The 97690-nt window shown below is 41.8% G+C and carries 97 protein-coding genes, 1 tRNA gene and 2 pseudogenes; 39 read left to right on the top strand and 61 right to left on the bottom strand.

What is annotated here, in order from left to right; genetic code table 11:
* Positions 1–407: 407 nt before the first annotated feature.
* The 9 genes from MUB35_RS05495 to dnaA form a co-directional block, all read right to left on the bottom strand.
* Positions 408–495, bottom strand: a tRNA-Ser gene (locus tag MUB35_RS05495).
* Between the two features lie 85 nt (positions 496–580).
* Entirely contained in the window at positions 581–1297 is a 717-nt protein-coding gene (locus MUB35_RS05490; protein ID WP_033143165.1) for a lysophospholipid acyltransferase family protein, read from the bottom strand.
* Between the two features lie 36 nt (positions 1298–1333).
* Positions 1334–1921 carry an LptM family lipoprotein gene (locus MUB35_RS05485; RefSeq protein ID WP_033143166.1) on the bottom strand — a complete coding sequence of 196 codons (588 nt, stop codon included), beginning with the start codon at positions 1919–1921 and terminating at the stop codon, positions 1334–1336.
* A gap of 1 nt (position 1922) precedes the next feature.
* Positions 1923–4427, bottom strand: a complete 2505-nt coding sequence (gene gyrA / locus MUB35_RS05480; RefSeq protein WP_186971204.1) for a DNA gyrase subunit A — start codon at positions 4425–4427, stop codon at positions 1923–1925.
* An 89-nt stretch (positions 4428–4516) separates the two neighbouring features.
* A complete protein-coding gene (gene gyrB / locus MUB35_RS05475; RefSeq protein ID WP_033143168.1) occupies positions 4517–6445 on the bottom strand; it encodes a DNA topoisomerase (ATP-hydrolyzing) subunit B in 1929 nt (642 codons plus the stop codon).
* A gap of 50 nt (positions 6446–6495) precedes the next feature.
* Positions 6496–7575, bottom strand: coding sequence for a DNA replication/repair protein RecF (recF, locus tag MUB35_RS05470; RefSeq protein ID WP_244805824.1), 1080 nt, complete (start codon positions 7573–7575; stop codon positions 6496–6498).
* A 37-nt stretch (positions 7576–7612) separates the two neighbouring features.
* Entirely contained in the window at positions 7613–7822 is a 210-nt protein-coding gene (locus tag MUB35_RS05465) for an RNA-binding S4 domain-containing protein (RefSeq protein ID WP_033143170.1), read from the bottom strand.
* A 32-nt stretch (positions 7823–7854) separates the two neighbouring features.
* Positions 7855–8967, bottom strand: coding sequence for a DNA polymerase III subunit beta (dnaN, locus tag MUB35_RS05460; RefSeq protein ID WP_033143171.1), 1113 nt, complete (start codon positions 8965–8967; stop codon positions 7855–7857).
* A 286-nt stretch (positions 8968–9253) separates the two neighbouring features.
* On the bottom strand, positions 9254–10609 hold the full coding sequence (gene dnaA, locus MUB35_RS05455; protein ID WP_033143172.1) for a chromosomal replication initiator protein DnaA: 1356 nt from the start codon (positions 10607–10609) through the stop codon (positions 9254–9256).
* A gap of 717 nt (positions 10610–11326) precedes the next feature.
* On the opposite strand from dnaA, the gene rpmH reads away from it, so the two are divergent.
* The 10 genes from rpmH to MUB35_RS05405 all read left to right on the top strand — a co-directional run bounded on the left by rpmH (position 11327) and on the right by MUB35_RS05405 (position 21281).
* Entirely contained in the window at positions 11327–11461 is a 135-nt protein-coding gene (gene rpmH, locus MUB35_RS05450) for a 50S ribosomal protein L34 (RefSeq protein WP_033143174.1), read from the top strand.
* A gap of 51 nt (positions 11462–11512) precedes the next feature.
* Positions 11513–11875 (top strand): ribonuclease P protein component, encoded by a 363-nt coding sequence (gene rnpA, locus MUB35_RS05445; protein WP_033143175.1) that lies wholly within the window; start codon positions 11513–11515, stop codon positions 11873–11875.
* Complete coding sequence (gene yidD, locus MUB35_RS05440; protein WP_081960513.1) at positions 11856–12065, top strand: membrane protein insertion efficiency factor YidD; 210 nt, start codon at positions 11856–11858, stop codon at positions 12063–12065. The genes rnpA and yidD overlap by 20 nt, the downstream gene beginning before the upstream one ends.
* 105 nt (positions 12066–12170) lie before the next feature.
* On the top strand, positions 12171–13442 hold the full coding sequence (locus MUB35_RS05435; protein WP_081960514.1) for a YidC/Oxa1 family membrane protein insertase: 1272 nt from the start codon (positions 12171–12173) through the stop codon (positions 13440–13442).
* An 18-nt stretch (positions 13443–13460) separates the two neighbouring features.
* Positions 13461–14318 (top strand): RNA-binding cell elongation regulator Jag/EloR, encoded by an 858-nt coding sequence (gene jag, locus MUB35_RS05430; RefSeq protein ID WP_033143177.1) that lies wholly within the window; start codon positions 13461–13463, stop codon positions 14316–14318.
* Positions 14319–14465: 147 nt separating this feature from the next.
* Entirely contained in the window at positions 14466–15839 is a 1374-nt protein-coding gene (gene mnmE, locus MUB35_RS05425; protein ID WP_054352641.1) for a tRNA uridine-5-carboxymethylaminomethyl(34) synthesis GTPase MnmE, read from the top strand.
* Positions 15840–15950: 111 nt separating this feature from the next.
* Positions 15951–17855: a tRNA uridine-5-carboxymethylaminomethyl(34) synthesis enzyme MnmG gene (mnmG, locus tag MUB35_RS05420; protein ID WP_148392059.1), complete on the top strand. Its 1905-nt coding sequence runs from the start codon at positions 15951–15953 to the stop codon at positions 17853–17855.
* On the top strand, positions 17852–18601 hold the full coding sequence (rsmG, locus tag MUB35_RS05415; RefSeq protein WP_033143180.1) for a 16S rRNA (guanine(527)-N(7))-methyltransferase RsmG: 750 nt from the start codon (positions 17852–17854) through the stop codon (positions 18599–18601). The genes mnmG and rsmG overlap by 4 nt, the downstream gene beginning before the upstream one ends.
* Before the next feature lie 10 nt (positions 18602–18611).
* The gene (locus MUB35_RS05410; protein WP_186971203.1) at positions 18612–19499 is read left to right on the top strand and encodes an AAA family ATPase; all 888 of its coding nucleotides are present in this window, start codon (positions 18612–18614) and stop codon (positions 19497–19499) included.
* 27 nt (positions 19500–19526) lie between these two features.
* Positions 19527–21281: a cobaltochelatase CobT-related protein gene (locus MUB35_RS05405; RefSeq protein ID WP_186971202.1), complete on the top strand. Its 1755-nt coding sequence runs from the start codon at positions 19527–19529 to the stop codon at positions 21279–21281.
* A 136-nt stretch (positions 21282–21417) separates the two neighbouring features.
* Here MUB35_RS05405 and MUB35_RS05400 read toward each other — a convergent pair whose 3' ends face one another.
* Both MUB35_RS05400 and MUB35_RS05395 read right to left on the bottom strand, forming a co-directional pair.
* Positions 21418–21966 (bottom strand): hypothetical protein, encoded by a 549-nt coding sequence (locus tag MUB35_RS05400; protein WP_227211564.1) that lies wholly within the window; start codon positions 21964–21966, stop codon positions 21418–21420.
* 26 nt (positions 21967–21992) lie between these two features.
* Positions 21993–22349: an MGMT family protein gene (locus MUB35_RS05395; RefSeq protein ID WP_186971200.1), complete on the bottom strand. Its 357-nt coding sequence runs from the start codon at positions 22347–22349 to the stop codon at positions 21993–21995.
* 259 nt (positions 22350–22608) lie between these two features.
* Between MUB35_RS05395 and MUB35_RS05390 the strand changes: the two genes are divergently transcribed.
* From MUB35_RS05390 to MUB35_RS05375, 4 genes are read left to right on the top strand one after another with little or no spacing between them, the layout of a single operon-like run.
* Complete coding sequence (locus MUB35_RS05390; RefSeq protein ID WP_033143184.1) at positions 22609–23571, top strand: ABC transporter ATP-binding protein; 963 nt, start codon at positions 22609–22611, stop codon at positions 23569–23571.
* Complete coding sequence (locus tag MUB35_RS05385; protein WP_033143185.1) at positions 23555–24418, top strand: ABC transporter permease subunit; 864 nt, start codon at positions 23555–23557, stop codon at positions 24416–24418. The genes MUB35_RS05390 and MUB35_RS05385 overlap by 17 nt, the downstream gene beginning before the upstream one ends.
* Positions 24419–24451: 33 nt before the next feature.
* On the top strand, positions 24452–25951 hold the full coding sequence (locus MUB35_RS05380) for a GldG family protein (protein ID WP_227211565.1): 1500 nt from the start codon (positions 24452–24454) through the stop codon (positions 25949–25951).
* Complete coding sequence (locus MUB35_RS05375) at positions 25952–27511, top strand: DUF4340 domain-containing protein (protein ID WP_244805823.1); 1560 nt, start codon at positions 25952–25954, stop codon at positions 27509–27511. It abuts the gene before it with no gap.
* Between the two features lie 114 nt (positions 27512–27625).
* On the opposite strand, the gene MUB35_RS05370 is transcribed toward MUB35_RS05375, so the two are convergent.
* A complete protein-coding gene (locus MUB35_RS05370) occupies positions 27626–28582 on the bottom strand; it encodes an alpha/beta fold hydrolase (RefSeq protein ID WP_054352636.1) in 957 nt (318 codons plus the stop codon).
* Between the two features lie 1035 nt (positions 28583–29617).
* On the opposite strand from MUB35_RS05370, the gene MUB35_RS05365 reads away from it, so the two are divergent.
* The 14 genes from MUB35_RS05365 (at position 29618) to MUB35_RS05300 (ending at position 48667) form a co-directional block, all read left to right on the top strand.
* Positions 29618–30394 carry a ParA family protein gene (locus MUB35_RS05365; protein WP_033143188.1) on the top strand — a complete coding sequence of 259 codons (777 nt, stop codon included), beginning with the start codon at positions 29618–29620 and terminating at the stop codon, positions 30392–30394.
* Positions 30385–31308 carry a ParB/RepB/Spo0J family partition protein gene (locus tag MUB35_RS05360; RefSeq protein ID WP_054352635.1) on the top strand — a complete coding sequence of 308 codons (924 nt, stop codon included), beginning with the start codon at positions 30385–30387 and terminating at the stop codon, positions 31306–31308. Before MUB35_RS05365 ends, MUB35_RS05360 begins: the two co-directional genes overlap by 10 nt.
* A 23-nt stretch (positions 31309–31331) precedes the next feature.
* Positions 31332–31859: a DUF4446 family protein gene (locus MUB35_RS05355; protein ID WP_033143190.1), complete on the top strand. Its 528-nt coding sequence runs from the start codon at positions 31332–31334 to the stop codon at positions 31857–31859.
* Positions 31860–31953: 94 nt separating this feature from the next.
* Positions 31954–33231 (top strand): serine--tRNA ligase, encoded by a 1278-nt coding sequence (serS, locus tag MUB35_RS05350; RefSeq protein ID WP_033143191.1) that lies wholly within the window; start codon positions 31954–31956, stop codon positions 33229–33231.
* 50 nt (positions 33232–33281) lie between these two features.
* The gene (locus MUB35_RS05345; RefSeq protein ID WP_033143192.1) at positions 33282–34157 is read left to right on the top strand and encodes a DUF3881 family protein; all 876 of its coding nucleotides are present in this window, start codon (positions 33282–33284) and stop codon (positions 34155–34157) included.
* A 219-nt stretch (positions 34158–34376) separates the two neighbouring features.
* Positions 34377–39002, top strand: a complete 4626-nt coding sequence (locus tag MUB35_RS05340) for an EAL domain-containing protein (RefSeq protein ID WP_186971198.1) — start codon at positions 34377–34379, stop codon at positions 39000–39002.
* 80 nt (positions 39003–39082) lie between these two features.
* On the top strand, positions 39083–40852 hold the full coding sequence (locus MUB35_RS05335) for a sensor histidine kinase (RefSeq protein ID WP_186971197.1): 1770 nt from the start codon (positions 39083–39085) through the stop codon (positions 40850–40852).
* Positions 40824–41543, top strand: coding sequence for a response regulator transcription factor (locus tag MUB35_RS05330; RefSeq protein WP_186971196.1), 720 nt, complete (start codon positions 40824–40826; stop codon positions 41541–41543). Before MUB35_RS05335 ends, MUB35_RS05330 begins: the two co-directional genes overlap by 29 nt.
* 103 nt (positions 41544–41646) lie before the next feature.
* Entirely contained in the window at positions 41647–42969 is a 1323-nt protein-coding gene (locus MUB35_RS05325) for an ABC transporter substrate-binding protein (RefSeq protein ID WP_054352631.1), read from the top strand.
* Positions 42970–43029: 60 nt separating this feature from the next.
* Positions 43030–43935 carry a carbohydrate ABC transporter permease gene (locus tag MUB35_RS05320; protein ID WP_186971195.1) on the top strand — a complete coding sequence of 302 codons (906 nt, stop codon included), beginning with the start codon at positions 43030–43032 and terminating at the stop codon, positions 43933–43935.
* Positions 43922–44764 (top strand): carbohydrate ABC transporter permease, encoded by an 843-nt coding sequence (locus MUB35_RS05315; RefSeq protein WP_033143197.1) that lies wholly within the window; start codon positions 43922–43924, stop codon positions 44762–44764. Before MUB35_RS05320 ends, MUB35_RS05315 begins: the two co-directional genes overlap by 14 nt.
* Before the next feature lie 4 nt (positions 44765–44768).
* A complete protein-coding gene (locus MUB35_RS05310) occupies positions 44769–45422 on the top strand; it encodes a GDSL-type esterase/lipase family protein (protein ID WP_033143198.1) in 654 nt (217 codons plus the stop codon).
* Positions 45423–45453: 31 nt separating this feature from the next.
* A complete protein-coding gene (locus MUB35_RS05305; protein WP_186971194.1) occupies positions 45454–46740 on the top strand; it encodes an extracellular solute-binding protein in 1287 nt (428 codons plus the stop codon).
* A 478-nt stretch (positions 46741–47218) separates the two neighbouring features.
* Positions 47219–48667 carry a helix-turn-helix domain-containing protein gene (locus tag MUB35_RS05300; protein ID WP_186971193.1) on the top strand — a complete coding sequence of 483 codons (1449 nt, stop codon included), beginning with the start codon at positions 47219–47221 and terminating at the stop codon, positions 48665–48667.
* A 454-nt stretch (positions 48668–49121) separates the two neighbouring features.
* Here the strand turns inward: MUB35_RS05300 and MUB35_RS05295 are convergent, their stop codons facing one another.
* From MUB35_RS05295 to MUB35_RS05225, 15 genes are all read right to left on the bottom strand, one after another.
* A complete protein-coding gene (locus tag MUB35_RS05295; RefSeq protein WP_226977413.1) occupies positions 49122–49337 on the bottom strand; it encodes a hypothetical protein in 216 nt (71 codons plus the stop codon).
* 161 nt (positions 49338–49498) lie between these two features.
* On the bottom strand, positions 49499–50890 hold the full coding sequence (locus tag MUB35_RS05290; protein WP_171027973.1) for a tyrosine-type recombinase/integrase: 1392 nt from the start codon (positions 50888–50890) through the stop codon (positions 49499–49501).
* A 1-nt stretch (position 50891) separates the two neighbouring features.
* A complete protein-coding gene (locus tag MUB35_RS05285) occupies positions 50892–51881 on the bottom strand; it encodes a helix-turn-helix domain-containing protein (protein ID WP_044954635.1) in 990 nt (329 codons plus the stop codon).
* A gap of 120 nt (positions 51882–52001) precedes the next feature.
* The gene (locus tag MUB35_RS05280; protein ID WP_003864535.1) at positions 52002–52178 is read right to left on the bottom strand and encodes a helix-turn-helix domain-containing protein; all 177 of its coding nucleotides are present in this window, start codon (positions 52176–52178) and stop codon (positions 52002–52004) included.
* 278 nt (positions 52179–52456) lie between these two features.
* Positions 52457–53077 (bottom strand): NUDIX hydrolase N-terminal domain-containing protein, encoded by a 621-nt coding sequence (locus MUB35_RS05275; RefSeq protein ID WP_005334860.1) that lies wholly within the window; start codon positions 53075–53077, stop codon positions 52457–52459.
* 242 nt (positions 53078–53319) lie between these two features.
* Positions 53320–54156, bottom strand: coding sequence for a CPBP family intramembrane glutamic endopeptidase (locus MUB35_RS05270; RefSeq protein ID WP_005330836.1), 837 nt, complete (start codon positions 54154–54156; stop codon positions 53320–53322).
* A gap of 44 nt (positions 54157–54200) precedes the next feature.
* Positions 54201–54320, bottom strand: a complete 120-nt coding sequence (locus MUB35_RS05265) for a helix-turn-helix transcriptional regulator (protein WP_082432734.1) — start codon at positions 54318–54320, stop codon at positions 54201–54203.
* A 29-nt stretch (positions 54321–54349) separates the two neighbouring features.
* Positions 54350–55858 (bottom strand): hypothetical protein, encoded by a 1509-nt coding sequence (locus MUB35_RS05260; RefSeq protein WP_173909106.1) that lies wholly within the window; start codon positions 55856–55858, stop codon positions 54350–54352.
* Positions 55859–55986: 128 nt separating this feature from the next.
* Complete coding sequence (locus MUB35_RS05255; RefSeq protein WP_173909108.1) at positions 55987–56160, bottom strand: hypothetical protein; 174 nt, start codon at positions 56158–56160, stop codon at positions 55987–55989.
* A gap of 59 nt (positions 56161–56219) precedes the next feature.
* Positions 56220–56549, bottom strand: coding sequence for a DUF3784 domain-containing protein (locus MUB35_RS05250; RefSeq protein ID WP_330415344.1), 330 nt, complete (start codon positions 56547–56549; stop codon positions 56220–56222).
* A 54-nt stretch (positions 56550–56603) separates the two neighbouring features.
* Positions 56604–56999, bottom strand: a complete 396-nt coding sequence (locus tag MUB35_RS05245) for a DUF6483 family protein (RefSeq protein WP_117570147.1) — start codon at positions 56997–56999, stop codon at positions 56604–56606.
* A gap of 46 nt (positions 57000–57045) precedes the next feature.
* Positions 57046–57234: a hypothetical protein gene (locus tag MUB35_RS05240; RefSeq protein ID WP_005342828.1), complete on the bottom strand. Its 189-nt coding sequence runs from the start codon at positions 57232–57234 to the stop codon at positions 57046–57048.
* Positions 57235–57261: 27 nt separating this feature from the next.
* Complete coding sequence (locus MUB35_RS05235) at positions 57262–57597, bottom strand: DUF3784 domain-containing protein (RefSeq protein WP_023923463.1); 336 nt, start codon at positions 57595–57597, stop codon at positions 57262–57264.
* A 51-nt stretch (positions 57598–57648) separates the two neighbouring features.
* On the bottom strand, positions 57649–57840 hold the full coding sequence (locus tag MUB35_RS05230; protein ID WP_008373533.1) for a DUF6019 family protein: 192 nt from the start codon (positions 57838–57840) through the stop codon (positions 57649–57651).
* 25 nt (positions 57841–57865) lie between these two features.
* A complete protein-coding gene (locus MUB35_RS05225) occupies positions 57866–58291 on the bottom strand; it encodes a GNAT family N-acetyltransferase (RefSeq protein WP_117499790.1) in 426 nt (141 codons plus the stop codon).
* 382 nt (positions 58292–58673) lie between these two features.
* Between MUB35_RS05225 and MUB35_RS05220 the strand changes: the two genes are divergently transcribed.
* Genes MUB35_RS05220 through MUB35_RS05195 form a run of 6 tightly spaced genes read left to right on the top strand, consistent with a single transcriptional unit; the run spans position 58674 to position 62399 of the window.
* Positions 58674–59060, top strand: coding sequence for a plasmid mobilization protein (locus tag MUB35_RS05220; protein ID WP_005334781.1), 387 nt, complete (start codon positions 58674–58676; stop codon positions 59058–59060).
* On the top strand, positions 59038–60591 hold the full coding sequence (locus MUB35_RS05215; protein ID WP_244805822.1) for a relaxase/mobilization nuclease domain-containing protein: 1554 nt from the start codon (positions 59038–59040) through the stop codon (positions 60589–60591). The genes MUB35_RS05220 and MUB35_RS05215 overlap by 23 nt, the downstream gene beginning before the upstream one ends.
* 29 nt (positions 60592–60620) lie before the next feature.
* On the top strand, positions 60621–60947 hold the full coding sequence (locus tag MUB35_RS05210; RefSeq protein ID WP_003864545.1) for a hypothetical protein: 327 nt from the start codon (positions 60621–60623) through the stop codon (positions 60945–60947).
* Positions 60934–61713, top strand: a complete 780-nt coding sequence (locus MUB35_RS05205; RefSeq protein ID WP_173909110.1) for an FAD-dependent thymidylate synthase — start codon at positions 60934–60936, stop codon at positions 61711–61713. The genes MUB35_RS05210 and MUB35_RS05205 overlap by 14 nt, the downstream gene beginning before the upstream one ends.
* On the top strand, positions 61703–62116 hold the full coding sequence (locus MUB35_RS05200; RefSeq protein ID WP_040015613.1) for a dUTP diphosphatase: 414 nt from the start codon (positions 61703–61705) through the stop codon (positions 62114–62116). Before MUB35_RS05205 ends, MUB35_RS05200 begins: the two co-directional genes overlap by 11 nt.
* A 4-nt stretch (positions 62117–62120) precedes the next feature.
* Positions 62121–62399 (top strand): helix-turn-helix domain-containing protein, encoded by a 279-nt coding sequence (locus tag MUB35_RS05195; protein WP_118143298.1) that lies wholly within the window; start codon positions 62121–62123, stop codon positions 62397–62399.
* 77 nt (positions 62400–62476) lie between these two features.
* Here MUB35_RS05195 and MUB35_RS05190 read toward each other — a convergent pair whose 3' ends face one another.
* The 30 genes from MUB35_RS05190 to MUB35_RS05050 form a co-directional block, all read right to left on the bottom strand.
* Positions 62477–62668 (bottom strand): YdbC family protein, encoded by a 192-nt coding sequence (locus tag MUB35_RS05190; RefSeq protein ID WP_055249572.1) that lies wholly within the window; start codon positions 62666–62668, stop codon positions 62477–62479.
* Positions 62669–62746: 78 nt separating this feature from the next.
* Positions 62747–63544 carry a YhfC family intramembrane metalloprotease gene (locus tag MUB35_RS05185; RefSeq protein WP_227159429.1) on the bottom strand — a complete coding sequence of 266 codons (798 nt, stop codon included), beginning with the start codon at positions 63542–63544 and terminating at the stop codon, positions 62747–62749.
* A gap of 19 nt (positions 63545–63563) precedes the next feature.
* Complete coding sequence (locus MUB35_RS05180; RefSeq protein ID WP_008121271.1) at positions 63564–63866, bottom strand: hypothetical protein; 303 nt, start codon at positions 63864–63866, stop codon at positions 63564–63566.
* A gap of 9 nt (positions 63867–63875) precedes the next feature.
* A complete protein-coding gene (locus MUB35_RS05175) occupies positions 63876–64082 on the bottom strand; it encodes a helix-turn-helix transcriptional regulator (protein ID WP_003865061.1) in 207 nt (68 codons plus the stop codon).
* Positions 64079–64408: a DUF6442 family protein gene (locus tag MUB35_RS05170; RefSeq protein WP_244805821.1), complete on the bottom strand. Its 330-nt coding sequence runs from the start codon at positions 64406–64408 to the stop codon at positions 64079–64081. Before MUB35_RS05170 ends, MUB35_RS05175 begins: the two co-directional genes overlap by 4 nt.
* Positions 64409–64621: 213 nt before the next feature.
* The gene (locus MUB35_RS30795; RefSeq protein ID WP_242854876.1) at positions 64622–64699 is read right to left on the bottom strand and encodes a TnpV protein; all 78 of its coding nucleotides are present in this window, start codon (positions 64697–64699) and stop codon (positions 64622–64624) included.
* Between the two features lie 202 nt (positions 64700–64901).
* Complete coding sequence (locus tag MUB35_RS05160; RefSeq protein ID WP_118004269.1) at positions 64902–65192, bottom strand: molecular chaperone; 291 nt, start codon at positions 65190–65192, stop codon at positions 64902–64904.
* 3 nt (positions 65193–65195) lie between these two features.
* Positions 65196–66080, bottom strand: coding sequence for a YodL domain-containing protein (locus MUB35_RS05155; RefSeq protein WP_173909112.1), 885 nt, complete (start codon positions 66078–66080; stop codon positions 65196–65198).
* Positions 66070–66330 (bottom strand): transposon-transfer assisting family protein, encoded by a 261-nt coding sequence (locus MUB35_RS05150; protein WP_005423594.1) that lies wholly within the window; start codon positions 66328–66330, stop codon positions 66070–66072. The genes MUB35_RS05155 and MUB35_RS05150 overlap by 11 nt, the downstream gene beginning before the upstream one ends.
* Entirely contained in the window at positions 66327–68348 is a 2022-nt protein-coding gene (locus MUB35_RS05145; protein WP_244805820.1) for a YodL domain-containing protein, read from the bottom strand. Before MUB35_RS05145 ends, MUB35_RS05150 begins: the two co-directional genes overlap by 4 nt.
* An 82-nt stretch (positions 68349–68430) precedes the next feature.
* Positions 68431–69480, bottom strand: a complete 1050-nt coding sequence (locus tag MUB35_RS05140; RefSeq protein ID WP_244805819.1) for a DUF5688 family protein — start codon at positions 69478–69480, stop codon at positions 68431–68433.
* A gap of 28 nt (positions 69481–69508) precedes the next feature.
* Positions 69509–71620: a DNA topoisomerase 3 gene (locus MUB35_RS05135; RefSeq protein ID WP_029471610.1), complete on the bottom strand. Its 2112-nt coding sequence runs from the start codon at positions 71618–71620 to the stop codon at positions 69509–69511.
* 72 nt (positions 71621–71692) lie between these two features.
* Positions 71693–72427, bottom strand: a complete 735-nt coding sequence (locus tag MUB35_RS05130; RefSeq protein WP_029471609.1) for a CD1107 family mobile element protein — start codon at positions 72425–72427, stop codon at positions 71693–71695.
* The gene (locus MUB35_RS05125; RefSeq protein WP_029471608.1) at positions 72402–72710 is read right to left on the bottom strand and encodes a DUF4315 family protein; all 309 of its coding nucleotides are present in this window, start codon (positions 72708–72710) and stop codon (positions 72402–72404) included. Before MUB35_RS05125 ends, MUB35_RS05130 begins: the two co-directional genes overlap by 26 nt.
* A gap of 26 nt (positions 72711–72736) precedes the next feature.
* Positions 72737–74980: a C40 family peptidase gene (locus tag MUB35_RS05120; protein WP_055055574.1), complete on the bottom strand. Its 2244-nt coding sequence runs from the start codon at positions 74978–74980 to the stop codon at positions 72737–72739.
* 51 nt (positions 74981–75031) lie between these two features.
* Positions 75032–75490, bottom strand: coding sequence for a hypothetical protein (locus MUB35_RS05115; protein WP_029471606.1), 459 nt, complete (start codon positions 75488–75490; stop codon positions 75032–75034).
* Positions 75474–77942, bottom strand: a complete 2469-nt coding sequence (locus MUB35_RS05110) for a VirB4-like conjugal transfer ATPase, CD1110 family (RefSeq protein ID WP_155857375.1) — start codon at positions 77940–77942, stop codon at positions 75474–75476. Before MUB35_RS05110 ends, MUB35_RS05115 begins: the two co-directional genes overlap by 17 nt.
* Positions 77893–78282, bottom strand: coding sequence for a PrgI family protein (locus MUB35_RS05105; protein ID WP_005334813.1), 390 nt, complete (start codon positions 78280–78282; stop codon positions 77893–77895). Before MUB35_RS05105 ends, MUB35_RS05110 begins: the two co-directional genes overlap by 50 nt.
* A 22-nt stretch (positions 78283–78304) precedes the next feature.
* Positions 78305–79177, bottom strand: coding sequence for a VirB6/TrbL-like conjugal transfer protein, CD1112 family (locus MUB35_RS05100; RefSeq protein ID WP_015514791.1), 873 nt, complete (start codon positions 79175–79177; stop codon positions 78305–78307).
* A gap of 19 nt (positions 79178–79196) precedes the next feature.
* The gene (locus MUB35_RS05095; RefSeq protein WP_005334815.1) at positions 79197–79412 is read right to left on the bottom strand and encodes a Maff2 family mobile element protein; all 216 of its coding nucleotides are present in this window, start codon (positions 79410–79412) and stop codon (positions 79197–79199) included.
* Between the two features lie 250 nt (positions 79413–79662).
* Complete coding sequence (locus tag MUB35_RS05090; RefSeq protein WP_040015701.1) at positions 79663–80115, bottom strand: helix-turn-helix transcriptional regulator; 453 nt, start codon at positions 80113–80115, stop codon at positions 79663–79665.
* A gap of 103 nt (positions 80116–80218) precedes the next feature.
* Positions 80219–82033 carry a VirD4-like conjugal transfer protein, CD1115 family gene (locus MUB35_RS05085; RefSeq protein WP_118085141.1) on the bottom strand — a complete coding sequence of 605 codons (1815 nt, stop codon included), beginning with the start codon at positions 82031–82033 and terminating at the stop codon, positions 80219–80221.
* Positions 82030–82593: a PcfB family protein gene (locus MUB35_RS05080; protein ID WP_114100248.1), complete on the bottom strand. Its 564-nt coding sequence runs from the start codon at positions 82591–82593 to the stop codon at positions 82030–82032. The genes MUB35_RS05085 and MUB35_RS05080 overlap by 4 nt, the downstream gene beginning before the upstream one ends.
* On the bottom strand, positions 82594–82872 hold the full coding sequence (locus tag MUB35_RS05075) for a hypothetical protein (protein WP_005423569.1): 279 nt from the start codon (positions 82870–82872) through the stop codon (positions 82594–82596).
* Positions 82862–83005 (bottom strand): hypothetical protein, encoded by a 144-nt coding sequence (locus MUB35_RS05070; protein WP_164492145.1) that lies wholly within the window; start codon positions 83003–83005, stop codon positions 82862–82864. Before MUB35_RS05070 ends, MUB35_RS05075 begins: the two co-directional genes overlap by 11 nt.
* A 68-nt stretch (positions 83006–83073) precedes the next feature.
* Complete coding sequence (locus tag MUB35_RS05065) at positions 83074–88335, bottom strand: SpaA isopeptide-forming pilin-related protein (protein ID WP_244805818.1); 5262 nt, start codon at positions 88333–88335, stop codon at positions 83074–83076.
* Positions 88336–88797: 462 nt separating this feature from the next.
* On the bottom strand, positions 88798–89418 hold the full coding sequence (locus MUB35_RS05060; RefSeq protein ID WP_117528502.1) for a sigma-70 family RNA polymerase sigma factor: 621 nt from the start codon (positions 89416–89418) through the stop codon (positions 88798–88800).
* 174 nt (positions 89419–89592) lie between these two features.
* Positions 89593–89727 carry a hypothetical protein gene (locus MUB35_RS30455; protein ID WP_255785577.1) on the bottom strand — a complete coding sequence of 45 codons (135 nt, stop codon included), beginning with the start codon at positions 89725–89727 and terminating at the stop codon, positions 89593–89595.
* A gap of 812 nt (positions 89728–90539) precedes the next feature.
* The gene (locus MUB35_RS05055) at positions 90540–90893 is read right to left on the bottom strand and encodes a hypothetical protein (RefSeq protein ID WP_003864619.1); all 354 of its coding nucleotides are present in this window, start codon (positions 90891–90893) and stop codon (positions 90540–90542) included.
* Positions 90894–90970: 77 nt separating this feature from the next.
* Positions 90971–92260 carry a Y-family DNA polymerase gene (locus MUB35_RS05050; RefSeq protein WP_330634183.1) on the bottom strand — a complete coding sequence of 430 codons (1290 nt, stop codon included), beginning with the start codon at positions 92258–92260 and terminating at the stop codon, positions 90971–90973.
* Positions 92261–92507: 247 nt separating this feature from the next.
* Between MUB35_RS05050 and MUB35_RS05045 the strand changes: the two genes are divergently transcribed.
* The 3 genes and pseudogenes from MUB35_RS05045 to MUB35_RS05035 all read left to right on the top strand — a co-directional run bounded on the left by MUB35_RS05045 (position 92508) and on the right by MUB35_RS05035 (position 94293).
* The gene (locus MUB35_RS05045; protein WP_005334845.1) at positions 92508–92966 is read left to right on the top strand and encodes a helix-turn-helix domain-containing protein; all 459 of its coding nucleotides are present in this window, start codon (positions 92508–92510) and stop codon (positions 92964–92966) included.
* Between the two features lie 92 nt (positions 92967–93058).
* Entirely contained in the window at positions 93059–93574 is a 516-nt protein-coding gene (locus tag MUB35_RS05040; RefSeq protein ID WP_225876977.1) for an ImmA/IrrE family metallo-endopeptidase, read from the top strand.
* Between the two features lie 65 nt (positions 93575–93639).
* Positions 93640–94293: pseudogene (locus MUB35_RS05035) on the top strand (CpXC domain-containing protein).
* 102 nt (positions 94294–94395) lie between these two features.
* Here the strand turns inward: MUB35_RS05035 and MUB35_RS05030 are convergent.
* On the bottom strand, positions 94396–94605 hold the full coding sequence (locus MUB35_RS05030; protein ID WP_005334849.1) for a DUF6219 family protein: 210 nt from the start codon (positions 94603–94605) through the stop codon (positions 94396–94398).
* Positions 94606–94650: 45 nt separating this feature from the next.
* On the opposite strand from MUB35_RS05030, the gene MUB35_RS30790 reads away from it, so the two are divergent.
* Entirely contained in the window at positions 94651–94944 is a 294-nt protein-coding gene (locus tag MUB35_RS30790; protein ID WP_081019506.1) for a penicillin-binding transpeptidase domain-containing protein, read from the top strand.
* Positions 94941–94997: pseudogene (locus MUB35_RS31005) on the top strand (hypothetical protein); the annotation flags it as partial. The gene MUB35_RS30790 and the pseudogene MUB35_RS31005, both read left to right, overlap by 4 nt.
* 73 nt (positions 94998–95070) lie before the next feature.
* Here MUB35_RS31005 and MUB35_RS05020 read toward each other — a convergent pair.
* Genes MUB35_RS05020 through MUB35_RS05010 form a run of 3 tightly spaced genes read right to left on the bottom strand, consistent with a single transcriptional unit; the run spans position 95071 to position 97675 of the window.
* Positions 95071–95946: an ABC transporter ATP-binding protein gene (locus MUB35_RS05020; RefSeq protein ID WP_005334851.1), complete on the bottom strand. Its 876-nt coding sequence runs from the start codon at positions 95944–95946 to the stop codon at positions 95071–95073.
* Between the two features lie 4 nt (positions 95947–95950).
* The gene (locus MUB35_RS05015; protein ID WP_005334852.1) at positions 95951–96610 is read right to left on the bottom strand and encodes a hypothetical protein; all 660 of its coding nucleotides are present in this window, start codon (positions 96608–96610) and stop codon (positions 95951–95953) included.
* On the bottom strand, positions 96611–97675 hold the full coding sequence (locus MUB35_RS05010) for an ABC transporter permease (protein ID WP_040015615.1): 1065 nt from the start codon (positions 97673–97675) through the stop codon (positions 96611–96613).
* Between the last annotated feature and the right edge of the window lie 15 nt (positions 97676–97690).

Below are 97690 nucleotides of genomic sequence, written 5' to 3'. Positions count from 1 at the left end.
GTTCGTTAGAACCGTTCTTAAAATTGAATGTAAAAGAATTTTCGATTCATGTGTTTCACTGTTCAGTTATCAAGGTTCCTGTCAGTTTTTGACAGCTTTGATATTTTATCATATCGTTTCGAGCTTGTCAAGAACTTTTTTAATTTTTTATAGAAGATTTTTTCTTCTGTCGGATGTTGTCGTTTTTGCGACAGCCATATTAGATTATCACATCTTTTCTGACTTGTCAACAACTTTTTTAACTTTTTTTCATAATATTTGGAAGTTTCATTTCCTTTCTTATGAAAGTCCGTTACCAGTTGTTTCCATATCGCTTTTGCAGCAACTTTGATATCTTATCATATCTTTTGTCGCTTGTCAACAACTTTTTTTCATTTCTTTTTCACTTTAAAAAGTAAAAAAGAAAACGGAGAAGGAGGGATTTGAACCCTCGCACGGCGCAAACCGTCTACACCCTTAGCAGGGGCGCCTCTTCAGCCACTTGAGTACTTCTCCAACGCCTGAATAATTGTTCTTTTATTCAATTGTGCTCATTTACGTGAGCAAAAATTATTATAACCAATGAAATGACATTTGTCAATCACTTTTTCTCATTTTTTTCAATAACTTTTTCAATTCTGCTTTTTACTTCCGCAGCAAGCTCCACGGATTTCATATTTTTGTACTCTTCATAGCAGATCGGCTCCAGAAAATGCACCTGTACTGTCACCTTTTCTATGGATTTCGTATCAAATGGCTTATAGGCGTCAATCAGAGCCACCGGTACAACGGGACACTGTGCCTTCATTGCGCTTTTAAAGCTCCCGCCCTTGAACTCGTGTACATGATTGGGATCCTTTGTCCTGGTGCCTTCCGCAAAGATCAGATAGTTCCTGCCCTCTTTCACCTCTTTTGTCACCTGTATAATAACTTTCATAGCCTGCTTAACATCATCTCTGTCAATGGCATATGCCTTCATACAGGCAAATACCTGCTTTAAGAACGGTATATTCTGAATCTCCTTTTTCATAACAACAGAAAAAGGTCTGGGACATGCTGCCATGATGGAAAGAACATCAAACAGACCCTGATGATTTGGAAAGAACATAAATCCGTTTTTCTCAGGAATATTTTCCTGTCCATGCACATCAATGGTAACTCTTCCGCCCTTAATGGCGCGGCTGTCTATAAAACGCAGTACCTTATAACGTTCTTCTTCTGTATATTTGTCTACATGACTGGCATAGTAGCACAGTTTGAACCACATATAAGGTACCAGAAGGATATTATATGCGACCATCAGCAATATTCTTTTCATAACATGAATTCCTCCGGCATGTTACTGCCTTCCCAATTATTTTGTCATCTCTTTTTTCAGATTTTCCTCAAAGTTGGGATTTTTCCTTACGAATTTCTTATAATCCTTCTCGTAGGTCTTATACTCTTCCGTCTTCATAAACTTTGCAAATTCCTCACTGGAGATCTGACTCATCTCATCTGTGACATCCTTTGCCGGCACTACATGAAACTTTTTGTCTTTCTCCTTCACAAAGTACATGGACATAGAAGGGATTTCCAGAGCTTCTGACTTTTTGTCATCCTTATCCTTTTTCACCAGATTGTAAATAGCATAAACCAGGTCATAACCGTTAAAATTCCCCAGGGATTCACATTTGGTGAAGTCCACCTCTGATGCTCCGTAGGCCTTAAACTGTTTCATATTATATTTTATTTCCTGCGTGATCTCATCCGCGCATTTTTTGTCAGGGTCCAGGCCGAGGCATTTTTTTGCTGCCTCGGTGTCCCCTTTCTGATATGCATTTACAATAGATTTCGTAACGCTTTCCGGTGATTTCGTGCTTACCTTAACGCCGCATCCGCTCAAAGAAAACATAAGCACTATCACCAGAATGCAACATAGAAGCCCTTTTAATCTACGCATTTTACTCTCCTTGGTTCTCTTCTGTCTGGGAATCTGCCTCTGCGGACTCCACGCTTTCACTTTCTTCCTTTTCTCTCACCTTTGCAATGCTGGCAACCGTCACTCCCTCGTTCAGGTCCATAAGCTTCACCCCGGATGTAATTCGTCCCAGAATAGAAATTGTACTGCACTCCAGACGGATCACAATTCCCTCTGTGGTTATCAAAAGAATATCATTTTCCTCATTGACTGCTTTTACTCCGATCACATTACCTGTCTTCTCTGTGATCTTATAGCATTTTACACCTTTTCCGCCTCTGTTCTGGCAGGTAAATTCGCCTACAGAGGTTCTCTTGCCCATACCATGCTCAGAGACGATCAGCAGATAATCCCCCTGACAGTTGAGCTGCATGCCAATGACCTCATCCTCCTCAAGCAGATTGATACCGCGCACACCCATGGATACACGTCCGGTACTTCTTACATCTGTCTCGTGGAAACGGATACACTGGCCGAATTTTGTTATAAGGATAATATCCTTCTTGTTGTCCGTAAATTTTACTTCAATCAGCTCATCGTCCTCGCGGAGGGCAATAGCCGCAAGACCTGTCTTACGCACATTACTGTAATCTTCAATAGGCGTTTTCTTTACAAGGCCGTTTTTCGTTGCCATAAACAGATAATTTCCCTGTTTAAATTCATTGATGGGGATTACCGCTGAAATCTTTTCCTCCGGCTGCAGAGAAAGCAGGTTGATAATGGCAGTACCCCTGGCTGTCCTGCTGGCTTCCGGAATCTCATATGCTTTCATACGGTAAACACGCCCCATGTTGGTAAAGAACATGAGGAAATGGTGGGTAGTGGTCATCAAAAGCTCCTCAATGTAGTCGTCATCAATGGTGCTCATGCCCTTGATTCCCTTACCGCCTCTATTCTGGCTGCGGAAATTATCAACAGTCATTCGCTTGATATATCCTAATTTTGTCATGGCAATAACTGTGTTTTCCTTTGGAATCAGGTCTTCCATGGAAATATCAAATTCATCGTATCCGATCGAGGTCCTTCTGTCATCCCCGTATTTATCAGATATGCCCAGAATCTCCTCACGAATCACACGGAGCAGAAGGTTTCTGTCCGCAAGAATAGCCTTTAACTCCCGGATTTTTTTAACCAGCTCATTATACTCGCCCTGAAGACGGTCTCTTTCCAGACCTGTCAGTGCACGAAGCCTCATGTCTACAATCGCCTGGGCCTGGGCATCTGAGAAGCCGAATGCCTCCATAAGGGAATCCTTTGCCTCCTGTGTGGTCTTCGATGCACGGATGATACGGATAACCTCGTCAATATGTTCCAGGGCTTTTAACAGACCCTCCAAGATATGTGCACGTTCCTGTGCTTTGTTCAGGTCATACTGTGTCCTTCTGGTCACAACCTCTTCCTGGTGGAGCAGATAATGCTTAAGCATTTCCAGAAGGTTCATGACCTTAGGCTCATTGTTCACCAGTGCCAGCATGATAACGCCGAATGTATCCTGAAGCTGTGTGTGCTTGTAAAGCTGGTTCAGGATCACATTGGCATTGGCATCCCTTCTCAGCTCAATACAGATACGCATGCCTTCCCTGTTGGAATGGTCGTTAATGGCCGTAATTCCGTCTATTTTCTTATCCCTTACAAGTTCTGCCATCTTCTCGATCAAACGCGCTTTATTGACCATATAGGGCAGTTCTGTGACAATGATCTGGCTCTTGCCGTTGGGCAGTGTCTCAATATCTGTGATAGCCCGCACTTTGACCTTTCCGCGGCCTGTGCGGTAAGCCTCCTCGATTCCCCTTGTACCCAGGATCATGGCTCCGGTTGGAAAATCAGGCCCTTTTATAATGGACAGGATTTCCTCCAGCTCAGTTTCCCTGTCTTCTTCAATAATATTGTCAATGATTCTTACAACAGCAGAAATAACCTCCCTCAGATTGTGGGGCGGTATATTGGTAGCCATACCAACAGCAATACCTGATGTTCCGTTCACCAGAAGATTGGGGTATCTGGACGGCAGAACCAGGGGCTCTTTCTCTGTCTCGTCAAAGTTCGGAGCAAAATCAACTGTGTTTTTATTGATGTCCGCCAGCATTTCCATGGAAATCTTGCTCAGGCGGGCCTCTGTATACCTCATGGCAGCGGCACCGTCACCATCCACAGAACCAAAGTTTCCGTGGCCGTCTACCAGAGGATATCTGGTGGACCAGTCCTGTGCCATGTTAACCAGTGCCCCGTAAATGGAGCTGTCACCGTGGGGATGGTATTTACCCATAGTATCACCCACGATACGGGCACATTTTCTGTGTGGTTTGTCCGGACCGTTGTTCAATTCTATCATGGAGTACAGAATTCTTCTCTGTACCGGCTTCAGACCGTCCCTTACATCAGGCAGTGCCCTGGATGCAATAACACTCATGGCATACTCAATGTAGGACTCCTCCATCTTTTTCTGTAAGTCCACTTCCTGGACTTTATCAAAAATATTATCTTCCATTTAGCTTCTCCTTAACTCCGCTTCCGTCGTCCGTTCCCTCATTCTGCAGCAAAACAAATCATCGCTGTCTGCCCGGCTGACTCATGGGATCAAATATCGAGATTCTTAACATATTTTGCATTCTCTTCTATGAATTCACGCCTGGGCTCAACTTTGTCTCCCATAAGTGTGGTGAATGTCAGATCTATTTCAGATGACGCCTCATCGTCCATGGTGACTCTTAAAAGAATCCTGCGTTCCGGATCCATGGTGGTCTCCCAGAGCTGTTCTGCGTCCATCTCTCCCAGACCTTTGTAACGCTGGATCCTGTTGTTGCCGTCACGTCCGATCTCATTCAGTATCTCATCCTGTTCCTTCTCGGAATAGGCATAGAAAACTTTTTTATTCTTCTCAATTTTAAACAGCGGCGGTTTTGCCAGGTATACATGTCCCTGTTTTATAAGCTCCGGCATAAAACGGTATAAAAACGTTAAGAGAAGGGTGGCAATATGGGCACCATCCACATCGGCATCGGTCATAATGATGATCTTATTGTAACGAAGCTTACTGATATCAAAATCTTCGTGAATGCCGGTTCCGAAGGCAGTGATCATGGCTTTGATCTCGGCATTCGCGTATATTTTATCAAGTCTTGCCTTCTCCACATTCAGAATTTTACCTCTCAGCGGAAGAATGGCCTGTGTTGCACGGCTTCTGGCAGTCTTGGCGGAACCACCGGCGGAATCTCCCTCTACGATGTATATCTCACATTTGGAAGGATCTTTGTCCATACAGTCAGCCAGTTTGCCCGGAAGGGACATTCCCTCCAGCGCAGACTTTCTCCTTGTCAGTTCTCTGGCTTTTCTGGCAGCATCTCTTGCACGCTGGGAAAGCACGGATTTCTCAATGATCGTCTTTGCAACAGCCGGATTCTGCTCCAGGAAAATTTCAAGCTGGCCGCTCACAACATTGTCCACTGCTCCCCTGGCCTCACTGTTGCCCAGTTTCTGTTTTGTCTGCCCCTCAAACTGCGGGTCCTCTATCTTAACACTGATAATGGCTGTCAGACCTTCACGGATATCCTCTCCTGAAAGATTTGACTCACTCTCTTTTAATATTTTATTCTTTCTTGCATATTCATTAAAAGTCTTGGTGAGGGCATTTCTAAATCCCACAATATGGGTTCCACCCTCAGGCGTTGTGATATTATTTACGAAACCATAAGTATTTTCTGTATAGGAATCGTTGTGCTGCATGGCAACTTCCACCACCACGCCGTCCTTTGTCCCCTCAAAGTAAAGAATATCTTCATAGAGTGCGGAATTACTTCTGTTCAGGTACTGCACGAACTCCTTGATACCGCCCTCATAGTGGAAAATGACTTCCTTTGGTTCCTCATCTCTCTTGTCCACAGCAATGATCTTCAGTCCTTTTGTCAGGAAGGCCATTTCACGGAACCGGTGTTTGAGCGTACTGAAGTCAAACACAGTCTCTTCAAATATTTGGGGGTCAGGAAGGAAGGTCACCATGGTTCCCCTCTTATCCGGATCACAGTCACCGATCACTTTTAATTTATAAATAGTTTTTCCACGCTCATAGCGCTGACGGTATACTTTTCCTTCATGAAAAATGGTGACCTCCAGCCATGTGGAGAGGGCATTCACAACAGATGCGCCAACACCGTGAAGACCGCCGGATACCTTATATCCCCCGCCGCCGAATTTACCGCCGGCATGCAGAATCGTAAAAACAACCTCAACCGCCGGAATGCCGGCTTTGTGGTTAATTCCTACCGGAATACCGCGGCCATTGTCTATAACCGTGATAGAATTATCCTCGTTTATAGATACTTCTATGGTATCGCAATAACCGGCCAGCGCTTCATCTACCGCATTATCTACAATCTCATACACCAGATGGTGCAGACCTCTGGCGGAGGTACTGCCGATATACATACCAGGCCTTTTTCTTACAGCCTCCAGTCCCTCAAGTATCTGAATCTGATCTGCTCCATACTCTGTTTTAATCTCTGTGCTCATGCATTTCCTCCTGTTTACCGGCAATGCTCACCGGTTTTCCACTGGTCGTCTCAGGGGGCAACTGTCCCCTCCACCACTTTAAACAATTTATTGATTTCAAATCTTTTATTGACAAAATCATCCAAACCTGTACAGGTTATCATAGTCTGCACATTCCGGATACTGTCCAGCAGGTAATTCTGCCTGCCTGCATCCAGTTCTGACAGAACATCATCCAGAAGAAGGATCGGAACATCCTTTATCTTCTTCTCCACCAGATAGATCTCTGATAATTTCAGGGATAGGGCGGCTGTGCGCTGCTGTCCCTGTGAACCAAACTTACGGATATCAATGTCATTTATTCTAACACATAAATCATCCCTGTGTGGTCCGGATGAAGTATTTCTGAATTTAAAATCTTTTTCCCGGTTTTTCCCCAGCTGTTCGTAGAACTCATCGCTCTTTACATTCGGCTCATAAACCAGTTCAATCTTTTCTTTTCCGCCTGTTATGCTGCTATGTATCCCTCCGATAATATCGTTTATATCACGGATAAATTCATGACGGCTTTCAATGATGGATCTTCCGTAACGTACCAGCTGTTCATCCCACACATCCAGAGTGGCCGCCAGACCGCTTTGAAATCCAATGTCCTTCAGCAGCTTGTTCCTCTGATTCAGAACATGGTTATAACTGGATAAATCAGATAAATACACCTTATTAAGTTGACATAACTCGGAATCAATAAATCTTCTTCTCTCACCGGGACCGTTCTTGATAATATTCAGATCCTCGGGTGAGAAAAATACAATGTTGACAATTCCGAACAGCTCACTGGCCCTTCGGATGGGAATACCGTCAATGGCTATGCCTTTGGCTTTATTCTTTTTCAGATGCATATCTATTTTATGGGATATGCCGTCCTTGTTCACAAACATTCTGATATGGGATTCATCCTGTTCAAACCGGATTATCTCCCTGTCCTTGCTGCCTCGGTGTGATTTCGTGGTACCGCACAGGTATACAGCTTCCAGAATATTCGTCTTGCCCTGGGCGTTGTCTCCATAGAGAATATTCGTTCCCTTGTCAAACTGCAGGGACAAAAGATTGTAATTCCTGTAATTTTTCAGTTCTATAGACTCAATATACATGTAAACACCTGTTGTTGGGATTATAGGATTAGTAAAATTATTTTACTATCTTGATTTCCTGTCCGTCATAAGTTACCAGATCCCCGTCGTAAAGTTTACGTCCTCTTCTGGTATCGGTCTCACCATTGACTTTTACGAGACCGTCCTGAATGACATATTTGGCTTCAACCCCGTCTTCCACAAGATTTGCGGCTTTCAGGGCCTGGCCTAACTTAATAAATTCATCTTTTAATTTGATTATTTCCATTTTTTCTCTCCTAACGGCTTTCAAACCCGTTTTTATCTGCTGACAGCGTTAAAGTTTACAGGAAGGATCAGATAAATATACTGCTCCTCGTCATCCCTGATAAAGCAGGGTGCCTTCGGATTCATGAGATAAATGCTGACTTCCTCGTCATCAATGACTTTCAGTGCATCTATCAAAAACTTGGGATTGAAACCGATGAGAATATCTTTTCCCTCTTTTTCAATATCAATGTCCTCTTTCATGGAACCGATCTGGGAATCAATGCGCAGCTCCATGGAGCCATCCTCAATGTGGATGATAATTGGTTTTTTATCTCCCTCTTTCACAAGAAGGGTTGCCCTGTCGATACAATCCAGAAATTCTCTTTTATTAATTTTAACTTTTGTCTCATAATCACTGGACAGCATCTGGTCAATCTTAAAGTAATCTCCCTCGATGAGACGGGATACTACCTTGGTATTATCAAATTCGAACAAGATATGGTTCTCTGCGAGATAGATATCCACCATATCTTCCATTTCACCGGATAAAATCTTACTGATCTCATTCAGTGTCTTACCGGGAACCACTACTTTTTTATCTGCGCACTCCTCCTTCAAGGCAATTTTTCTGATGGAGATCCGGTGTCCGTCAAGAGAAACAACTCTCAGCATATTGTTTTCAATCTGGAAAAGTTCACCTGTCATCAGTTTATTGTTCTCGTTGGCTGCAATGGAGAAAATAGTCTGTCTGATAATTTCTTTTAAAGTAAACTGCGAAATCCGTACACAGTCATTTTTTTCAATAAACGGAAGATAAGAAAAATCTTCTCCTGATTTTCCCGGAATATTGAACTTGGCTTTTTCACAGGTAATCAGTGTGTTCAGTTTTTCATCTGTTGTAATGGTAACATTATTATCCGGGAGCTTTCTGACAATCTCGGAAAATATCTTGGCATCCAGTGCGATGATGCCTTTTTCTTCTATAGTACCGTCGACGATTGTTTCGATTCCCAGTTCCATATCATTGGATGTGAATTTTATCTCGTTTGCTGATGCGTCAATGAGAATACATTCCAGAATGGGCATGGTTGTTTTTCCCGGTACGGCTTTCATGGCAATATTTACACTTTTTAATAGTTCTGATTTTGGACAAATTAATTTCATGATGTGTATAACTTCCTTTCTGTGCAAAAGTGGCTTTATCTATAAAATATTTAAAAGAAATCCGCAGTCGTAGCCTTAGGGGATGTGAATTTGTGAATAACCCTCGAAACCCGCATAAACTGCGGCTTTCACCGTATGGATAACTTTGTGGGTTAACGTTGAAGTTCAAGTGAATAAGCTGTTGATAAATGAGGCGCCCAAAACCGGGGTTCACGTTATCAACACTTATCCACATGAAAGTCACTGCTTATTCACCTAAGGTTGTGGATAGTGTATACCTTAAAGATTACTTGGCGGGATTTATCTTTTTCTTCAATATATCTATGATTTCTCTGGTGGCGTCGTTTTCCTCCACTTCCCGCTCTATTTTATTTATGCCGCTCATGATGGTCGTATGGTCACGTCCGCCCAGGCTGTCACCGATGATCTTCAGCGTAGTCTCTGTCATGTGGCGGCACAGGTACATGACAATCTGTCTTGGATATGCTATTTTTGAACTCCTTTTGTTTCCGGTCAGGTCTGAAGGAGTGAGATCAAAGTGTTCTGCTACTATATTAATAATGAGTTCCGGTGTTATAGTTCTCTTCTGGTTTGGGGATATGATATCTTTCAATACTTTTTCTGCCAGAGCCAGATTGATCTCCCGGTTCTCCAGGTTTGCATATGCCATGATCTTGTTCAGAGAACCTTCAAGTTCACGGATATTTGACTTTACATTCTGTGCGATATACTCGATGACCTGGTCGTCAATCTGGTATCCGTCCAGCTCCTCCTTCTTTCGGAGGATAGCCATTCGGGTTTCAAAATCAGGTGAGGAGATATCCACGATCAATCCCCACTCAAACCTGGAACGAAGCCGGTCCTCCAGGATTTCCATATCTTTCGGAGGCTTATCTGAGGAGATGATAATTTGCTTTTTGGCTCCGTGCAGGGCGTTGAAAGTGTGGAAAAATTCTTCCTGGGTGGATTCCTTTCCTATAATAAACTGTATATCATCGATCAGCAGTACATCTATGTTCCGGTATTTTTCCCGAAACTTGGACATAGTTGAATTATTGCCGTTACGGATGGATTCAATCAGTTCATTGGTAAAATATTCACTGGTCACATACAAAACCTTGGACTGTGGTCTCTTCTGCAGCACAAAATGTGCGATGGAGTGCATCAGATGGGTCTTTCCAAGACCAACACCTCCATATATAAAGAGGGGATTATACACTTCTCCCGGGGATTCTGCAACGGCGACGGAAGCTGCGTGTGCCAGTTTGTTATTGCTTCCGACTACAAACGTGTCAAAAGTGTATTTTGGATTTAAGTTGGCTTTTTCAATACTTTCATTTACTGCAGCGGAAGATACGGGGGTATCCGCCGTTTCCGGCGGCACGTCATCCGGTAAGATCAAAGCAATTTCATAGTCTTCTCCCACGGTCTCTGTAATTGCCACTTTTAATGGAAGAAGATATTTGTTGGCAATATAGTTAATACCAATCTGCCCTGTGGGGACAATGATGGTTACGGTGTCCCCCTCCACTTTGTGGACTGTCAGGGATTTCAGCCAGGTATTAAAAGAGACATCAGATAACTGATGCTCCGTTTTTATCATATTTAATATGTCTGTCCATTTTTCCTGTATTAAATGCATTTTGAATTCTCCCGATATGAAATAATTATTTCAATCCACATTTTGAGTTAAAAAGTCAACTCAAAATGAAATCTTCCTCTTTGTACAAGCACACAACAATAGAAAGTACGCGTCTGCGGACTTTCTATTGCAAAAAAACGTATTATTATCTATATATTATAATAAAATAGAATTTTTAGCAATGAAAAAATATTTCTAAACAGAAATCCACAAGGTTATGTTAATAATGTGGATAAAACCGTGTGGAAAATGAGGATTGTAAAGTTAAAAACATTGTGGAAAAAGAGAGATGTGAGAAATGTGTATAACTTTATTTACATCTTCCACATGGCGAAAATATGGATAAATCAAGGCTTTTTTGTCGAAAAGGGCAAAAAAGCGTGGGAAAAACGAAAAAGTTATCCACAAGTTATCCACAATTTGTGGATAACGTTACGTAAACCAGAAATGTGTGAATAACTGTGGGGATAATCATTTCAGGGATATGGTCCAGGGAATACTTTCCACAGGTCAGTATTTTGGAATGTGGAAAACGTGTGAATACACGGATTTCAGCCTATTTTCGTGATAAATATATTTAAATAAAAAAATAAAATATATCTTGACGAATCAGGGGTTTACGAATATAATTGAAATGATGTTTTCTATCATGCATAATCATAGGAATACTATCTGAAACAATAGATAGATATTTGGTTTAAAGGAGGTGCCTGGAATATGAAAATGACATTTCAGCCAAAAAAGAGAAGCAGATCCAAAGTTCATGGATTCAGAGCAAGAATGAGCAGTAAGGCCGGAAGAAAAGTTTTAGCTGCAAGAAGATTAAAAGGAAGAAAAAGATTATCAGCTTAAGACCGCAGATATGTGGTCTTTTCTTCTCTTCTTTTCATTAAAGGATGGTTTATGAAGTATTCGGAATCGTTAAAGAAAAACAGAGATTTTCAACTGGTTTATAAAAAGGGAACATCATTTGCAAATCGTTACTTAGTTATGTATGTGTTAAAAAACCAGTTGGACAGAAACAGAATTGGTATATCCGTAAGTAAAAAGGTAGGCAACAGTGTTGTGAGACATCATTTGACCAGGCTTCTCAGAGAAAGCTACCGATTAAACGAAGAAAAATTCAGGTGCGGATATGATATTGTTGTAGTAGTCAGGGTAAATGGAAAGGATCAGGGATTCCATTCCATGGAGAGTGCGCTTTTGCACTTAGGTAAGTTAACAAAGACCATAAGAAGTGAAGAGAATGAAGACAGTATTGATTAAGATGATTCGGCTTTATCAGAAATATTTATCCCCGTTAAAGAGAACCCGTTGTCCCTATATACCCACGTGTTCTCAGTATGGATTAGAAGCAATTGAGAAGTATGGTGCAGTAAAAGGTAGTTTATTGGCTTGCTGGAGAATATTAAGGTGTAATCCATTTTCAAAAGGCGGATACGATCCGGTACCATAATTGTTGTTTTATCTTGTTAGGAGATAATTATGCACCGCCGTTTTCTTAAAAGGCGGAATGCTTGAGAGATGAAGGTGACAAACCGGCTATAAGGAGGAAAATATTTTGGTTGCGTTGCTAACAAAGAGTACAATGCCGATTGTAAAATGGGTCGCTGAAGTAATGGGCTGGCTGATGAACGGCATTTACAGTATCGGGGTCACAAACCTGGGCCTCTGCATTATTTTATTTACGATTATTATTTATATGTTCATGACGCCTCTGCAGATCAAACAGCAGAAGTTCTCTAAGATGAATGCAGTCATGTCCCCGGAATTACAGAAAATAAACAAGAAATATAAAGGCAAAAAAGACCAGAACTCACAGATGAAGATGCAGGAAGAGACCATGGCCGTATATGAAAAGTACGGTGTATCTCCTACAGGAAGCTGTCTGCAGATGGTTATTCAGATGCCTATCTTCTTCGCTCTGTACCAGGTTATCATCAAGATGCCGGGATACATCGGAGGAATTAAGCACATGTTCGATTCCGCAGTTGTTAAAATCACAAATGTGGACGGATATGTGGGAATCATCACGGAATTTATTAAAGAGCATGGTATCAGAAGTTATAGCTGGCCCACAAATGGCAAGGGTGTAAATGATAACCATGTCATTGACTTTTTATACAGTCTGTCCCCCTCCCAGTGGGCAGATCTTGGCGATGTGGACAAGTTCAGCGGTTTTGCGCAGACCTTGAGTGACACTGCGGGTAAAATCCATCCCATGCAGAATTTCCTGGGACTGAACATAGCGGACACACCGCTTTCCCTGATCAAAACAGGATGGAGTGAGCACACGTATCTTCTGATCGTTGCTGCGATCATGATTCCGCTGTTGTCCTGGCTGACTCAGATGCTGAACTTAAAATTAATGCCCACAGCAGCAACAGACGACACAAACAGCCAGATGAATGCCACAATGAAGGGTATGAACACTTTCATGCCTCTGTTTTCCGCTTTTATCTGTTTCTCATTCCCTGTAGGTATTGGTATCTACTGGATCGCCGGTTCTGTGATCCGCTGTGTACAGCAGCTTGTCATCAACAGACATCTGGACAATATGAATATGGATGATTTCATTAAGAAGAACCAGGAAAAGATGGCTAAGAAGCGTGCAAAAGCAGGACTTCCGCCGCAGAAGATCACGCAGCAGGCTAAGATGAATGTAAGAAACATTGAGGAGCCGAAGAAGACAACCGCTGAGGACAGAAATGCTGCAGTTCAGAAATCTACCGAATATTACAAGAATGTGCAGAATGCAAAACCGGGAAGTTTAGCTTCAAAGGCAAACATGGTTGCTCAATTTGATCAGAAAAACAAATCTAAGAAGAAGTAGGGGTAAGGGGGAAGAAGCATGGAATTCAAAGAATTTTCTGCAAAAACTGTAGACGAAGCGATCACAAAAGCTTGTCTGGATTTTGAGACCTCCAGTGAAAATCTGGAGATTCAGGTTTTATTTGAAGGTAGTTCAGGATTTTTAGGATTCGGAGCCAAACCGGCCAGGATCAATGTTCGCAGAAAAGAAGTATCCTTACCAGAAGAACCAGTAATTGAAGAGGCTGTTCCGGTAAAAGAAGAGAGAAAAGAAGCACCAAAGGAAGAAAGAAAAGAAGCGAAAAAAGAGTTCAAGAGCGAGCCGAGAAGAGAGCCTAAGAGGGAGCCGAAAAAAGATGCCAGAAAGGCAGAGGCTTTCAAAGAGGATGTAAAACCGCAGCATGAAGAGCGGAAGGTCGTTGAGAGAACAGAAGAAGAGATCACAGCTGTCAAAGCAGACGCGGAGAAGTTCTTAAGCGGCGTGTTTAAAGCCATGGAGCTTGAAGTTGAGATCAAGATGGAATATAAGAGCGCGGAAGGCAACCTGGAAATTGAATTTTTGGGTGAGGACATGGGCATTCTTATAGGCAAGAGAGGACAGACTCTGGATTCTCTGCAGTATCTCACAAGCCTTGTTGTCAACAAGGGAAGACAGGGATATATCCGTGTGAAGCTGGATACTGAGGATTACAGAAACAGGAGAAAAGAGACTCTGGAAAATCTGGCAAAGAGCATTGCCTACAAAGTCAGAAAGACCAGAAAACCGGTTTCCCTGGAGCCGATGAATCCCTATGAGAGAAGAATCATCCACTCTGCATTACAGGGCAACCGCTACGTGGAGACTTACAGTGAGGGAAATGAACCTTACCGCCACGTGGTTGTAAAGCTGAAAAAATAATATATATTAAGTATGATTATTCTAGGTGAAAGCGTGAATAATGGAGAATAAATTTCTCTGCGCTTTCGCCTGGAATTTTTTTAATTTTGACTATAAATTTACGTTACCTGTGTTAATGTTGAAATAGAATCAGAGGAGTTGAAGAAAATGGCAGATACCATTGCAGCAATCGCCACAGCTATGACGGCATCGGGAATCGGAATCATCCGTATGAGCGGTCCCGAAAGCCGCGGGATAGTCCGGAAGGTTTACCGTTCCAAAGGCGGCAGAAAGCAGATTGACAATGAACCGTCACACACCATTCACTATGGGTTTATCTATGACGGGGAGGAAGAGATTGATGAGGTGCTGGTCATGCTCATGGACGGCCCCAGAAGCTATACCGGTGAGGATACGGTGGAGATCGACTGCCACGGCGGTGTTCTGGCCATGAAACGGGTGCTGGAGACCGTGATAAAATACGGCGCCCGCCCTGCAGAGCCGGGGGAATTTACAAAAAGGGCGTTCCTAAACGGAAGGATAGACCTGTCCCAGGCTGAAGCAGTGATTGATGTGATCAATGCCAAAAATGAATATGCGCTGAAAAGTTCCCTGAACCAGTTAAAGGGGTCTGTGCAGAAGGTGATCCGGGAAATCAGGGAGAGTATTATCTATCACATTGCCTATATTGAGTCAGCCCTGGATGACCCGGAGTATATCAGTATAGACGGATACGGGGAGACCCTGGAAAGAGAAGTGGCTGAACAGAAATCCAGAATCGAGAGACTGCTGGAAACTGCCGGGGAAGGCAAGATGATGAAGGAGGGTATCAAGACCGTCATTGTGGGCAAACCAAATGCGGGAAAATCTTCACTTATGAATCTTCTTGTGGGAGAGGAGAGAGCCATTGTAACGGATATTGCGGGGACTACCAGGGATATTCTGGAGGAGACCATTGTCCTGCACGGCATCTCCCTCCGTATGATAGATACAGCCGGTATCAGGGATACAGAGGATCGTGTGGAACAGATCGGCGTGGGAAGAGCAAAAGAGTACGCAAAGGACGCGGACCTGATTCTCTACGTGGTGGATTCCTCCATCCCCCTGGATGAGAACGATGAGGAGATCATCTCCATGCTGGAAGATAAGAAGGCAGTCATTCTGCTGAACAAGACGGATCTGGATACAGTGGTCTCAGAGGAAAGCCTGAGGCTGCGGATGAACCATCCGGTGATACCTGTATCCGCCAAGGAGGAGCAGGGAATCGATGTGCTGGAGCAGCAGATCAAGGATATGTTCTTTGAAGGCGAGCTGTCCTTTAATGATGAGGTATATATTACAAATATCCGCCATAAGACGGCTTTGGAGGACGCTGTGAAAAGCCTGGAGCTTGTGGAAAACAGCATTGCCATGCAGATGCCTGAGGATTTCTTCTCCATTGACCTGATGAACGCATACGAGAGTCTGGGAACCATTATCGGGGAGTCCGTGGGGGAAGACCTGGTAAATGAGATATTTGCGAAGTTCTGCACAGGAAAATAAAAATACGGCAGTGTTATCCACAAAAATCATCATATTTTATCGAAAATGTGGATAACAGAGTTCAAATAGAAAAATCATGTGAATAGTTATTTCAGAAAGGAAGCCATTAGAATGAACAATCTGGTTGAGAATTACGATATCGCCATTGTGGGCGCGGGTCATGCCGGCTGTGAGGCTGCGCTTGCCTGTGCACGCCTGGGCCTTGAGACCATCATGTTCACAGTGAGCGTGGACAGTATTGCGCTGATGCCCTGCAATCCCAACATAGGCGGGAGTTCCAAGGGCCATCTGGTGAGAGAGATTGACGCCCTTGGCGGTGAGATGGGAAAAAATATTGACAAGACCTTTATCCAGTCAAAAATGCTCAATGTATCGAAGGGACCTGCCGTCCATTCCCTGCGCGCCCAGGCGGACAAGCAGGAGTATACCAGGAGTATGAGAAGGGTACTGGAGAACACGGAACATCTCACCATCAAACAGGCCGAGGTGACAGAAATCCTGGCGCAGGAGCATAAGGCAGCAGGTGTAAAGACGTATTCAGGAGCCGTGTATCAGACAAAGGCTGTGGTGCTCTGTACCGGAACGTATCTGAAAGCCCGCTGCATCTACGGTGATGTAAGCAGTTATACAGGCCCGAACGGTCTGCAGGCTGCTAATTACCTGACGGAATCCCTGAAGAATCTGGGTGTGGAGATGTACCGGTTTAAGACGGGAACACCTGCCAGGATTGATAAGAGAAGTATTGACTTTTCCAAAATGGAAGAACAGTTCGGGGATGAGAGGGTGGTTCCCTTCTCCTTTTCGACCGATCCGGAAGATGTACAGATTGACCAGGCATCCTGCTGGCTTACTTATACCAATGAAAAGACGCATGAGATCATCAGGAATAACCTGGACCGCTCCCCTCTGTATTCCGGTATGATTGAGGGAACAGGGCCGAGATACTGCCCGTCTATTGAGGATAAAGTGGTAAAATTCGCGGATAAGAACAGACATCAGGTATTCTTGGAGCCGGAAGGGCTGTATACCAATGAAATGTATGTGGGCGGCATGTCCAGCTCCCTGCCGGAGGATGTGCAGCATGAGATGTATCACTCCGTACCCGGACTTGAGAATGCAAAGATTGTAAGGAATGCCTATGCCATAGAATACGACTGTATCAATGCAAGACAGCTTTATCCAACGCTTGAGTTTAAGGAGATAAAAGGGCTTTTCTCAGGCGGACAGTTTAACGGAAGTTCCGGTTATGAGGAGGCAGCAGCCCAGGGGCTTGTGGCAGGGATCAATGCGGCCATGGAGGTGCTGGGACGGGAAATGCTCATACTGGACCGGTCCGAATCCTACATCGGCGTTTTGATCGATGACCTGGTGACGAAGGAAAATCATGAACCTTACAGAATGATGACAAGCCGGGCGGAATACCGCCTGCTCCTCAGACAGGACAACGCGGACCTGCGCCTCAGGGAAAAGGGATATCAGGTGGGTCTGGTGAGTGAGGAGGAGTATCAGTATGTACTCTGGAAGAAGCAGAAGATAGAGGAGGAGGCAGCCCGTGTGGAGAACACCTTTGTAGGTGCTTCAAAGGAAGTGCAGGAACTTCTGGAATCCTACGGAAGTACACTGCTGAAAAACGGCTCCTCTCTGGCAGAACTGATCAGGCGTCCGGAACTTTCTTACAAAATTCTGGCGCCGCTGGATAAAAAAAGGCCGAAACTTCCTGAGGATGTGGCAGAACAGGTAAACATTAACATCAAGTATGACGGTTATATCCGCAGGCAGTTAAAACAGGTGGAACAGTTTAAGAAACTGGAGACAAAACGTCTGCCTGAGGACCTGGATTATGAGGAAATAAGCGGATTGAGGATAGAGGCAAAGCAGAAGTTAAAGGAATACAGGCCGGTATCCATTGGACAGGCGTCCAGGATCGCAGGCGTATCCCCGGCGGATATATCGGTACTGCTTGTATATATGGAATCTTACAGAAGAAACGGAATTCATAAGGAGGCGGATGCATGAGTGAAGTGACAAATCAGGAACAGAAGGCATACTGCCTGGATATACTGGAGAATGGCTGCGGGGAATTGGGGCTGACCTTAACAGAGGAACAGAAGCAGCAGTTTGTGCGCTACTACGAGATGCTGGTGGAATGGAACAAGGTCATGAATCTGACGGGAATTACGGAGTTCGAGGAAGTTTTGACCAAACATTTTGTGGACAGTCTCTCTATTGTAAAAGCCCTGGATATGGAGAATATAAAATCCTGCATTGATGTGGGAACCGGAGCGGGATTCCCGGGGATTCCCCTTAAAATTGTATTTCCCCACCTTCAGGTGACACTTCTGGATTCCCTGAATAAACGTCTTAAATTTTTGGATGCCGTCATAGAAGATCTGGGTCTTGAGGGCATCCACACCGTGCACGGACGTGCGGAGGACGGGGCCAGAAGGCCGGAGCTCAGGGAACAGTATGATCTCAGTGTTACCAGGGCAGTGGCAAGGCTATGTACCATCAGTGAGTATTGCATGCCTTATGTAAAGGAAGGCGGCTTCTTTGTAGCTTATAAGTCAGGCAGAGTGAAAGAGGAACTTATGGAGGGGAAGAAAGCAGTATCCGTACTGGGAGGAAAGCTGGAGAAGACAGAAGAATTTCTCCTTCCGGGAACAGATATGGAGCGTTCCCTTGTAGTGATTCAGAAGGCAAAGCCTACACCGAAGAAATATCCGCGCAAAGCGGGAACTCCGGCGAAGGAGCCTATTTTGTGAGGTGAGCAGAATGGAATTGAAAGAAAGCCTGAAAAAGAGAGTAGAACTGTTTAAGAAAGAAAATCCTGTTGCTGACATGGTAAAGGACAGGATCACTGCACCTTCCATGCCGTTTTTCGGGGAGGAAATTTTAGAGAAAGCAGTGACAGCCATTCTGGAGGGGGAGAATATCCTTCTCTGCGGAGACAAGGCCACGGGAAAGAATGTACTTGCCGAGAATCTGGCATGGATTTTCGGAAGGCCGCTTTACAATGTATCTTTCCATGTGAATACGGACAGCAGCACTTTGATCGGCACAGATACCTTTGTGGGCAATGAGGTAAAGCTTCGGAAAGGACCTATTTACCAGTGCGCCAGATACGGGGGATTTGGAATTTTGGATGAGATCAATATGGCAAAGAATGATGCGGTCTCCGTCCTCCATGCAACGCTTGACTACAGACGGGTGATTGATGTACCGGGATATGACAAGATAGATCTGGACCCGGCTGCCAGGTTTATCGCTACCATGAATTATGGGTATGCGGGGACTAAGGAGTTAAATGAGGCACTGGTCTCCAGGTTCATGGTGATCAATATGCCGTCCATGACGGAAGACAGGCTCATGGGAATCTTAAAGAGCGCGTTTCCTGATGTGAAGGACGGGGCACTTGAACAGTTCTCAGGACTTTTCCTGGATCTGCAGCTCAAGGCAAAAAACGGTGAGATTTCAACCAAAGCGGTGGATATGCGTGGACTGATTGGGGCATTGAAGCTGATAAAAGGCGGTTTAAACCCGGTTGATGCCATTGATATGGGAATCACGGATAAATGTTTCGACGCGTTTGAGAGAGAGCTGATCGCTGATATTGTCATGACCCGGATACCTGAGGAGTGGACCAGCAGCGATGTATTTTAAACAGACGCATATGGGGAGATGTATTGTATGGAAAACGAAGATAGATGGGAAGCAGAGGCAAACCGTCTGGATATCCAGAACAGGATTAGGAATCTCATGTGGACGGTCAGCCAGGATTATGAACTGGACATTGAGGTGGATCCGGAGGCCTGGCAGAAGTCAAAATACATTGCCTTTTATGATGCTGTCCGGCATGGAGGATTTGCCAGGTATTTCAGCGTTGAAGAGTATGAGTCTTACATAACGAAAAAGGTCTATGCCGGCTGGGAACCGTCTGTGCTCCTTGCACTGGGAAGATTGTGTATTGACTGCGCTGTGTATAAAAAGCTGGAAAAGGAGCGGCGCGGCGTGGCGTCCATACGGCGCAGAGCCATGCGGGATACGCTGGAAAAGGACAGCATGAGGCTTACGCATACGGATTGGGGTAATATAGAAGCATGCTATCTGCGGTATATGCTGGATAAAACGGAGGCGGATGAGAGAAACCAGAGACTGATACAGCTTATCTGTACGCTGGAAGACGCAGAGGATACGTCACAGATTGTAAATTGTCTCGGTGCTGTATATGAGGGGGCATATGCCAAGGGATTTACGAAGAAGTTCAAGGGCCTCAGCGAGGAACTCAGGGATTCTGAGGAGAACAGCAAAGAGTATACGGATAAAGAGAATCTGGAGGAGGAATCCGAGGAGAGTGAGGATGAGCATAAGGTAAATCTTTTTACCGATGAACTGATGGAGGAGGAAGAGCTGCTGAACCGGCACAAGGCAAATGTGATCGTGCTGGACGAGGAATCTTCCGCCCGCCTGGATGAGTATGTGGAGCTTAATTATGGAAGGAGCTATCTGTCTGTCCAGGAACAGAAGCATCAGAACAGCCAGGTCTGCAGGGGCAGCCATGAGGGCTGTCGTCTGCATTTTACAGACGGGCTGCTGCACGGGGATCTGGAGGAGAGCGCCAAGGCTGAGTATGTAAAAAAGGTCAGAGATGATAATCTCAGGGTGTTGAATCTGAACCAGATGGTGACCAGACAGAATGTGCAGATGCTGGCAAATACACTGAAGCGGGCACTTCTTACCAGAAATGAGAGGGAAGTGGTGTCCAGTGAGTATGGGAGTATCTGTGCAAGAAAGTTGTGGAATCTGGGGAGGACAGACAACAGAAGGCTGTTTGAGCGCGAAATTATACGGGATAACACGGATTTCGCTGTGGAGATATTGATTGATGCAAGCGGCTCCCAACAGGGCAGACAGGCCCTTGTAGCGCTTCAGGGATATATTATCAGTGAGGCCCTGAGCATTGTGAGAATTCCGCAGAGGGTTATGGGATTCTGTACTTTTGGAGATTTTACTATTATGCAGAGATTCCGGGATTATGAGGATGACAGGGCCGCAAATGAGAGAATCTTTGAGTTCTACGGTTCTGCCAATAACCGTGACGGGCTGGCTGTGAGAGCGGCGGCGGAAAGCCTGGAGAAACGGAAGGAAGAGAATAAGATTCTGATCGTACTCAGCGACGGAAGGCCAAATGATGTGATCGCAGGAAGCCTGAGGGGGAGTAAGAAGGAGGCTTATTGTACGGAATTTGCGGTGAAAGATACGGCTACAGAAGTGCGGAAGCTCAGGAATAAGAGGATTGCAGTGCTTGGAGTGTTTGCCGGGGAGGAGGAGGACCTGCAGGCAGAGAAGAAGATATTCGGGAGAGATTTTGCTTATATCCGGGATATTGGGAATTTTGCTAATGTTGTGGGACGGTATTTGAAGAGACAGCTTCTGGATGTTTAAAAGCGGCTGGCGGGGAATAGGGTTTGTTTCGTGCCCTGTCCTCCTGCCGAGCCTCCTTAAATCCGCTGAGGGGGATGTGGCAGCGGGAGGATAGAGCGCGGAGCGGAATGCGGCAGCAGGAGGCCGGTATTAGTGGTCAGAGAGTTGGTAAGGGGTGTTTTTTCAGGAAAGCCTGGGTGTTGGTAATGCCTTCCGTGAGGACGGACTGGTAGACATCCATGCTGGTGTATTTGTCATAGCGATAGAGACCTTGGGAGAGAAGGTCTTTTTTTATTGTTGTGATGGCTGTTTTCAGGGATGGAGTCTGGCGGCAGAGCATGGTTATGTTGTCGCAGTAAGCTTCGGCTTTGGTAATGGTTTCCCGGTCAAAAAACCAAAGATCAAAGTTCCAGAGTTCATCCATGAATAGGGCGTGAAAGCCGTGGAACCAGACCGTTTTGCCCTCATCGTTGATTTCCTCGCGGGCTTCGTACCAGGTGGGGCGGAAGGTTGTCAGGATATAGAGTGTAAGTGAATGAAGTTTTTCAAGGGTCATGGAATCGTTTTGGATGTCGATGTCCAAATCGTTGTAAACCATCATATCCATACGGTAGCTGCCGATGGGGTGAGGTTCACCGTATTTTTTCAGTTCTTGGCAGAGCCCGGTTTCGTGGAGGAGTTTATCTGCTTTTTCTTTTATTGTCATAATTTTTCCTTTCATTTTTTCAGAATTCAGATGTTGTGGGCGGTGAAGTAGGCACGGAAGCGCACGGCGTCGTCCAGGGTGTGGTGCCAGCCGTATTTTTTCAGATCAATGGTGTGCTCCGGTGTTACGGGGACGCCTTCTTTTTTCAGGAGGGATTCCTGAGTGTGGGGAAATGTAAAGGAGGCGGAACCTGAAAGATATCCTCTGTGGTTTACAACGCGGTGCGCAGGGATTTCTGGGGAATTCAATCTTTTGTTCAGGGCGTAGCCAACCTGGCGGGAATGGGTGGGCATGCCGCATAACAGGGCAATTTGGCCGTAGGTGGCAGCCCTGCCGCAGGGAATCTGCCTGCATACATATTCTACTCTTTTGTAAAAATCCATCTTGGTTCCTCTTCTGCAGTAAGTGTTTGTTTTCTTGAGCATACGATAATTTTTTTGAAAAGTCAATGCAGGCAGATGTGTGACAGATCTGTCGAATGATTGAGAAATTGTGCGAATGTTTGAAATTTAGAGTTCTGGATGAAAAAGGTCTGGTAATATTTCACAGAAAAATCACAGTCTTACCTAATTTTTATCACAATTAAAAAATAAAATTAGAAAGGTCAGATTATGGAAGCACAAGATTAAAGGAGGGAACATTTTGATTGAAGTAAGGAATCTTGTAAAAAAGTACGGAAATCATGTGGCAGTGGACCATCTGAACTTTACTGTGGAAAAAGGTAAAATTTACGGGTTTCTGGGACCAAATGGCGCCGGAAAGTCCACTACTATGAACATGATCACAGGATATATTGCGTCCACAGAGGGAGATATTCTGATTGACGGACATAATATCCTGGAGGAGCCTGAGAAGGCTAAAAAATGTATCGGCTATCTGCCCGAGCTGCCGCCTTTGTATCAGGATATGACAGTGATGGAATATTTGAAATTTGTGGCAGAGCTGAAATCCATTCCAAAGGCAGAAATAGAAAAGAACATATCCGAAGTTATGTCAACTACTAAACTGGAAGAAATGAAATACAGGCTGATCAAAAACCTGTCCAAAGGGTACAAGCAGAGAGTTGGCCTGGCACAGGCACTTTTGGGATATCCCGAAATTATCATTCTGGATGAACCCACAGTGGGGCTTGACCCAAAACAGATCATTGAGATTAGGGATTTGATCAAGAGTTTAGGTGAAAAACATACAGTTATCCTCAGTTCACATATCCTATCAGAGGTTAGTGCTGTATGTGATCATGTGCTCATTATTGATCGTGGCAGACTGGTTGCCAGCGATTCACCTGAAAATCTGAGTAAGGTTATGACAGGTGCAAATTCCCTTGAACTTACAGTAAAAGGACCGGAAGAGGAGATCAGAAAAGCGCTTGATATGGTGGACAATATAGAAGAACTTATCTATCATGAGTCCATGGTAAAAGACGCCTGTGATTTTACGGTCAAGATAGCCGGGGACCAGGACGTAAGGGAGAATATATTCTTTGCCCTGGCGGAAGCGAAATATCCTATCTTAAAGATGCAGTCAACGAATATGACATTAGAAGAAGTGTTCTTAAAGCTGACAGATAGCGGGGAGGAAAAAGAAGATGCTGGCGATATATAAGAAAGAAGTGAAGAGTTACCTTACATCCATGGTAGGTTATGTGTTTATGGCATTTATATTACTAATATTAGGTATTTATTTTACTGCATATAACCTGAACTATGCAACACCGGATTTCGGAGCAACTTTGAGTTCGGTTACATTTATATTTTTGATCATAACACCGGTACTGACAATGAGGATACTGGCAGAGGAGAAGAAAAATAAGACAGACCAGTTACTCTTTACTTCACCGGTGGCAGTTTGGAAAATTGTGCTGGGAAAATATCTGGGGATGGTCACGATCTATGTGATCCCTGTTATCATTGCTGCCTGCTATCCCCTTATTATGGGGAAATACGGTACGGTATCTTATCCTATGGCCTATACGGCTGTGATCGGCTTTTTCTTCCTGGGATGCGCCAACATAGCAGTGGGATTATTTTTATCCTCTGTCACAGAGAGTCAGGTTATTGCAGCTGTCCTTACATTCGGCGTTCTTTTCTGCAGTTATGTGATGAACGGAATTGAGTCCTTCTTCTCCCAGACAGCAGTGAGCTCTATGCTGGCTTTTGTGGTGATTGGGATTATAATTGCGTTCATTGTTTATCAGATGACAAGAGATGCGATCCTTACAGGCGTTGTGGGAGTTATATTGGTGGGAGTTACTGTGGTTCTGTATTTTGTAAAGTCTTCTCTTTTTGAAGGCGCCATACAAAAAGTATTGGATTTACTGGCAATCGCAAATCATTTTGATAACTTTGTTGGCGGTATACTGGATGTGACAGGAATCGTATATATGCTTTCCGTAATATGCATTTTTGTATTTCTGACAATTCAATCCATACAAAAACGGCGTTGGAGCTGATTTTGGAGGTCGAAGAAAGGAGAAAATGCAGACATGAAAGAAATAAAAAGTAATATTAATAAGAAAAAAATTAATATTAAAGATATTATTAGTAATAATAAAGAAAACAGACGAAAAAACAGGAAAAATCTGAAGCATGGAACATATAGTATGGGAGTAGTCGCGGTATTCGTGGCAATTCTGGTAGTAGTAAATCTGCTTATCCAGGAGCTTCCGTCAAAATACAGAGAAATAGACTTAAGTACACAAAAGATGTACAGTATCGGAGATCAGACAAAAAAACTGCTGAAGAATCTGGATAAAGATGTTACCTTATATTTTATAGCACAGAAAGGTTCTGAAAGCAGTGATATAGAAAAACTGCTGGAACGGTATGAGGAAAGCAGTGACCATGTAAAGGTAGAGCAGAAAGATCCTGCTGTTAATCCAAAGTTTACCTCACAGTATACAACAGAAGGAGTAAACAACAATAGTGTTATTGTAGTTTCCGGTGATAAAAGTAAAGTGGTTGATTATAACTCCATGTATGAGACCTCTGTGAATTACCAGACATATGCAAGCGAAGTGACCGGGTTTGACGGAGAGGGACAGCTTACTAGTGCGATCAACTATGTGACATCAGATAATATGCCTGTAATGTATACACTGGAAGGTCACGATGAGTCTTCTATGAGCGATTCACTGAAAGATATGATACAGAAGGCAAATATTGATATCCAATCTCTAAATCTTCTTACAATGGACGCTGTTCCGGAAGATGCGGACTGTTTGTTTATTTTTGCACCATCAAAGGATATTTTGGAGGATGAGGCAAAGAAGATTATTACTTACCTGGAAGACGGAGGAAAAGCACTGATTGTATCCAATTATACAGGGGAAGACATGCCTAATTTTGCCTCTGTTTTGGAAAATTACGGCGTGAAAACCGTTGACGGCATTATTCTTGAGGCAGATACAAACCATTATATTTCTCAGAACCCGTCATACCTGCTTCCTAATATAGAAAGCAATGATATTACCTCAAATCTCTCCTCCCAAAGCCGTTATATCCTTATGCCTTTGGCTCAGGGAATTGAGACAACAGATAATTATAGGGATACTTTGACAATTCAGAATATATTAACCACATCCGACAGTTCTTATTCCAAAGTAAATGTGGAAAATATGCAGACAATGGAGAAAGAAAGTGGAGACATTGACGGTCCATTCCATGTAGGTGTGGCAATCAGTGAAGATCTGGAGGATGATAAACAGACGCAGATCGTATATTATTCATCTGAGACACTGTTTAATGACAATATGAATACAATGGTATCCGGTGCAAACTTTGAATTAATTTCTGCATCTGTCAACTGGATGTGCTCAAATGAAGATGGCAGTACAATATCAATATCCAGTAAAAGTCTGGATACGTCGACCTTGACAATACCAGCAGCAGACGCCAGCTTCTGGAGTATATTTGTTATGGCTGTAGTACCGGCATTTTTAGTGATTTTAGGTGGTGGAATCTGGATGAAGAGGAGAAAACAGTAAATGAAGAAAAAAAATACAGCACTTATTGCGGGCATTATCATATTAGCTTTGCTGCTGGTATTTTATCTTGTTCTTCATAACAGCAGCAAAGAGGATAGTCAGGATACTGAGAAAACATCAGAAACGGCATTCGAGACAACTGTAGAAGATATCAGTGAAGCGGTATTCAAATCAGGCGAAAATGAATATAAATTTACAAAAAGTGATGACATATGGAAATACAACGGAGAAGAAAACTTTCCGCTGGATCAATCAGCATTTGGAGAAATTATCAGTAAATTTGAAAAAATAGCTGCTGACAGAGTGTTAGAAAAACCGGATAATATTTCGGAATATGGTTTGGATAATCCAACTGTTACTGTAAGTTTAAAAGATAAAGATGGAAAGGAACAGACGCTGCAATTTGGAGATACAAATTCAGTTACAAGCAGCAGCTATATGACGCTGAACAAAGATAATGAAAAAGTTTATATGGTTTCCTCCACAATTGTCACTTCGCTGCAGTTTGATATCAATGATCTGGCAGAAAAAGAAACATTTCCAAGTATTACAGACATAACAGGCGTCATAATGGAAAGAAATGGACAGACATTTTCAGTTTTCAAAGACAGCAGTTCCAGTACAGGCTGGACTGTAACGGGATGGGATGGTACAAAGAAAGATGCGGGCAGTTCACAGGTATCTGAATTTACTAACCCCATAACAAGTTTATCCTGGAGCAGTTTTATCAGTCAAAATACAGAAGATTTGAGTCAGTATGGACTTGATAACCCGACAATAATTACGATAAATTATCAGGTTACTGAAACAAAATCTACTGATAAAACGAAAGATGACAGTGCAGATACTGCGGATGGCAGCAATACTACAGACAATAAAAGTAAGGATGCTGAAGCTGAGAGTGATACCACAGAAGATACAGAGGAAAAAGTGACTGTCGATAAACAGGAAGTTTTATTAATAGGTAATAAAACAGAAGATAACAGTTATTATGCTAAGCTTCAGAGTCAGTCAGGGGTTTATACTTTAAGCAGTTCTACTGTTGACAATCTCCTGAATGCAGAAGTAAATCAATTCCTCAGTACTTATGTATCAGATTATATTTTTGCCGATCTGGATAAAGTCACTATTGAAAAAGATGGAAATACCTATGAATTTACTAAGAAAACTGAGGAAAAACAGGTAGAGAGTGACAGTGATAAAGAAAATACAGAGGATACAGATACAGAAGAAGAGGAAACAACAACGGTTACTACCTATTATATGAATGGCAAAGAAATAGAACTGTCTGATTTCTCTGAGTTTTACAGTCTTATAAGCGGTATGGAATGCCAGGAACGGTTAGACACGGTTCCTGATATGGAAAATCCACCTGAAATGACAGTACATTTCTACAAGGAAAATGGTGTGGATGTGACTACTGAGTATTATGCGTATGATTCCAGCTTTTATCTGGTAAAAGACAGCAAAGGAAATGCATCATTCGTAAACAAAATGAAAGTAAAAGAACTGACAGAGGCTTTTAATGCCTTTTTAGAAAAACAGAATAAGGAATCATAAAAACAAAAGTATACTTTACAATTGAGTTTATCACATATGAGTAAATAACCTAAAAAGAGTCCTGCAGCCGGAAATGCTGCAGAACTCTTTTTGTAAATGTTTCACGTGAAACATTTAATCAAGAAATATATTTAACTGTTCCATTAATTTATCGGGTGTCTCCATTTGCGGTAAGTGTTTGGCTCCTTTCAAACTAATTGCCTCAACAGCAGGATTACATTCTGTATACTGAGATATAATATCTTTGCTGTCCCTCTCTGCCTCACCTTCAATAATAAAAATACTCTGATCAATTGCCTTTAAAGCATGATTAATATTATTGTTTGTATACCGTCCTATTATGCTGGAAAGCAGATACCTTGAACTGCTCATCCCCTTATGGGCCGCTTCATAATAAGTATCCAGCCATTCTGCAGTCATATTAAAAGGATTATACAAATACTGCTCCGTAAACAGCAGTTGAATATTACTCTGACATGTAATCATATTATAAACCAAAGTTCCAAAAACAGGTATTTCCAAAAGGAACTTATACAGTTTACTCTTTTTATCAGGTATCTTATTCAAAGCATTAAGCGCTGGCGGATTGATCATGACGATCTTACCAAACAAATCTGTTTCATTATGGCAGGCCATCAAAGCAAAGGAGCCTGAATAACCGCTGGTGATAACATCCGTTCTCTCATGAATCACATTTTTAATAAAATCTGAGATAATCTGCACATATAAGTAGTTTGTATATGTGATTCTCTGCTTATCGGACCGTCCGCACCCCAGCAGATCAATGGTATAAACCGTATGGTTTTCAGCCAGCTTATCCACAATCTTATTCCACTCATAAGCTGAGCTATAAACCGTCAAATCATGCACCAACAAAACCGGCGTCCCAGTCCCAATCTTCTTATAATATATCTTCCCAAATCGCCAATTATAATAATTGTTAGCTGTGGACTTCAACATTTCCTTCAACACAGCAGTCCCAAATATAAGCCGATTAATCACATAAATAATACCCGTTGCAATGGAAAAAAGTATACTTGCCGTAATTATTTTATGCCTGGATTTCTTCATAAAACCGTCCACCTCCTGAAAAAGAATATACTAATATTATAAGACATTAAAGTGAATTATACAAGTTAAAATAATTTACAGTCCATAATCAAATAGATAGTCATACGACATAAAGATATATCTTATATTCACATATAGTGCACGTATTGCAGCATATAATAAACATTGTTATTATTAAAGCATACAAAAGGTATTTTAACTTTATTATCACAATCTGCATGATCTACTTTGCAGCATATTTTCCCCCAATTTGTTTAATACAGCCCACTCCACAAATCTTATCTGACAAAAATCTCCTACAAACCATAGTAGATAACTTATCAAAAGCAATTTTTAAACACAATTTCCTAACACATTCTATTTTATGAACGCGATTATTGCACAGACTGTCATATAGAGACTATGCGACATAAAACCTTGTATATTGTTTTAGATTAATTATTTAAAGTTAAATAATATATCTGATTTTTAAAAGAAACAAAAGCAATAGAAACAATAAATTAATAAATCCATAAAATCAGTTGCTGATTTTATGGATTTAATATAGTACAAAACCTTCATTATACATAGTTTAACAAAGCCACACTAAACAAGCCACAAATGCTTCTATAAATGTTTCACGTGAAACATTACAAGTATAATATCGATACAGAGAAAACCAGGATGGGAAGCAGGGGGAGGGCAGGTGTATGGGGAAAACGATGTCTAGTGGAGCGTTCGGGAGATCCACCTGCCCCAGACACTTAATGAGGAGGCCGTTGCCGACGAATTTAGTGACTGGGAGCAGGTTAGCTTCCGGACAAGCGAAACGCTTCGTTTTCCCCATACACCTGCCCTCCCCCTGCTTCCCATCCGTCCGCCCTCTACTCTATTTCCCCATATACAATATAACCAATAAAATACCAATAAAAAAATGTTTCACGTGAAACATTCTTATGGAAATACTCCACAATTAATGCTATAATAAACACGTATATCATAACCAAAAAACACATCAAAAAACTTTTCCACACAGATGAAAAGAGGAGAGTATAATTGGGAAGAATTATAGCTATAGCAAACCAAAAAGGCGGCGTAGGCAAATCAACCACAGCCATTAATCTTTCCGCCTGCCTGGCAGAAATGAGCCAAAAAGTCCTCATTATAGATATCGACCCCCAGGGAAACACCACAAGCGGCGTAGGCGTAGAAAAAGAAAACTTAGACGCCACACTGTATGAACTGCTTCTCGGAGACTGCGATTTATCTGACTGCCTGATTGAAAACGTATTTGAAAACCTATCCATTATCCCGTCTAACGTCAACCTGGCCGGAGCCGAGATTGAACTGGTAGGAGTAGAAGACAGAGAATTTTTATTAAAGAATCATATTGACACCATAAAAGACAAATATGATTTCATCATTATGGATTGCCCTCCATCACTAAATATTTTGACAATCAATGCAATGACAACAGCAGATTCCGTTCTTGTACCCATTCAATGTGAATACTACGCATTGGAAGGACTGACACAGCTCATTCATACCATAGAATTAGTACAGGAACGTTTAAATCCTTCACTTGTTATTGAAGGTGTAGTGTTTACCATGTATGACGCCAGGACAAACCTTTCTCTGCAGGTTGTAGAGAACGTAAAGAGCAATCTGAATCAATCCATCTACAAAACTATTATACCGAGAAATGTCCGTCTTGCAGAGGCGCCCAGTTATGGTCTGCCCATTACACTATATGATAAAAAATCTGTGGGAGCAGAGAGTTACAAACTTCTGGCAGAGGAAGTATTACATAAGGGGGATGAAGAATGGCAGTAAGAAAAGGTGGACTTGGAAAAGGACTGGATTCCATGATTCCGGATACCAGTGCTAAGGTAAAAAAGAAAATCCCTGGCCCAACACCTGCTGAGAATACAAAAGAAGTTGACATAAAAAATGAAAAATCCGTACAGATGATTAAAATGTCAATGATAGAACCAAACAGGGAACAGCCCAGAAAACAGTTTGGGGAGGATGCACTGCTGGAACTTGCAGAGTCCATTAAACAGTTTGGCATACTGCAGCCGCTTCTGGTTCAGAAAAAGGGTGATTATTACGAAATCATCGCAGGTGAGCGGAGGTGGAGAGCCTCCAAACTGGCAGGTATCAAAGAAATTCCGGTTATCATAAAAGAATTTTCTGATCAGGAAGCAGTAGAGATTTCACTTATTGAGAATATTCAGAGAGAGGATCTGAACCCTATTGAGGAGGCCGTGGCATATAAACGGCTTATGGAAGAATTTCATTTGAAACAGGATGCCATTGCTGAGAGAGTATCTAAAAGTCGTACTGCCGTAACTAATTCCATGCGTCTTTTAAAGCTGGATGACCGTGTACAGCAGATGCTTATTGATGAGATGATCACAACAGGTCATGCCAGGGCACTTCTGGCAATAGAAGACCCTGAAATTCAGGTTATGGCAGCAACAAAGGTATTCGATGAAAAATTAAGTGTAAGGGAAACAGAAAAACTGGTAAAAGAGATCCTGAATCCCGCACCTGAGAAACAGGAAAAGCCGGTGGATGAAGCACAGAATCTGGTCTATCAGCAGTTGGAGGAAAAAATCAAACAGATTATTGGCTCTAAGGTGGCAATACACCGAAAGAACAATGATAAGGGGAAAATAGAAATTGAATATTACTCCAAGGATGAGCTGGAACGTATTATAGAACTACTGGAAACGATTAGATAAAATAAGGGAGTTGTGAACAACAGATGAGTAGTTTATTAGAAAGTCTTCAGTCTCACTCCGGAATATTGATGGTTTTACTGCTGGTCGTAGTGGTCATACTGCTGATCTGCGTATTTAACCTTTCATTGGGACTGAACCGGCTAAACAGGAAGTATACGCTGTTCATGAAGGGGAAAGATGGACAATCTCTTGAACGGCTTTTTAAAAGAAAATTCGATTTGATTGAAAAACTGGTGCGCTCCACAGATGACAATGGAGAAGAAATTGAGAAAATATGGAAAGTCATGGACAAATCCCTGAACAAATACGGTATTGTAAAATATGACGCCTTTGAAGACATGGGAGGAAAACTGAGTTTTGTGCTGGCCATGCTTGACAAAAATAATACCGGCTTTCTGCTCAATGCTATACACAGCAGAGAAAATTGCTTTCTCTATATTAAAGAGATCGTAAATGGGGAATCCTATGTAGTATTGAGTGAAGAAGAAGTGGAAGCTCTGAGACAGGCTGTGAATTTCGGTATTTTACAGGAGACAGAGTTAGATGACTGACCGCGGTCTGATAATTTGGCAGATTGAATTGTTGCCACAAATTATGTAAATAATCTTATGTAAACAAACTTGTGAAAACAAAAGGAGAACAGAGATGTTAGACATTAAATTTTTAAGAGAAAACCCGGAAATTGTAAAGCAGAATATTAAAAATAAATTTCAGGACAGCAAATTGCCGCTTGTAGATGAAGTGATCGAGCTGGACAAGAGAAACCGTGACATCAAGAAGGAAGTTGAGGCATTAAGAGCTGAAAGAAACAAAATCTCCAAGATGATAGGCGGGCTTATGAAGGAAGGCAGGAAAGAGGAGGCAGAGGAGGTAAAGAAAAAAGTTACAGCCAATGCTGAGACGGTAGAACGCCTGTCTGCAGAGGAAAGAGAAGTAGAGGAAAAGATCAGAACGATCATGATGACAATACCAAACATCATTGATCCGTCAGTGCCCATCGGAAAGGACGACACGGAGAATGTAGAGGTCCAGAAGTATGGCGAACCGGTGGTTCCTGAGTTTGAGATTCCCTATCACGCAGAAATTATGGAAAGCTTCAATGGACTTGATCTGGACAGCGCCAGAAAGGTAGCCGGAAACGGATTCTATTATCTTATGGGTGATATTGCAAGACTTCACTCTGCTGTTATTTCCTACGCAAGGGATTTTATGATAAACAGAGGATTTACCTACTGTGTACCTCCTTTCATGATCCGCAGCGATGTGGTGACAGGCGTTATGAGCTTTGCTGAGATGGATGCCATGATGTACAAGATCGAGGGTGAAGACCTGTATCTCATCGGAACCAGCGAGCATTCCATGATCGGTAAATTCATTGACACGATCATCCCCGAGGAGGAGCTGCCCAAGACTCTTACAAGCTATTCCCCGTGCTTCAGGAAAGAAAAGGGAGCACACGGGCTGGAAGAGCGCGGTGTATACCGTATCCATCAGTTTGAGAAGCAGGAAATGATCGTTGTTTGCAAACCGGAGGAAAGTAAAGAGTGGTTTGACAAATTGTGGCAGAACACCGTAGATTTATTCCGCTCCCTGGATATTCCGGTGCGTACACTGGAATGCTGCTCCGGAGACCTGGCGGATTTGAAGGTGAAATCCGTGGATGTGGAAGCGTGGTCACCGAGACAGAAAAAATATTTTGAGGTGGGAAGCTGTTCAAACCTGGGTGATGCACAGGCCAGAAGATTAAAAATCCGTATAAATGGGAAAGATGGCAAGTATCTGGCGCATACCTTGAACAATACAGTTGTTGCCCCGCCGAGAATGCTGATCGCATTTCTGGAAAATAACCTGCAGGCAGATGGCTCTGTAAGGATTCCGGAGGCTTTAAGACCTTATATGGGCGGTATGACAGAAATAAAGTAAACATTATGTAAACAAAGTTATGTAAACCTTAACCAGACGGAGGTACGTATTTGCACAGTTATTTGAAATCCATTGGTTTTTCCGGTATAAACGGAAAAAAAGAGGTGGACCGGATTCTTAAAGATGTAATCTTACATTATGATGAGAAGACAGTGATTGAAGACAGAAAAAATCATATGTTCGCGGAAATCTCTAAAACCTTTGGCTGTGATTTTGGAATAACGGTATGCGGAGAATATGATGAGAATAATGAGTTCCAGATGGAATATTATTTTCCGTATTTCCGCGGTACCGGGATTACTACCCAGGAGGACGTGGTAATCGAAAAGCATGCAGGAAAGGAATCTTACGCAGGCGCCTGTGATGACGTGAGAATTGGAGTGACCATTATATTTTATCTGCAGAATGCAGGAGAATATCTAACAGAGAGAAGCCATGGAAATTATTCCAGAGGCTCCTATGCCATAACCCTTGCGGCCCTGGCTAAGGAGGGAAAGATTCTTCTTCCTGTCACAAAGGATGAGAAACAGGAAAAAGAAGAGAAGGAAAATACCATCAACCGCAACCGTATGATCGCGGCTGCACGTAATGGCGATGAGGATGCCATGGAGAATCTGACCATGGAGGATATTGATATCTATTCCATGATTTCCGGCAGAATACCCAATGAAGATGTGTACTCTATTGTAGATACATATTTTATGCCGTACGGAATGGAATGTGACCTGTATAATGTCATGGGAGAAATACTTGACTGCTCCAGAGTCAGAAATGTCATGACAAACGAGGAAGTCTACGAACTCAGAATCTCATGCAATGACCTGGAAATTGATGTGTGTATCAACACAAATGATCTGATGGGAGAGCCTGAGGTGGGACGGCGCTTTAAAGGCGTTATCTGGCTTCAGGGGAGTATTCACTTCTGATTATATTTTTGCATATGTCGTGTTTTGTTGAGATACAGGGCAGAAAAGGGAATAAAGATTTAAGAAAAAGGTATCGGACGCTGTATTCCGGTATCTTTTTTTGTCTGTTAGATTTATTTTGGTTGAATTGCATAAAGGAGAGGCAAAAACATTGACGTTTATGTGAATTCAGCACTATAATGGATATATTGATGGTATTGTATGTGTGTTGGAGGGGCTATGGAAAAGCTATCGGTTAATAATAAAAGCAAAATATATATTATAGACAGTGATTACAGGATCGTCAGCTGCAATGATGCGCTGAAGGAGACTTTTCCCGAATTGGAGTGCGGGCAGATCTGTTATCAGATTCTGTGTAATGAGGATAAGCCCTGCGGGGAGTGTCCTCTTGCCCGGAAGGACGGGGATAATGCCATTTTCTATAATAAAAAGGTTAAGAAATGGGTGGAGGTTAATTCCGGAGCCATTGACTGGCCCGGCTCCGGTATCTGCAGCATGGTTCTGGCAAAGGAGATACATGAGGGCAATAAAAGCCTGTTCTTTAATCTTACCAACCTCACCGCATATGATGAATTGTACGAGCTGAATATTACACAAAATACATACAAAAAACTGTATCAAATGCAGGAAAAATATCCCCCTGTCCCCTCATCCGGCAGTCTTACACAGATGCTTCAGGATACAGGAGAGCGCCTGATCCATCCGGATGACAGGGAAGAGTATTTCAGGTTCTGGAACCTGGATGATATTCTGACAAGGATGGCAAAGGATACAGCGGAAAATGCCGTGAGAAGCCAGTGCAGAAAAAAGATGCAGAATGGTGATTTCTGCTGGATTCTTCAGCTTGTTGTGCCGCTTAGGCATAGCGGGGACGGAGATCAGATCCTTATGTGCTTTATCCAGGATATCAATACCCAGAAGACAAAGCAGATGAAACAGGAGCACAAAAATCAACTGCAGGACAACGCTTATGACAGTCTGACCGGGCTTTACAGGAAGAATATCTTTTTCTCAAAAGCCGATGAATTTCTGAAGGCAGGCGGGGATCAGAGATACTGTCTGATGGCTGTTGATATAGAACACTTTAAGATTTTCAATGAATGGTATGGACAGGAGGCCGGTGACAGATTTCTTAAAATAGCAGGAGGATTTTTTAAAAGGACCCAGGAAAGCAACAAGGGAATCGCCGGTTATATGGGAGATGATGATTTTGTTATCATACTGCCTGATGACAGGGAAACGATTAAAAGTATACAGGATGAGATCTTGAACTACGTAAAGCAGTACGGAGGAAATGCCGGATTCCTTCCTGTATTCGGTATGTATGAGATAACAGATAAAAGCCTGCCTGTAAGCACCATGTATGACCGGGCATCCATTGCGCTGGCATCCGTAAAGGGAAATTATGCAAAACGTGTTTCCTGGTATGATGCGGCAATGATGCAGAAAATTGAGGAAAACCACTTACTTTTATCAGAAGTGCAGAGAGCGCTGACAAACGGCGAGTTTGTATTTTATGGGCAGCCAAAATGTAATATGATGACAGGGAGGATCATAGGCCTGGAATCACTTGTCAGGTGGATTCATCCCGAGCGGGGTCTGGTTCCCCCGGATGAATTTATTCCGGTGCTGGAGAACAGCGGATTTATCGCAAAACTGGATATGTATGTCTGGGATATGGTATGCAGCAGCGTGAGAGGGTGGCTGGACAGAGGATACCGGGTGGTTCCCATATCTGTCAATGTGTCCAGAGTAGATATTTATACGGTTGATGTGGCGGAGTGTTTCTGCGGGCTGATAAAGAAGTACAGGCTGGACCCATCGCTGATAGAGATAGAGATTACGGAGAGTGCTTACGCGGAAAATTATAATATTATCAGAGCGGCTGTGGAGAACCTGCGGAAGTCAGGGTTTACGGTTCTCATGGATGACTTCGGAAGCGGATACTCCTCCCTCAATATGTTAAAGGATGTCAATGTGGACATTCTTAAAATAGACATGAAGTTCCTGGATATGAATGAGGAGAGCGCAGACAGGGGAATGGGTATACTGGAAGCCATAACGAGTATGGCACGGCTGATGGGAATCCGCGTGATCGCAGAAGGGGTTGAGACAAAGGAACAGGTGGATTTTCTCCTGGATATGGGATGTATCTATGCACAGGGGTATTATTTTTACAAACCAATGCCGGTAGAAGCCTTTGAAAAGCTTCTTGCAGATGAAAACAAAGTGGATTTCAGGGGAATCAAGGCCAGGGAGATTGAGAGGTTCCGTATAAAGGATATGTTCAGAGATAATGTGTTCAGTGAGACCATGATGAACAATATCCTGGGCGGAATAGCATTTTATGATGTTTACCGGAACGATGTAGAGCTTATACGCGTCAATGAACAATATTACAGGATCATGGAGACAGACCCTGTAGAGCTTGAGGAAAATAAAGTAAGGATCATCCAATACGTCTATGAGGATGACAGGCGGGAAATGCTGAGCATTTTCCAGAAAGCTTATGAAAAGTCAATAACAGGAGCGGAAGGCGAAGTCAGACGTCTGAAGGGGAACGGTAAGACAATCTGGATGCATATCCATGTGTTTTTCCTGAAGGAACAGGATGGGCACAGATTTTATTACGGATCTGTCAGTGATGTCACCATGCAGAAGGAGAGGGAGGCCATGCTGGAATCTTCCCAGAGAGCACTTGCCGCTGTTCTCAATGTATCGGAAAACGATGCATCCTTTATGAAGCTGACAGAGGAGAACAGAAAGACAGCCGCCACTATATTTGCCCAGATGTCCCCGGGCGGCATGATCGGGGGATACTGCGAGGAGGGATTTCCTCTTTATTTTGCCAATTATGAGATGATCCGTCTGATGGGATATGAAAGTTATGAGGAACTTAACGCGGCCATTAAAGGACAGGTGATCAATACCATTCATCCGGATGACAGGGAGCGGGTGGGCCATGATATTGGCGCGTATTATCCGGGTGCGGAGTACACTACAACATACCGTATGCCGAAAAAGGATGGTTCCTGGTTCTGGACCCTGGATAAAGGGAAAATAATCAGGGCGGAAGATGGAAGAATGGCTATTGTCAGTGCGTGTACGGATATCTCTGAGACCATGATGGTACAGCAGCAGCTTGCGGAGCGCAACGCCATGCTGCTGAGCCAGAACCAGGAGCTCAAGTTTCTGAATTATGACATGCCCGGCGGATATCACAGATGCGCGGACACACCGGAGTATGATTTCCTCTATATCAGTGACAAATTCCTGGAAATGCTGGGCTATACAAGGGCTGAGATACAGGAGCTGTTTCAGAACAAATTTATGCGGATGGTACATCCGGATGACCGGCGCCTGGCTGAGGAAGGCGCTGAGTTACTGAGGCGTAATACCGTATCACATAATCTGGAATACAGGATCTTGGGAAAGCATGGGTATATATGGGTCATTGACCAGAGTAAATATATGAATTTTCACGGAACGTCATTTTTCCAGGGAGTTGTTGTGGATGTGACGGAGACCATGGAACTGAAAAATAAGATGCGGATGTTCATGGAGAATTTCTCAGATAATGTTGTACTTGTACATTATAAGGATGGGATATTCAGGTATGAGATACTGGGAGACGGACTTTTCCGGGAACTGGGATATACAAAGGAAGAGTATGAAAAACCATGGAAAACAGGACAGGAGCTGCAGTCTGTCAGGAGAGAACTGGAGGATGCCATCAAGTCAGGAAGGAACTACCAGGATACCATTGAGATCAAAATGCCGGATAACCTGAAGATATGGCTCAGTATGGACGGCAGGTTTATCAGCGGGGATGAGGAGGGCAGCGTCTATCTCTGCATTTACAGGGATGTGACCTCCATTAAGAAAAAGGAACATGAGCTGTGGCTGATGAGAAAGGAAATTGAGAGTATCCTCCGTCTGGCGGATATCAACGGATGGGAGTGGGATTTCAGAAGAAATATGCTCACGCTGTCTGATATCCAGCATCTGAAGTCAGGGAAAAAGAAGGATACCTCCCGGCTGATAGGGAATTTTCCGCTTTGTTTTCTGGAAAAAGAACGGATGCCTGAAGCGTACAGGGAATCCTTCATAGACATATTAAAGAAATTATACAAAAATAATTTTGGGGCCGGCGCGGAATGTACATTTCCACTGATAAAAGCAGATGGAAAGGGTGTGTGGATCAAGGCGGCAGGGGAGGCAATCTGTGATAAGAACGGCATTCCCGTAAAAGCAGTGGGATATTATCTGGATGTTACAGAGCAGAAAAACCAGGAACTGCGTCTCACTAAAATTGCTGAGGCGGATGCCCTGACCGGATTGTTTAACCGTCAGACAGCAATACCCCGAATCAAGAGTTATCTGGCGGATATGGAGGGCAGGGAGGAAACCGCTGCGATCATCATGTTTGACCTGGATAACTTTAAACTGGCTAATGACGTATTCGGCCATGCATATGGTGATGAGATGATCTGCAAAAATGCCGGGAAGCTGAAAGGGTTTTTCAGAAGCGATGACATACTCTGCAGAATCGGTGGAGACGAATTTCTTATATTCTGCAAGCGGATCAGGGACGCGGATGTGCACGCGAAGCTTGAAAAAGTGATGGAGAGTATGGTCACTGTCCGCAGTGACGGGGAGCATGAGATCGTCTTCTCCGTATCCGCCGGCTATGTCATGATACCTGAACAGGGCATGGAGTTCGATGTGCTTTACAGAAAGGCTGATGTTGCGCTTTTCAATGCTAAGATGAACGGAAAGGGTTCCTTCAGAAAGTATGAAAGTGATATGAAGGAAATCAGATATGAACTGGCAAGGGATAAGTAGCTTTTGGTGAATGACAGGTATCTTGATGGTACCTGTCATTTTGGGCTGTGAAAGAGAACAGAGGGGATTGGAGGATTTTCATGGGAAGAGAAAAGGGAAAGATCCTTGGAAAGGCGAGGATTTCTGTAAAACTGGCATTTCTGTATATGTCACTGCTTCTGGTATCCTGGAGTATTATTTTATTGATCTTTTATCGGGTCAGTGACAAAAATGCCACAGAGTCAGCACAGGCACTCTCAGCTCAGACGCTGAACACGGTCAGTAAAAATATATCAACGCTGATAGACAATACGGCTTACTATTCCAGGATCATTTTGTCCAGCAGTGATATCACAGAGGCATTGGAGCTGAAGGATGGGAAGATGCAGAAGGAGAGTCTGCATCAGTTTACATCGCTTGTGGATACGGAGACCCATATTAACGGTATTTATATGTGGGATATGGAAAGTCATGGATGCAGTATAGATAAGAATCATGTCAGAACTCTCCGCATGGAAGATATCAGGGAGACGAACTGGTATGAGGAGGTCAGGGAACTGGCAGGTTCTTACTGTTTGAAGCTAAATGCTGACCGTGTTCTGACTCAGAGCAGCGCTGAGACTACGGTATCTCTCATCCGGGTGATCAACAACCCCACGGATTACCATCCTGTTGGAATATTGATGATAAATATGGACCCGAATGCATTTGCAGACAGTTACGGGGGATTGGACAGCAAGAGTATACCGGTAATATATGTTCTGGATGATACAGGTAAGATCGTCACTTCCCAGTCGGATATGTCCCTGCCCAGTGTAAAGGAAGCATTGAAAAGTAAGAAAAACAATGACAGTCTTCTTCTTGCGCAGCAGGATATCGAAGGCAATAACTGGAAGGTACTGGCAGGTGTAAGGATTGAAAACGGATTGAAGCAGTCAGGGATCGGCGGGATCATTTTTGCCATGGCAATGATATTTTTGGCCCTGTTCTGCGGGATCGGATATTTTATCATGAAACGGTATGTGGCTGACCCGCTGGAACAGATGGCAGGTTCCATGAACCGCATGAGCGGAAGAAAGTTTGAGAAGATCAGGATGTGGGGAAACAGGTATAACACATTCGGGGAAATGGAGATTCTGGAGACTACATATAACAAGATGGTGGATGAGATAGATGCCTTGATCGAGAGAGTATATGAAGAGGAAAAGATAAAGAGAAGGGCAGAACTGAACGCGCTGCAGGAACAGATGAAGCCGCATTTTCTATATAATACAATTGACGCGATGGGATATCTTGCACTGAGCGGAAAGAATGAGGAGGTATATGATGCTCTGGAAGCTTTCGGCAGCTATTACAGGATACTGCTGAGCAAGGGAAGGGAAATGATCTCGGTCAGGGAAGAGGCAGAGATGGTGAAGGATTATCTGGAACTGCAGAAATTACGGTATGGTGATTCCCTGCACTATGTTCTCAATGTGGACCCGGAGATACAGGGGACTTTTATCTTAAAAATGGTGCTGCAGCCTCTTGTGGAGAATTCAGTAAATCATGGAATCCGTCCAAAAGAAACACCAGGTGTGGTGTATGTGGAGGGGACAGCGGAGGATGGATATCTGAAGTTCACCATAGAGGACGACGGTGTGGGAATGGATGAGGATAAGATCAAAGAGCTGAACAGAGAGAATATAAGCAGCAATGAGAAGAGTTTCGGGCTTCGGGGAACCATAGAGAGAATGAGAATATTCTATGAGTCAGATATAGATTATACAATTCAGAGCACAAAAGGAAAAGGGACAACTATTGTACTGAGGGTGCCTGTCTGTTATGAAGGAGATGAAGGTCATGATGAAAGTATTGCTTGTGGAGGATGAAGTGGGGACCAGAAACCTTCTCAGAATTATTGTGAACTGGGAAGAGTTTCATATGAAGATCATAGGGGAAGCCCAGAACGGCAGGGAGGCACTGTTCCGTATACAGGAGGAAATACCGGATCTGGTGGTTACGGATATTAAAATGCCCATTATGGACGGCATTTCGCTGGCGGAAGAGATCATGAAGAAATATCCGCAGGTTAAGGTGATCATTGTTACTGCCTATGATGATTTTAAGTACGCGCAGAAAGCACTCCGGGCCGGGGCTGTGGATTTTATCTTAAAGCCCTTAAAGCGGCAGGAGGTAAAGGAAGCCCTTGCAAGAGTGGGCAGGCAGATCGAGACAGTGGAGGAAGGGACAAAGGAGGTTATGGAACAGATAAGGGATTATCTGGAGGAAAATTATGCCCAGAGCAGTCTTTCCCTTTCCACAACGGCTGAGAGATTTTACCTGAACCCCAGTTATTTAAGCCGTACATTCAGAAAGAAGACAGGCATCCCATTCGTGGAATATCTCAATAAAGTGAGGATTGAACACGCATGTGATTATCTGAAATCAGGAAACTGGAAGGTGTATGAGATTGCAGAGAAAGTCGGCATTCCGAATCCTGACTACTTTAGCCGTTGTTTTCGGAAATATATGGGGATGTCGGTTAATGATTATAAAAAAAGTAAAATATGTGCGGAATAGGGTAAAAATACTGGGTTCAGAGTGGCGGGGATTTTTTCTATACTGTAACCATAGCAAGTGGTAAGGCATAAAAAGCTATAGTAAGTATCAGGAGGAAAAGAAAATGAGAAGAAAAATAGCAATGCTTTTATGCGCAAGTATGGCAATCGGCCTGCTGGCAGGCTGCGGCGGCAGTTCAGAAGAGAGTAAGGCCTCAGAGAGTAAAGAGGAAAAAGGTGCGGACACATCGGATAAGGATTCAGGGGAAAAGGTAAAGCTTACATTCTGGAAATCACCGCATTCGGATCGTGAGGATGACATATGGGCCGGTATGATCGAGGATTTCAACAAAGAAAATCCGGATATTGAAGTGGAATTTCTCAATGTTGCATGGGATTCTGTTGTGGAGAAGGAGACAGCAGCTTTCTCAGCAGGCAGCGGTCCGGACATCAGTTTCCAGACAGAGCAGTTCCCGCTGTATGCCAAGAATGGATATCTTCTGTCACTTGATGACTATGCGGACGAGAAAAAGTTATCAGGTTATCCGGAGTCGGCTTTGGAATACTGTTCTCATGACGGGAAACTTATGGGAATACCGTTTGTTGCACTGAATTCGGTTATGTTCTACAACAAGGATATGTTTGAGGAAGCAGGAGTTACAAAGGTGCCGGAAACATGGGAAGAACTGAGAGAAGCAGCGAAAAAGCTTACCCAGGATAAAGATGGTGACGGCGAGACTGACCAATGGGGCATGATGTATGAGATGGATGACTACTGGCAGCCACTGTCCTACATTATCCAGGCCGGAGCTGATATGTGGAATAAAAACCTTACCAATATTGGATTTAATAATGAACAGGGTGTGGAGGGACTGACTTTCTTTGACCAGTTGTATCATGAGGATCAGGTAGTTCTTCCACTGGAAAAATATACGAATAAGGATGAGGAGCGGTCATATTTCTATAACGGACAGGTTGCCATGTTCCCACAGCAGATTCATTATACAAATATTATTAAAGAGGCTTCAGATATTAATCTGGGAGCATTTGCCCTTCCGGCAGGACCGGCCAGTGACGAGGAACATGCCAAATGGAATTTTGCCAACATTGGTATGCTGTCCATCTCCAGCCAGACAAAATATCCCGATGAAGCGTGGAAATTCGTTGAGTATGTCACCAGACCGGAAGTTGAAAAGATATATCTGTCAGAAGTGGGATTTTTCTCCCCGCAGCTGGCTACCAATGACATGATGTATGAGGGAGACGAAATAATGGCTGTTGCCGCGGAAGGAATCAAGAAGCTCCAGGTCAGCCCTGCTTCTGATTACGCCAATGCAATGCTTCAGAATCTGAAGATTATGTATGAAAATGTTGCAAGAGGTGAGAAATCACCGGCGGATTCCATCCAGGCTATGTATGATTCTATGAAAGCAATCAGCGGAGAATAAGTTTTGGGACTGAGGGGGGCTTTTACAGGCCCCTCTGCTGTTTAGGAGAAGAGTGTATTTATGAATAAGAGAAGAATTAAGGAATATGCTGTGTCCTATAGTTTTTTACTGCCATTTGCAGTTTTCTTTATCACATTTACAATTATACCTATAGGATACGTTTTTTATCTCAGCCTGCATGACGGTAACTTTCTGCAGGCACAATTTGACTGGGTGGGACTGAAGAACTTTAAGGATGTGCTGCAGACACCGGATTTCCAAAACGCTTTTAAGAACACGTTCATCTATATGCTGATCGAAGTGCCGGTGAGCCAGTTCCTGGGGATCTTTTTTGCCCTTTTGATCAAGAAAAAAACACGGTTTGGACATGTGTGCGAGGTCATCTATTTTCTTCCCATGCTGATTTCCATGGTTGTGGCCAGTGTTCTGATCTCCTATATTTTATCGAACAACGGACCTTTGAATATGTTATTCCAGGTGCTGGGCATGAAGCCCATAAGCTGGCTGAACGGGAGATTCAGTGCAAAGATGGCAGTTATGATACTGGAACTCTGGAAGGGTGGAACTTTCTTTATCTTTGTGTATATGTCGGCAATGCGTTCCCTTCCCGCAGATTGCCTGGAGTCCTCCAGAATAGACGGGGCTAATGTAGTGCAGGAGACAATCTATGTGGTGCTGCCGCTTATCAGAAATGCGATCATTCTGTGTGTGACCATGAATACGATCTGGCAGTTCCAGATATTTGAATCTGTGTATATGCTCACAAACGGAGGGCCTCTCGGTGCGACACAGACCGTGATATATGAGATTTACCAGTACAGTTTTAAATATTACAGAGTGGGATTCGGGGCAGCAGCTTCACTTGTATTTCTTCTTGTGATCCTGTTGATCTATGGTCTGGAGAATCTGTTATTGAGAGAAAAGGATAAAACCAGAAGAAGGGGGAAAAAGAATGAACAGATATAGGGCAAAGAAAAAAGTTTTTTCCTTTTTGAAGACATTTATGCTGTTTTTACTGGTGGTCATCATTGCATTTCCTTTCTGGCAGCTTATTGTATCCTCCATGCTGGATACCAATGCAATCATCAGTTATCCGCCGAAATTCTGGCCCAGCGGAGGCTCACTGGATAATTATACAGAAGTTTTGAAAATGCAGGGCGGGGCATATCTGCGCTGGATGCTGAACAGTGTATTTGTTGCAGGCAGCAATACGGTGCTGGTGGTACTGGTGGCATCCATGGCAGGATACGCATTTGCAAAAAGAAGGTTTCCCGGTTCCAAGGTACTGTTTAATGTGGTGGTCGCGACGCAGATCATTCCCAGTGTTACCACATTGATTCCTCTTTTTCTGATCGTTTCCAAGCTGGGATGGGTGAATACTTATAAATCTCTGGTATTTCCGGGGGTGGCAAGTGCTTTTGGAGTCTATATGATGACACAGTTTATGAAAGATATACCGGATTCATTGATAGAGGCAGCTAAGATAGATGGGTGCAGCAATTATGGGACATTTTTCAAGATTGTACTGCCTATAACAGTGCCGCAGTTAAGTCTTCTGGCAATCTTTAACTTTACGCAGCAGTGGGGAAGTCTGACATGGCCCCTTATCACTGTAAATGAAACTATGATGAAAACCCTTCCCCTGGGCATTGCGTCCATGAAGGATTTAAATGGTACACTGACAGGAACTATAATGGCAGCATCCATGATAAGTTTTATACCTCTGCTTATTGCATTTATTTTTGCAAGTGATAAATTTATAGAGGGAATGACATTAGGAGCTGTGAAAGGATAAGAAAATGAAACGTATATTGTGTTATGGTGATTCCAATACATGGGGACATAATCCTGAGCCTGACGGGGAAGATTTCAGGTATGGGGATGATGTGAGATGGACCGGGATTCTGCAGAAATGTCTGGAAGGCAGGGCGAAAATAATTGAGGAGGGCCTATGCGGACGTTCCATTATGTTTGATGACCCTACATCACCTGACAGGAATGGCAGAAAGTTTCTGGGCTGCAGCCTGCAGAGCCATCAGCCTTTGGATCTGGTAGTGTTCATGCTGGGGACAAATGATATCCGTCATATATTTACGCCCAGTGTTAAGGAGATAGCAGCAGGTATGGTGAACCTTGTTAAAATGGCCCGAAATCCGGATACATACTGGGTAGGAGAAAGACCGGAGGTCCTGGTGATCGTCCCGGCACCGGTGAGGGATGAGATTGCGTCATCTGATTTTTATGGTATGTACGATGAGGAATCTGTGAGTAAAAGTAAGGCTTTGTATGCCGCTTATGAGGCTGCTTTAAAGGGAATGGAGGGTGTCTGGCTGCTGGATGCCGGGAAGGTTGCGGAGGTTTCCGTGAAGGATTGTATCCATTTGAGCAGAGAAGGACACAGAAATCTGGGAAGAGCTGCGGCAGAGTGCATTGAGGAGATATTAAAAATCTGAGTTTTATGAAGGACAGCATGGGTGATAGCAGATGGAAAAACGGCAGAGAATTATTTTATTGGGGTTTTTATTTCTTTTGGCAGCGATAACATTGCTCTGTTTTCGCGTTCTTCCAAAGTCCGAGGAGAAGAAAAGCGGTGAGGAAGAAGAAAGGATAGATCTGTGTCTGTGGTATCCATGGGAAAATGAGGGGGAGGCATATAAGAAATCCTTTCTGGAAGCTGTGGAGGAATTCAACAAAGCGCATGATACCGTACAGGTATTGGCGGAAGGTACGGAGATGGAGCTTTACAGAGAAAAGCTGCCGTCTGCCATTGCTTCCAATGATACACCGGATATTTACTTCTGTTTTGGAGACAGTTATCTGAAGGGGGCGGTCAGTTCGGGAAAACTGCTGAAGATGAATGAATATTTGTCTGAAGATATTAACAGCAGGATAGACGAGGAAGCGATGGAAGGTATGAATTATGAGGGCGGTATATATGGTCTGGGATTTTCTGAAAGTGTGGCTGTCCTTTTTGTCAACCGGGAGATGTTTGATGCATGCGGACTGCAGATTCCTTCGGATTGGGGCGAACTGGAGGAGGTATGCAGGGAGTTTATTGCCCGGGATATCACGCCTTTTGCCTGTTCGGTAGACACGGATACCGGTTTCAGGCTTTATCTGGAAAGTATATGTGTAAGTGAGGCCGGGAGTGATGTCTGTAAAAGGGTGCTGAGACAGGAAGGGACAAAGGAGGACATTTCCGCTTTCCTGAACGGTGTTGATAAGTTCTGTCTGCTCAGGGATATGGGGGCTTTTGGAAGTCCTTTATTTACAAGGAGCACGCAGGATGTGGAAAATGATTTCTATCTGAGCAGGATTCCCATGTATCTGGCAAAAAGTGATTTCGCCGGAAATGTCATGCAGGAAAACAGTCCACTGCATGGGAAATTATCAGCAGTTCCCTTTCCGGGTGTGTATACCGGCAGAGAGAGCCTTGGGGGAGTCAGTGATGCTTTTGTTGTGAATAAGGCTGCGGAGCATCCCGAGGTGACAGTTTGGGCACTGGAAGAAATACTGGAGAATTTTGCCGTGAAATTGTATGAGAGAGGAGCAGGGATTCCGGTATGGGATACAGGTGATGCATGTAAGCCGGAGGATGATGTCTGCCGGCAGATTGAAAATATGGCCGGATCAGCAGACAAAAGAATGCAGTATTGGGAATTTTATCTGGACAGACGCAGAGCAGAGGTTTTTATGAGAGGTTCAGAGGAGCTGGGCAGCGGAAACATATCCCCGGAACAGTTTGTCAGGGAACTGTGTGAGAAAGAGTGACGGTAATGATTTCATTGATCAGTAAAAAGGAGTGAGTATATGCACCTGCTGTCAAGGTCAGCGGTACGGACGGATGATGCAGGACAGATTTTACTCAGATACTTAGGTTCCTAATGTTTGCCGGGAGGATATTTTAGCTGCAGGAGAAAACAGAAGGCCGGTCGGGCGAGTATAGGACATTTATGCGGGATGTATTTGTTTTTCTTTCCATAAGAAGGTGTGTTTGTTATAATAGGTGTAAAAGCAGTCAACTAATGGTTGAATTTTGTAAAAATCTTAAAAATCAACCTACGGTTGCTTGTAAATGCACTCAAATTCCGGATATGCTGTTAGTATCTTAAAAACACGACGCGCCGTTTTATCAGATAATCTTTGTGTACAGATAACAGGCTGTGCACTGCAGCAGGAATTTACTTATAACTTGTAAACGCTGAACAGGAAAGTTGAATGGGTAAAAAATATGGATGAGAATACAAATATGAAAACAGCAAATATCCGTCTTCCGGAAGCATTTGGAGACAGGATTTCATTTTTAAGAAAACTTAAAGGACTTACACAGGCACAGCTTGCTGAGAAGCTGGGAATCTCCGCTCAGGCAGTAAGTAAATGGGAGAGCGGTCTTTCCTGCCCTGATATTATGATGCTGGTTCCCCTGGCAGATATATTTGGCGTCAGTACGGATATGCTGCTGGGCGGCGGTCAGCTTGCCGGAGGTGAAATGCCTTCGGGAGGGGAGCCAGAGGCAGAAAACTCGTTCCGGGGACAGAGCGCTGAGGAGGAGAAAAAATCTTCCGGTGAGGAACAGAATCAGATTCGACTGGAATGGCAGGCTGAGATGGAGTGGCAGATAGATCAGGCGACAGGTGATACGACGGAAGAGGAAGACGCAGCGCAGGGTCAGAAGAGAGCGGATAGGCAAGTCAGCACAGGAGATGACAGTACAGAGCAGAAACGGATGAGCGTGGAAGAGCAGGTAAATGCAGGTGAGAATGACAAAGAGCGGAGTCAAGTCAAAACGGAAGAACAGGTAAAGACAAAAGAGACTGCCGAAGCGCAGAGCCGGGTTAAGACAGAACATATAAACGAAGAGGGGGCAGGCCAGCCGCAGAGCCGGTCCGGACAGGGGAGTAAGACTGGGGCATCCGGTACGGATGGGTTCGGAACACAGGAGAATGTAAAACCGGAGGCTGACCGGACCCAGGATAGCGGGTCGCAGCAGGATAAGGCTGATAGAAGAAAATGGGAGGAGGACTGGAAGAACGGCACACTGGAAATCAGAAAAGTTTTCCGTGAGAATAATGTGATGATCCATTCTCTGAACATTGATATCGGAATGGCGGACGCTATCATCAAGGAGGGTGATGAGTTTGCCCTCGACCTGTCATGTTATCCAAACGGGGACTGCAGAGAAGAGGTAAGGGATGGAGTCTGGAAGATAAAAGACAGAGGGTATAGGGATCTGTTCCTGCTGAGTAACATTACCAATATTTTCTCGGAGCGGAAAATCATTATCATTATACCTAGAGGATATCATTTTAAAGATGTGAAGATAAAACTGGGTGCAGGAAAACTGGTGGGAAGAGGAATCCTGGCAGATGCCAGTACCCTGGATCTGGGGGCCGGTGAGATTGTGCTGGCAGATTATTACAGCGGTGCTGCCAAGATCAAATGCGGTATGGGTAAAATCATGCTGGAAGGCCAGATGCGGGGCAGATGTAAACTGGACTGCGGCATGGGAGAGATTGCGGCAAGCCTTGTGGCACCTTCGGAATACGGATACAGGGTGAAGGTAGGAATGGGAGATGTCAGAGTGGGTGATAATCAGTTTGGAGGCATGGGCGGTACTTATAAGGTAAATACCGGTGCTGAGAACTTCTTTGATATCAACTGCGGCATGGGAGCAGTAAAAGTTTTATTTGAGGAATGAGGATTGAAAAGGGGCTTGTCTTGAGATATTCAAGATAAGCCCCTTTTGTACGTTCCTGAGGTGATTCGAACACCCGACCTACCGCTTAGGAGAGCTCCAACCTATTGTCACTCTCTGTCAATCTGAGGTAAGGTAAACCCATATGGGACACTATATAAAACTGTTTCCGATTCAATTCGAGTTATTCTGAATACCCCCTCTGTCAAGCTCTGTAAAGCTCTGAAAGTTAGCTGATTGTTTGCTCCAGCTAATAATCGGGGAATGCCTTGATATTACCATCGACATCTGTTATATGACCACCATGCTTCGTACGTTCGATCATGGTAAACAGTATTCAATTAAACTTTCCTATCATAAGTACAAGATATTTTCTTGTCTATAAATAATATAACGCATACGAGACGGTTTGTCCATGCGTTTTTGACTGGCAAATTTATAAGCTGCTTTCATATTTTTAAACACGGACATAACCAGTAGATATACCTTCGATTCGGTTGGATGCTCCCGTACTCTGAATCAATGCAACTTCTAAGAGTGTTTTCAATTCATCTACATTGGCTTCGAGAAATAATTCCTGTTTGCCTTTATGTTCATGGATGCTGCTAACCATCTGAACAATTTCAGGTGTTAACAACTTCGCAGGACTTACAATAAAATCAAAGTCTCTCATAGGAATCTCCTTCATTTCAGATTTATCTCCATCATTCTATCATCAAATGATGGAGATAGAATATCCATATACACAATAAATATCCTCATTTCATCCATATATTATATCGTTTTATGAATCGTTTTTTCACTAAAATTACACTATTTTTTCACTATTTTTCATTACTTCATCGTCTTCGCCAGTGAATTGAGCAATGCCCGCATCTCTGGATTCGCCAATACTTTTGCCAGAAGTTCCGGATCGACTTCATCAGCAACAGTAGTATTATTATTTTCCTGCTGTACATGCATCTGTGGATCCAGATTCTTTTTCTCATAAAATGCTTCTTCAAAAAGCTCTGCATTTTTCCTTCTGTCATCATCCAGAATATGAGAGTACACATCTGTAACCATATTGACCTGAGCATGGCCAGAATCACCCTGTACCGCCTTGATGTCTCCACCATTCAGTTTCAGCTTATAAGTAACACTGCTATGACGAAAACTGTGAAATACAACCGGTGGGAGATTATAGTCCTCGATCAATTTCTTTAAAGGGCCACGGATTGCTCCATCACCAAGAGGAAGACCAAAGGTACTTGCCATAACCAGGTTATAGTCCATATATTCGTCACCCAGGATTTCTTTCATTTCATCCTGCTCAGCTTTCCAGTCTACAAGCATATTAGCAACGCTCTTCGGTAAGAATATCTTACGTACACTACTTTCTGTCTTCGGTGTTTTCAGAATACGGACCGTAGAATTCTTCTTATGATTTGTCGGAAATACCAACAACACATCTTTTCCATCCAATGCATTTAAAGATTCTTTTCTTATACGCTGTGATTCTTTGTTGATGAAGACATATGCACGGTTTTCTTCAATTGCCTCATGAGAAATATCTACACAATCCCAGGTAAGACCAAGCAGCTCACCAAGTCGCAGGGAACATGAGAAAGATAGATTAATTGCGAGCTTTAATCGTTCATCTTCACAGACACTGAGCGCATACATCAATGTATCCGCTGTCCAGATGTCTCTTTTTTGTGATTTATGTTTTGGTACAGTCGCATGGGTGCAAGGATTCTTCTCCATCAACTCCCATTTCACTGCCTGTTCAAAACAGTTTCTAAGCAGCTTATTAATATCCCTGACCGTACTGGAAGATACAAATTCATTTCGACTGGTTTTATTCAATGGATTGATAACTGCACGTCTCTTCAAAAGACTCTGATAATATCTTTCGATGAAACGGGTATTGATCTCTGAGAGTTTCGTATCACCAATGATCGGAAGAATATAGTTATTGATAAGAGAGACATTTCCTTCATATGTAGAAAGCGCCCAGTTTTCTTTGCCATAAAGTGCAACATATTCTGTAATAAGCTCGTCCAGTGTTTTGCATTTACGGACGACAAATGATCCCATCTCTTTTTTATATTCAATTTCTTTTTTTCTTCTCTTTGCTTCGGCTTTCGTTTCATAGGTTTCCCACTTCTGTTTCCTCTCACCTTTTTCATTCGTATAAGAATAGATTACATTAAATTTTCCGTTTCGTTCTCTTATAGATGCCATATTATTGCATACTCCTTTCCAAATCTCTTTGCTCCATCCAGTCCTCAAATTCATCCCGACGGATCCTAACTCGACTGCCAACTTTTATTACTGTGAACTTTCCTTTATCCGCCCACTTGTTGATCATGCTTCTGCTGACCTTTGCCAGATAGGAAGCTTCATCAAAAGTAAGATACTTTATATTTCCATTGCTTCCTCGTATTCCGGTCTGTGATAATTTCTTCCGCCGGAAATTAGCCAGGGCAATATTTTGTTCCTGTGCAAGTTCTTCATAATCATTCGATGGATCCAGCTTATACCGATCCTGACCTTCCAGGAATTTTCGAAAACTCTCTTTTGTGATCCTTTTCTTTTCTGCAATCACAATGAATTCAAAAAAATGACTATACTTTGGATTATCAAGAATTGTATATACTGCGCTTCTGGTTGTTCCAAGCAGCTGTGCCATCTCAGGCATCGTAATTGTTGCATCTTCCAGAAGAGCGTCTTTTTTTCTGTCTTCCTTTGTTCGATACCGGGACTGGCTTTTATACCAGTTCTGAAAAGATTCTTTTGGTATTCGTTTCCAGTAATCGACAATAACAGCTTCCATTTGATTTTTCTTGAGTAAATCATAAACAAGATACTCATCAACACCCAACAGATCCGCAACTTCCTTAACGGAATAGGACCAGGATTTCAATTCTTTCCCTGGTTCTTCTCCGGTAACTTTATGGTATTTAATCTGATTGGCGTACCATTTTTCAAAGCTGGCAATATTGATTCGTATCTTTCCAGCAATCTCTTTAGATTCAAAAACATTTTTATGCACCAGCCAGTATCGATCTGTCTTTTTTAATCCCAGCAGCTTTCCCATTTCCGGCACGGTCATCCAGGTTCTCTTTTGTGTCGGACGCCGTTTGTAAGGACTGTCTTCTGATATCTTTGAAATGATCTCTTCAACATCGTCCATTTCCGGAACTTCTTTTTGTTTCATAATTGCTGTTGCCATTTATTCTTCACTTCCTGTCTTTTTTAGTGTTAGTTTTTTTTCTTATATCATATCTCAAATCCAGATAAAAATTTAGGATGTCGATTGCAGACAAAATCTGCCTGATCAACACCCTGTTTTTTATTGTTCCAAGTTATCGAGCCAGTCATCGAAACTCTTCTTAGAGATGCGATACTTTCCGCCATCCAACTGGATCCACCGGAATTCCTTTTTCTTTAAAAGGTTATAAATAGTAGGTCTGCTGACTCCTAAGATTTCCTGTAACTCTTGAACTGTATAACATCTTTTTTCTGACATTTCTTTATCCTCTTTTCTTTGAAATATGAAAGAAAAATTATCCCTTCATATAACGAAACGCTCAGAGCATGTTTTACAGTGGTCAAAAGCAAATTTTTTTACTTTTTTCTTACGAGTTTTCTTTAATGCAACTCGTAACATTAGATTTTTACATTTTTCATGAAATTAAGTAAAGAAAAAGAGCATATGGAATTGAATCCATACACTCTATGATTACTGGAACTTTATTTCATTTTTAATTCAACAAACTTGAAGTTGTCAGTTTAGAAAACCGGAAGTCAATCAAATAAAGCTTCCCATTTTTCTGATTGCATTGCATTAAAACACATCGCAATTTGTTCTTTATTATTCTTTTCTTCTGCAAGTTCTGGAAGCTCATCAATTCCAAAATAATCAAAACCTGTTGTTTCAATATTCGTTTTAAATTGACCGCCCGTCACTTCACATTGCATAAAAATCTTACATACTTTATACGCATATATTGGAAGATTATGTTTCTCCCTATCTTGAACAGCAATCACACGTTTTACAGTAACATCAAGTCCTGATTCCTCTTTGACCTCCTTTATTGTATTCTCCTCTACGGAAATATCGACATCACACCAACCTCCCGGTAATGACCAAGTACCATTTGCTTCATGAACCAATAATATTTTCCCGTCTTTAAAAATCGCAGCCCTTGTATCTATTTTAGGAGTCTGATATCCTACATCACTGCAAAATAAATTTTGAACTTTTTCTGTAGATATTTCAGTTTTATAGCTTATCATTTCAGCAGAAATTTCTCGGATTCTTTCATATCGTTCTATATCAAATTTGTCCTTTCCATAAAACAAACCACCCTGAGCAATAGCTTGTAATTCTACTGCCCATTTTAGCCATTGTTCGTTTTTATTCATAGATTATCGCTCCTTTAAATTCCGAGTTGTTAAACTCTTTCTAACCTCCATCTTCTTGCCCTTCGGACAAGAAGCATCCCTCGCTCTAAGAGCTCGGTCAATTCCGATTTTAATGTCTCTATTATACCATAATGATACTATTATAAAAAAGGAAAAAGAGCTCCTTCGAGCTCTTTTGATTCAGTTCTGTAAACTGGAATTTGACAAGTACCTTATAGCTTCATATTTTCAAACCTATTATATCAATTTTTTCTTGATTTAATCATAAAAAATGCTATACCAGCAACTATTATGTATCCGAACAATGAAATAACAGATGATTCAATTCCAAATTCTCCACCTGTGATGGCGAAATCTTTTGAATTAAGTACATATGTCATTATAGAATATTTATCCATTTTTTCCCCAATAGCTAATCCTCCACCAATAATCACAACGTTCCAGATAGCATGAACTATTCCACTATTCCAAACTGAACCACTTTCTATTGCAATCATCGAAAACATAACGCCTACCATCGTTCCGGCGATAATTACTAATAAACAACTGCCTATTGAAAAATCCTGTCCAAGAACATGTACAATACCAAATAACATTGATGGAACAATTACAGCCACCTTAATATTCCATCTTTTCTTTAATGCATTAAGTATAACTCCTCTAAACACCATTTCTTCAACAAATCCAGCCGCTATTCCGGTAAATGCAACCCCTGCACTTAAAGTAATGAACATCTGATTTCCATTCATATTTGAGGATACATACTTACCGTTGAATATTAAAAGATAACTTCCTTTTATAACAAACGGTAATAATACAGCTATTAAAATCCATCTTATTTTAATAGCAAATTTAGGCATTCCGAAATCCGAAGTCGGCAATTTAATAATTTTGCTAATAAACATTTTCAGAATAAGATATGTCAATCCAGCATATATTATTCCAGCGATAATATTACAAATGCCCGTTGGAATTTTTATTATAACAAACATACTTGCAATGGATTGTGCAATAATCTGTGTGATTATTAAAATAAATATGGCAACAAATGATGTGCTAATTGCTTTTTTTGTACTCATTTTATTTCTCCTTTATAACTTTCGATTTTTCAATCCGAATAATTTTAGTTTGCCGCTTCCCATTTTGCAATCGCCGAACGGGACACATTCATTTTTTCTGCAAGCATTTCTTGTGTAAACCCATTTGCACTTCGCAGTTGTTTTATTCTTTCTCCCATTGTCATATAATGCACCTACTTCCCCAGAATTTATTTTACCACGTATTCTTCTGTTCATCTGTCACCTGCATCGTATCCGTATTTACCAGATAAAAATCTACCAATTCGGTCTCGTAATTACCGTCTGGATATACTTTTTCTAACACCAGTTCTTCGCAAGAATTACCATCCGCATCCGTCTTCGCCCCGTTGTCATACAGACAATATTTTACATTTACCGTATTACCATCTTTTGTTTCCTGCGTTTCACTGACAACACCATAGATTTCTCCTTTTGCATTCGCAGTGTAACTGAATGCCATATTTTGAAGTGCATTATTCTCCTGAAGATAATTATAGACCGCCAGCATCGCATTCTGAATCGTCAGACCATCATGCTGTCCTTCTGCCTCATAATCTTCTACCACATCTCCGTTCTGAGTATCTTCTGTCACTTGGGAATCCTCTGTATCCGCATCCGATGATTCTTCGTTATCTTCTTCAGCATCCATTATATCTGAAGAATCCGAAGACCACCACAGACCATCCATACTCTGCATAATAAATAGATTATTGGTTCGATATCTCCGCTCGCCGCCATAATCCTCCTGCACGGTTATATACGTATATTTGCTGTCATGACCAGTCACCGTCTCCGCTCCATCCATTCCGAACACTACACTCAGACCACTCATTCCAATAATCAAAAGTGTAAATATCGCAGCAGCTCCAAAAATGATTATTAATGCCACTCTGTTTTTACCAGGCTGTATGGATAATGCCTGGCAATTGTGTCTGTACAAGCTTACGATTCCCCAGATTAAAAGAATCGCCAGACTGATTGTAATAACAGCAATCGATATTTCTGCGAAACGATATCTCACTTCATATCCCATATCACGGTTTATACCATACCACAATCCGTAAAAGAAGGTACTATATGCAAGAATCAAAGTAATGACACTAATCCGTACCGGATGCTCTTTCTTATCCGGCACTACCTTTTTCAGTGCTTCTACCATCTGCACTGTATCTCTCTGCTCTATCCATTCAGCAAGCTCAGCTTCTGGCGGATATACACATTTAGTATCCGGAATCCCTGCATAACGCATCTGGCTCTCTTGAAGCCCTTCTGTATCTCCTGCCACTACTGCTGTAACCACTTTCAGGTAATAATACACCTTCAACTGTGCCGGATTAAATTTATCTATACAAATATCTTCCAGCTCCTGTGTAGCCCGTTCATAATTGTCAAGAAGTATACTCATCCTTGCCATAACCAAAAGCATCTGATTCGCCACAGCAGGGTAACGTTGATATTGTTTCTCATATAAATACTGTGCATACTCATGTCGTTCTTCCGGTGTTAACCGGTAGGACTTCTTTCTACTCTGTGCCAGCATCGCGATTCGCATACCATAAGCCACTTCTAAAATCGCAATCAGCTGGCAGATAAATGCACCAAATCCCCAGATATCTGTTGTACGATCCACATAGGTTACCAACACAATGCCTAGCATTGCCGGAATCACGATCAACCATTTTGCCCAATCTGATTTTCTCACACTAACACCCTCCTGAATAGTTTTTCTGAATATAGTATATTACCGCACACACCAATCAACCATATACGCATTTTCAATTAATATCATACTGATCCGCTTGTCATCCCTCAAAACTTGAAGTTGTATCATCACTTATCTTTTTTTGAAAAAATAAGACTGCCAGATATACCAAAAGATATACCCAGACATATTCCGATTCCAATTCCAGCCATGCTGTTTAATGAGTTTATGAAAACAACGCTCCAAAGTATTGTTGCGATTATTCCGATAGTGACTCCTATAATTATCTTTTTGCTTTTCATAAGCTTTGTCCTTTAACTTCCGATTTTTCGTTCTCAGCGACTTCCCAATAAATGGGAATTTAACGTTCTCTTTTATGCCTATCAATAAGCAACAAAACAAACATAATAAACCATATCCCCCATGCAATCAAACAACCAATTCCTAGATATTGGATATCTATGATTATTCCAATAATAAAAGGAACTGACATAAACATCATTCTTTTTCCATATGCCTTACACATAGCATTCTCATCGTATTTCTTTCGTTCATCCGCTGATTTCATATTATAACCCGACAAGAAATTAGCAGCTTTTCCTTCTGATTTATAAAACCACATTCCAAACAAAAACATAATCACTGCCATCATAAAGTCAAAAACAATATAGATCATATAATCATAGAACATATAATACAATTTCTCCTTTCAGCCAATCACTCTTATCTCTTTGAATTTTCTACATTACTCCTCATCTTTGACCAAACATAGCAAATCAGTATATCCTGACTGCATAAGTAATTGCTTAAAACCAGAAAGCACTTCTTCTTTTGTATAATTGTTATTTTTCAAAAACTCACTATCCTTCTCACTAAGGTATTGGTAGAAAAGAGCTGCTGCCATTACCTCATTTCTGTCTGTATAATCAATGCTATCTAAAAGTATATTCTCTGCTTCGTTAATTTTCCCAGAATCAATCATATCAAGAAAATCTTTCAAATTTTTCCCTGATACTTCATATTTATTTTCTTTTTCAAGTTCAACAGAAACATACTTTTTCCCAAACATTAAAGAAAATAATACTCTTACCATTTCTTTTATCATTCGCATAATATAGTCTTTTTCGTCTGTGAAATACATTTTTCACCTCCATAACTACCGATTTTCCAACAATACAAGCAGGAAATTATTTATCATCTGTATTGTTTTCCTTTTTCTTATGAGTCGAACCCAAGCAAAGAAATGAAGAACCAAGACATAACCATACTATAGCCATAGAACTTTCATTTCCACTCGTAAAGCCAATAGCTGACGCTATGAAAAACAGAACTGATGCAATGTAAAATAAGATTGATTTGTTTATCCCTTTTTTCATAAATAAGCATCTCCTGCAAACAATAATTTATTTTAATAAATATTTTTTAAACGCTTTATGATTATCAAAGTGGACTTCTCTAAAAAACAGAACTAACCAAATAATATAGGTTGGTATAGCCATATATGGGGTTAAAAGGCAGGATAATGTCGCTCCTGCTAACATTATAACAGTCCATATGAAGCACTGATTTCTTATATCACGAGAGATCTGAGCTTTATCATACATTGCTTGTTCTTCTTTAGAAAATGAATTAAATCCTGAAACAAATTTAGTTGCTTTTTCCTTAAAAATCGCAAATAACACACCTATAATTACAAATGGTATAACCAAAATTATACATGACCAAAATCCTATATTCATAATACATACCTCCTCTTAAAATACCAATTTCTCAGTTTCAAAAACTGGAAGTTATTGATCTTCTGAATCCAATCCAAGTTCTTTCAGCTCTTTTTCGTTTTGGATATCTTCAACAGTTTTCTTTCCAGTGATAGCACTGTAGGCTTCTTTGATGCCATTTTTCACTGCCCATTTGATAACGAAATACAGCGCAATCAAAATAACAATTGCGGTTCCTCCACTTATACCTAATTCATTCCACATAATTCAATCCTCCAAATTTCGATTTCTATTTTCGTTTCCATAGCATAGTGTACTCTTTTTCACCAGTAGCTTCATCCAAGCCTTCACATTGAATAATGAACGCTTCTCTTTGGTAAAAAGAAATTGCTCTGGCATTCTTCTGGTATACATTTAATCGTAAGCTAACTTTTTTATCCTTAACATAATCTAATAAAAGCTTACCTATGCCACATGACTGCATTTCATCGGAGACAAAAATACCTTCTATATATTTATCATTTAGTCCTACAAATCCTTGTATCATTTTATCTGCTTCAAACACATAAACTTCGTATTGTGACATCATTTCTTTTACTAATTCATAATTACTTTTCCAGTATTGATTGGAAATAAAATAATGGGCTTTCAGATTTGTCTTTAACCATATGTCAGCAATTCTATCGATATCTCCGTTCAGCAACTTTCTAATCATAACAAATTTTCTCCACAACTACATCCTTTATGCTTTTCTCTTTTTTTCATTCTATCACAAGCTCACCATTAATCATCATTTTTTTGATATTTTTTCTTTTCCCCCACTGTAAAACAGGCTCTCAGCGTTTCGTTATATAGAGGGGTACACATACAGAGCAAGATCCACCCATGTTTAACGGTATTGCCATTTGGCCTCCCGTCAACCTATGGGTTTTATCTTGATGGGGATCTCCCCATACCCTCTTCATAACAGACGTTTCACTCGCCTGTTGGTTCCACCTAAAGGTGTTCACAGCACTATTTCTAATATCGGAAGGGACAGCCGATATTGAAATACGTGGATTCCCGGCGGGAGGAATAGTCTCAGCGAAAGGAGGAGTATGAGAACAAAAAACAAAGATAAAGAACTGAATCACAGACATTTTATAGGATTACGTCTTACAGATGTCGAACTGGATTTATTAGACCAAGGCGCTGCTTGTTTATCTGTTAGCCGATCAGAATATCTGAGGAAACTTCTATTGGAAAAGCAAATCCATCATCAGATTGAAGTTGTTGCAGACATGAATGATCTCAGAAAACTGGTCAGTGAATATGGAAAAATCGGATCGAATCTCAATCAGATCGCCAAGCATTTTAACAGTGGTGGCAGTCAGTCTCGTGCTATAGAAAATGAAATCCATCAGTGCATCACGGACTTATTCCTATTGAGAAAAGAGGTACTGAAACTGGCAGGTGGTATGAATGGCAATCGTAAAACACATTAAAAGCAGAAATGCAAATTACTCGGCTGCTATCAATTACCTTCTGTTTGAACATGATGAAAAAACCGGGAAAAAGATTGTAGATGAATCCGGACGAAGCATCCTACGAAAAGAGTTTTATATGGATGGACTGAACTGTGATCCGATGTCTTTTGACAAGGAATGTGAACTGACAAATGCTCATTTTCACAAAAATAAGAAACGTGAAGATATCAAAAGTCACCACTACATTATCAGCTACGATCCAGCCGATGTTACAGAAAACGGTCTTACCGGAGAGAGAGCACAGGCAATCAGTTTGGACCTTGCAAAGCAGATGTTTCCCGGATATCAGGCACTGGTGGTTACGCATACTGATGGTCACAATGAATCCGGAAATATCCATACTCATATCGTCATCAACAGTGTGCGAAAGACTGCAGTGGAAAGGCGGCCTTATATGGATAAACCACATGAGGAAGCCGCCGGTTACAAGCATCGATCCACTGATAAATTCATGAACACTTTTAAGAAAACCGTCATGGATCGGTGCCAACAGGAAGGACTTCACCAAATAGATCTTCTTGCACCGGCTGAGAAAAAAATCACTCAGAAAGAGTATATGGCACAGAAACATGGCCAACAAAAACTGGATGAGATCAATCAGAAAATCATCGAAGATGGTCTCAAGCCAACATCCACCGTGTTCCTTACACAGAAAGAATATTTGCGAAATACAATTGATGAATGTGCTGCCACATCCAATAGTTTTGATGAATTCCAATCCAAACTTCTGGAACAATTTCAAATCTCTGTGATTGAGCATCGTGGCAGATACAGCTATCTTCATCCTGATCGACAGAAGCGGATTACTGAACGTGCACTGGGAACACGATATGGAAAAGAATACCTGGAACAGACCTTCTTACGCAAGGATCCATTGGCCATTCTCTACATCAGATCTCACCTGCGCCTGGTTGTAAATCTCCAGACAAATGTGAAAGCAATGCAGAGCCCGGCTTATGCTCATCGGGTAAAACTTTCTAACCTGCAGCAAATGGCAAATACCATTATCTATGTGCAGGAACATGGATTTGATACGCAGTCAGATCTGAAAAACACACTGCTTGCCTCAAAGCAGGAACTAAAAGAAATGCAGACACAGATTGCTCAGCATCATTCCGATCTAAGAATCCTCAACAATCAGATCCGTTATACCGGACAGTACTATGCAAATAAGGAAGTTTATTCCCAGTTTTCAAAAGCAAAGTACAAAGGAAAGTACCGGAAAGAACATGCGAAGGAAATTCAGAAATATGAAGAAGCCAGAGATTGGCTGAGATCCTTTTATCAGGATGGAAAGATGACAAGCCTAAAAACCTTGACTTTACAAAAAGAAAAACTGCAACAGCAGATAGCTTCCGAAGAAGAAGCAATAAGCAGCTTGAAAGAAAAATTAAAAGATTTGGATACTGCCGATCAGAATGTTGATTTCATTCTTCAGATGCAGATTCCGGAACCAGTAAGATCAAAAACCAAGGATCTCGAAAGATAACCATCACAAAACAAAGGAGGAACTATCACATGACACAAGAAGAATTTAATATTGTATTTGAACTTCAGATGAGAAAGTGTGCCGATATTCTGGCACATAAAAAGAAAGAATATACCGGTGACAATATTGACCGCCTCAGTGCATTCAAGATTGCTGCCGCTTTACAAAACTGCGATCCAAAAGCAGCACTGGCCGGTATGATGTCGAAACATGTCGTATCCCTTTACGATATGTGTTATTCCACTCTGTTACATTTTGACATGGAACAGTGGGATGAAAAAATCACAGACTGCATCAATTATCTGATCCTTTTAAAAGCTCTGGTAAAGGAGGAACAGGCCTATGGATCACATTGAAACAGCTATCTTAAACTGCTATGGAATCCGGGAAGCAGAACAGAATATGGTCTTTGCTGCCAGGCTCACACAACACGGTCATACGATCCAGAACATGGCAGATCTGATGGATCTTTACCACCAATCCTACAGCCAGAAGACCGTAGAAAACATTGCAGGACTTCCCCACCCAACAGTACAGAAATTCATGGTCATTACCGTGGCTGTTGTCGGTGCAAGCAGACGCTTCCTGGCACAGATAACAAGGCATCAGAACGAAGTAAAGTACATGAGTGCATCTCTGCAGTACAGCAATTATTCCAGTCATGCAGCATTTGCTATACCATATGAAATCATGAAAGCAGATAAAGAAATCCAGGATATTTACAAGAAAAGCTGTCAGTCAGATCTGGATCATTATGCAGAGCTTTGTGCCTTAGGCATTGATCATGATTCAGCCGGATATGCTACACCTCAAGGACTTCGAAACGTACTGATCATCAGTGCAACACCTTACCAGTGGAAGCATATGATCGGCCAGAGAACCTGCAGAAGAAATACGGATGAAACCAGGATCGTGATGCTCTATATCTGGCAAAGATTGTACAAATTAAGCCCGATCCTTTTTGCACCGGATCTGACCGGTCCATTCTGTCAGAGAGGAAGCTGCATGGAAAAACAGATGTCCTGCCAGAATCCTATTTCAAAACTTTGGACTCCTGCTGATATCTTAAAAGAAGATTATCCATTGCTCATCAGGAAGGAGGTGAGCAGCCATAAAGATTAAACTGATTGACTTTGGTCTGAAAGCAGATCATCATCCCTTCCGACCACATGAAAATGATGCCGGTGCGGATGTATTCATGCCTTATGATTGCGTATTAAAACCAGGCGAGGTTGCAAGAATTCCACTTGGATTCGGTCTCATCATCCCAGATGGATTTGCCGGATATGTCTTTCCACGAAGCAGCATGGCAGCAAAAGGACTGGTATGCGAACTTCCACCGATTGATTCCGGTTACCGTGGTGAGATTCATGCCATTATCAGCAATGTGAGCACATCTTCTCAGACCATTCATAAAGACACACGCGTCGGTCAGCTGGTGATTACACCGGTCGTGATCGCAGATTTTGTCCTGGACCTTGGTAATGAACGAGGAACCGGGGCTTTTGGAAGTACAGGAGAATAATACTATGATTACATTTGGAAGAAAATTAAAACACTTAAGACAGAAAAATCATCTCACCCAGAAAGAACTTGGCATAGCTGTTGGATTTCCCTACAGCTGTGCTGATGTCCGGATTGCTCAATATGAAGGCGATGTCCGAACACCAAAAGAGGATCTTATGAAACTCTTCGCATCAACACTCGGTGTTCCGGTTGAACTCTTTACCGTACCAGTACTCTCAGAACCTAGAGAGTATGAAGCGGCAGAATATTGGAGGTATGAGTTAGGGGCGGAGTTGGATTAAATTTATATTTCTACGAAGAAAGCCAAAGACATTTAACTGTTCACCCAATCAAACGTCTTTGGCTTATTTAATTACAACTATTTTTTTAGAGTTTTACCCAGTAACTCATACAGAGCTTCTGCCTCTTCTTGAGATAAAGTAATTCCTTTTCCCATTTTTTCATGTTCTGGTGCCCAGTCACGAATATCATATTTTTCTGCAGCTCCATTCCATGAAATCATATTTAATTCTTTTTTCCAACCTTTGGCACTTTCTGAAAGTATTCCTATTGGGTAACAAAAAACACCGTATTTCTACGGTGCGTTCTGTCAGATATATTCTGTTTTATGATAGCAGAAAACTGGAATTCACAGTTCTTCCATCCTTCCCATCTTCAGCGCCATAACAAGAGTTCCGGCTGCCATCACAAAGACACCAATTTCAATCACATAGATGGGAAGAAGCGCCGGACCTGCCACGGCAAAGAAGTCCACGATAAAATGAATCCCATATGCAAGAACCGCTGTAAAAGCCGCTGTCCTACATTTGCCTGCCTTTACCGCCCGGTAGATCAGCAGTGACAACCCGATATGCAGAATGATGGCACTGATTCTTTCGATTCCGCTTACAAAAAAGAGTGGTGCCGGTGTTGTCCATAGGGCCGACAGCTGTGACACGGTCTGGTTTGCAGACTCAGCAGGAAGTGCCGCCAACGTATTCTGCATGGCTCCGCTGTTGATCATCAGCATGGACACAAGATTGCTGATTCCGGAGAGTCCTCCGAGCAGAATGGCCTCCACACCACCATGCCCGATTCCATACATCAGTGCATTTGGAAAATCCAGCCATTTCTTCATCCAGAACTTCATGGCAATCAGTCTTCCAGTCTCTTCAAAAACCGCTGCAGCCAAAGCCGCGTACACATAGTAAAGCCATGGCCTGCTCTGTGCGTTCAGTCCGCAGAACTGAATGACAAGAACATGCAGCAGCTGCTCCAACAGCATGGCAAACAGCAGATAGGTTCCTGCTCCGATAAAGAACGAAGAAATCCTTGCCTTAAGCTTCACCCTTCCTGCAATGAACAAAGCAATCGGTACCCCCATCGAGAGGACAACGGAGCAGATAACTCCCGCTATCGCCAGTCCTGATATTGTGTTCAATTCCATCTTTATACCTCCCTGATTCTTAAAAAATTCCTTTATTGTATTTGAACTGTCCATACAATATAAAGCCTAATCCGACAATAACTGCTGGAAGAATGATATAATCTATAATTATTTCACTCCAAAACGAAACAATAAAACCTAATACAAGAGATATTCCTATAATCAGCGTTCCTGTGCCGACTGTTTTTCCATACTTTGGTATATCTTCTTCCTTTACTTTTCGCCTGTTATAAGAGTGAATTGTGCTGATATTGCCTTTGATATTTACAATTCCCACAACAGATATGAACACTCCCAAAATCAACATTATAATATTTTCCATAATAACCTCCTAAAAATAAAATAGTTCCTCAAATTTTTTGTCCAATGCAATACAAAGAATTAGAGCCAATTTTGCAGTTGGATTAAACTGTCCTGTTTCAATAGAACTAATGGTATTTCTTGATACCCCTACCATTTCTGCAAGCTGAGCTTGAGAAAGATTTGCTTCTGTGCGAACTTCCTTTAAGTGATTTTTCAGTTGTAATTGTTCTTTCATATTCTCACCTCTAAAAGATGGCTAACAAATCCAACAAATGCCAAAATGGAAAACACAAAAAACAGAACAGTCAAGACCAAATCGCTCTTTCGCTTCATTTTGATAAAACGAACTAACCATTGTGTTGCAATAATGCTGAAGTATATAACCAACGGACTATAAATCATAGTATGAGCAAGCACAGAAGATAACAGCGAAAGCAAACAACACACTAAAGCACCAACTCTGCTTGCGTGACTTCCGGCTTGATATACCACTTCCATTTCAGCCAAGTCCTTATTGCGATGTTCTTTTCTGCTTGCATTTAAGATTTCGTCCTTTTTCATAAAAACACCTCCATGCCAAGTTTTCTTTGCATATTTTAATTATACACATACCAAGTTTTCTTGTCAATAGAGTCATAAAAAAGTTACAACCGATATAAGAGATAACTTTTCTACCACTTCGATTATACTCACGACTTAATGACTTCTTGAATACATGCCGAAAAAGAAAAACTGCCATCGGTTTGACAGCAGTTCTTCTTCGGTTGGTATCCGTTAGGAATACACAATATCATTCAATACAATCTCATCGGCACAGGCTCGAATGTTATTCATCAATCCTATCCATCTCATCATATCCGTTGCTTTCAGTTCTTCCGTTACACCCTGCTTAAACGCTAGTTTTTGCCCTTTAATCGTGGTATTACTTATAGCAAAGCACAAAATAAGGCCCAAAAGGGCACTTTCCCTTTTGAGCCTATACACTTTATTAGCTAACGTATTTTGCTTTCATTTTTCCTCATGGTCATGAGGCTTTTTTCTCTTAAATCGCATTCTATGAATCCTTCGATTGTTCTTTCTGTTCTTCAATAATTCGTTCTGTTGCTTTATGAATTCTGTCCTTAGAATAGGGTGGTCTTAAATTCAATGACAACCGTCCTTTTCTGATCATATACGTTTCACTTCCATCCTCAGAAAATCCTTTCAACCAGCAATCATCTGGATACTTCTCAGCAAAAGTCCGTAACCGTTTCTGCAAGCTCTGATTGAAGGTATACACATCATAGAATCCGTCATCTTCATTGGTCAGAATAATCGTTTCTTTTTCACACTTTAACCTTCGCATATTCTACCCCCGCTTTCTTTCCATTTCCTGATCCAGATATTTTGGTATCGGCTTTCCGGACCGGCGAGCAATAGCAATCTGTTTTTGATGGAGTCGTTTGATCACAGATCTTCGTTTCTTAGGTTTATTATCCTGTTGATTTCTGGAAGTCTGTTTGTTGCTGTGGGCATCAGAGATCTTTTCTGGATTCTTCTTCTGATTATTTACCAGACCATCCACCATATCATAATTTGCTTCGGTACCGGATTCTCTGCTCCGTTCATAAGTGCCATTCTGGTAGAACTTCTGGTAATGTTCCAGACGGATTTTGCCATCCTGTTTTAACTGTTCGACCGGATTTAATGGTACCTGCTGTTGGATGTAATCATGAATCTTTTGTTTTGTCTGTTCGTCGAATTTCTTACATTCTTCGACGACCATTTTTCCATAGGCATCCAGGATAATACCCTGGGCCTGATCCCGGTATACCTGATGTTCCATCAAATAAAACTGTTTTCCATCAATAATGATGGTGTCTGTTGCAATCCAGTTCCCCTTTTTCCCATTAATCTGATAATTCTCAGTTTCCATAGTGATCAGTGCACCGGATGTGTTGATACGAATAAATCCGGCCAGATACTGTGGATAGTTCTCATCTACATAGTAGCAGCTGATTTCTCCATTCTTGTTCAATACGAGCACGTCACTGACTTCGCATTGATTTTTCGTCCGTTTCCAGATGTCAGCGACTTTTTCATTTTCCTGCATTTCATGAATCGAGATTAATCGGTAATTTTCGACAGTAATCGACACATTCTGCTGTCTTGCCTCTTGATATGGCAGATGCCACAGTGCTTTTCCTGCTGTCTGCTGATCTACTCGGTAGACTGCAAATTGATTAAGCTTCATAGGCATCGTCCTCCAAGTTATTCAGATAATAATTCAGATCCAGAGAATAGTAGTATTTGTCTTCGATCTGCTGTAATTTTCCAACTGTAGAATTGATGATCTCAATCATTTCATCATTCTCAGGATCACTTTCTTCCTGTTCCAAAACTTCCAAAGCTTCTTTCAGTGTTTGGATTGTTTCTTCCTTTGTGTGCTGCTGGAAGATAGCAGTAATAGTCAGTTCGTTTTCTTCCAGGTTTACATTTCTCATAGGCTCATTTCCCCCCTTTTCTTTTTCGGTATTGGTTTCATCTGTATATTCAGCTCCTTCTCGTTTTTTTCTTCGCTTATATTTTTTTCGTTATCCACTTTCTTATTGGATTCCAGAGGATTTTCCATATTTGGATGTCTTTCTTCCAAGTACTTTTCCACACGACTGATTGCATTTTGCACATAAGAATTTTCTCTAAATCCAGGAATCGAATTCAAAAATTCTTTCTGTATTTTTCCTTCGATCATCAGACTCTGCATTCCTTCATAATCACTTCCGTCTTTCAGATCAAAGCCAACACATTTCAGTCCATGCATACGTTCTGATGGGATTTTCTCATAAGCTTCCAAGGCTTCTGGTAATGTCAGGTCATAATGTACTTCACCCATTACAGGAAATTCAGCACATTCAGCCGCATAAAAGCTGATACATGTAAGATCATTTTCATAATCCACATTTTCTATTTCCGGGACAATATCGAGTATTTTTTCTCTTTGTGCTGCAAAGTCTGGAAGTTCTGCAAATCCAAATCGATCCACGTAATATGCCTGCATATCCCCACCACGGTTTGTAATGATAACATCACTGACCGACATAGAATGTGCTTTATAATCTGCCGGTGGATTATCGTTGAATACGGCATACAAATCATCCAGCTTTTCATTTTCATGTAATCTGCCAGAATAGACACATTTATAATTTGCTGCATCGATTGTAATGCCATCTTCTTTGACCATTGCCATATTCATAAATAAATGTTGTTTTCCCGGTGTGCCTTCATCCACATGGTAAATCGCATAGCGGTCACCATTACCTCTGAACATTTCTTCCTCTAGGGTATAAGCAAACTTAAATGGATACAAAGCCCGATCAACTCTTTCCGAAATATCCGTTCCTTCTGCAATCGTATCTTCCAGCCAATCTTTGATATCTCCCCATGATTCAAACTGCAAATAACCAGCAATTTCATGTGTCCCATCCGGTACCAGTACAATATGTCCCGGTTTGCTTTCCCGATAATCATAGCGGTATCCGGCTGCTTCCAGTGCATCTACCAGAATGCCGTATTTTTCATGTAATTCTGTTTTTTGTTTTTCTTCAAGAATGATTTCCAGTTCTTCTGTAAGCTGATCGATCATTTCACCGGCTGTCTTGCGGATCACATCCATAGATGCTTTCATTTCCTTCATTTCCCGGCTGCTGCTCCAACCTGCAATATAAGGAAAACTGTAATCCGATGTATCCAAACCAAAGGAAGAACACACACAGTAAGCAACGGATTCTGCTTCAACCTCTTTTGTCAGACGGTCTTTTTCTACACCTAGGCTTTCCATGATTTCCTTGTCATGCAGTTTAGCATGGGCTGTTTCATGAATAGTAGTCTTTAAGGTCTGACTTTCACTGAGCCCTTTTTTGATCACGATTTCCTTGTCTGCATTGTGATAATATCCATTAGCATTGCCATCGATCTCATCGAATCGTATCGGTACTGGGGATATTTTCTGAATGGCCTGCATGAAAGAATCAAAGTCCTGTACAGCTGCAGTCAGTAATTCCGGTGCCAGTGTCTGTATCGGTTCTCCGGATGTCTGAGCAATATCAAAGACGGTAACTGCTTTAAAATGTGGAACAGTAACTTCCACTTGTTCAGTCTTAGGTTTTCCATCGGTTCCCATGATCGGTCGCTGATTTTCATCCAGAACCTCTTTTTCCTTCATTTTCTTATATGGTGCCGGTGCAATAATCGTAATTCCTTTTTCACCTTTCATGACCTGTCTACCCATGGACTGCCAGTTTTTGTAGCTGGTAACAAGTGTGGCATCCGGTCGTTGCATGGCGATCAGCATTGTATTATTAAAGGAATAATTGTGAAACTTTGCCATGGTTTTAAGAAATTCCTGATAGCGGTTACTTGTAAAAAGTTCTTCCACACCGGATTCCAGTGACTGCATAATGCTGTCCATATCTTTTCCCTGGACCGGCAGTGGAATAGTAGTAGTTTTATTTTGTTCTGTCATAATACTCCTTTCCAAAAACGCCCTACGACATTGTGCTTATGCCGCAGGGCGTTTTATTAGTTGATGAGATGATTATTTTTTATTAGAGTTCCATATCGTGCTTCTTTGTTTTCGGTTTCTGATCTGGCTGTTCTTTTCCGGCTTTCTCCGTTTTTGCAGCCTGTGCTTCTTTTTCTTTCTGACGTTCTGTGAATCTATCTGCCTTTTCAAAGACATGATCCTTTGTATCAAAGTGATATACATCATTGGTAAGGCGTTCTGCGGGGGCTACCTGAGTGGCATTTACTTCTTTTACCATATCTCTTAACATTTCTGCATCCACTTGCCCGTCATCTGGAAAGACCAGCATTTGATGGATGGATGATGGCAAAATGAAGAAATCATTTCCCAGAAGTTCCCCCATGTTATCCATGAATTCCGGATAAAAGATCACACCGGCTCCATCAATTCTTTCTGTATTCGTAACAACAAAGAATGTCGGCATCTCGCTTGATTCCTGCAATGTTTCCTGTAACATTTCACGTTCATCCGGTGTCAGCATGAGAATATTTTTCTGATATATTTCATCTATCAGTACACCTATACTTGATACCTCTGGGACCATGACACGCGGTGAACTTTTCATAGCGTCTTCATGAATCTGCTCCTGTGTCACTCCATATTCCTTCATCATTTCATTTGTAATCAGCATGGAACTTAATCCATCCTGATTCTTGCCTACTGCCACATGATAGGTAATTGCAAGATCTTCCTTTAACTGGTGTGGCACAATTTCGAGGACTTCCTTATTTGCTTCGGCTGATGACACACGGATAAACAGCTTGTCCTTCACATCTTCATAGTTTAAAATAGCTTTCAGATCAACCTGTATCGGTGCCTCAATAACTATATCTGCAATCTTTCTGCATACAGTTTCCATTGTTACGCCAGGCTGTGCTTTATATGCTTCATACAGCCGGTTAAGATTGATCGTCGGGGTAAGCATCTCACCTTCTTTTCTCACCATCAGTCCCGTATAGGCACGGTTCAGTTTATGACACTCCATCGTTGATACCTCTGCATTCTCATAATCCCTTGCTAAAAAGAGTTTGATATTGTCCTTTACTTCATTTACAAATTCATTAAAATTCATTCTTCGTTTTCTCCTCTAATCTGTTTTCTTATTTCTTTTTGCTTTTGTTTTTTGGTTTCTTTTGTGGAAAGGATAAAGAGAAATTCACCCTTCCGGTTTCATCTGCATCCATATGAAGATCTGCCTCAAAGTACATATTTTTCTTTCTGGAATACAGGTCTTTTACATGCACACTTCCGTTTTTCAGAAGTTCTGCAGCCATCTTTTTATCCATGGTTTTTTCCATGCTCTGCAGATAGCGGTTATCTTTCCAGAGAGCAAAGTGGCAATCGTGGTTGCTGCAATAGAAGTTGGTCTTGCTTTCGTATACCAGGCTGCCGCATACCGGACAGGTTCCAATGCTTTCTCTGGTCTGAAATCTTCTTGTTTCTTCTTCGGAGATCGCATCACATCCATTCAGCATCATGGTGAGCATATTTTTGATCCCAGTCATAAACTGTTCCGGTGCAATTTCTCCATGCTCCATCAAGAGCAGCTGATTTTCCCATTCTGCAGTCATACTTGCAGATTTCAGGAAGTCTGGAAGAATCTCAACAAGGACTTTTCCATCATCTGTTGGAATGATCTGTTTTCCTTTTCGGGTGGCATACTGGGAATAGATCAGTTTTTCGATGATACCGGCTCTTGTTGCCGGAGTTCCTAATCCTTTCTTTTCTGTATCTTCATCGAATTCCTTATTTCCAGCAGTTTCCATTGCCGCAAGGAGCGTATCTTCACTGTATGGTTTTGGCGGTGATGTGAAATGTTCTGTCTTTTCTGCAGCTACAGCATAGAAAGTCTGTCCTTTGGTTACTTTCGGAATCCTCTCTTTCATTTCTTGATCTGGATCTGCGATTGCCATGCGGTCCTTATTTTTGAAGCAGTTTTCAAAGATTTTCCATCCATCCTGCAGGACAGTTTTTCCTTTTGTCTTGAAGACTTCTCCCTGGCATTCCACTTCAATCTCTGTTTCCTGGTAAATGTGATCTTTACTCATTGCCATGACCGTATGGACTGCGATCAGAAACAGAATCTTTTCTTCCCAGGATTTCAGTTCATCCATATGGCAGGATGTAAGTTCCATCGTTGGGATGATTGCATGGTGATCTGTCACTTTGCTGTTATTCATGACTTTCTTCACATCTGGCTGTTCCGGCTGATCGAAAGGACCTGTCAGCTGATATTTCTCATAAATCTGACGTACCACATTTCTTGCGGTCTGCTCCATATCTTCGGTCAGATACTGACTGTCCGTTCTTGGATAAGTGATCAGCTTCTTTTCGTACAGGCTCTGGGCGGTATCTAATGTCTGTTTGGCTGTCATTCCATAGATACGGTTTGCTTCTCTCTGCAGTGTGGTCAGATCATAAAGCTTTGGGGCTTTTACTTTCTTTTCGGCTTCTTTTACAGCAGTGACAATAGCTTCACTTCCCTGGCATCTGCTTCTTAACTGTTCCGCCTCATCCGGATCAAAGATCTTTGACTTTACTGCCGGAATTCCGTCACAATCCAGTTCCACATTGAAATACTTTTCTTTTTGGAAATTGCTGATCTGTCCGGCACGTTCCACCAACATGGCAAGTGTCGGTGTCTGAACCCTTCCAACGGTCAGCTTTTTGAAGTACTTTGTGGTGTAAGCTCTGGTTGCATTCATTCCTACCAGCCAGTCAGCCTGAGAACGGCATACAGCAGCTTCGGCCAGATGTCGGTATTCCTCTGCGGATCTCAGATGCTGCATTCCATCAAAGATTGCTGAATCTTCCAGAGAACTGATCCATAATCGTTTCACCGGCTTTTTACTTCCGGATAAGTCATAGACATGTTTGAAGATTAATTCTCCTTCACGTCCGGCATCACAGGCATTTACGACGTATTCAATTTCCGGACTGTTGAGCAGTCTTTTTAAGATATAGAACTGATCTTTCTTATCTTCTGAGACTGTAACTTTCCAGTCTTTCGGGATGATCGGGAGATCTTCATATCTCCACTGGTTAAATTTCTCATCGTAAGCATCCGGTGAAACATACTCGACCAGATGTCCGAAACACCAGCTGACCATACAGTCGGTTCCTCTTAAATATCCGTCTTCTCGTTCCTGTGCTCCAATCACTTCTGCGATTGCTCTTGATACACTTGGTTTTTCTGCAATTACTAAATACATGATGTATTACCTCCTTCATATAACGAAACGGAGAGAGCATGTTTTACAGCCCCCTCCGCTAAAAAAGTTTATTTATTTTTCATTTTCTTCAAAATCTTCGTCTTCAGACTCTTCCTCATCCGGAACTTCTTCCAGTCCACCTGTTTCCAAACCTTCCGGCTGATCATCCTCATCTTCCTCTTTTTTAGGTTTATAGATCTTGAAGTAGTAGTAAGCTGCCACACCGCCGAGAGCCAAAATCAGGATTGTTGCCATTGCACCCATATTGGTTTTTGCAGATGCTGTTTTCTCCGGATCAATGGTAGCTTCCTTGTCTATATCCTCATTATTTGTTTCATCCAGCACTACCTTTGATTTATCTGGCTGTGGTGTTACGACAGTAGCAGTGCTGTCTTTATCCAGAAATTCGGACAGATCATTCTCATCAATCTGGGATAACATATAGACATTCTGTGATGTGGCACTACGGTCGATCACGATATAGAAAGTGTTGTTATTCTTCGTTGTAACCGTAAGAAATTCCTTTGTGGAATCATCGGTAATGTCATCCTTGACTTCACCATTGCCAGGTGTCGTAAATGCAGTTCCCTTGTCTGTTCCATCTTCCGGCAGCACCTCGTTTGTGTTTGTCGCCTCGTCCTTTTTCTCTTCTTTGTCTGTTGACTGTTCCGTCTGAATTGTCTCTACTTTGGATGCCTCTGCCGATTCATCCACATAGGCAAATGCTGTGGTTGATGCTGTAAAAAGCATCATGACTCCCAACAGCAGTCCTGCCATTTTCTTATTCATTTTCTTCCATTTCACCATTCTGATATTCCTCCTTATTTTCTTCTGTGAATACAAAGGAGCCTGAACCTTCATCGTCAGACTCCCTGCTTACCTGAAATTTAACTGTTCCATTCTGGATGCCATCCAAAAGATCATATAACTGATCATTATCCATCTTCATACCACGGATGCACCTGATCATCTCATTGTCCTCTTCCTGCTTTAATGCAGCCTGGACACCCCTAAGATATTGCTGCAGATCCGCGATCTTTTTCTCTGTCTTGACAATCTCATCCAGATATTTTTTAATCTTTTTATTCAAACTTTCACCTCCCTTCGTTCACCCCTTTATGGCAGTCTTCCAAAGCACATGAAATGTTGCTGCCAGTAGGATGTGCTGATATTTGAGTAATGGATCGGATCCCCGCAATGGATCATCATATTGTTACCGACATAGATACCCACATGGCTTGCACCGGATGTGTTATACGTTCCCTGGAAGAAAATCAGATCTCCTGGTTTTGCTTCTCCCGGTGATACATAAGTACATACGCCTCTTAATCCTTCTGCGGTCAACCGTCCATAGTTCCAGCCATTACCACAATGGTTAATGACATAGGATACGAAACCTGAGCAGTCAAATCCAGATGGAGAGTAGCCACCCCATACATAAGGTACTCCCAGATATTTTTCTGCTTCTCGGATCATCCGGGCAAATTCTTCATCCTGCAGTGCTTCCGGTGGAATCTCATAACTCATTCCATTACCGCCTGATCCACTGGTCACATTGTTTACATCCCACAGATAATTTCTGTTTCCATAGGTCGTATTTAATGCATTATAGATGATCAGCTGCTCCGCATTCAGATTGGCTCTTGCCACAGCGTCAAAGCTTCCATTTGTCAGTGTCACATATAGAATCTTCTTAGTGCTTGTACTGGTAACCGTTACTTCCTGACTGCCATTGTCATCTGCGATATAGGCTTCCCAGGTCTGATGTCCATGAGCAGAAGCGGCAGCATGGTTATCATAGTAAACGTCAAACTGCACACCATATCGTGCAAAGGCTCCGGTATCCTCAACTGTGTATTCCACACCATTCATTACTACCTTAGTGCCAATCGGCACAAATGGATTGGAAGCATCTACAGCAATGGTATGGTTTGCAGTTGGATATGCACCACTAGCAGTTGGACCTCCGGACCATACACCACAACAGATTCGACAGTTACAATATCCGCTGGTCACTACCTGTCCTAATGATTCTCCGACTCGAACATTTCTGGTTTCTGTCACCGTTTCTGTTCGACCTTCCGTATTCAGATGATATTGTGCTTCAAAAAGTGCTTGCAGCTCGTTTTCAACATCTGAGTACGTCCAGTCTCCATATTTTGCAGTAAGATACGAGATAAGATGATATGGATTATGACCAATCTCAGCAATGTTGTACTGATACTCGTCATAATTTGGATGTCTTCGTTCCATCTCATTGATCTGCTGATTCAAGGCACTTTCCAAAGCAGCATATCTGTTTTCGGCAGCATAAATATCCTCGTCTGAACTTGGATACGTTGTAATACCGATCACAGATCCAGCACCCTCGATAGAAGCACTGCAGCTCCCCAGAGATACCGCTATGACAAGAAAAAGAAGCGCAAAAATACCGATGCCTGCGAACATGGCACGATTACGCTTTATGATCTCTTTCAAGGCGATCTTTGCTTTTACCGTCATGTTCTCGACACCGGCAATGGTTGTTGCTCCACCCAGACTGCCAGCGGATTTTCCGGCTCTGGCTGCCCGGTAAGCATCCTTATATCGTTTTTTCTGGAAGAAGCGGTTATAGAAATGTCTCTTTTGTTCGGCTTTCTTTACCGTTTCTGCATTCTTGACTCCTTCCATACTTTCTGCAGAACCAAATTTCAGTTTCTTTTCTACGGTAGCCTCACGATAACCTCTGCGATGGGTTTTCACATCCGTCCGTTTGCTGCGGATCTGAGCATGACGCAGACCACGTAACGCATCTTCTGTTTCACGCTCTACAAGTCTGGCACTTTCCACACCTGCATTTTCATCTGTTTCTTCCTCTTCGGAAGAGACTGCTTTCATGCCAGATATAACAGCTTGTGTAGCAATGTATTTCCCGGCTGTCCCTCCCGGTTTCATGCCAGCACCTTTCACCATCTGATTTCCTTCATCATCAAAAGATAATCTTCCAGCTTTTGCCTGTTCTTTGGTCATCTGTTTTTGCAACTGTTTCTTCCGAATGGATTTCTTTTGGCTGTTCAGATTATTATCATCATCCGGGATTTTTTCATAACGATGCAGTTTCTTTCGATATCCGGATACTTTTTCTTCCGGTGTAACTTCAACTGTATCCTCAACAGCTTCCTGCCGGACAGAAGATTTACGGACTTTCTCCATCTGCAGTCGTTTTCCTTTTCCTGATTTTGTATCTTCATTTTCAGCCTTTTTTCGTTCCCGTTCAGGAACAAATTCTTCTTTATTTTCCGGTCGCCCCCGACTCCTGTGACTGATATCTTTTATGCTGCCATCACGGAGATTTTCTTCTATCAGACCATCTCTGGTCATCTTTGCGACCTTTTTATCTTTGCCTTTAAATTCTTTTCCAGCTATAGGTCATCACCTCCTGGCACAACTTTTCTTTCTGTACTCATTCAGTTCCTGGCGTCCTATAATCGGGATACCAGGATAACCATCTGCCTGTGTCCTGATTGCTGGAGAGCTCGCCTGGATATGAAATACCCAATTCAATTCACTCGGATCTCTCGGCCAGAAACCATTGATCAGCATAGCCTCCTTGAACTGATTGTTGTGCAGATGGATCTGGGTACGTTTATACAGAACTTCTTTCAGATCATCACTGGTAAGATGCGGATAGATTTTCTGTGCCGGATAAAAATTCCAGAATACCCAGTCAAGGATAATGTTCTGTGTTTCCAGCGGAAGTTCATACAGATGATGATCATCATTGACTGTATGAACACGGTATCCTGGCTGCACATTTTCCAGATTTTTCATCTGAATGTAAGGATTGTCCTGATTCCACTGCTTGATTCGGATCTTATCGATTTCCTTCATTTGCATCCCTCATTTCTTTATCTCGTTTCAATGTTTCCTCGGGCTTCGTGGTCATCAGACCATATAATTTCAATGTCTTATCGAACTTATCCTTAAATGGAATGATCGTTGTTCCATAGAAAAGAAGTCCTTCACCTTCCCCGGAATTCGTCACATAAGACAACTGATATGGGGAAATATTCAGCTGTTTTGCAAGGATCTGTCTGTCACCTGCAGCCTGGTTCAGCATCAGGATAAAATCACTGTTCTCAAAGATATTTTCAATCTCCCTGCTGGCAAGAAGATCCTTAATGTTCTGAGTGATACCAGTCGGTACACCTCCCCATTTACGGAATCTCTTCCAGATTTCTACGGAATAAGCTGCTGTCTGTTCTTCTTTGAGCAGAAGGTGGAACTCATCGATGTAGTACCTGGTGGATTTGATGCCACGGTTGATCGTAACTCTGTTCCATACCTGATCCTGGACGATGAGCATTCCGATTTTCTTCAGCTGCTTTCCAAGCTCTTTGATATCAAAACAGACAATTCGATTATTCAGTTCCACATTGGTTCTATGGTTGAATACTTTCAGTGATCCATTTACATAGATTTCCAGTGCTGTTGCAATTCTCTGGGCCTGTGGTTCTTTCTGCTTTCTGAGGCAGTCATACAGGTCACCGAGGACCGGCATGTTTTCCGGTTTTGGATCTGCAAAGTACTTCTGATACACCAGTGGAAGACAACGGTCGATCACTGATTTTTCCTCTGCTTCAATACCATCCCTGCTTCCCATGATTAGCTCACATAATGACAGGACAAAATCAGATTTCACACCAAGTGGATTGTCATCATCGGAATAATCCATATTGATATCCATCGGATTGATATAATCCTTACTGGTTGGTGAGATGTGTACTACCTGTCCGCCAAGTGCATGGACCAGCGGGTAATACTCGCCCTCCGGATCTCCGATGATAATGTCATCCTTCGTAACAAAGAACGCATTGGTGATCTCTCTTTTTGCTGCAAAGGATTTACCGGATCCAGGTGTACCAAGAATCAATCCATTCGGGTTTTTCAGCTTTTTACGATCCACCATAATCATGTTGTTACTAAGGGCATTCAATCCGTAATATAAGGATTCTCCCGCCATAAATAGTTCCTGTGTCGTAAATGGAACAAAGATTGCTGTGCTGGTAGTCGTAAGAGCCCGCTTGATCGGGATATGATTTACTCCCAACGGAACACTACTCATAAGTCCTTCTTCCTGCTGATAATCCAGACGTTTCAGTACACAGTTATATTTCTGGGCGATACCGGCAGTCTGGAAGATGGCATTATCCAGTGCCTGCTTTGTCTTTGCGCTATTTAAAAAGAGCGCTGTTACAAGGAACATACGCTCATTTCGTGACTGCAGGTCTTCCAGAAGCCTTTTCGCTTCTCCTCCATACGTGTTCAGATCCGATGGGATAATATCCATATCATATCCGGCCCGGACTGCTTTTTTCTGTTCTTCGATTTTCATACGATTGATATCCGTCACTTTGCTTTTTACCAGCTTGATTGCCTTCATCTGATCCACCGACTGCACATGCAGGTTGACGATCAGGTTCTTATCAATATCCAGAAATTCTGCCAGCATCTTATCCGTAAGCTCCGGCGCCAGGATCTGCAGATAGGAGACAGCCCCGATGGTATTTCCCATCTGGAATGTATTTCTGTCCCGGAACACAAAACTGGTCGGTGCCACATAATCCTTTGTATTGAGTCCTGTCCGGATCATGGATCCATAGTCAAACTGGAAATCTGTCATCACATCCGGATTGAATGTCTCATACAGGATCTGCAGACGTTCCACGCCATTCAGCGGATATGCCGGAACTCCCAGGATCTTAAAGTTATTCAGGATATCCGACTCGATACGTTCCAGCTTTGGTTTTGCCTCCCGGATATTTTCTGCTTCAATGGCAAATGTGATATATTTTGACTTCACCAGACCGTTGTTTCCTTTTGCCAACTGCTGTTTCAACATCTTTGCATATTCCATGCGAACATCATCAAAAGCATCCTCCTGTGGCCGGATCTGGATCACCTGCTCAAACTCCTTCATGCTGCTCTTATGATTGATAAAGCTCAGCTGAAAATGGATACTGGCATCAAAGTAATTGAGGAAATCACACCAGTTTTCAAAGATTGCATTTTTATCTTCATTCTGAGCCAGCTGGTAGTTGATGTCATAAAAGCGGATACACTTAGAATAAGTTTTTCCCTGTACCCTGCAGATTCCATCTCTTCCCATTTCCTTATAAGCGATCGACTGCTGGACGGACAGTTTTTTCTGCCTGCGTTTCTCTTCCTGCTTTTCTTTTTTCTTTTTCTCTTTTCTGTCTACTTTTTTGTATCCGGTATCTGCGACAGTTTTCTTATTTTTCTTTTTTCGCAACCGTTTTTCCCCCTTTCGGTTTTCCTGCATCCGGAGACTGTCTGATCTGTTCCGGATCTGTCTCATAATAGTTTTCAGTTTCATATTTTCTGACGGGCGGACGAAGAAACTTCACCCGGATCATATGCATCAGAACATCTTCCAGATGCATCCCGTCTTTTTCGTACATGGCAAATAAAAATGCCGGTAACATTAAAAGCACCATGACCGTTGCTGCATTACTGTTTCCCATCACATTACGCAAGAGAAAATAGCTTGGAATTCCCATTGCAGCACCTATCCCGATACAGATCAGCTGTCTTTTGGTCAGGTTAAATGCTACTTTATTCTTTACCTTCGTTAAATCTTTCGGTACGCTGACATATGCCATGATTTTCACTCCTTCCTGTAATTTAGTGCGCGTTAAATATCGACTTACTTAAGGATGCCGTCTTAAAGAGGCTGTAACATAAGATCACCGTGTAAGCCATAACGCCAAATAATGAAGAACTCAGATTATCTGAATACTGGATACCTGCAACAAGCACTGCATAGATTGCAACGCATACCATCATCAGAAATGCCTGGAAAGCCAGGGCAAAGAGTCCTCTGAAATAATTCGTGCCGATCTGTCCCCATTCTCTGTTACTCATAGTTGCGAATGGAATCGGCGCAACTGAGGTATATAGGTAAATCTCTATCATACGTCCATACATAATCACTGTGATCAGTACAGACAGGATTCTCATACAGAAGCCAGCGATAAGGGTTTCCAGCGCCAATACAACAAGTTCTCCGATTTCCATACTTTCCAGGGTTGCGGAAAGATCCGTCAATGCCGAAGAAATATCAATGGCGGTACTTCCTGTGATAACACCGGCCGCAGAATTAACTACGTGCTGGCCCACATCGAATACCGCCATTGTGATCGTAAATGTGTTACTCACCAGATATACAGCGATCCACATTTTTACGAAGTACTTGAAAAACATCCAGGTATCAATATCATGCATGTTGTTGCGCTCGGTCAGCATAGAAATCAATTCGTAGCAGAGTACGAGTGTGATAATAATACCTGCGATCGGCATGATCACGGAATCAGATAAGTTCCGGATCATACTGAATATGCTGCCGTTCCACCCTTGCGGGGTCTGTCCAACCTGGGTAGCGATCTCACCAGTCTTTTGATTGACATCAGTAAACATTGTGTCCAGGTTGGAAGTGATCATCCCGGTTAAGAGTTCCCTCATCCATTCCTCAATCGCATCAAAAATCTGACTGAACATGGATCTCTACTCCTTTCTCTTAACCAAATAATCCACTCAGAAGCGGGATTAGCTGTGTTCCAATCAGGATAACACCACCACCGCTCATCAGCTGCTTAATTCCCTGGGATTTTGCACCCGGGTTGTCGTTTCCATAACCTTCCATCAGGTTGATTACGCCCCAGACACCAAGGCCGGCACCGATTGCAACGACCAGTGTCTGAAGGATATTGATTGCACTGCTAAAAAAAGCCATAATCAAATGTGTGAACAAACGCTTTTTCTTATGGTCTGTAAGCGTTTGGCTCTACTCCTTTCCCTTTTATTCAGACCTTTTTTTACCTGTTTTATCTGCAAGGCGATCTTATCTTTATCTTCACTTTTTTCTCCTTTCTTCCTACTTTTAGATTTCTTTCTTGAAAAAACATAAAAAAAATAGAGCATATAGATGGATTTTTCTACATGCTCTAACGCTTTTTGTTCTTTTTACAAATACTTGAAATTTTTTACTTCCTATCCAATTTTTTTGCCAGCACAAAATTAAACAAAAATGTTACTGTCACTATTAAAATACATATTATCGTAATCCACGCTGGTACTTTCATATCAAATTGAACTCTTAGCAACAAAGAAATTGCTAAAAATATACCTCCTATAATCTCTATAAAATCTAGGATCCTTTTTTGCATCATCTGAATTTTTTCCCTTTCTTTTACCCTATCAAACTTCCATATTCCATATTTTGATTGAATATCTGTGATATCTTCATCAGATATAAGTTCATCCAAAGTGACTCCAAGCTCCATTGCTAACTTTTTTGCTGTAATTAGATCTGGACATCTTGAACCGTTCTCCCATCGGCATACAGTTTGTCGTGATACGTACAGTTTATCGGCAAGTTGTTGTTGTGTATATTTTTTTTCTTCTCTGATTTTTTTAATGTTATCATTTAAAGCCATACTTCTTACCTCTCTTTCATTCATATCATATAATGATACCATTAAAAAAGAAAGAACCAGCATGGTTTTCCTATGTTTCCACTTTGGTAACATAGAAATTTTCTTAATTAATAATTTCAATTTGTCTTATTTCATCCTCTGTTACATCAATCCGAAACATCTCAAACTCTGTATCTTTTGAAAATGTCAGATTATGATTCAGATATTTTTCAACATCAAAAGCATTTTTCTTATCATAATCGGCAAGTTCCTTGTACCGTTTATGCTTTGTGATGTCATATTTGTTGCTTAAAAACGGCCGGACTCCTCGAAGCTGTAAGATACATTTTTCTCCATCCATGACCGCCAGCTCATCTCTACTCATCAGTTCTTTTCCAGTCTTTTGATAGTTCAGCCCATAGGACCGGTTGCTGCCTCTGGTGTCTGATGTGTTGTAAAGATCTATGGTTTCCTTTCCCAGGGTTTCTGATATTTCTTTCAGTGTGGAACTTTCCTTTCCACCCAGGAAAAGAACAGTGTCACAGTTGCCTGTAATCGTCTCAGCAGCATCCTTATAGATGGTTTTCAGCTGAGATTGTGACTGCAGAATGATAGAAGCGGAGATTTCCCTGCTTCGGATTGTAGCAATCAACTTGTCAAATTTTGGAATCTGTCCGATATTGCTGAACTCATCAAGAAGCAGCCGTACATGATAGGGAAGCCTGCCTCCATGCTCATCATCTGCTTTATCACAAAGCAGGTTAAAGAGCTGGGTGTACATGATCGCTACCACAAAGTTGAATGTGTCATCTGTATCACTAATGATGACAAACATGGCTGTTCTCTGATCGCCAATCATATCCAGTTCCATTTCGTCATAGGACATGATTTCTCTTAGCTCCTGAATATCAAATGGTGCAAGTCTGGCACCACAGGAAATCAAAATCGACTTCGCGGTTTTGCCGGCAGCAAGCTTGTACTTGCGATATTGCCTTACTGCAAAGTGTTCCGGATTTTCTGCTTCCAGTTCTTCAAACAATTCATCCACCGCATTTTTAAATTCTTCATCATCCTCCCTGGTCTCACTGGCATTGATAAATTCCAGCAAAGTAGAAAAGTTCTGTTCTTCCTCTGGTGCTTCATACCAGATGTATCCGATCAGTGCAGAATACAAAAGACGTTCGGCCTTCACCCAGAAATCTTCGGTTGATTTTTCACCTTCACCTTTGGTATTTGCGATAATGGTATTTACCAGTTTCAAGATATCTTTCTCACTCCGGATATAATGGAACGGATTGTAATGCATGGACTTTTTAAAGTTGATCGTATTTAATACCTTGATCCGATATCCTCCATTTACCAGCATCTTCCCGCATTCAACGATGATTGTACCCTTGGGATCAGTGACCACATAGGACACGTGGTCCGTCATCTGCATAAGATTGGGTTTCACATAGAATCTTGTCTTTCCGGATCCGGAACCACCGATGACGATCACATTCTTATTTCGGGCATACTTTGGTGCTTTTGGTCTGCTGTTCATGGTCAGACGTTCCGTTTCTGTGAGGATGACATTGTTTTCAAAAACCGGATCCATGAAGGGTTCGATATCTTTTCTATTTCCCCATCTTGCAGATCCATACTCCACACCCTGCCGGAACTTCTTTGCATTTTTAGAACGATAGTAGACCACCAGCTTTAATGTACTTGCAACCAGAACACCTACTGTAAGATCCTGCAAAGCGACACTTGGCAGCCAGCTTAAAAATGCCAGTCGGAAATTGACTAACATCACGCCAAGTCTCTGGACCATGCTTTCTCCCAGGCAATGCCGGTACAGCCAGGAGCCTTTATCTGCTACATAGAAGATAAAGAAATATGGGAGATTTAAGATCACCAGCCGTTTGACCTGGATCTTCTGTAATTTTTCCCTAATCATCGTTCCTGACCTCTGGATTTTTGTCTCTGCTTCACACGCTGGCGGTGCTTTGCTTTTCTTTCTACAGATTTCTGCAGTTTCTTTCTGACAGATGGTTTCTTCACCTGTTTCTTTTTCAGTTCTACTCCGGCATATTCCCGGAAGGCCGCTGTCATCACATCCACGTCTTTTGCCTTAAAGAAGACCAGATATTTCGGTGGATCAGCACCGACTTCTTTCTTCAGGCTGTAATCAATGCCGTATTTTCTTGCCACACGGTCAAAGGATTTGATATTTTCATCTGTGATCTTTAAGTTGGAAAGCTGTACTCCCTGTGCATTCAGCTGCTTGATAGTCTGCTTTCCATGTGGCTTTTTCTTTTCAATCTTTTTTCGGGCTTTTTCCCTTCCTTTCTCCTGAGCCCGTCCGGTCTTTTCTGCCATTTTCACCTGCGTTGCTTTCTGTTTCCTGCGGTTGTCCATTTCCAGGAACTTCCGAAGGGCTGCTTTTAGCACACTGGCAGTGATCTTGACTCCCTGGATGCTCAGGCTGATCACTTTCTGATTTACTTCTTCCTGCAATTACCCACGTCCTTTCTTTCCTTTCATCTCAGAATAAAGACGGGCAATACAATATCCGATGCATGGAACATGTTTTCCATACGGACAGCCACCACATGGTGTTGTTTTTACTGCTTTTTTCTTTTCCGGAAGCAGATAGTGGCACTGTTTCAAGCTACAGCCTTTCTTTTTGCCTCCCCACCAGTAACAGTACTTGCAGGACCATGGCTTTTCTTCGCTGTACTTTCTTCCCTCAATAGCTGCATTTGGTTCTATGATCAGATCTTTATTAGTCTTCATTCTGTTCTTCCTCTTTTCTCATGATTTCTGTCAGTTTTTTCTCTGCCTGACTTCCGGCAGCAATGAGACAATACAAAACTGTAAATATTGCCGCTGCTCCCAGAAGAGCAACAAAAATAATGATATTTCTCATGGTTTCTCCCATCTAAAAAAGCGTCCACAGATTCCTTTCGGTTTCCATGAACGCTCATTCTTATTTAATTAGTGTTTCTTTTTTCTCATAAATGCAAGGGCTCCTGTACCAGTCGCACCAATGCCGAGAAGCATAAACCACAGCCACAGATTGGTGTTATCCCCAGTCTTTGGTGAATCACTGACAGGTTTTCCACCTTCCGGTGTCTTTTCTGCCGGTTTTTCCTCATCCACCATGGTTACATGCTGTACTACACTGGTATCCTTTACTTCGAATTCCACATCTTTTGCAACCAGATAGCCATCCGGTGCTGTTTCTTCACGGAGAGTGTATTTTCCGATCGGAAGCATTTCGATGTAATGTGCTTTCTCTGTACTGGTCCAGCTTTCCACAACTTTTCCATCCTGATCAAGGATTGTGAGTTTCGCTCCCGGAAGTTCTTTTCCGGCGATATCCTGTTTGGAGATTTTCACCTTCGTTACATCATCCTTCATCTCAACTTTCTGCACATCGGCAGTATCTTTGATCGTGAACTTCACGCTTTCAGCTGTCACGTAACCATCAGCAGGTTTTGTTTCAACCAGTGTGTATTCTTTTCCGACAGTCAGCTCACGGATCACATGTGCTTCTTTACCGGAAGTCCATTCATCCACGATATTTCCATCAGCATCTACCACTTTCAGCTTACATCCTGGAAGTTCTTTTCCGGTTGTCAGACTGGATTTGGTAAATTCTACAATGGTTGGCTGATTCTCAAAGGTAAAATCATAAGTGACTGTCGGCTGATCCTCACCTGCATACTCAAACGTAAATTCTTTTCCTTCATCGTTGGTTACAAATCCGTCTGGTGCATAGAGCTCTTTTACATAATAAGTTGCTCCTATTGGAAGATCTGCAACAAATGTGATCTTTCCTTCTTCATCTGTAGATTTCAGCTCAATGATCTCATCGGCTTCGATCAGGACTTTACCAGTTGTCTCAGACTTAATGTCATCTTTGGCAAATAATCCAAAGATAGCACCTTCCAATGTACGGTCAGAATCTTTTTCTTTCTTAAGTACACTGACTTCTACTCTCTGGCGGTTGTTCTGCCAGTCTTTGTCATAGACTACAACTGGTGTATTCTGATCCACGTAAGTCAGATCTACATGACGGATCTCACCATCCAGTACATGACCGTAAGCAGTTCCTGTTTCTTTCACATAGTATTTACCAAGTGGAAGATTTTCCAGTTTTGCAATACCGGTTTCATCTGTCTTTATTGTTGCAATCAGTTCATCCTTTTTATAGTAATCGTCACTGACGCCATCGGCAGCCTTAATGTCTTCCTCAGCATAGACTTCAAACGTAACATCTGTCAGCTTTCCAGTTACATAGTTGAAAATGTGTTCCACCACACCTTTGACCTTATCGGCCAGTGTAACAGAATCCAGGAATTCTCCCTTTTTGTTGATGAGGAGTTCACCAACCGGTACCTCGTCCTTCATTTCCACTTTCTGAACCTCTCCGGTATCTTTGACTGTGAATGTCACATCATTGGCTACCAGATAACCAGGCGGTGCAAACTCTTCATGTAGGGTATAAGTCTCACCCACTTTCAGATATTTGATCACATGCGGTGCATCTTTGGAAGATGTCCAGCTATCTACTACATTTCCATCTTTATCCGTTACTTTCAGATAAGCTTCATCCAGTTCTACACCGGTTGTTGCATCTGATTTTGTGATCTCAACAGTTGTCGGCTGGTTCTTCTTTACGGATTTTAATGTTACTGTCTGTACATCCTGCCCCTGATAAGAAGCATCAAATCTCAGTACTTCATCCGAAGATACGAATCCATCTGGTGCTTTCAGTTCTTTTACATAATAGCTTCCAAGTGGAAGATCCAGTGTACATGCTGCCTGACCTTTTTCATCAGAAGTCATTTCCTGTAAAAGAGTATCTGCTTTGATGATCACTTTTCCATCTTTCGTCTGAATGTCTTTTGCATTGTAAATACCGAACACTGCTCCGGCTACTGTATTGCCTGTCTCAGCATCCTGTTTTTCGACAGTAATCGACACTTTCTGTCGTTCATCTGTGACAGAGATTTCTTTCTCGATTACTGCAGTATCCTGATCCGCATAAGCAAATTCGACATTTTCCGGCACAGTATTTAACACATAAGTGTCCGGTGCATTCTTCTCTTTAACATAGTACCTGCCAAGTGGAAGATTCTTTACGGTTGCATAACCATCTGCATCCGTTGTGACGGTTGCTACCAGTGCATCCTTTGCAAAATACAGAGTTCTCTGTCCATCTGCACCTACCTGATGATCGGCAGTATAAATATCCTCTGCCGCATAGACTTCAAATTCAGCACCTGCAAGTCCAGCCATTTCAAACTGGAATTCCTTATCAAATCCCTTTAACACTTCACCCTGTTTATAGATCTTTAACTGACCTTTGACCGGGGCATTGGTATATTCCACATCAATGACTGCATCTCCTGTGACAGGATCGGTCAGATAAGCAGTATCTGTATCAACTGCAACTGTCACATAGTTTTTGGATATTGTGTACCCATCGGGTGCCGTCACTTCCTCAATCCTGTAGTTACCAGGTTTCAGATTCTTTGGCAGTACCAGGTATCCTTCTTCATTTGTGAAATAAGATTTGTGTACCGTTGGCTTTGGATAGGATGTTGTCTGTTCCACATATTTCTGATTATCCAGGTCATATACCTTGAATTCAGTATTCGCCAGGAGTACAGATTTCTGTGTTTCTGCATCCTTTTTGATGATCTTTAATTTTGCTTTGAATTCCTTATCCAGAAGCACTCGCCATGTCTGTGGTGTATCCGGATGATTCTCTGTGATCTTCACTACAAAATCATCGACCGGTGCATAGTTGTGTTTGCTTGTGGTTTCTCTTACCACATAAGTTCCATATGGAAGCGGAATCGATCTTGCATATCCTTTTTCATCGGTAAACATTTCTGCCTGGCCATCTGCAGTCAGTACAACTGGTCTGGCTGAGTCAAAATCGTAACTTCCATCTGCTTTTACTTTCAGATCACTGACAAGCCATGCTGAAAAACCGACTCCCTTAAGTAGATCTGCATCGGTCTTTCCGTTGTTTGCTGCCTTGATGATCTGGAACGGCTGCTTGATGACAGTTTCTTTGCATACAGAAGTTCTTTCTACTGTCGGAACAGTAGCACCTTCATAAGTACAGTCCACATCATGTTCTGTCGGATCCAGTACGTATCCAACCGGAGCACTAAGCTCTTTCAGATAATACTTTCCAAGATAGAGATCCGATACAGAAGCCTCGCCATTCTTATCCGTTGTCAGAGATGTGATCAGGCTGTCTTTCTTATGGATTGTTCCGGTTCTTCCATCCGGATGAACAATATCTTCCCTTGCATAAAGACCATATACCGCACCTTCCAGTGTTGCATCACCCTGGGCTTCATTGCCTGTCTCAGCATCCTGTTTTGCAATGTTGAGCTTTGCATTTACACGTTTGTCTGTTACATTTTTAGTCGTTGTCTTTCCGATAGCAAGAGTCACATTATAAGACTTTGTATCGATCTGATACCCTGTTGGAACAGAGATTTCTTTCAGATAAACAACTTCCTGTGTCTTTTCCATTGTGAGCTGTGAAGCACCATTCTGATCAGTTGCAGGCATCTCTGCGATCAGCTTTGTACATGCAGCATCGGAATAGATCCCGTACACTGCACCAGCCAGTGCATTTCCTGTATCCTGATCTTTCTTTACAATGGATACTTTGCATTCTTTTGTCCAGGTTACTTTAAAATCCACATATTTCTCATTTCCGACACCTTCACCGAAAACAAGAGCCAGGTCCTGTGTTCCAGATCCTGTTGTGATCTTATAGGCTGAATATTCCTTATCAATACTTCCTTTCATCTTAGAAGAGAAAGTAGCACTGACATTTTCTACCTGATTAAGTGGTGCTGTCAAATAGAACTTTGTACCACCGGAAATCTCCACATTAGCCCCTGCAGCACTGGTTTTACCGGTTGTCACATTTACAAGTTTTACACCTTTCGGCAGCTTGAAAGTGATTGTCTGCAGTTTATCCGCTTTGAATGTGATCACACTTGTTCGCTGGCTGTTTCCTTCCACATAAGCCTTTACATTAGATTCGGAAAAGCTCATATCTACAGACGGAATGTCCGGCATATTTACACAATAATTGTAAAGCTCCATTGCCAGGTTCTTTCCTGTTGCATTAGTTCCGGATGCCCAGTCACTGGATCCATTTGCATAAGCTGCTGCAAGATGGGTAATGATGAATCTCTTTCCTGCTGGGAAATCCGGATGTTTCTCATCGAAGAAACCATTCTCATCACTTGCTTTTGTTCCGTAATAGCAGACCTTTGCAAGTGTCTTTCCATCGGCAAGTTTCTGGATCGTATAAGTTCCATTTCCCGGTCCTTTTTTCGATGGTTCAACACAGTATGCTGTCGCATTGATGCTTCCCCATTTCACATAATATGGACAAGTCAGATAAGAACCTAATCCATAATCTGCGTAATAGTACCAGGAACCGGCTGTGACTGTGACTGATTTTGTTCCTGTTTCACCGGAAGCAAGCATCATTGGCATATCAAAAGTAATACTTTCGCCTGCTTCAAGATCTGCAAGAGCAACTTCCTGGTCAACAGCTTCCTGCATAACCTCTGAGAGTGTGATCCCTGTTTCCGGATCAACGGTCTCCTGATCCTCCGTTGCTTCGATCTCTGCATCAAATTCTTTTTCTGTCAGTTCTGTTTTGCTCTCCGTTTCAGCAGCACCAGTTTCCTCTGTAGACGAGTCAGCCTCAGAATCCTCTGTTTCTGTCTTATCGGAAGAACCAGCATCCTGATCAGAAGAACTTTCTGACTGCGAATCTTTCTGCTGATCCGCTTCTTTTACCACGATCTTTCGATTGATCTGGTAGGTTGGGTGATCCGTTGTCTGTGGTTCTACATAATAGACTGCCTTATAGGAATTGGCATAATCGGTAGAAAAGTCATTCCCGTCCGTATCTTTTGCTTCCTGAAATGTAACTTTTACTTTGCTGTCATCCTGGATCGTAAGACCGGTATAATCACTCTTTACATCGAAATTGTCTCCAACCTTGATCTCATAATCCTTTGCAGTTACCACTTCATCTTCATCCAGCTGATCCTTGATCTCCTCATAATACGGAATCTTTTTTACAGATCCTGCATCCTCAGAAGCATAGGCAACAGCGGGAGAGAGTACCGTCGATAGAACCGTTACTGCTGTCAGTAAACCAGACATCACCCTGCGTGCGTTCTTTTTCACGTTCATTCTCTTAAATCCTTCCTTTCTGATTCTTTTGTGTATGGTTATCTGTTAGTTTCTGCATATTATCTTTTATACGAAGATGATCGCCTCCTTTCCTGAAATTTGCGCTATTTGGGACAGTCAGCACAAGCTGAGATAACAGCACAAATATATGGCGGTACCTGTTTGTCACAAATACCGCCACATGATTTCTACTGTCATCCTCTTTTTAGATTCAGACATTTTATTTTGATTTAAGATTTAAGCGTTTTCCTGTTTTCTTTCCCGGATCCGTTCCTATATCAGTTTCCATCTCTGATACGTTTTCTTCTGGCAGACACGCAGCTTTTCGCTCTATGCATGTTCAAACCAAATATCACTCCGGGCAGGCTATTCATTTTTCAAAGTACATGAAGGTGTTCTATGCAAACCCTTCATATAACGAAACGCTCAGAGCCTGTTTTACAGTGGTCTAATTCAATTTTTTTAAAATTCTTCGTTTTCAGCCTTTTTTTTCATCGTTTTTAATGCCCTGTTCAGGAGGTCATTTACACTCTGCTGTTTGATTCCCAGATAATCTGCGACATCCTGCTGGCGCATTTCTTCGAAATAAATCAGATTGAGTACCGTCTTTTGCCTCTCTGTCAATTCCTTGATCAGCGCATTCAGAATTTCTCTGTCGATAACATCGTCAACAAAATCTTTTGAAGATCCTCTCATAATCTCCGCATCATCTGTAACATCGCTGTTAGAAAATACACCATGATTGGTGCTGATTTTGCTCTGGCTGTATGCCATACGGTCTTCAGCCTCCATCAGCAGACGGATATACCAGTTTTCATTATCAAAGAACTCTTTATTGAATTCCTTGTTATCGCCAGTTACACTCACATATTCATAGTCATCACAACTATGAAGCGGAAATACGGTTGATTGATTTCCCGCTGTATAAAGCACATATCCGTGATCATAAACAGAGATCGTTGTATCTGCATTGATCATTTCTTTTACTACAACTTTGTGTTCTTTCAAGGATTTCACGCTTGGGATTCTTTTCTCCATATCAGCAACCTTCACGATTTTCTTCAGTTCTTTTAATGTCAACATAATGACCACCTTTCTGCCTTTCGGCTCCGGGTGGTTCTTTCCATCTTTTATGAAATTTCTGCACAGACATAAAGAACTGCAGCGCAAGAGGTCACGAACTCACCCGTTTTTTTTGAACGGGAGTCCGCGACTCCTTGATAACGCATAATCTGCTTACATAATTAGTATGTTAGATTACTGCTCATTTTGGGATTTGCACTGAATGCACTCTGATTTATTCTCTGTTTGCTGTTTGCGAAACATGGAATAATCGCCCATAGCATCGTAAGGACAACGCCTTACAAATTCCTGGTATTCGATTTCAGTCATCTTTGCTTCCTCCTTTGTGTCATATTATCAAAATCTCTATTTACAATTATTTTTGCAAAAAAGAATTCAACCTCTATATAACGAAACGCTGAGAGCCTGTTTTACAGTGGTGTACGACAAAAAAATTTAAAAATTTTTCGAAATACGTCAAAAAAGCCCGACAAAACAAATACTTCAACAATCTCCAAAACCAGAAAATACTTCTGATCTTGCAGTGTATCCGTAAATGTTTTGCCGGGCTCTTAGTGATTCCAGTCAGGTTCAGCTCCTTGACAAACTCTTGCTGTCTGGTGCGTTCTTGATGGTTCCGGCCAAATCCAACGCTTACTACAGACAGCTCATTCTATTCTGTTATGATCCCTGATTCATCATCTTTCGGGAATACGTCCGCATCCTGGACTTTAATTGTTCATCTCGGATGTGAATCGGACGAACCGACACCATATCATCCTTTACAAATATCTCCAATGTGCTGCGACATTTTTTGCACTCCACTTCTGAATCGCTTTGTGCGCTCTTTTCAATAAATGCTCCACATACAGAGCAGTGTACATGCCATTTAATAGCACCTGATCCCATATAGGCTTCCTCCTTTAAGCAATAAGATATTCTCCATTTATTACTCAACGGACCAAAGGGAAATCAAATCCGCCTTATGAGCATCATGCCATCCATTCCGTAAGTGCCAAAGCTACACGAACAGCACGATTTCTATTCTGATCAGATCTGCTTTGTCGATCTGTGCATCCTTTTTTATCCTTTCACCAGCTACCACTCACTCTTTCCGGTATAAAAAATTCCGCTGTGATTCATTAACATGATATTTCAATAGTTTCAAATACATCACCAGTCAGATCACAGATGTCCTGGATCTGGATCTCGGTATCATCAATCCGTAAGTGGACTGATGGATCAAAAAATTCTACGGTTCCAGATAATGTATGGTACTGACCAATTAATGGATTCTTCCATGACTTTTGAAAATAAGTTGCCTGTATCTTCATTCCATATGCCAGGATTCTTAATTTCATATCCAGCTCATTTTTCTTTTCCTCAGATAAATCTCTTTTCGGTTCATAAATGATTTCCTGTTGCCGGATTGTTTCATCCAATCCACGAAGTGCCGCAAATGGAGCAAACTGTTTTGCCCTGCGTCCTACATCCATGGGATGTCTCCTGGAAACCGGTCTTGGTAAATATAAATACGGTTGATATGCACTTGCCAGCACTTTTTGCACCTCCTCTAAGCACGGTGACCACCTATTTGCTCGTTGCGTTCTCTATAAGTAGAACACTCCAGCAGATTGGATCCACGCATGATCGCATTCTTTCCATAACGCTGCTTTACATTCAATACTGCTTCCTGTAAATGCCGTTCCTTATCGGTCTGTTTGGGATCATCAAACAGGCTGTACTGCACATAATTTTCAGGAGCAACCCTGTTCGCACACACCTCGATTCTTCGGATTCCGGTATATTTGTCTGCAATCCTGCGATATAAATCTTCCACTGCATCTATGATCTTTTTGGAACTGTTACTTTCTCTTTCGAGTTTTACGGTTCCTTTGGATGCCTCATGCTCATACCTGTGGTCATAGGCGATCCATAAGGTGAGAGAGTTTGTTACCAGTCCTTTTTCAAACAGATCCAGGACCAGATTGTCTGTCATTTCCCTTACGATCACAAGTGCTTCGTCAAAAGAATAATTTCGCATCAGCACCTGGCCATTCGATAGGCTGTGCTCTTCCGAATGATAGTTCTTGATGTCACTCATCCGGCATGTTTCATAACCCCATGCATGATCGATCAACAGCTCTGCATCAATCCCAAACATCTTATACAGCCAGTCTTCGGATCTTAAAGAAGCCATTGCGATATCGCCCATCGTATGGATCCCGTAACCAGCCAGTTTCTTTTCAGTCCGGGATCCAATCCTCCAGAAGTCACTTAATGGTTTATGATCCCATAGCTGCTCTCTGTAAGAGAATTCATTCAGGATTCCAATATGGTCATCCACATGCTTTGCTACGATATCCATTGCGATCTTAGCAAGATACAGATTGGTTCCCACACCTGCAGTTGCAGTGATGCCAGTTTCCTCCATGACTGCCTGCATAAGCTTTACCGCCATTTCTTTTGCAGTGAGATGATAAAGCTGCAGATAGTTTGTCACATCAATAAAACATTCATCGACACTGTACACATGGATATCTTCTTTTGAGACATACCGCAGATAGATTCCATAGATTTTTGCGGAATAATCCATGTACAGCTGCATCCTCGGCATGGCTGTAATGTACTTCACACAATCCGGTATCTCATGGATCCGGCACCGGTTCTTGATGCCAAGCGCCTTCATGGCCGGAGTGATTGCCAGGCAGATTGTTGACTTTGATCTGGTAGGATCTGCAACCACCAGGTTTGTTTTAAATGGATTCAGCCCACGTTCTACGCATTCTACAGAAGCATAAAAGGACTTCAGATCAATACAGATAATAGAAGTCTGATCCTGACTCACATTGCCACCTCCCATACGTCTTTCCTCTTTTTGTAACATGTATCCCATTTTGACTATCAATGATTGTCTATCCTTCCTGTTTTCATTGAATTACAGGAAATTCATTTCACATATCCATTGACAAAAGAGGAAATATTGTGTATCTTATAGGAAAGATGTTTCCCTTATCTGTAATTCACATTATAGGAGAGATATTTCCCTTTGTCAAGATTAATTTTTAATTTTCAGGAGACACATTTCCCGTTTTGCCTTGAGGCGGCTAATGAAACTTATAAGACAAGGCTTAGAAAGAGGTATGTTTATGACATTCGGTGAAAAAGTAAGATCATTAAGAAAAGAAAAAAAGATGAGTCAGCAGGAACTGGCCAGTATGGTTGGTGTTTCATATAGGACCATTCGATCCTGGGAAGTAGAAGGACGTTTTCCAAAACAAAATGTTCTGTATCAGAAACTGGCAGATGCATTACAGTGTGACGTTTCTTATCTCATGAGTGAGGATGAAGCTTTTATCACAGAAGCATCCGAACAGTTTGGTAACCGTGGTGCCAAACAGGCTCAGCAGATCCTGGAACAGGCTGCAGCTATGTTTGCTGGTGGATCACTGACAGACGAAGATAAAATAGCTTTTATGGATGAGATCCAGAGCCTTTATCTGGATTCCAAAAGACGTGCAAAGAAATTTACACCGAAAAAATATCTGAAAAACCAAGAGGAAAAATAATAGAAGGCGGGATTATTGTACACCTAATCTGTTACCTTATAGTTACAAGGATATTTCTGCCCTTTTTATTTTTTACTTTTGAGGTGATTTATTTGAGAAACACTTACATATATACAGAAACAAAGAAATTAATCAAGAAATATGGCACCAGGGATCCCTTTGAGATCATGGATCAGATGAACATTGTTGTCGGGGAAACTTCCAGATATAAGACACTGAAAGGATATTGTTTTATGAGCTGCAAGACGATCTATGTCATGATCAGCAGTTTCCTTTCAGAAGAAGAAAAGATGATCGTTGCCGCCCATGAATTAGGGCATATCATCCTGCATCGTTCCCAGCTGAAAATGGCTCCGATGCAAGATGATACACTCTACAATATGACGGATAATACAGAATACCAGGCCAATCTGTTTGCTGCCGATCTTCTGATTGATGATGAGGAGATCGAAGATATGGTTCAGAACGAAGACCTGGATTACTTCGGACTCTGCAGTTCTCTGAATGCAACTCCGGAACTCATGAGCTTTAAACTATACAGCCTGACAAAACGAGGCCAGGCTTATCATATGCCGATGGAGATTCAGAGTAATTTCCTGGCAAAATAATAAAGGATAAGCGCATTCTACAATAAGAAAACTATAGATTTATCTCACTGAAAGGAGGAACATTTATGTCAAGACATCATATTGAAAAAGTAACTTGTCCTTCCTGCCATCATGAGGGGGATTTTGAGCTCTGGGACAGTATTAATACTGCACTGGATCCTGAAATGAAAGAGAAGGTACTTAATAAATCTATTTTCCTTTATACTTGCCCGAGCTGTGGAGAGACCTTTCGTTTAAACTATCCTACACTCTATCACTAGATGGAAGATCTTATCATGATTTATCTGGTTTCTGAATCAGAAGTAGAAAAGACATATGAAATGTTTTATGGTGAAAATGCTTTGTTTGATTTTCGTACTGAAAAATATTTATCCCGAATCGTAACGTCACCAAATCAGCTCGTTGAAAAGATACAGATTTTTGATGCAGGTAAAGATGACAGGATAATGGAACTTGTTAAATTACTTGCGACAGATTCTCTTCTCGAAAATAATCCTGATGAAGAATTTGATGAACTGCGCTTTGCTGTCGACGATGACGGAACAAATATTCTTGTAATCATTAATAAGGGTGAGACCACTGGTGCAGTTGACATTGACGATATGTATGAATTTGCTTCTTCACACTGCACTGATTTCAAAGATCTCCGAGATGATGAGGATATTGTTATCAATCGGGAGTGGATTCTTAACAAACTTGCTGAAGCAGAAAACGAATAGTATATTTGGTGGCTACACCCCCAAGCCCCTGTAGAATAAATAACGCCAGTACTGGATATCAAAAATCCCGCACCGGCGTTATTTATTAAAATATTTTGTTTTTTAATCTTCAACACTCTCTACTGAAACTTCTTTTTTCTTCCTACTTTTACCAGAAATCATCTTGTGTCCTGTATAAATAGCCATAATCATGCAAAGCAAAGTACTTGCTGCAAAGTACTTATGGCCTTCTTTTGATCCCTTATAACCTGTATAAAAAGTTCCAAGCATTGTAATCAGTGCACTGATAGACCAATATTTATGTGCTTTCATTCAGATACCTCCTGCCGTTTTTCTTAATCATATACCTTTTAAAATATATATACAAACTGGTATTTTGAATCAATCGACAAGCAGCTCGGAGCTTCCACTATAAATTCATACCTTCAGCAAATAGGATATGGCAATGAAAATATATCCGGAGATTTCTCTTCCTACTGGATGCAGTCATCCTTAAAGATTTCACCAGTAGAACAAGTTGAACTTTTGAAAAATTTATATCGAAACAACTTCAACTTTACTCCTGCTAATATTCATGCCGTCAAAAATTCCATCCATCTTACCGCCTCTGAAAATGGAGAATTTATGGAAAAACCGGAACCGGACGAGTGAACGGGCAGGATATAAATGGCTGGTTTATAGGTTTTATAGAAAGCCAAAATAATACATACTTTTTCTCCACAAATATTCAAAGCGAACAACGTGCAACTGGTAGTAAAGCATCAGATGGTGCTTTATCTACTCGTATTGATTCGTCACATAAATATAAGCATCTTCCAACGTTGCAGGAATTGACATACACTCCAATTCTGGCTGTATTTCAGAAATCACTCTTAACTGCAATCCCCCCTCAACATACTGTTTTGATGTAATACGATACTTCTGTTCCACTTCTCTTGCTTTTCTCTCATCAGGTACTTTGCAAATCCAGATTTTCCCCTGTGCTTCTTCTGTCAAATTCTTCATAGAACCCGCATATAAGAAACTACCTTTGTGCATAATTGCAAGTTGGTTACAGGTAGCAGCCAAATCTTCCACCACATGAGTTGAAAACAAAACCGTTCTGTTTTCAGAAAAATCTACTAACAAATTGCGGATGCGAATACGTTCCTCTGGATCTAAACCGGTAGTCGGCTCATCCACAATCAAAAATTCCGGTTCATTTAAAAGCGCCTGCACTAATCCTACCCGTCGTTTCATCCCGCCTGACAACTGTTTCATTTTCTTTTTCCGGTGTTCTGCAAGACTGGTCTTTTTCAAATAATATTCTATTCGTTTCTTGCATTCTGCTTTTGGAACACCTGCCAAATCACCCATATACTCTAAACACTCCTGAACAGTCAAATTCGGGTAAAGATCAATTTCCTGTGGCAGATACCCTATTTTTCTCTGGATTTTTTCATAGTTTCCTTCACTATATAAAATCCTGTCCAATGTGACCGTTCCACTTGTAGGTTTAAGTACAGTAGTTAAAACCCTCATCAAAGTTGTCTTTCCTGCTCCATTTTCTCCCAATAATCCAAAAATTCCATTCGGTATATTTAAATTCGCATGATTGATTGCTGTCACACCATTTTTAAATCTTACTGTTAAATCCTCAATATGAATACTCATAAACTTACCCTCTCTTTCTAACTATTTTCGGCAATACTACCAATAAAATCAATCCAATACCAATACACAAAGCTTTCCCTTGCAGCCATGTAACATCAGCAGTATTTTCTATATCTCTGAAAGCATAGGAAAACAGATTCCATGCCCCAAAAAGTTTATCTCCTCCCGTGGAATTTGTTGCTACCCATATCAGAAGACAGCTTCCAATCCCCATCCACATATTGCGAAAAAGCATAGACAATGTATTGACCAATATTCCCCAAAAGAAAATGGTTACTACAATCGCTAAAAAATAGGCAATAAACTGAAGTATTTCACTTTCTGTTGCCGGATGTGTGACCGGTTTTTGAAACACAAAAAACAATCCGTAACCTAAAACAGCAAGCAGTAATAAAAAAACTTCCTGTATCATTATTCGCTGCATGATGGAGCAAATTCTCTTTCTTATTGGATACAGCCTATGGATTTCTGATCTCTTGCTTGTAATTTCCTGCACATAAGTGTCCGCACAAAAAACAGCAGTCAATATAGCAAAAGGTGCCTCAATGGAAAGTCCTATTTCATTTGTGAATACAACCCCACGTATCAAGCTTAAAATCACAACAAAAGATACTGCATAAGCAATCTTATAAAACGGCAGAACAATCTTCATTTCCTTCTTCATTTACATCCGCCTCCTCTTCCAAATCTGTATTGAAATCAGAATAATCACTACAGATGCTAAAATAAGTAGACTCTGATTTAAAAATGCCATTGGTGGCGGTGTCGTATCGAAAAGCTGATCAGGGAATCGAACCATAATCGCAAAAGGTCTTCCCCAATATCCATAAACTCCTTCCGCATTTCTTCCGCCCATATTGGAATATACCATGTAAAGAATCAGAAGTGGCACTCCCGGAAGTGGATTTTTAAATAGGAGTGAAATCAATGTATATACACTTACAATCATCAGCATATTGGGAAGTATATAAAGTACAGTAGAAACTATAAAATCCCAGAACCGCACTTCAAACCCACTGTCTTTTGTATAAATAACACACAATGCCCAAAATAATAGATTTATAATAGTCAGAGCAATCAAACAAATTGCAAATCCTGCGCTTACTTTTCCCAATACATACTTTCCGGCAGTGATCGGTTTCGTGTGAAGCAATTCATAAGTATGCTTTTTCGTATCCTGTAAAAACAGAACCGCTAACATAATTGTTGCAAAAAAACACATAAACAACCCTGCAAAATCAGCAAATTTTCTTGAGTAATAAAAAGAAAACGTCTTATTTTTCATTTTTTCGTTCAGATATGCGTTGATTTCTTCTGATGTTCCTTTGTAATAGGCACTATCTTCGTACATATATCTTGCACTATACCAATCATATTTTTCCTCCAGATATACGAATGCTTCTTCTAACTCCATATCAACAAGTTCGCTCATTACGGATTGTGCCTCTAAATCAGACATTTCTAATTCATCAATTAGTGCTTGTTTTATCTGTCCACTCCATATTTCTCGATGTTTTTCAGGATTCGCAGGAATATATCCTTCATAAACATCTCCTAAGCGAACTGTATCAGGATAATCATTGACAATTTTCTCTCCTTGCCCTAAATAGTGTGTCATTAAATATGGACTTGTCGTATTAAACACACCATAAATCACAAGCAGAATACCTACCCAAAATAACGGTCGCTTTAGATAATTCTTAATCTCTCTTTTAAAAATAGCAATCATACGTTTGTCTCCTTT

Source organism: Blautia sp. NSJ-175 (assembly GCF_022867815.1).
Classification (GTDB): domain Bacteria; phylum Bacillota; class Clostridia; order Lachnospirales; family Lachnospiraceae; genus Blautia; species Blautia celeris.
The sequence above is the reverse complement of the archived record's forward strand: the minus strand, read 5'-3'. Positions and strand labels throughout refer to the sequence as shown.

Coding starts and splice junctions, on each gene's coding strand:
- MUB35_RS05490 (WP_033143165.1), bottom strand. CDS start 1,297: ATGAAAAGAATATTGCTGATGGTCGCATATAATATCCTTCTGGTACCT.
- MUB35_RS05485 (WP_033143166.1), bottom strand. CDS start 1,921: ATGCGTAGATTAAAAGGGCTTCTATGTTGCATTCTGGTGATAGTGCTT.
- gyrA (WP_186971204.1), bottom strand. CDS start 4,427: ATGGAAGATAATATTTTTGATAAAGTCCAGGAAGTGGACTTACAGAAA.
- gyrB (WP_033143168.1), bottom strand. CDS start 6,445: ATGAGCACAGAGATTAAAACAGAGTATGGAGCAGATCAGATTCAGATA.
- recF (WP_244805824.1), bottom strand. CDS start 7,575: ATGTATATTGAGTCTATAGAACTGAAAAATTACAGGAATTACAATCTT.
- MUB35_RS05465 (WP_033143170.1), bottom strand. CDS start 7,822: ATGGAAATAATCAAATTAAAAGATGAATTTATTAAGTTAGGCCAGGCC.
- dnaN (WP_033143171.1), bottom strand. CDS start 8,967: ATGAAATTAATTTGTCCAAAATCAGAACTATTAAAAAGTGTAAATATT.
- dnaA (WP_033143172.1), bottom strand. CDS start 10,609: ATGCATTTAATACAGGAAAAATGGACAGACATATTAAATATGATAAAA.
- rpmH (WP_033143174.1), top strand. CDS start 11,327: ATGAAAATGACATTTCAGCCAAAAAAGAGAAGCAGATCCAAAGTTCAT.
- rnpA (WP_033143175.1), top strand. CDS start 11,513: ATGAAGTATTCGGAATCGTTAAAGAAAAACAGAGATTTTCAACTGGTT.
- yidD (WP_081960513.1), top strand. CDS start 11,856: ATGAAGACAGTATTGATTAAGATGATTCGGCTTTATCAGAAATATTTA.
- jag (WP_033143177.1), top strand. CDS start 13,461: ATGGAATTCAAAGAATTTTCTGCAAAAACTGTAGACGAAGCGATCACA.
- mnmE (WP_054352641.1), top strand. CDS start 14,466: ATGGCAGATACCATTGCAGCAATCGCCACAGCTATGACGGCATCGGGA.
- mnmG (WP_148392059.1), top strand. CDS start 15,951: ATGAACAATCTGGTTGAGAATTACGATATCGCCATTGTGGGCGCGGGT.
- rsmG (WP_033143180.1), top strand. CDS start 17,852: ATGAGTGAAGTGACAAATCAGGAACAGAAGGCATACTGCCTGGATATA.
- MUB35_RS05410 (WP_186971203.1), top strand. CDS start 18,612: ATGGAATTGAAAGAAAGCCTGAAAAAGAGAGTAGAACTGTTTAAGAAA.
- MUB35_RS05405 (WP_186971202.1), top strand. CDS start 19,527: ATGGAAAACGAAGATAGATGGGAAGCAGAGGCAAACCGTCTGGATATC.
- MUB35_RS05400 (WP_227211564.1), bottom strand. CDS start 21,966: ATGACAATAAAAGAAAAAGCAGATAAACTCCTCCACGAAACCGGGCTC.
- MUB35_RS05395 (WP_186971200.1), bottom strand. CDS start 22,349: ATGGATTTTTACAAAAGAGTAGAATATGTATGCAGGCAGATTCCCTGC.
- MUB35_RS05385 (WP_033143185.1), top strand. CDS start 23,555: ATGCTGGCGATATATAAGAAAGAAGTGAAGAGTTACCTTACATCCATG.
- MUB35_RS05380 (WP_227211565.1), top strand. CDS start 24,452: ATGAAAGAAATAAAAAGTAATATTAATAAGAAAAAAATTAATATTAAA.
- MUB35_RS05375 (WP_244805823.1), top strand. CDS start 25,952: ATGAAGAAAAAAAATACAGCACTTATTGCGGGCATTATCATATTAGCT.
- MUB35_RS05370 (WP_054352636.1), bottom strand. CDS start 28,582: ATGAAGAAATCCAGGCATAAAATAATTACGGCAAGTATACTTTTTTCC.
- MUB35_RS05360 (WP_054352635.1), top strand. CDS start 30,385: ATGGCAGTAAGAAAAGGTGGACTTGGAAAAGGACTGGATTCCATGATT.
- MUB35_RS05355 (WP_033143190.1), top strand. CDS start 31,332: ATGAGTAGTTTATTAGAAAGTCTTCAGTCTCACTCCGGAATATTGATG.
- serS (WP_033143191.1), top strand. CDS start 31,954: ATGTTAGACATTAAATTTTTAAGAGAAAACCCGGAAATTGTAAAGCAG.
- MUB35_RS05340 (WP_186971198.1), top strand. CDS start 34,377: ATGGAAAAGCTATCGGTTAATAATAAAAGCAAAATATATATTATAGAC.
- MUB35_RS05335 (WP_186971197.1), top strand. CDS start 39,083: ATGGGAAGAGAAAAGGGAAAGATCCTTGGAAAGGCGAGGATTTCTGTA.
- MUB35_RS05330 (WP_186971196.1), top strand. CDS start 40,824: ATGATGAAAGTATTGCTTGTGGAGGATGAAGTGGGGACCAGAAACCTT.
- MUB35_RS05325 (WP_054352631.1), top strand. CDS start 41,647: ATGAGAAGAAAAATAGCAATGCTTTTATGCGCAAGTATGGCAATCGGC.
- MUB35_RS05320 (WP_186971195.1), top strand. CDS start 43,030: ATGAATAAGAGAAGAATTAAGGAATATGCTGTGTCCTATAGTTTTTTA.
- MUB35_RS05315 (WP_033143197.1), top strand. CDS start 43,922: ATGAACAGATATAGGGCAAAGAAAAAAGTTTTTTCCTTTTTGAAGACA.
- MUB35_RS05310 (WP_033143198.1), top strand. CDS start 44,769: ATGAAACGTATATTGTGTTATGGTGATTCCAATACATGGGGACATAAT.
- MUB35_RS05305 (WP_186971194.1), top strand. CDS start 45,454: ATGGAAAAACGGCAGAGAATTATTTTATTGGGGTTTTTATTTCTTTTG.
- MUB35_RS05300 (WP_186971193.1), top strand. CDS start 47,219: ATGAAAACAGCAAATATCCGTCTTCCGGAAGCATTTGGAGACAGGATT.
- MUB35_RS05295 (WP_226977413.1), bottom strand. CDS start 49,337: ATGAGAGACTTTGATTTTATTGTAAGTCCTGCGAAGTTGTTAACACCT.
- MUB35_RS05290 (WP_171027973.1), bottom strand. CDS start 50,890: ATGGCATCTATAAGAGAACGAAACGGAAAATTTAATGTAATCTATTCT.
- MUB35_RS05285 (WP_044954635.1), bottom strand. CDS start 51,881: ATGGCAACAGCAATTATGAAACAAAAAGAAGTTCCGGAAATGGACGAT.
- MUB35_RS05280 (WP_003864535.1), bottom strand. CDS start 52,178: ATGTCAGAAAAAAGATGTTATACAGTTCAAGAGTTACAGGAAATCTTA.
- MUB35_RS05275 (WP_005334860.1), bottom strand. CDS start 53,077: ATGAATAAAAACGAACAATGGCTAAAATGGGCAGTAGAATTACAAGCT.
- MUB35_RS05270 (WP_005330836.1), bottom strand. CDS start 54,156: ATGAGTACAAAAAAAGCAATTAGCACATCATTTGTTGCCATATTTATT.
- MUB35_RS05265 (WP_082432734.1), bottom strand. CDS start 54,320: ATGACAATGGGAGAAAGAATAAAACAACTGCGAAGTGCAAATGGGTTT.
- MUB35_RS05255 (WP_173909108.1), bottom strand. CDS start 56,160: ATGAAAAGCAAAAAGATAATTATAGGAGTCACTATCGGAATAATCGCA.
- MUB35_RS05250 (WP_330415344.1), bottom strand. CDS start 56,549: ATGTTCTATGATTATATGATCTATATTGTTTTTGACTTTATGATGGCA.
- MUB35_RS05245 (WP_117570147.1), bottom strand. CDS start 56,999: ATGTATTTCACAGACGAAAAAGACTATATTATGCGAATGATAAAAGAA.
- MUB35_RS05240 (WP_005342828.1), bottom strand. CDS start 57,234: ATGAAAAAAGGGATAAACAAATCAATCTTATTTTACATTGCATCAGTT.
- MUB35_RS05235 (WP_023923463.1), bottom strand. CDS start 57,597: ATGAATATAGGATTTTGGTCATGTATAATTTTGGTTATACCATTTGTA.
- MUB35_RS05230 (WP_008373533.1), bottom strand. CDS start 57,840: ATGTGGAATGAATTAGGTATAAGTGGAGGAACCGCAATTGTTATTTTG.
- MUB35_RS05225 (WP_117499790.1), bottom strand. CDS start 58,291: ATGATTAGAAAGTTGCTGAACGGAGATATCGATAGAATTGCTGACATA.
- MUB35_RS05220 (WP_005334781.1), top strand. CDS start 58,674: ATGAGAACAAAAAACAAAGATAAAGAACTGAATCACAGACATTTTATA.
- MUB35_RS05215 (WP_244805822.1), top strand. CDS start 59,038: ATGGCAATCGTAAAACACATTAAAAGCAGAAATGCAAATTACTCGGCT.
- MUB35_RS05210 (WP_003864545.1), top strand. CDS start 60,621: ATGACACAAGAAGAATTTAATATTGTATTTGAACTTCAGATGAGAAAG.
- MUB35_RS05205 (WP_173909110.1), top strand. CDS start 60,934: ATGGATCACATTGAAACAGCTATCTTAAACTGCTATGGAATCCGGGAA.
- MUB35_RS05195 (WP_118143298.1), top strand. CDS start 62,121: ATGATTACATTTGGAAGAAAATTAAAACACTTAAGACAGAAAAATCAT.
- MUB35_RS05185 (WP_227159429.1), bottom strand. CDS start 63,544: ATGGAATTGAACACAATATCAGGACTGGCGATAGCGGGAGTTATCTGC.
- MUB35_RS05180 (WP_008121271.1), bottom strand. CDS start 63,866: ATGGAAAATATTATAATGTTGATTTTGGGAGTGTTCATATCTGTTGTG.
- MUB35_RS05175 (WP_003865061.1), bottom strand. CDS start 64,082: ATGAAAGAACAATTACAACTGAAAAATCACTTAAAGGAAGTTCGCACA.
- MUB35_RS05170 (WP_244805821.1), bottom strand. CDS start 64,408: ATGAAAAAGGACGAAATCTTAAATGCAAGCAGAAAAGAACATCGCAAT.
- MUB35_RS30795 (WP_242854876.1), bottom strand. CDS start 64,699: ATGAGATGGATAGGATTGATGAATAACATTCGAGCCTGTGCCGATGAG.
- MUB35_RS05160 (WP_118004269.1), bottom strand. CDS start 65,192: ATGCGAAGGTTAAAGTGTGAAAAAGAAACGATTATTCTGACCAATGAA.
- MUB35_RS05155 (WP_173909112.1), bottom strand. CDS start 66,080: ATGAAGCTTAATCAATTTGCAGTCTACCGAGTAGATCAGCAGACAGCA.
- MUB35_RS05150 (WP_005423594.1), bottom strand. CDS start 66,330: ATGAGAAATGTAAACCTGGAAGAAAACGAACTGACTATTACTGCTATC.
- MUB35_RS05145 (WP_244805820.1), bottom strand. CDS start 68,348: ATGACAGAACAAAATAAAACTACTACTATTCCACTGCCGGTCCAGGGA.
- MUB35_RS05140 (WP_244805819.1), bottom strand. CDS start 69,480: ATGAATTTTAATGAATTTGTAAATGAAGTAAAGGACAATATCAAACTC.
- MUB35_RS05135 (WP_029471610.1), bottom strand. CDS start 71,620: ATGTATTTAGTAATTGCAGAAAAACCAAGTGTATCAAGAGCAATCGCA.
- MUB35_RS05130 (WP_029471609.1), bottom strand. CDS start 72,427: ATGGTGAAATGGAAGAAAATGAATAAGAAAATGGCAGGACTGCTGTTG.
- MUB35_RS05120 (WP_055055574.1), bottom strand. CDS start 74,980: ATGACCAGAGATGGTCTGATAGAAGAAAATCTCCGTGATGGCAGCATA.
- MUB35_RS05115 (WP_029471606.1), bottom strand. CDS start 75,490: ATGAAGGAAATCGATAAGATCCGAATCAAGCAGTGGAATCAGGACAAT.
- MUB35_RS05110 (WP_155857375.1), bottom strand. CDS start 77,942: ATGCAGGAAAACCGAAAGGGGGAAAAACGGTTGCGAAAAAAGAAAAAT.
- MUB35_RS05105 (WP_005334813.1), bottom strand. CDS start 78,282: ATGGCATATGTCAGCGTACCGAAAGATTTAACGAAGGTAAAGAATAAA.
- MUB35_RS05100 (WP_015514791.1), bottom strand. CDS start 79,177: ATGTTCAGTCAGATTTTTGATGCGATTGAGGAATGGATGAGGGAACTC.
- MUB35_RS05095 (WP_005334815.1), bottom strand. CDS start 79,412: ATGGCTTTTTTTAGCAGTGCAATCAATATCCTTCAGACACTGGTCGTT.
- MUB35_RS05090 (WP_040015701.1), bottom strand. CDS start 80,115: ATGGCTTTAAATGATAACATTAAAAAAATCAGAGAAGAAAAAAAATAT.
- MUB35_RS05085 (WP_118085141.1), bottom strand. CDS start 82,033: ATGATTAGGGAAAAATTACAGAAGATCCAGGTCAAACGGCTGGTGATC.
- MUB35_RS05075 (WP_005423569.1), bottom strand. CDS start 82,872: ATGAAGACTAATAAAGATCTGATCATAGAACCAAATGCAGCTATTGAG.
- MUB35_RS05070 (WP_164492145.1), bottom strand. CDS start 83,005: ATGAGAAATATCATTATTTTTGTTGCTCTTCTGGGAGCAGCGGCAATA.
- MUB35_RS05065 (WP_244805818.1), bottom strand. CDS start 88,335: ATGAACGTGAAAAAGAACGCACGCAGGGTGATGTCTGGTTTACTGACA.
- MUB35_RS05060 (WP_117528502.1), bottom strand. CDS start 89,418: ATGTTGACATTAAAAGAACTGAAGAAAATCGTGAAGGTTGCTGATATG.
- MUB35_RS30455 (WP_255785577.1), bottom strand. CDS start 89,727: ATGACTGAAATCGAATACCAGGAATTTGTAAGGCGTTGTCCTTACGAT.
- MUB35_RS05055 (WP_003864619.1), bottom strand. CDS start 90,893: ATGGATGTAGGACGCAGGGCAAAACAGTTTGCTCCATTTGCGGCACTT.
- MUB35_RS05050 (WP_330634183.1), bottom strand. CDS start 92,260: ATGGGAGGTGGCAATGTGAGTCAGGATCAGACTTCTATTATCTGTATT.
- MUB35_RS05045 (WP_005334845.1), top strand. CDS start 92,508: ATGAAACTTATAAGACAAGGCTTAGAAAGAGGTATGTTTATGACATTC.
- MUB35_RS05030 (WP_005334849.1), bottom strand. CDS start 94,605: ATGAAAGCACATAAATATTGGTCTATCAGTGCACTGATTACAATGCTT.
- MUB35_RS05020 (WP_005334851.1), bottom strand. CDS start 95,946: ATGAGTATTCATATTGAGGATTTAACAGTAAGATTTAAAAATGGTGTG.
- MUB35_RS05015 (WP_005334852.1), bottom strand. CDS start 96,610: ATGAAGAAGGAAATGAAGATTGTTCTGCCGTTTTATAAGATTGCTTAT.
- MUB35_RS05010 (WP_040015615.1), bottom strand. CDS start 97,675: ATGATTGCTATTTTTAAAAGAGAGATTAAGAATTATCTAAAGCGACCG.